Consider the following 115,343-nt stretch of genomic DNA (forward strand, 5'->3'; position numbering starts at 1 on the left):
TGACACCCGTATTCGTTTATACCAATTATCCTTCCGCCGAATTGTTTATCAACGGAAAGAGCCAAGGGAAACGTACGAAAGATCTAAGCATCGGTATCGATAGTAGTTATACCGAAGCGGCTCAAAAGAGTTTCGAGCGCCAGAAACGATATCGTTTGATGTGGATGGATACCAAATACGAGCCGGGAACTTTGAAAGTGGTCGCTTATGATAAGGAGGGTAACGCTGTGGCCGAGGAGGAGGTTCATACCGCAGGGAAGCCGCATCATATTGAGTTATCCGCCGATCGTAACCAATTGACGGCTGACGGAAAAGACCTTTCTTTCATCAATGTTAGAGTCGTAGACAAGAACGGTAACCTTTGTCCGGATGATACCCGCCAGATCCAGTTTAAGGTACGTGGTGCCGGAGCCTACCGTGCGGCGGCAAATGGAAATAGCGCCAGTCTGGAACTCTTCCATCTTCCGGAAATGAAACTGTTTAGCGGGCAACTTACCGCTATCGTGCGGACGGCCGAGGAACCGGGGACGATCTATTTCGAGGCTTCCGCACCGGGAGTAAAAGGGGCGACCTTGGAATTGATCAGTAAATAAGCTTGATTATCATATAACGCAAACCGCGCGATTCAAGTCCGGAGACGGCTGTGAATCGTGCGGCTTTTTTATACGATATTCCCGAATACATCAAAGGTAATCGTCTTGTCCTGCCCGTTATGTGAAACCTTGAATAGGTAGAAGGTGCCATTGGCATTCAATAACGTATATATGGACTGTACCTTGTCGCTAGCGTAAGCGGAGGATTCGAATCCTTGCATCACGATCTGCGGAACCTCTTGCTCGGACATGGCCCATGTGGTACTTTGCCACCTGTAATCCTTATTCAATTGCGCCACTTTATAAATCTGGTTATCGATCATATCCAGCTCGTAACCTAGGCTGTTCTGTTGGATATCCAGCAACTCGGCGTTGGCGAAAGTGATCTCCATCAGGTTGCTGACCTCTTTCGGGATAACGATCGGTGCGTCATTATTGATCTCATCGTCCACGGCTTTGATCAGGTTTCCATACTGTGAATAATACAGGTCTACTTCGCTATTGGACTGCTCCGCCTCGATCTTGTAAACGATTCCCATATTTAGGCGATTGATGGCGTACGTGTCATCCACGGTCCAATTTGAGTAAAAGCCTTGTTTGAAGGCGGTGGATACCGCTGCCGGTAATTGGGCGAAAGAGATGTCTATCTTCTCCATCATCCATATGCCTTGATCCGTGAACCAAGCTGTTGTCTCGGAGCCGCCGTTGTTGAAATCTATCACATAATAGTTACCTTCGATCTCAAAAACAGGGTTTTTGGCATCGGGATATTTCTCTTGGAAAGCGTTCTCTACCGGTGGAAGAGGGATAATGCCTTGATGATCATCATCATTTTTGCTACAGCCAGAGAAAAAGAGAGTCAGACCGGCTATACAGGTGAATAGAATTAGTCTTGTGTTCATACATTTTGCGTTTATAAGTTTTGGGCATAGAACAACAGGTCTATCGGAAAAGTTTTGAGCGAAATCGATTTAAGTATATTGAATCAAGAACAAGGATCTTGTTTCGACGAGATCCTTGTTCTTGTATAATTGCTACGGATTTACGTTCAAATAATAGGTTGCTGTGCCTATTAAAGAACTTCCATTATACATTGCGCAGGTGATGCGAAGATATCCACCGTAATGTTGGGAGTTTAGATAGACACTAACATCTAATCGATTACCGGAAGGATAAGTGTACCATCTATCGCATTCTCCATAGAATTCAGCGTTCCAGCTATACGAGGTCGGAGTTCCTGTCTTTGTGTAAGCATATAAAGTCGTCGTGGCATTACCCCCTGGCGCATTGATAGAGGAACTGCCGCTACTATAATCCTCTTGACTCTTCCCTATATAAACAGTCGGCATATCATTTTTTTTCATATATTTTAAGCTTGATGCATCAAAGGGACATGAGCTTTGGGATGCCTCATAAGAGCGTATTCCCCCCATTTGGAGATGAATATATTGGGCGTAGATGTCGTTACGGCAGAGTGATTATCACTAAGATAGGATACTTTGGTTGCGGCACCTGTTGTTGATATATAACTACCATCTAACCAATATACGTTTGTGGGATTAATAGTCCATCCCATCCAAACTGCTGATCCGCCTTCAGTCATATACCAAGCATAGGCATGACAATTGTAAGTGGTTGTTGAACTACTTATTAGAGTTGCTTGTGAATAGGTTGTTGTACAATATTGGTCATGGCTCGCTTTTTGTGAGGCTGATAATTCCTCACTTCTGTAGTAAGTGTCATTAACGAGTGTCCCGTTAGGAGTGTAAACAGTAGCGGCTGCTCCTTGAGCTTTTGTCTCAACATTGAGATTCGGCTCCCAAATCATGTTTAAATTCTCCATAGTGATCCATTCATTGGGGAATTTTTCGATTCGTTCTCCGGAAAGCAAGAATAGTAATTGCCCGCAAGAAGCACAAGAATTCACCCCATCCAAAACGAGAATGTGTTCTTTTCCATCTCCTTGAATAGTAAAGACCCAAGGGTATGGATAGTCTGTTCCCTTGACATGGGAGTGAGCGACAGAATCTACTACATTCACCAACCATTTAGGATATGTTATCTTTCCGTCTTTAATGACAATTTCTGAACTGGATGTCAAGATTTCTTTATCACCTCCTTGCATATTATCCATTTCATTGTCACATGCGTTCAGCGTGAATGCCAGCATGATTATTAAATAGTATAATACTTTTTTCATGATCTCAATTTATTAAAGGTTACAATGTATTGTTTTAATAACTCTTCGATTACATTACTGCCCGTTAGCTTTTCATCGATGGTGAATTGTTTAAATTTGGGCGTAATGGTCTTGTTGTCTATCCGTTCTAGACTTCGACCTAGGAGATAGACTACGGTTTTTAGACCATATTGTCCATAAATATCCGGGTTGTTTTGTTTGTAAAGGAGTCTCTTTACGGCTTCGGAGGAGATCTCTTGCTGTAAAAGATTATTTGTATTAGATAATATCGTCTCATTAGACAGAAGAGCCTCGATTACCATTTGCCGACTAATTTCATTACCTATTTCTATGGAAGTCAACACTCCTGCTTTCAGTAATTCTTGTTTTTTCATCTTCTCAAATAGCAAAGAAGCATTGTCTTTCCTTTTGAATAACTCTTGTAACCCGTTAAAACGTGCGGAAACCTTGCTAATGCCTTCCTGTATTCCATTGTAAGCGAATATGTCGCCTAATAATGGGTAAGCAAGGCAAAGTTCTATAAGCTCTTCTGTTGATACCGTTTTTAATATCTCTGCCGGAATTTGGCAGGCTTTCAGCATATCCTCATGTGTGGATAATGCTTGCCAAGCCTCCGTTCCTGGTTTTATGGGGTAATCCCAACTTTTTATTGATTGTGCGTTCATATCTATCGATATAAACACGAGGAGGAAAATGCTCCAAACGAAAGTTACTGTTTTTTTCATCTCTCTTTAGAATTTAGGGTAAATAATATAAGATTGGTATTCCTTGATTATGGATTTTTCCAAAAATAGTCCTTTTTGTAAAGATAATCAAGTATTTATATGTTAATTATGATTGAATATCTGTAGATTCTCATTGCTGATGTCTTTGTTTTCGTACAAAAGCGGACACAGTGTTCGATATCGGACATCTCTTTTGTTTTATTTCTTCAATAAATCAATCACTTACGTTTTTGGCACGGGGTTTGCTCTTTGGAGGGTGGAAAATAAAAACAAACGAAATATGGACAGAGAGATATCAAAAGAGGTTCGGCAGAAGGAGCAGCGTAAACAGTTTATAAAGCTGGGGGCGGGGATCGGTATTGCCGTTGTCTTGATTGGCGGGGTGATCGGTTTTATGCAAACCAGCCTGCAACGGAAGGACTTGGTTTTTTCAACGGTAGATAAAGGAGTGATCGAGGTTTCCGTTAGCGCATCCGGCAAGGTGGTACCTGCTTTCGAGGAAATCATCAACTCACCGATCAACTCCCGTATCGTCGAGATTTATAAAAAGGGAGGCGATTCCGTGGATGTAGGTACTCCGATCTTGAAACTGGACTTGCTAAGCGCCGAGACGGATTATAAGAAACAATTGGACGAGGAGCAAATGAAACGCCTCCAATTGGATCAACTCCGTATCCAAAACCGCAATAAGCTTTCCGAGATGGAGATGCAATTGAAAGTCTCTCGCATGGAACTGAACCGAAAGGAAGTGGAGTTGCGCAACGAGCGTTATCTGGATAGCCTAGGCGCCGGAACGACCGATAAGGTCCGTCAAGTGGAACTGGACTATAACGTTAGCGTCTTGAAACTGAAAGAGGATGAGCAAAAATATGAGAACGAGAAATCCTTGACGGATGCCGATTATAAAGTGAAAGAACTCGACCTGAACATCTTCCGAAAGAGTCTAGCCGAGACGAAGCGTACCTTGGAAGACGCCCAGATACGCTCTCCCCGCAAGGCGATCCTGACCTACGTGAACAACGAGGTAGGTGCCCAAGTCTCTCAAGGCAGTCGTGTCGCTATCGTCTCCGACTTGTCCCATTTCAAGATAGAGGGGGAGATCGCCGATACCTATGGCGACCGGATCGCCGCCGGTAGCAAGGCCGTCGTAAAGATCGGCAACGATAAACTGGATGGGGTGGTTAGCGATGTTACCCCCTTATCGAAGAACGGCGTGATCTCCTTCACGGTACAGTTGGAGGAGGATAACCATCGCCGCTTGCGCTCCGGTTTGAAGACCGATGTATACGTGATGAATGCGATCAAGGACGATGTGCTGCGTATTTCCAACGCCTCGTTCTACGTCGGGAAAGGAGAGTATGAGTTGTTTGTTGTCAACGGAGACCAATTGATCAAGCGGAAGGTACAGCTGGGAGACAGCAACTTTGAGTATGTAGAAGTAGTAGGTGGCTTGGAACCGGGTGACGAGGTGGTCGTTTCCGATATGACAAGTTTCAAGGAAAAGAATAAACTGAAATTGAAATAACGATTCGAATTATGTATAAGCAGTACATCAAACAAGCGGTTCAAATGCTGCGTGAAAATACGCTCGTAAGCATAATCTCTATTTCGGGAACGGCCCTTGCGATCGCCATGGTGTTGGTGATGGTATTGGTGTTCCAGATTAAATCCACGGGATATGCCCCTGAGTCCAATCGGTCTAGGTTTATGTATGTCTGGGGTACGGAAGTCGGTTCGAAATCCCCCGGAGGATCGGATCGTAATCGTGGAGGCATGTCCAGCGAGGTCGTGAAGGAATGTTTCTATACCTTGCGGAAACCAGAGGCCGTATCCGGCTATTGTAGTGATAGCCATTCCTTGTCATTGCCCAATAGACGGCTCTTCAAGGAGTATGAGATTTGTTATACGGACGCGGGCCATTGGAAAATATTCGACCATCCTTTCGTGGAAGGAGACCCCTTTAGCGAGGCTGATTTTCAATCCGGTATACCGAAGATGGTGCTGTCGGAACAGGTGGCGACCGATTTGTTCGGAACAGGACAGGCCGTCGGGCGGCAGGTTGTGATGGATTTTATCTCTTTCACCGTCTGCGGGGTGGTGCGTGACGTACCTTCTTCATTGATGAGCTCCTACGCTCAGGTATGGATACCCTATAGCAGCAATGAGGCCCTGACCCGTGCAAATGGGGAGTATGGGGAGAATATGGCCGGTTATTTCAGCGTGGCCTTATTGGCTCGTTCCTCTTCCGACTTCGATGCCATACGCTCGGAGCTAGACCAGCAGGTACGTCGCTACAATGACAGCAAGACCGATTATAACGTAGGTTTCCCTTCCGGGCTACTTTCCCAGTTGGATACGGCCATGGGAAGCGGCGCTTTTCAAAAGGTGGACTGGCCTACTTTCTTGGCTGGATCGGGTGCTTTCCTATTCTTCTTGCTCTTGGTACCGGCGCTGAACTTAACGGGCGTGATCCAATCGTCCGTTCAGAAGCGGAAAGAAGAGATCGGTTTACGTAAGGCTTTCGGGGCTACGGGACAGAATCTTTTGATGCAGATCTTATCGGAGAACTTTGTGCTGACCTTGATCGGTGGCGTGATCGGTATCGGTCTCTCGATGGTGTTGCTGGTGGTAGGGAAGCCTTTCATGTTGAGCGAGAACGTGAGCCTTACGGCGCCTATGCTCGTTAAACCGGGCTTATTTATCTCCGCCCTTATCTTTACGTTCTTGCTGAATATATTAAGCGCCGGGATACCGGCATGGCGTACGACAAGGCAACCGATCGTAGAAGCGTTAAAGGGGAACGAGTGAATCCAATGAATGATGAACAATGAGTTGTCAATTGTCAACTATCAACTATCAAATTATGATTAAGCATATATTTAAAATAATATGGGCCCAGCGCAAGAGCAACGGCTGGATACTGGGCGAGTTGGTTATCGTGATGTGCGCCCTTTGGTTTATGATGGATAAGTTATGGGTGGATGTGCGCTGCTATAACGCCCCGATGGGATATGATATCTCGAATACGTGGCGTTTCAAGCTTTCCACGCTCTCGTCGAACGCCCCGGGTTATGTGCCCGACTCACTTTACGACTCGAACGCAACACAGGATTTGTTGAAGCTTATGGAACGTATCCGCCAAGAGCAGGAGGTCGAGGAGGTATGTGTTACGTATTGGTCCATGCCTTATTCAAACGGAAGTTCGTGGGGGACGCTTCTTCCCTTGGGCGCTGATACCTCGAAGGCGGTAGGACAGAACTACCACAAGCTGAAAGTATCCCCTTCTTATTTCGATGTATTCCGTATGAAGGATAAGGAGGGCCGTGCCATCACCCCGCTGGTGGAGAACGCTTACCGCCCGCTCGTCATAACGGCGGAGGCGGAGGATTTCTTCTTCGGGGGGCAGTCCGCCATAGGCCGGCAGATCTCGGAGAATGACGACCTTTCCGAGCCTTTCACGATCGCCGCTGTCCTTCCTACCTTCCGTAGCAATGACTTCGACCGCCCGGAGAACTGCGCTTTCACGATATTGAAAGGTGAGTCATTGCAGGAGTTCGTGAAGAATTTCGGCGTAAGGAGCGCTGAACTATCGGTACGTACGAAATGCCCGATGACCGAGGATGAGATGTACGCTTTCTTGGAGAAAACAGCGGATCGGATGACGGTAAATAACACCTTCGTCCACGGTGTCACCCTCCTTGCCGACCAGCGTGATGACCAACTCCGGTTTACCAAGAACGAGAACAGCAAGAAACTCTCCATGATGGCCTTCCTGCTCGTGAACGTATTCTTCGGTATCGTAGGCACGTTCTGGTTGCGTACCGAGCGGCGGCGTAGCGAGATCGGTCTCCGCATGGCGATCGGTTCCAGCCGGGGCAGGCTGGGCGAGTACATGTATCTGGAAGGTCTGGGCCTCTTGGCGATCACTGTGCCGATCCTACTGGTCTTCGTCTTCAATATGGCCTTTTTGGATAAGCTGGATTCCTACCGCGAGCCCCTCTCCATCCTCCGCTTTCTAGTAACCCTCAGCGTCTCCTACCTCCTGATGGCCGGCATGATCTGCATGGGAATCTGGTTCCCTGTCCGCAAGGCGGTAAAGATGGCTCCGGCGGAGGCGTTGCATTACGAATAAATTGTCTATCTTTGCGTCTGTCAATTCATTAATGAGAAAGGAGCAAGCGTATGACAGCTATAGAATTAAAAATGTCGTTACTGCAAGAGGTGATGTCCTTGGAGGATGAGAAGTTGATCAAGAAGGCCCTCAACAGCGTCCGCCGTATGAAGATGGCTGCTTTCGGTAAGGCCACCCCGGTAGAGAAGTCGGCAGACGATTACGTGGAGCCTACCAAGGAGGAGATCTTGGCGGGGCTAAGGAACGCCCTGCAAGACGTGAAGGATTTGCGTGAGGGCAAGGATGTGGGGCATAAGTTTAGAGACTTGAGTGAGTTGCTCAATGAGGTATAGGATAAAAACCCATCAAGACTTCGATAAAGAGTTCAAACGTCTCTGTAAGAAGTATAGCTCATTGAAGGCTGATTTATCGGCTTTGGGTAAGTCTTTGAGCGAGAACCCTGATCAAGGGACGAGCTTAGGCAAAGGCGTTCGCAAGGTACGCATGGCCATCGCCTCCAAAGGAAAAGGAAAGAGCCATGGGGCGAGAGTGATTACTTACACGGAGGCCATTGTCTGCGCAGATAATGAGGGTACGGTTATTCTCCTCACGATCTACGATAAGGCCGACCGTGACTCCATTTCGGCAGCCGAGATCGATGAACTGCTGAGATCTTTACGTTGGGAATTATAAAATCTGAAACTGTCCATAATCGCTGTCCGATAACGAATCAAGTGTTCGTTATCGGACAGCTTTTTTTACGGGGTGATGTTAGGAATCAAGTGGTTACGTTTTTGGCACGTTATTTGCCTCCGTAGGGGCACAAAGTCGGATGATAACAAACAATCGCTGTTTTAGTCGGGTAATAGATAATTTATAATACAAAAGTTTATGATAAAGCAATACATTAAACAAGCGTTGAGGATGATCGGGGAGAACAAGCTGTTGAGCGTGATCTCGATACTCGGTACCGCCTTGGCCATTTGCATGATCATGGTGATCGTCATCCTGTATGTCGTGAATACGGCGAGTTTCAAGCCGGAGGTAAACCGTGGCCGCACCTGCTACATAACGACCGTCATGAGCAATGGCAAGGATGATAACCGGCGCATCTCCTACTCGTCGTTGGGACTGCCCTTGGTGAAGGAATGCTGCTATCCGCTGAAAGGGGCGGAGGCCGTAACCGCCATCAACATGGATCGCTATAGGCCGTTGACCGCCTCGTCCATGGACGGGCTTAAGAATCGGACGAGTTACATCTCTTATACGGATACCGCCTTCTGGAAGATCTTCCAGTTCGATTTCCAGCAAGGAGGCCCCTTCAGCCCGGCGGCTTTCACGAGCGGTATCCGCGACGCCGTGATCAGCGAGAGCGTGGCCTTGGCCCTTTTCGGCACGGACCAAGTCGTGGGGCGGGAGATGAAGCTCGATTTCATCGTCTACAATATCTGCGGGGTCGTGAAGGACGTATCCCGGTTCGCCTCGAAAGCGTGGGCGGAGGTCTGGATCCCTTACACGGTGCGGGACGACGGGGGATACCAAGAGGGCATCAACGGCTCGTATAGCTGTTGCGTCCTGCTGAGACCGGGCGTCACGAGAGAGGAGTTGAGGACCGAGGCGCTGCGGAAGGTCGAGGAGTTCAACGCCAAGACCCGGGATGTCAAGGCCGATATCCTTCACCAGCCCTCCACCCAGATCGAGGAATGGATCGGCGGCGGTAGCGAGTTCGGGGCGAACCTCTTCTACCTCTACGTTCGTTACGGTATCATCCTTTTCATCCTCCTGCTGGTTCCGGCCTTGAACCTATCGGGCATCACCCTGTCGAGGATGCGCCGCCGGATGGCCGAGCTTGGCGTACGCCGGGCTTTCGGGGCCACGCAAGGTACCATCCTCTGGCAAGTGCTGTCCGAGAACATGGTCTTGACCCTGCTCGGCGGACTGCTGGGATTGGCGATGTCGTACGGCGCCATGTTGTTGCTGAGGGACTGGTTGCTGGTCACCTCGCTGGGGAAGACGGGGCTTTCCACCGGGATGTTTAACGGGGCGGTCTTTATCGCCGCCTTCCTGTTCTGCCTCGTGCTGAACCTGTTTTCCGCCGGCCTCCCGGCTTGGCGAATGTCAAGATTGAATATTACGGACTCTATAAATGGTTGACGCTATGTATAAGATGATTCTAAAACAACTCTGGAACGAGCGCAAGGGGAACTTGTTTATCTGGTTGGAAATGCTCGTGGTCTCTATCTTCCTGTGGTACGCGGCGGACGCCTTGTTCGTGATGTACAGACTCTACTCGCAGCCCTTGGGCTTTAACATCGAGCATACGTATCATGTGAGTTTCGGCGTGATCCCGGAGGAAAGCCCCGATTATGACACGACCTCCGTGCATAGCGAGCGGGGAGGCGGGGATTACCTGACCTTGATGGACCGCATCCGCCGGAACCCCTCCGTGGAATCAATCTGTTTCACCACCGGCGTGCATTTTCATTACCGGGGATCGAATCAATACGCTACGTTCCGGAAGGACTCGTTGATCCGTAATGGCTTCGTGCGCTTCGTCTCGCCCACCTATTTCGAGGTGTTCGGCGTGAAGACGGCAGAAGGCGGTTCCCCCTCGGAGTTGGTGGATGCCCTGCGCGACAACCAAGTGGTGGTGACGGGCCGTGTAGCCGATGACTTCTTCGGTAACCCGGCGGCGGCCGTGCGCCAAGAGATCTATATCACCGACCAAGGCTCTCGTGATAGCGTGGCCTACCGTATCGGTGGTGTCTGCGAGAAACAACGTTACTGCGAGTTCACCGGTTATGATTACGCCTACTATAAGCTGGTGGACGAGAACAAGGTGGCCGAGGAGGGCGATTGGGTCGGAGAGGGCCTGAACACCTTCATCCGGGTGAAGCCCGGTGCGGACGGCGCCGCTTTCGCCACCAACTTCCGGAAGGAGATGGAGCAGCAATTGCGCGTGGGCAATATCTATCTGAAGGATGTTTTCCCGATGTCCCATTACCGGGACCAGTTCCTTGAGCGTTGGTTGGATCAAGTCCGCCTTTACGTGGCGGGCATCGCCTTCTTCCTGCTGAATGTCCTGCTCGGCGTGGTGGGAACCTTCTGGTATCGTACGCAACAAAGGAGCGCCGAGATCGGCCTCCGTATGGCGATGGGAGCCACCCGCAAGGGCATATTCTGGCAATTGGTGAAGGAGGGCTTGGCGCTACTCACCATCGCTTTCATCCCCTCTACCGTCATCTTCGCCAACCTGCTGCATATGGAGGTGACGCAAGGCTCGGAGATACCGCCCGACATGGCCTCACGCCTGTTGTTCGGCTTCGTCTTCTCGTATGCGGTGATGGCCGCGATGATTGTCGTGGGAATCAGTTTTCCGTCTTACCGGGCCATGCGGATGCATCCGGCGGACGCCTTGCGGCAGGAATGATCAGACACGGACATCTGTGTTCGGGAATGAACCGACTGTTCGATAATGGACAGTGCTTTTTCAGGAAGATGCCATGGAATCAATGAGATACGTTTCTGGCACGTAATTTGCTTTTAGGTGGCAAAGCCTAGCGATAGCAAGAGTTTAACAATAACAAGAGTCAAACAATAACAATTAAAATATTACAGTCATGATCAAACTAACGAATTTACAGAAGATTTACCGTACGAAAGAGATAGAGACAGTCGCGTTGGAAAACGTGAACCTAGAGGTGCAGCAAGGCGAGTTCCTCAGCATTATGGGGCCTTCCGGATGCGGGAAGTCCACCTTATTGAACATCATGGGCCTGCTGGACCTTCCTACCTCCGGCACGGTCGAGATCAACGGAGTAAACACGGTAGGCATGAGCGACAAGGAGTTGGCCGCTTTCCGTAACAAGCAGTTGGGTTTCGTCTTCCAGAGCTTCCACTTGATCAATTCCCTGAACGTGCTGGACAACGTGGAGCTGCCACTTCTCTACCGCAAGGTATCCTCCTCGGAGCGCCGCAAGCTGGCCGAGGCCGTGCTAGAGAAGGTCGGCCTGAGCCACCGTATGCGCCATTTTCCGACGCAGCTCTCCGGCGGTCAATGCCAGCGTGTGGCCATCGCCCGTGCGATCGTAGGTAACCCCGACATCATCCTCGCCGATGAGCCGACCGGTAACTTGGACTCCAAGATGGGTATCGAGGTCATGGACCTGCTCCACCAACTCAACAAGGAGGACGGCCGCACCATCGTAATGGTAACCCACAACGAGGCGCAAGCCAAGCAAACCAGCCGCACCGTGCGCTTCTTCGACGGAAGGCAGGTGCAGTAAGGGGCGGATCTAGGACACTACTGCTCGCATCACTCATGATAGCCATCATGTGTTACTCATGAAAGCTATCATGAATCGTTCATGAAAGTTATCATGTGTCGCTCATGAAAGCTGTCATGTGTGATACGAGCAGAGAAGGCTCGGGAGCTATCTCACTAGGAAGGTGAGTGTTCCATAGCGGGGTTGCTTGTATGGACGCGAGTTGGGTGTGTATTGCGTCACCACCTCCGCCACCCACTCGCCGTCGGTGAAAGCGAAGCCGGGCGTGAAGCAAAGTCGTTTGCCGGTATTGATAAGCACCTCGGAGGGCGGGTAGAAGTGTTCTTCCGAGCCGTCGGGGCGGTGCAGGTAGAGACCCACGCGGGGATCGTCACCCATCAGTTTCAGCCGGTCGCCATAGATGGAGATGAAGTGGTGCTCACCTGCCGGAAGCTGGTTGTAAGGCTCGTCGCTGTCGGGCGTGCGAGGCTGGATGCGGAGGCTGACGTAAGCGGGACGGGGCTGGGAGTTGTAGTCCAGTTGATAGGTCTCGTTCACGGCACGCAGGTTTGCCACCCGTTGTTTCAGCTCCGGCGAGGGGCGAAGACGGGGGGCGAGTGTATGGCGTTCGGGATCGAACTTCTCGTACAGGCTCTCGAAGGAGCCGTTGAGGGTGATCTCCGTCCGTCCGAAACCGAAATCAACGTTGAAGCCCTCCTCGATGGCGTCGTAGATCTCCCGCTTGAGGAGATTGAAGGTGGTGATGAGCGTCTCCTTGCGATACTCGCTCCGTTTGTCTACGACACGGGCGGCGATGTCATCGATGCTGAGCGTACGTTGCCATACGACGCTTCCCTTGTAGCTCGCGTTACCGGGCAGGTGGCTCTTGCTGACACGGAGGCTCAGCTTGCGAAACGGCTTGGGCAGCTCCGACTTCGGTAATTCTTTATCCATGATCTCGTGGTTTAATGAATGATTAAGTGGCAAAGATAAGAAAGATAACGTGAATCGAATGAGTATGTACAAGATCTACATAAAGCAAGCATGGGCCTTGATCCGGCAGGAGCGCTTCTTCAGCTCGGTCTACATCGTAGGCACGGGGCTGGCCATCTCTATGGTAATGGCGCTGGCGGTGGCCTACCATATACGTACGGCGAATATCGCCCCCGAGGTGCATCGGGACCGGATGTGCTACCTCTCGAACGTGACATACAAGTTGAATGGCACGAAGAGCAATTATAAGGCGGCTTGCGGCCCTCGCCTCGTCAAGGAGGTGATCGGTAATCTCCACGTCCCGGAGGACGTGGCGGTGACCACCAACTCCTTCATGATGCCTTTCTCTTATGGCGACGCTTTCATGCGACTGCCCGGTGGAGACGAGTCTCCCAAGGTGAGGTTGAAAGGCTGCGACGACGGCTTCTGGCGTGTCTACCGCTTCGATTTCGTGGAGGGGCGGCCCTTCACCGAGGCCGAGTTCCTCTCCGGCATGCCCCGTGCGGTGCTGTGCCGCTCGTTGGCCGGCCGGCTGTTTGGGCACGAGGCGGCGGCGGGGCAGACGATCTTACTGAACGACTTGGAGTATACCGTGAGCGGTGTTGTGGACGACGTCTCCGGCATAACCGCCGATGTCTACGCCGAGGCGTGGGTCACTTATTCCTCCCTCTCCGTCGCCATGGACCATGCCTTGGGCGAGCGTGACGGGGCCGTCGGCCTGCTGGAGGCAAATATCCTGCTTGCCGACGCGTCCGACCTGCCGGCTCTCTCGGAGGAACTGCGGCGGGAGGTGAGGCGCTATAATAGCGGGCTGTCCGAAGGGCAGGTGGTATGCGAGGAGCCCTTGAGCTATGCCGACAATCTCCTTTCCGGATTGTTCGGCCCCGAGACCTACATCGTGCTTGGGATGGCGCTCCTCCTTTTCTTGTTGGTACCGGCGCTGAACCTTTCCGGGATGAACGCATCGAGAATACAAGAGCGTGTCGGCGAGCTGGGTATCCGCAAGGCGTTCGGGGCGACGAAGGCTACGCTGATGGGGCAGGTCTTCGTGGAGAATATGGTGCTGATGCTGCCCGGGGGCGTGGCGGGGCTGCTCTTCTCCTACGTGCTGGTGTTCATCTTCCGTAACGCCCTCCTCGTGCCTGGGTTCAATCTTCTGGGGACGAGCGGGGATGTCTTCCTCTCGCCGGGGATGCTGCTCAATATGTCGGTCTTCGCGTACGCCTTCGGGGTTTGCGTCGCATTGAACCTGCTTTCCTCGATGCTGCCCGCTTGGAGGATCGTGAGGGGGAATATAACGGATGCGTTGAATGGATAAATAGGAGATACGGTTATGATAATACATATATTGAAACTGATAAGGTCCCGCATGGGGGGCAGCGGATGGATACTGGCCGAGTTGCTGGTGGTGTTCGTGGTGATCTGGTTCATGACCAGCTACTTCTTGATGATGGGTAAGTCGTGGTATGAGCCGGTGGGCTACGACCTCGAGGGCGTCTACCATGCGGTATTGGCCGTCCGTCCCTCCAACAGTCCCTCGTTCGTTACCTACGAGGAGGGCGGCGATGAGGCTGCGCGCGACGTGGAGCGTATCGTGGAACGCCTCCGGGGGCATGCCGACGTGGAGGCCGTGGCGCTCTCCGTCTCTTCCTTGCCCTATACCCTTTCTTGGTCGGGAAGCCGGGTGACGAGGGATTCCGTCAGCGTAAGCGTACGGCTGATGACCGTCTCGCCGGACTACTTCCGTGTGTTTGGCATCCGTCCCGCCTCGGGCGAAAGCCCGGAGAGGCTGGGCGAGGCTCTGTCCGGGACAAGGGAAGGCAGGGATCGGGTGATATCGGCGGAGTTGGCGAGGCGGCTATATGGCACGACCGACGCTATCGGGGCCGATATCTACCTGCATGGTGATACCCTTCCCGGACACGTGGTGGCGGTGACAGGGCCGGTCCGCAATGACGAGTTCGACCGCCGGAAGCAATGTATCCTCTTCTCCTTGCTCGACCTGCGGGAGCTTAACGATCTTACACAGATGCAGATAACCTTCCGCCTTCGCCCTTCCGTGGCTACGGCCGGTTACGCCGATCGGTTCCTGAAAGCGATGAAGCGTCAATTGATGGTGGGTAACTTCTGGGTGTCGGAGGTGCGAGCCTACCCCGACGTGCGATCCTCTTATCTGGAGAACTCGATCGAGAGTAACGCCCAGCGGATCGTCTCCGCTCTGGGCCTGTTCCTGCTCACGAACGTGTTCCTCGCGGTGATCGGCACGTTCTGGTTTCACGTGAGCCGCCGCCGTGCGGAGCTGGGCTTGCGTATGGCGATGGGTTCCACGCGTGCCTCCATCTTGGGCTTGGTGATGGGGGAGGGCTTGATGTTGCTGACGATCGCCACCGTCCCGGCCCTGTTGATTTGCGTGAATCTGGCCTGGATTGACTTGATGCCGCCCGGCTTGGTAGAATCCAAAGTAGGCTGCTTCCTGATCAACTCCCTGCTGACTTGGCTGATCTTGGCGCTCATCATCAGCCTTGCCACTTGGTATCCGGCCCGCAAAGCCTCCAGCTTGGAACCCGCCGATGCCCTGCGCTATGACGGATAACAGATAACACCCGGTTGTAGAGACGGGGCGTGCCCCGTCTCTCACCGACTGATAGAATATTTAAATGGAATGAATATGTATAAGATCTACTTAAAACAAGCATGGGCCCTGATCCGGCAAGAACGGCTGTTCAGCTCGGTCTATATCGTGGGGACGGGATTGGCGATCTCGCTGGTGATGGTGCTGTCCATCGTGTTTTACGTGAAAATGGCCTCTATTTATCCGGAGATGGACCGGGACCGGTTGCTGACCGTGAAGAGCGCTGCGCTGAAGAATGAGAAAGGGGGCACGAGCAGTGGCCCGGTATCGCCCCGCTTCGTGGAAGAGTGCCTTGCGGGGGTGCCCGGCTTGGAGGCGTTGGCGCTATGTTGCGATGACGCCGCCTCCGCTTTCGTGCAGCCGGTGGGCAGTCCCGTGCAGATACCGGTCATGAAGATGGGGGTAAACGATGGGTTCTGGAAAGTATTCTCCTTCCGTTTCCTGGAGGGCAAGCCTTTCACCGAGGCCGATTTCCGGTCGGGGATGCCCGTGGCGGTAATCGCCCGCTCACTGGCCAAGAGGCTTTATGGAGAAGGTAGTGCCGTGGGGCAGACCTTGAGCCTCGACTTTACCTCATTTCGTGTGGTGGGCGTGGTGGATGACGTATCTTACCTGATGGATCGGGTTTTCTCGCAGGTCTGGTACCCATATACCCAAGTGCCCGACTTCGAGGAGCGGGTCCGATACTCGGAGGCGCGTATGCCCGGGCTAGGCCCCTTGAAGGTCTATATGCTCGTGAAGGACAAGGCCGATATCGGCAAGGTGCGGGAGGCGGTGGCGGATAACGTGCGTCGCTTCAACCAATCGTTGAACGTGGATGGCAAACGTGAGTTCTCCCTTCTTGGGCAGCCGGATCGCCATTGGGAGAGTATCTTCCGGTATTGGTCGAACGTGGAGCCGGATATCGTGGGAGACTTGAGCCGTTATGGGGTGATTTTCCTGCTCCTGCTGCTCGTCCCCGCCGTCAGCCTCTCGGGCATGGCCGATTCCCGTATGGAGCGGCGTCTGGGCGAGCTGGGCGTGCGGCGTGCTTTCGGGGCTCCCAAGGGGGCGTTGATCGGGCAGGTCTTGATGGAGAACTTCCTGTATACGCTGCTGGGCGGCTTGGTGGGACTCCTGTTCTCCTTCCTGTTGGTGACGTTCGCCAGTTCGTGGGTCTTCAAGATCGGCAACGGCTTCTCGGATGCCGCCCCGGATGGTGTGGACGTATCGCTCTCCATGGGGATGCTGTTCAACCCGTGGGTCTTCTTGATCGCCTTGTGCGTATGTTTCCTGTTAAACCTGATGTCGGCGTTGTGGCCCGCTTGGCGTGCGTCAAGGCGACCTATCGTTGATTCGTTGAACGCTTAAATGGAGGGAAGAAAGATATGTGGAAAATAACTTGGATACAATTGATGAACCGCTGGCGTAGCAACGTGTGGGTGTGTGTGGAGTTGCTGCTCGCCTTTTGCCTAGCGTGGTACATGGTGGATTACTTCTTCGTGGAGATCTATAACCGTAGCCTCCCCTCCGGACGTGGCTACGCGAATGTCTGGCAGGTAGAAATGGGCCTCTTGCCGGAAACCTCCCCCGACTATCGAGCCGCCGAGAGCGACTCGATCGCCATGCTGGGAAATTATGAGCGGATAAAAGACCGCTTGCGTGATTATCCGGGAGTGCAGGCGATGGGCGCGGCCTCGGGCTGTTACTCCACGCCTTATACGGGCTGTTATTACGGTATCGGTTTGGCGAACGCGGCCGATACGAGTAAGCGGGAAGCGGTCATGAGGTATGAGATAGATCCTACCACGGATTTCCTGTCGGTCTTCAACCATTCGTACGCCAAAGACGGCCGTCCGGTATCTACTTCCGATTTTGATTGGGGAGACCCCCGCGCTATAGTAACCACCCGGATGGTGGAGCGAAAGGTATTTGGAGAGGCATCCGCCGTTGGGCGTGAGGTGAAAGACTCTTTCGACGAGGAGGGCCCGACTTATATCGTAAAGGGCGTATTAGAGGATATCAAGCGTTTTGACAATAGCCTACCCCAAGGTGCCGCCTTCTTGGCGATCCGTCCCTCGGCGGAGGAGATCCCCGAGATGAATTATTTCATACGGATCGATCCTGCCGTGGCAGGCCCTCGTTTCGCCGATACGTTCCGGGAGAAGATGAGCCGTGAGCTTCGGGTGGGGAACTTCTACCTGAAACGCCTGACCTCCTATGAACGGATCAAGGCCGATACCGATTATTCCTTTGGCGTTACCTACGATTACCGGGTCCGTATGGCGTTGATGGCCTTCTTGGGCTTGAATATCCTGCTTTGCGTGATGGGTACGTTCTGGTACCGGGTGCGGATGCGCCGGGGAGAGATCGGGTTGCGCATGGCGATCGGTTCGCCCCGTGAAGAGATACGTAGCCAGATGGCTCGTGAGGGCATATGCCTGTTACTCATGGCGACCCCGCTCGCCTTGTTGATAGAGGCTCAATTCGTGATGGTCGGCTTCTTGGACATCCCCAAAGGGACCTTGCCGGAGCTTTACTGGCCGGCGATCCTGCCGCTCCGTTTCTTGCTGGTGAATATCCTGACATGGATACTGCTGGCTATAGTCATCCTGCTCGCCGTCTGGCTTCCCGCCAGCAAGGCCGCCGAGATGGAGCCGGCCGAGGCGCTGCGGTATGACGGATAACAGATAATGCCCCGTCTCCCACCGACTGAATCGTATAATTAAATCAAATGAATATGTACAAGATCTATCTAAAACAAGCCTGGGCCTTATTGAAAGAGAACAAGCTCCTTTCCGGAGTCTCTATCTTCGGTACGGCCTTGGCGATTTGCATGATCATGGTGATCGTGATCGTATGGCAGATGCGTACCGCCAATTACTCACCGGAAGACTATCGGGACCGGATGATGTACGTCAGTGATACCCGTGCCTCCTACAAAGAGAACGAATCTTATAACGACTGCTACCTTCTTGCTTCCCGGGTGGTGAAAGATTGTTTCTATCCCTTGCGCTCTGCCGAGAAGGTGGGCATGGCCTATCATGGCGTGCAACGCTTGGCGGCAGTGGCGGATCATACGGTGGAGTTCAAGTGCGACGTGACTTTTACGGACGCGGCGTTCTGGAATATCTTCAACTTTCGCTTCCTCTCCGGTAAGCCTTATGGCGAGGAAGAAGTGCAAAGTGGCATCATGGATGCTGTGGTAAGCGAGTCCGTGGCACGTCGGCTCTATGGCACGACCGAGGTCGTAGGCCGTACCGTCGAGATCAGCTACGTGCCCTATACCATCCGTGCCGTCGTGCGGGATGTCTCCCTGCTGGCCGAGTCTGCCTATGGCGATGTCTGGTTGCCTTATACCACCGACAATTCCCTGTATGATAATGGTTCCGACCGTCTCGTCGGGGGCTTCCGTTGTTATATCCTCGCAAGTTCGTCCGCCGACTTTGATGCGATCCACTCCGAGGCCGAGGCGAATATCGCTCGCCTTAACGAATCACAAAGCACGCACCTACTGAAAATTGGAGGAGGACCTGATACCCATTTGGGCGATTTGGCTCGCGAGGACGCTTTCTCTGAGCCGAATGTACGGGAACTGGTCATGAAATATGTTATCATCGTTCTTGTCCTTTTGCTGATCCCTGCCATCAACATGAGCGGTATCACGCAAAGCCGGATGCGTAAACGTATGGCGGAGATCGGGGTGAGGAAGGCGTTCGGGGCGACACGCTCGGAATTACTGACGCAGGTACTCTACGAGAATCTGTTGCAGACCTTGCTGGGAGGTGTGTTAGGTCTGTTTTTCTCATACGCCTCCGTACTGCTCTTGTCCGATTGGTTGCTGGATACGGGCACGGCATCGATGGGTATCGGTCGCACCTTCGTCAATGCGGAGATGATGTTCAATCCATTGATCTTCCTTTATGCGTTCCTTGCTTGTCTTGCGTTGAACCTGCTGAGCGCCGGCATCCCGGCTTGGCGAGCCTCACGGATGCGTATCATCTCGGCTCTCAACGAGAATGTTCATTAATCTCCCGCGTTGGATGATAGCTATACTAAAATAATAGAAAGATATGATACGACATTTATTACAATTGATCTGGAACCAGCGCAAGCAAAACGCTTGGTTGTGGGCTGAGTTATTGCTGGTCTCGGTCTTCCTTTGGTTCCTTGTGGACTACCTGTATGTGATGGGGCGCACGTATACGGCTCCTCTGGGCTTCGATATTCGGCATACGTACAGCATCGTGATCAGCAGCCTCTCGGAAAGAAGCCCGGATTATATCCCGAAGGAGAAGCGGGAGCGGCCGGATGGTGTTCATCTGCTGACGGCGTTGGATCGCATCCGCACCTATCCCGGCGTGGAATCGGCCTGCCTTACGGATGGGGGGATGCCTTATTATATGGGAAGCCGTAACCTCGTTTGGCGGATTGATACGTTGCAGGTGCCCTGCCGCTATGCTTTCGTCACCCCGGAGTTCTTCGACGTGTTCCGTATCTATGATAAGGACGGCAAGACGGCTTCCTTGAAACGGGCCATCGAGGATAACAACTCCATCGTAATCTCCGCCGACGTGGAGACGATGAATCCCGGCCTTTCCCTACTCGGGCAAAAGGCGTACCGGGGGAATGTGACCGACGAGATCGAGGAGACGATCCGTGGTATCAGCGTCCCCATCCGCCGTCATGAGTACACCAAGGCGGAACCCAACGTCTATAGGGCCCTGCGGCTAAGCCGGATGGAGGAAGGATACTATGAGGGGATGATAGATGCCGTGCGACTCTGCGTACGTGTCCGTCCGGATGTCGATAATGCTGATTTCCCCACCCGCTTCCGCAAGGATATGGCCGAACAGCTTCGGCTAGGCAACCTCTATCTGCTAGACGTACAGCCCTTGTCATATATTCGCGACGGTTATATCCGTTCGATCGGCGTAGAGAACGAGGTGAAAACCCGTGTGGCGGTAGCCTGCTTCCTATTGGCGAATATATTCCTCGGCATCATCGGTACCTTCTGGTTCCGTACGGAATATCGCAAAGGCGAGATGGGGCTTAGGATGGCCTTAGGCTCTACCCGCCGTCAGTTGAACTCGATCATGGTGGGAGAGGGTGTCTTGCTGCTGGTCTTGGCGTTCATCCCGTCCTTAGTCATCAGCTTCAACATCGCCCATATGGATTTGATAGATACCTATCAGCTTCCGTTCACGTGGCTGCGCTTCGCGATTTGCGGAGGGATTACGTTTGTCTTGATCGTCCTCATGATCATCTGTGGCGTATGGTATCCTGCCCGCTCGACAGCCCGCTTGGAGCCGGCGGAGGCGTTGCATTATGAATAAGAGTTAACTTACATATTTCACACATACACACAATTGAAAGCCCGGTCTTGTAGTGATACACGGCCGGGTTGCTTATTTCCTATAAAATTGTTTTCTGCTAAAAGGTCATGGAGGCATAGATCCCATAATGCCCGTCTCCCGCTACCGGGCTGATAGACAGGTTATGTTTCTTCGCGAACGGACGGGTAAAGATATAGGCGCTACCGGCGCCGATAACGGCTCCCGCCGCCACGTCCCACCAATCATGCTTCTTCCCATAGACCCGGCTCCAACCCACGTAGGTAGATACCGCATAAGCCGGAATACCCCATTTCCATCCATAACGTCTTTGGATAAAAGCGGCTCCCGCAAAGGATACGGAGGTATGCATGGATGGGAATGAATGATTATCGCTGAAGTCGGGCCGCTCTTTCTTCACTAGGTATTTCAGCGCATAGGTTACGCCCAATGTCGTAACCCCGGTGAATACGCCTTGTTTCAGCCCTTGCCAATCTTGGGTTGCCAATACGGTCGCTAGACTCGCCACCGGAGTGATAAACACCAATACGTCTCCCGAGGTCCGTACGGCTTTCCGGCTACCGGTCACCTTCAATTCTTGTCCGTTAACGGACAGGCATAGCATGAGCATTGTAATTGCGAAAAGGATATGTCTCATAGATTTAAAATATAGTTGCTATTTTAGGTATAAAAATGACGAACCCGACGATTGCTGCCGCTATCGCCATCAATAATACAGCTCCCGCCGCCAAGTCTTTCGTTCGCTTGATAGCCTCATTATACTCAGGGGAGACCAAATCTGCTAGGGCCTCGATGGATGAATTGACCGCCTCGGCAGCTAATACCGCTCCGATCACGATCGTTACTGCGATCCATTCCATGCGGGAAAGTCCAAATACCATTCCGGCGATAAGTACGCAAACTGCCGCGAAACAATGGATCCAAGCGTTATGCTCCTTCGTGATCAATAGCTTGATTCCGTTGAAAGCGAATTTAAAGCTTCTGGCTCTCTTTCGAAATGTGAAACCGTCATTCTTCATTTTTATAGCATCTCTTATTGAGGAGGGCAAATATAGGTATTTTTTGCCTTTATCGCATATCCTGACGAACAAACAGGATATTCACCTTTCATATTCCGCAATTCGTCAAGATTACTTGTTGGTTTTTATCTGGAACGATAACTTCGTTGATTAAAAAAGTACCTGTGATATGAGCATAGATCAAAGTAAAAGAATAAATTTATGGCTTGAAATCAGATATGAAGATAAAATATAACTTTCTAAGTCCGTTGCTAATGGCGATATTGACGATCTGTTGCCTGTGGATTGTTACGGATGTCGCTTATGGTGTCCGCATGTGGGAACTGGGAGTGGACGCGTGGATCGGGCGTATCAAGGCCCTTGCTATTATATTGATCGGCGTTAGCTTATCTTATTTGTTTTTTAATTACTTGGCTAATACTTTTTTAGATAGGAATAAAGAGCGGAGGTCCCGCCCGGTATTCCGGGAATATCTATGGGTGGTCTTGTTTAATTTAGTCGTGCTCAATATCGGCTTATATATCGTGATCTATTCTATAAATGGAACGACCTATCGGTGGGGAGAGGCGTTAATGATCAATGCGGTAGCTGTGCCGATCTTTCTCCTATACTATTTCTTGATCCGTAATAATATATTAGCCAAACGCTATTCGGAGAAAATCGTTCAATTGGAGAAACTGAGAGTAGATCAGCTGGAAACGCAATTGAAGCTGCTGAAGATGCAATACCATCCCCATTTCCTGTTTAATGCCTTGAATACGATCTATTTCTTGATCGATGAGGAAAATGAGGAAGCGATTGAGGCTGTAGAGTTACTTTCGGACTTACTCCGTTATCAATTATATGATATAAATACGAAAGTGACGATCGAAGAGGAGATTGATTATTTGCGAACATATATTCAATTCCAGCGACTTCGTATGACGAAACGCTTACAGTTCGAGGAGTCCTTTGACCCGGAATTGACCGGACAAAAAATACATCCGTTGCTTTTCCAGCCATTATTGGAGAATGCGTTTAAATATATAGGCGGAGCGTATCGGATACAAGTATCTATGCGGAAAGAGGGGGCAAAGGTCTGTTTGGGGGTAAGCAATACTTTCAATCCGGATTTCTTGGAACAAAGAAAGGGGAAAGGCATTGGGATCGACAATCTGAGAAAACGGTTGGAACTATTGTACCCGGATAAACATGAGTTACGTATAAAAAAAGACAATACCCGTTTTAGGGTTGAGTTATGTATTGATTTATCAGAATAATATGGAAATAAAGTGTATCATAACGGATGATGAGCCAATCGCCAGAAAAGGACTTCGGCGACACATCGGTAAAATTGATTTTCTGACCATCGTCGGAGAATGTGAGGACGCTATACAACTCAATAATATGCTGAATTCGGTTCAGGCGGATTTGCTTTTTCTGGATATAGAGATGCCGGATATGTCCGGACTGGACTTCTTGGAGAGTGCTCAGAACGCTCCTAAGGTAATTATCACCTCGGCATACGAGCGGTATGCGTTGAGAGGATATGAGTTTGACGTGGTGGACTATTTATTGAAACCAATCTCTTTTTCCCGTTTCCTGAAATCGGTCAATAAAGCACATGCGTTGATGGAATCTACATCGAAAAGCGAGGAGCCCGCTTATATCTTCGTCAAGACGGAGAAGCAACTTAAAAGGCTTTATTTAAAGGAGATTCAATTTATAGAGGGCATGGAGAACTATATTGTTATCCATACCCTCACTTCCAAAGAGATCGTTCATCTCCGGTTGAAGAGTATACAGGAAACGCTGCCGGCACAAATTTTTATGCAAGTGCACCGCTCTTTCATCGTAAATCTTTCTTATGTACAAGCGATAGAAGGAAATCTATTAATCATTGGGGAGCATAAAATCCCGGTGTCGCGTCCTTTACGGGAAGAGGTATATAAATCGATCGTCAATAATCAACTCATTCAAAGATAAGTATCCAAAAACGAACACACTGTTCATTATCGAACACTTTAAATATTCCTATTTATCGGATTATCAATAGTATATGTTTTTGGCATGCCTTTTGCCTTAGGCAGGGTAAAAAAACTTATACTAAGATGAGAAGGATCTATATAGCGATGTGTTGTCTGTGGGCGGGGATTTCGGGAGTATGTGCCCAAGACAATACGAATAAAGTTCGAATAACCCTGCGGCAAGCGATCCAGATCGCACAGCTTCAATCCGTAGACGCTGCCGTGGCGCTCAATGAGTTGCGAACGGCCTATTGGGAATTCCGTACGCATCGGGCGGATCAGTTGCCGGAAGTGATATTTACGGGGACTCTGCCTTCATATAGCAAGCAATACTCGAAGTACCAGCAATCGGATGGTTCTTATACCTATGTGCAAAACAATGCCTTAGGCTTAAATGGAGAGATCTCTATCGCCCAGAACATAGCCTTGACCGGAGGTAAGATCGCCTTGAATACCTCCTTGGATTTTACCCGTCAGCTAGGTAGTGGCGCTTACAACGAGTTTATGAGCGTACCTGTTAGTTTGACATTGACGCAACCGATCTTCGGCGTGAATGACCAAAAATGGAAACGTCGTATCGAGCCTGTTCGTTACCAAGAGGCTAAGGCCGCTTATATGGAGAACGTGGAGAATGTAACGATCGCTACCATCACGAATTACTTCAACTTACTGTTGGCGGAAGATAATCTGGATATCTGTAATCAGAACTTGCTGAACGCCAATAAACTCTATGACATAGCGGTAGCGAAGCGTAAGATCGGGCATATCTCGGAGAGCGAGTTGATGCGTTTGAAACAGTCGGCCTTGCAAGCGAAAGGTAAGCTAACCGAGGCCCAATCCAATTATAACGCGATGATGTTCAAGCTCCGTTCCTTTTTAGGGATGAGCGAGCAAGACGTGATCGAGCCTGTTCTTCCCGAGGCGATAGAAGGGGTCCGTATGGATTATCAGGCGGTATTGGAGAAGGCTCAAGAAAATAACTCATTCTCAAAGAATATCATGCGCCGCCAGTTGGAAGCGGATTATGATGTGGCGACCGCCAAGGGAAACCGTCGAAGTATTAACCTGTTTGCCTCCGTGGGTTATACCGGTAAGGATATGTCCATGCGAGGAGCTTACAACCCGTTGAAAGATAACCAGATCGTAGAGGTCGGGCTTTCGATTCCTATCTTGGACTGGGGAAAACGGAAGGGAAAGGTAAAAGTAGCCGAATCGAATCGGGATGTCGTACTTTCCAAGATCCGTCAGGAGCAAATGGATTTTAATCAAGATATCTTCCTCTTGGTGGAGAATTTCAATAATCAAGCCGCTCAATTGGAGATAGCCGCCGAGGTGGACACGTTGGCGGAAAAGCGCTACAAGACCTCGATCGAGACTTTCATGATCGGAAAGATCGATATCCTAGACTTGAATGACGCCCAGAGTTCGAAGGATGACGCGAAGCAAAAGCATATCCAAGAACTGTATTATTACTGGCGTTATTTTTATAACATCCGTAGTATAACATTGTATGATTTCTTGAATAATCGTACATTAGATGCCGATTTCGAGGAAATCGTGAAACGATAAATTGATTATATGATACTGATAATAGATGATGATGCGGCTGTTCGTTCCTCGCTTACATTCCTGCTAAAACGTGCGGGTTTCCGGCCGGAGGCGGTTCCGGGGCCGAAGGAGGCCTTGGAGGTGGTCCGTGCCACGGCGCCGGAGCTGATCTTGATGGATATGAACTTCACGTTGACTACCACGGGCGAGGAGGGGATTCAATTATTGAGACAGGTGAAGATCTTTCGTCCCGATGTACCCGTGATCTTGATGACCGCTTGGGGATCGATCTCTTTGGCCGTGCAGGGAATGCAAGCCGGAGCCTTCGATTTTATCACGAAGCCTTGGAATAACTTGGTATTATTAAAATCGATCCGGACCGCCTTGGAACTGAGCGAGCAGAAGAAGGAGGCAAACGCTCCCTTGAACCGTTCGGATGCCGATCATAAATTTCATTTTGATAAGATCGTGGGGCAAAGTGCCGCTTTGATGGATGTCTTGGGGACGGTCTCGCGTATCGCTCCGACAAACGCCTCTGTCTTGATTACCGGCGAGAGCGGTACGGGTAAAGAGCTGATAGCGGAAGCGATCCATGCGAATAGCCCCCGGTCGAAAGAGGCTTTCGTAAAGGTAAACTTAGGCGGACTTTCCCAAAGTCTTTTTGAGAGCGAGATGTTCGGACATAAGAAGGGGGCTTTTACGGATGCGTACATGGATCGGGTAGGGCGTTTCGAGATGGCGAACAAAGGCACGATCTTCTTGGATGAGATCGGCGATTTGGAACTGTCTTGCCAAGTAAAGCTGCTTCGGGTATTGCAAGACCAGACCTTTGAGGTCTTGGGGGATAGCCGCCCCCGGAAGGTGGATATACGGGTCGTAAGCGCTACAAACCGGGATTTACGATCGATGGTGGCGGACCGTACGTTCCGCGAGGATCTTTTTTACCGGATCAATTTGATCACGGTGCATTTACCCGCCTTACGTGAGCGAAGGGAGGATATCCCATTGCTGGCCCGGTATTTCGCGGATAAGCAATCGGAGATCAATGGGCTACCGAGGGTGGAGTTCTCATCGGATGCCCAGACCTATTTAAGCCGTCTCCCTTTTCCCGGTAATATCCGTGAGTTGAAGAACTTGGTGGAGCGGACGATCCTTGTGTCGGGTAAGACGCTTTTGGATACCGCTGATTTCGAGGTTCATTGCATGAATACATCCGGTGCTAAATCGACGATTCCGCCTTCTTTGGAGGGCTTGACCTTGGATGAGTTGGAGAAGCAAACCATCTTACGCTCCTTGGAAGCGCATGGAGGTAATTTATCGCATGTCGCTACGGCGTTGGGAATCAGTCGTGCCGCCTTGTACCGGAGATTAGAGAAATACGGAATCCCGATCGATAAATAAGAAGAGGCAAGGATGAGGCTGAAAGGACTATTCTGGATATTGACGACGCTGCTGTTGACTATATTGGCGGTGGTGACTTATTATGTCTTTTATACGTCTTCTATCCGGATGTTTTTCGCGGTAGAAGCCTTGGTCTTGCTTACGATCATCTATTTATTTGTCTTTTATCGCCGTATCATAAAGCCCTTGCATATCATCGGTAACGGTATGGAGCTGTTGAAAGAGCAAGACTTTAGTTCCCGCTTGGGAAAGGTCGGGCAAACGGAGGCGGACCGGGTGGTCGATGTGTTTAATAAGATGATGGAGCAGTTGAAGAATGAGCGTTTGCACCTCCGGGAGCAAAACCATTTCTTGGACTTGCTGGTCAACGCCTCTCCGATGGGAGTGATCATCTTGAACTTGGATGAGGAGATTCTATCCATGAACCCGGCCGCATGTAAATTGTTTGGCGCGCAAAGCTCGGAGGATATGGTGGGAAAACGTTTTCTTCAACTAGATTCTCCCTTGGCGGAAGAATTGGTACGGGTTCCGATGTATCAAGCGCAAACCGTCCGGTTGAACGACGCTAATATTTATAAATGTACGCATTCCTCATTTGTGGATCGAGGTTTTCACCACCCGTTTTATTTGATAGAGACGTTGACCCAAGAGGTGTTCAAGGCCGAGAAGAAAGCGTATGAGAAAGTGATACGTATGATCTCTCATGAGGTGAATAATACGACCGCGGGTATCACCTCTACCTTGGATACGTTGGAGTCTACTTTCAGCGGGATGGAAGATATGGAGGATGTCTGCGAGGTTTTGCGGGTCTCCATAGAACGCTGCTATAGCATGAGCCATTTCATCACCAATTTCGCCGATGTGGTGCGTATACCCGAACCCCAAAGTCGTCCGCAAGAATTGAACCAAGTGGTGTCCGCTTGTAAACGCTTTATGGAGACAGTTTGCCAGAACCGGAATATCGAGATTGTTATGGATCTGAGCGAGGAATCTCCAGTCGTGAATTTGGATAATTCATTATTCGAGCAAGTCTTGGTCAATATTATCAAGAATGCCGCCGAATCCATCGACCGGGACGGAAAGATCTATATCCGGACGACAGTGCGTCCTACCTGCTTGGAGATAGCCGATACGGGCAAGGGCATCGACAAGGAAACGGAAACGAAACTGTTCAGCCCGTTCTTCTCTACGAAACCGAACGGACAAGGTATCGGCTTGATCTTTATCCGTGAGGTGCTGTTAAAACATGATTGCCGATTCTCTCTCCGCTCTTACGCGGATGGATTGACAAGGTTTAAGATTTGGTTTAGTTGAAATAATCCCTTTATGGTTTGAGGTTTTTCCCTTGTAGGCTAAGGCTGTATTCTTACAGGTGTTAGCCTTTTTGTCTGCTTGTATTCATCATGCAACAGCCGTTGCATGATCATCTACCAACTGTTGCACGATCTTCTACCAGTCGTTGCATGATCGTCCAACAGTTGATAGATGATGGATGTCTCTTGAGGAAAAGTCTAAAGATAGGGATGGAAAGGGCTAAAGGATATGGAGGTTTTGGGCAAGCTGTACTGGATTTTATACTATCTTTGGGCCGTATAAATGCAATAGAAATCTAATCTTGAATATCATGAAGAAAGTAGTATCTGTATTATTTATCCTTGCGATTATCGTATTTTCTGTATTAATGGTAAGCTATTCGAGTGATCAAAAGCCGGAGAAAGTTCTTCGCCATGTTGTTATGTTCGGTTTTAAGCCGGATGTGTCCGAGGCGCAGGTGAAAGAGGTTGAGGATGCCTTTTGTAAGTTGCCTTCTCAAATCGACTTGATCAAAGGATATGAGTGGGGAACGGATTGTAGTCCGGAGGGATTGCAACAGGGCTTGACTCATTGCTTTTTCTTGACTTTTCATTCGGATGCGGATCGGGACGCCTATTTGGTACATCCGGCGCATAAAGCATTTGGCAAGGTGTTAGGAGGGAAGGCATCGGCGGTTACGGTGTTGGATTATTGGACGAAATAAAAAGAATGGGCGGGATGAATCGATGAGTCACCCCGCCCGTTTTTATATTCCTTAGTTACTTTATATTATAACCATTGATTCATGAACTGATCCATCTCTTCCGCATGGGCTTCCAGGCTTTGAAGTAGCTTGAATTGGGCTTTCGTACGGATTAAGTTATGTTTCGGGCTATGGATCTTGTAATAGGTATCGCCGTTGATATAATCGGTTAAGAAACGAACGGTCTGCATATAAGTCAATAAGCGTCCACCGTAAGGTAGCAATTTGATCTCGGTAGGAGTTAAGAACGCCTTGGCCTTTTCCATGTATCCACGGGTATAGGCTTTGAATATCTCCATATTAACGTTTACGTTATCCAGATTCTCATCGTCCTCGGCACCCGTATTGGCTCCGGTACGGATAAAGTCGCCGATATCGGAAAGGACGAAACCCGGCATCACGGTGTCCAAGTCGATCACGCAAAGCACCTTGTCGCTATCAGCGTCAAACATCATATTGTTAACTTTTGTATCGCAATGGTTCGTGCGTTTCTTCAATTGGCCCTCACGGTACAGGCGTTCTTGAATGCACATCGCTTCGGCACGTTTCTCGATCTCCTCTACCAAATCTTTCACTTCTTCCAACCGGCCTGCCGGATTAGCGGCTACAGCCTCATGGAATTGTCGCAAGCGGAACTCCATATTATGGAAATCCGGGATGGTCTCGCCCAGCGTACCCTCGGGTATATCGGACAACATGGTCTGGAAATCACCGAACGCTTTGCCAGCCTCATAAGAAAGCTCAGGAGTTACTTCCTCATAGCTTTTGCTGCGAGGGATGAATAGGCATACCCGCCAATAACTATCTCCATCGAAATAATATTTTTTCCCGTCTTTAGTCGGCAAGAAGGTTAATACCTTACGGTCGATATCCGTTTCACCTTTTTCCTCCAGCTTTTTGCGGATATGAGTGGTAACCACATGGATGTTATTTTGCAGCATATCCACATTGGTGAAGATTAAATGGTTGATACGCTGTAGCACGTATTTGATCTCCCCTTTCTCGTTGGTCACTTTCAATGTATCATTAATGTGTCCGTTTCCGAATGGTTCAGCGGAAACTACTTTCTCGTCCAACTGGAACTGATCCAAGATGTTTAGTAATTGTTCTTTCGTTTTTGCCATGATATTTCATTATGTTAACTCCGGCAAAGATACAAAAAAAGGCCACGATACAAATCGTGACCTTTTTTTATTTCTTAAAGAAAGAAATCTTATTTCTTGTTACGGTTACCATAACGGCTCATGAACTTATCAACACGTCCGGCTGTATCGACCAACTTAGACTTACCAGTGTAGAACGGGTGAGAAGTGTTAGAGATCTCGACCTTTACCAACGGATAAGTTACGCCGTCGATCTCGATCGTCTCTTTAGCGTTAATAGTAGAACGAGTGATGAATACATCATCGTTTGACATGTCCTTAAATACTACAGGACGATAATTTTCAGGATGAATACCTTTTTTCATTGCTTTATTATCTATTTTAATTTATACTCTGTATATATTTGGTAACCGGTATTTTGGCTTGCAAAGGTAAGGGTTTGCCACAAACAAACAAAGAAAATCGTATTATTTTTTTCAAGGGCGTTGATTTTGTGTTATTTTATATGCTTTGAAGCATCATTTGTCGTGAATCTTGATTATCTTTGTGCAAGTTTTTAATCATTAACGTAATAACATAATAACAACTATGGTAAATTACAAAGATTTGGGCTTGGTGAACACAAAAGAAATGTTCGCTAAGGCTATCAAGGGCGGATATGCTATCCCTGCTTTCAACTTCAATAACATGGAACAGATGCAGGCTATCATCAAGGCTGCTGTAGAGACAAAATCTCCGGTTATTTTGCAAGTTTCAAAGGGCGCTCGCCAGTACGCAAACGCTACTTTGCTTCGTTACATGGCACAGGGTGCTGTTGAATATGCTAAGGAATTAGGTTGCCCGAATCCTCAGATCGTTCTTCACTTAGACCATGGTGATACGTTTGAGACTTGCAAGAGCTGTATCGACTCTGGCTTCTCATCTGTAATGATCGACGGTTCTCACCTTCCTTATGAAGAGAACATCGCTTTGACTAAGAAAGTTGTTGAGTACGCTCATCAATTCGATGTAACTGTAGAAGGCGAGCTTGGTGTATTGGCAGGTGTTGAGGATGAGGTTTCTTCAGACCACCACACTTATACCAATCCTGAGGAAGTTATCGACTTCGCTACTCGTACGGGCTGCGATTCTTTGGCTATCTCAATCGGTACTTCTCACGGTGCTTATAAGTTCACTCCGGAGCAATGTACGATCGACCCTGTTACAGGTAAGATGGTTCCTCCTCCATTGGCATTCGACGTTTTGGACGCTGTTATGGAGAAACTTCCGGGATTCCCTATCGTTCTTCACGGTTCTTCTTCTGTTCCTCAGGAAGAGGTTGAGACTATCAACAAATTCGGTGGCGCTTTGAAGGCTGCTATCGGTATTCCTGAAGAGTGGTTGCGTAAGGCTGCTAAATCTTCTGTATGTAAGATCAATATCGACTCAGACTCTCGTTTGGCGATGACTGCCGCTATCCGCAAGACTTTCGCTGAGAAACCGGCTGAATTCGATCCTCGTAAATATCTGGGCCCGGCTCGTGATAACATGGAGAAACTTTACAAACACAAGATCATCAACGTTCTTGGTTCTAACGACAAGTTATAATCGGAAGTTTCTTGATATAAATAAAGAAAGCCATCTCGGTATCGGGATGGCTTTTCTTTTGGTCTGTAGTTTAGTCTTTTAATACCTTACGAAGCGCTTCCAACATCGGATCTACGGTAAGATCGTTGCCGGTAGCTTGCTTGATCCACACATTCGGGGTGAGGCGGCCTTGCTTGAATATCCGGCTAACCTCATTCGCAAAATCCTTGCCATTGAGGTAGTTCTCTAGCTGGAACTCGATAATCTGTCCGAAAGCGTAGGCGGAAAGGTAGAGCGGATAACCGATCATATGGGAGTAAATCGCTAGAACGGTCTCGTCTTTTACACCGAATACTGGAGCGTAATACTTATTCCAGATTTCCTTGGAAAGACGGATCACGGCCTCCTGCAATTCCCCGGCGGTAGCGTTAGGATGTGCGTACATCCATTTCCATACGGAGATATCCAGCATGGAAACACCGCAAATCTCATACATGCTCCATATCTTATCCAAGATATCCATCTTTTCTTTTTCCGGATTCTCGTCTTTTATGCCCAGTAACTCAAGGTCTCTTTTCTGGAAGACAAAGGCCAGCGCTTCGGTGAAAGCCGTATTGGGAACTCCGTTGAGCATATAATAATCGACATCATATAATGAGATCGTTTGCTCTACGTTATGTCCGAACTCGTGGATGGCGATATTATATCCTTTGTAATCCATCCCTTGTGAAGGGATACGGGTACGTAAACGGGAACGCTGGCCTTTCATGGAGGCTCCCCACGCATGACCGGAACCACGGGCGGGATCGACTGCGATCTTATCCGCTAGATATTGGGCACGATCGGGGCTGAATCCTAGTTTCTGTAATATTTCCGGTAGCTTCTTTTCCATCGTTACCGCATCGGGATACAGGGTACGGGTTTGCTCGTTTAGCTTGTTCTCGTCCAGATTGCTACGGGCCTTGAAGCCATCGTACCATATATCGTAGGCTTCCAGTTTGCGTCCGAGGCGTTTGGAGATGATTTTCCCCACTTCCTTTAGTTCGGGGGCGGAAAGGAATTGATCGAACAGGGCTTCTACATCGTTGACATCTATTTCCATATCTTCCGTGAACTTACGGTCTATATAGGTGTTTCCCGTATATTTGTCTATACGCTGCATGGCGTTGAAGTTATTCAACATTTTCTGATAGCGGGCCGGGCTTTCAGGGGTACCTTCTAGTTCATTTCCTGCTTGAGATAACGTATTGGCGTACGGGTTCCATTCGTAACGATCCGAGTTGATCACCTCTTTCGGGATTTCTTGCGAGATGATTCGCTTCATGATCTCATATACCATCCGTTGTTTTTCCAATCCCTCTTTTCCTTTGTTATAATTGGCCTTGATCTCGTCGCGAAGGTTCCAATGGCAAAGTAAGCGCATGTCGGAGGGGAAAATGGTTTTTCCTTTAGGAGTTAGTAAATGCCCCATATAGATATTATAATCCGCTATGTAAATATCCGCGTCACTTTCCGTATCTGCGGCGGCTTGCTTTACTTCCGCCGGTATCCGTTCCGTAAACATATCGCCTAGCCGGGCGTAGGCCCATGCTTTACGGTCATTCCCTAACGCCTCTTTCTCCTTGAGAGTAAGTTGGGGAAAGTTGAGGGCGATGATGAAGCCGATCTTGTTGGCGTATAGATCGTCCATTAGGTGGGAACTGGGGCTGTAGGATCCGAATTTCTCATCGATGGCGTGTAGAGGTCCGGTATCTAGGTTCAAATTTCGTTGCAGACAGAGTACCATCTCGTTGAAATTGCCATTGATACCTTCAATATACTCGCTGATCTTGAGGAAAACTTGGTCTTTTTCGGCGGGATCGGATAGATAATTCTCCCGGCAGAAGGTTTGAAACGCTTGCTCATCCCCATCGGAGGTTTGCCAGAGGCGGGCTACTTGCTCGACACCCTTTGTGATTCCTGCTTGATTCTTAGCGTCCTTGGCTATTAGCTCGTCAATCGTAGCTTTTACGATAGAAGGCTGGATGCTGGCTTGCCCTTGCATAAAGCTAAAGGCGCAGGCCAGTAACATACAAATACGTACGACTTGCTTTCTCATGGTATGTTTGTATAAAGTTATTTAAAACAAATGTATGAATAATATTCGTATCTTTGGCCGATTTTTCTAATTGAGTAAAAAACAAAGAGATGAAAAAGTTACTATGTATGTGGATGGTCGTATGCGGCCTTTTGTTGATTCCCGGAAACATGAAGGGACAGTCCTTGAAAGATATCTTAAATTCATCTGCCGTAAAGAACGCCGTGACTTCTGTCACCGGAGGGAAAGCCGTGACTTTCGAGAATTTACAGGGAACTTGGATGTATGTGAACCCTGCCCTGCAACTGGAAGGTGATAATGCCTTGAAGAATGTAGCGGGAAGCTTGGCTGCTACCGAGGCAGAGAAGAAAATGAAGGAATATTGCGCGAAAGTAGGTATCGTGGAAGGTGTATTTAATTATGTCTTTAATTCGGATAGTACGTTTACGAGTGCGTTGAAAAGGGGAAGCCTGAAAGGTACTTACTCGGTGAGTCCGGAAGATAAAACGGTGACGTTACGGTATACGGTGGGTAATAAGAAGCTGACCGTTTCTACGCTTACCGCCCATGTCGTCCTTTCTGGTAATGAGTTGACATTGCTTTTTAACGCGGATAAATTACTGAAGTTCTTGAGCACGGTTTCTTCTATATCCAGCAATACGACCTTGAAAGCTATCAATAAGTTGGCAAGTGAATATGATGGCATGATGCTGGGTTTCGATTTGAAGAAATAATGTAATATGATACGATTTATACCGAGGCGTTATTGGGCAGTAATAGCGGTTGCGTTGGCATTGACCATGTCCGTGTTGGACGGCACGATTGTCAACGTGGCGCTTCCTACCTTGTCCCGTGAATTCGGGACATCCCCTTCCTCCACGATCTGGATTGTCAACGCTTATCAGCTAACGATTACGATGTCTCTTTTATCGTTCTCCGCTTTGGGAGATATTTATGGATATAAGCGGATTTTCTTGATCGGGACGACAATATTCTGCTCAACGTCATTATTTTGTGCCTTATCCTCGTCTTTCGCCATGTTGACGGTCGCGAGAATATTGCAAGGGATCGGAGCCTCGGCTATCATGAGCGTGACGACCGCTTTACTTCGTATTATTTATCCTCCACAATATATAGGGCGGGGAATGAGTATCAATGCCATGGTCGTGGCGGTATCGATTGCTGCCGGGCCGTCGTTGGCGGGCGCTATCTTATCAGTCGCTTCTTGGAATTGGTTGTTCGCTATCAACGTACCTTTAGGGATTTGCGCGATTATAACGGGTTATTTTCTTTTGCCTCAAAATCCTTGCAAGGATGGGCCGAAACGAAAGTTTGATAAGATCGGTGGAATCTCGAATGCCCTGACTTTCGGATTGCTGATTTATTCGTTGGAAGGCATCGCCCATCATGAGAACTGGAGAATGATCGCTTTACAGGTTCTTCTTCTATTGGTGATCGGAACATTTTTTATCCGCAGGCAACTACGGCAGGAGGTTCCGATATTGCCATTGGACTTGATGCGGATTCCGATATTCGCCTTGTCCGTATTATCCTCGATCACTTCATTTACGGCACAGTTGTTGGCGATGGTATCATTACCCTTTTATTTGCAAAATGTGGCCGGAAGAAATGAGGTGGAGACGGGGCTGCTGTTGACTCCTTGGCCGGTAGCGACGATCTTGACCGCTCCGGTAGCCGGGAGGCTGATCGAGAAATATCATCCCGGATTGTTAGGCGGTATCGGAATGGTGGTGTATGCGACCGGACTTCTTCTATTGGCTTTATTGCCGGGGCAACCCACCAATATGGATATCGCTTGGCGATTGATGCTTTGCGGTATGGGTTTCGGCCTGTTCCAGACCCCGAATAATAGCACGATGATATCGGCCGCCCCTCGTTCCCGGAGTGGCGGGGCGAACGGTATGCAAGGTACGGCACGACTGTTGGGGCAAACGCTGGGGACGACATTTGTCGCTTTGATCTTTAGTGTTACCTCTGCCACCGATAGTATGCCGGTTTGTATGTATGTAGCGATCGGTTTCGCTTTAGTCGCCGCTATCGTGAGTTGTCTCCGTATCTCACAGCCCGTTCCCATGCGTGGAAGGTGAGTAGGAAGATACGATTTCTAATAGGGTCTCACCGTAGTTCTCTATGATCTTTTTGCCGATTCCGGGTATCTTCAACAGTTCTTTCGAGTTCGTGGGCAAAGTGTTGCAAACGCCAATTAAGGCTTTCTGTTGCAAGATCGTGTAAGGAGGCAACTCCTTTTCTACGGCAAGCTCGTATCTCCATTGTTTCAAACGGGCATATAGCTCAGGATGTAAGACATCCGTGGAGACGGGGATCTTTTCCGCTTCCGTCGATTTCCGCGTCGATTTCTGCTTGCTGGCAACAGCCGACTCCTCAATGTTCGCTTTAGCCTTGGCGGATAGATAGTCGATGAGACGAAAACCATCTTGGCAGGCTTTTAATGTAGCGACCTTGATCGTAAGCTCATCGCTGAAAGCTTTTAATGCGGATGTAAATGCCTTACGGGCCTCTTTATTGTCGATCTCTACATCGGAAGCCTCTATCAAAGGGAGGCAATAGGTCTCGATCTTTTCCAGAAAGTAAGCGCAACCTTTTCGGATGCGGTCTTGTATATGCTCGTCCGTATCATAGAGATTCGTGCTGGAGATCATACGGGTGAGTTGCTGGCAGAAACGTTCGCCTACTTCTACTATATCCGAACGGAAATAATCCCGTACCCGGGGATATTGGTTGCTTAATTCCGGGTATAGTTTTTGCAGATGGGTGTATGCCGCGTAAGATGTATATTGCAACTTTTGTTGTACGGGATTGAAGTCGAATAGCTCGGTTGCCAATCTCAAATAATACTGTTGTTGGGCTTGACGCAGTTGGTCTTCACACGGTTGACGCTCCGAGAGGGAAGAGGTATAACTTAATATCTTCTCATCGCTAATCATGGCGTTTCGAGTGATCGGGCTACTTAATACCATTCCTTCCAATGTCTTGCAACGGCTCAAGGCAACGTAGACTTGTCCGTGTGAGAAGGCGGCGGATGCGTCGATGATGGCATGCTCGAAAGTCAAGCCTTGGCTTTTATGGATCGTGATCGCCCAAGCGGTTTTCAGTGGGTATTGGCTGAAAGAGCCGGCGATTGTCTCCGTGATATCCTTCGTGTTCTCGTCGATCGTATATTTCACGTTTGTCCATGTCTCCCGGTCTACGGTGATATCGTTTCCTAATTCGTCGGATACGATAATCTTGCTCGGGCTGATGAAGACAATTCGGCCGATCTTTCCGTTATAATATCGCCTTTCGCCGGAAGAGTCGTTTTTTACGAACATGACTTGAGCGTCTTGCTTTAGCTCCAATACCTCGTCGGTCGGGTAGGAGTAAGCTGGAAAGTCATCCTTGATCTCCGCCTTGTACGTATAAGCCGGGCCGGGTAATTCTTGCAACTTCCGGTTATTGATTTGCTGGGCTTGATAATTATGGGTTGTCAGCGTGATATAACCTGCTTTGTCATTTGGTTTAAAATTGGGGATATAACGTTGGTTTAAGGTGTGTAGTGTATTCTCGTCGAAGCGGTTTTCCCGGATATTGTTCAATAAGCGTACGAACGTATCGTCCGCTTGGCGATATACTTGAGTTAATTCGATGCAAAGATAATCACTTTCGGAAAGAGCCTTACTGTCAAAAAAGAAGGGAGAGGCGTAATGTTCTCTCAACAAATTCCATTCGTCCTCCTTCGCTACGGGGGCTAATTGTTGTAAATCTCCGATCAATAATAATTGAACGCCCCCAAAGGGTTTATTCCTATCCCGATAACGACGTAGCATATCACTGATAGCATCCAGCAAATCGGCACGTACCATACTGACCTCATCAATCACGAGCAGGTCCATACTACGGATGATATTGATCTTATCCCGGCTGAATTTATGAGAATAGGATTTATTTTGCCCGGAGGCCATTTCGCTACCCGGTATATACGGTCCGAAAGGTAGCTGAAAGAAGGAGTGAATGGTTACCCCTCCCGCATTAATCGCCGCCACTCCGGTAGGTGCTACCACAATCATCCGTTTTGGGGAAGTCTCTTTAAGTTTTTTCAAGAATGTGGTCTTTCCTGTTCCCGCTTTTCCGGTAAGGAAGATGTTGGTTCCGGTATTTTCCAGATAGTTGAAGGCAAGGTCCAATTGTAAATTCGTTTGCATCATATTTAAGCTGTTTAGGTGAATTCACAAATGTACGTATAATCTTTCAAACGTCCTTCTCAAATGGAAAATAAACGGAGTAACTGCGCTAAAATCTACATCCCTTTTTCCTTTTTAGGAAGAGATTGATATACGATATCGTAGGATTGTTTTATAAGCTCTTTGATCTTGTTGTCGGGTACATCTTGATTAAAATAGACACTAATCCAGTATTTTTTATTCATATGCCAACCGGGTGTTATGCCAGAGTATCGAGCTTGCAACTCTCCCGATTCATTCGGGTCACATTTGATACAGCAAAAATCAAATACTTCGATATTTACGAAGCAGAACCATTTACTTCCTACATAAAAGCAAAGAACGTCCCGACTGTATTTATCAGGAACATTCGTGAAAGGCATTTTTTCATAAACACCATTCAACGAAAGGCAATATTCCCTAAACTCTTCAATATTCATAACATTCGTATGTATGATAGATTATAGCGATATCCTATAGACTAAGAAACTCAATGGTTGGACGGAGACTTCAGTAGCGGGAGCCTCTAGTTCCACCGCTGATTCAATGGGTATGACTGTTTCCGGTTTACCCAATGTGTTCTTCGCTTCTAAGTCTGAGGCATGTAAGACCATCAACTTTCCTTTATGCTTGCCGGATGAGATTCCGTTTAGGTTTAATTGGATCTTTTTGCTCTGGATGCCGGTATTGACGATTTTGATGATGAGCTCGTTTGTGCCTTTGTCGAGGGCGGCTGTGGCGAATAGCTCGCTTTGCCCGGTAACGGCTTCTTTGTTCATCGTCAGGGGCAATACGTTTGTTCCGGCATTGTGCCCGTATAATTGTTGTACATAGTAGTTAGGAGTTTTCACGATGTTTAGGTTGTTGAACCAGATTAAGTCCGGACGCCATTGCCACGCATCGACATGTGCGAATAAAGGGGCGTATGTACATAATTCCACCACGTCGGCATTCCGTTCAAGACCGGTCATAAACGCAGCCTCGCATAATGCGGTCAGGAAGCTATTCTCCCGGTTAGTCGGGTGGCAAGCATATTCACCGGCGAACACTTTGGGGCCTTGCCGATCATACGAATCATATCGTTTGGCACTATTTAGGAACCATTCCGGTGAGCGATAGAAATGTTCATCCACCAGATCTACTTTTAAGCGTTTCATCTCCGGCCATAGATATTCGAAATCTTTTCCTTCCGAATCAGGACCGGAACTGCCGATGATTTTGATCTCCGGATATTTGGCTCGGATGGCTTTCACGAATGGTTCGAGGCGTTCGGGATATAATGGTCCCCATTGCTCGTTGCCGATAGCGATAAATTTCAGATTAAAAGAAGCCGGATGCCCCATATCCGCACGCACTTTGCCCCATTGGGAGGTAATCGGGCCATTGGCGAATTCGATTAAGTCCAAGGCATCGTCTATATAAGGTTGTAATTTATCTACCGGCACATGCTGGTCCATACCCTCATTCTCAAACTGGCATGACAGCCCGCAATTCAATACAGGCAGGGGCTCGGCTCCGATATCTTCGCTTAATTGGAAATACTCAAAGAATCCCAAACCGTAAGATTGATAATAATCCGGGAATTTCTTGTGAGGAAATGTATAATTCCATCGGCTGATATTGATAGGCCGGTTCTCTACGGGGCCTACCGTATTTTTCCATTGGTAGCGTGTGGCGATGGTTGTACCCTCAACGATACATCCACCCGGGAAACGAAAGATTCCCGGCTTTAGATCTTTCAACGCTTGTGCCAGATCGCGGCGTAGGCCGTTCGTGCGATTGTTGAATGTTTTTTCCGGGAAAAGGGAGATATGTTCCATATCCAAAGTACCTGCCGTTTCCATCGTGATGCGTAGGCGTGATTTAGCCTCGGTAGCTTTGGGAGACAAGATAACGGAATATTTCTTCCAGTCTTTTCCTTTTATCTCTAGGTGTTGTGTCTCATAAATATCGTTATCCCTGTTTACTAATTCAATACGTAGTTTGATCGGGTTATTGGTCTCGGTACGGGCATATAAGGAAAAGTCGTAATTTTCGTCAGCCTTTATACCGATACCTTTGAAGCCTTCGTTCTCCAGACCGGTTCCGGTGATTTGCCCGGTATAAGTCAGGTGTGCGTAATGGGGGTTTTTGTTGAAACAGGGATTCTTCTCAGCTATACTTACATCGCCGAAAGGCTCCCAACCTCCCCATGGATTCTCAAACTCGAAGGAGCGGTTCTTGATTAGCTCCGCATACAATCCTCCATCTGCCCCGAAATTGATATCCTCGAAGAAGATTCCATACATGGTTGACTGGATAGGCGAGCCTACTTTCTGTATATCGATGTCAAACTCATGGACAGGAACGATGTCTTGTGCGGTCATGCAGTTTACACCTACACTTAAGAGGAATAAAGCCGCGGTTTTTTTCATGTTCTTTCTTCTCATATTCTATGTTTTTCAATAAATAAAGATTTAGACAATCAAATTCGCTATCATCTGTATAAACAAGATCAGGAATACCATCGCTATCGGATAAACCGTCGCATAAGCCACGCTTGGGGCTGGGCTGTCTGTCATAGAATCTGCGGCGGCAAGTCCCGGGGTACTGGTCATACCACCGGCGATTGTTCCGACTAAATCGAGAATGTTGATCTTAAAGAAATAATATCCAGCTAATACGGCTATAATCATAGGGATCATTGTTATAGCGATACCGACTCCGAATAAAGTTAAACCGCTTGATTGGAAAGTGGAAACCAGATTTACACCGGCGGATGTCCCGACCTCGGAGAGGAATAGCAATAATCCCAATTGGCGAAGCAGGTTATTAGCGGAACCGGACATTGACCAGATGATCGGACCTGTTTTTCCGATGGCGCTTAATACCAAGGCAACCATAAGGATACCGCCGGTTAGTCCCGGAGAGAATGAGAAGGAATCCGAGAAGGATATATTTAATTTTCCAAACAATACGCCTAATACGATACCCATAGCGATCGGGAAAAAGTCTGTATCCGAAAGACGTTTCTCATCATTGCCAATGAATTGGGCGAGTTCATTTACGCTTTCTTTCTCGCCGGCGACCATCAACTTATCTCCAAACTTCAACACCAAATTAGGTTCCGGGGAAAGGTCGATTCCGCTTCGACGTACACGGGTTACCGTACAACCGAAAGTTCCTTGTAAATTTAAATGGCCTAGCGATTTATTGATAATGCTCTTATTGGTCAGTAACAGGGATTGCAAGGTCTGTCCGCCACTTAACGGCAGATCTCCCTCGATACGTTCTCCCAACAATAATGTCAGTTGCTCCAAGGCTTTGTCGTTACCTACGGCCTTCAGTAAATCTCCCTCGTTAAGCGTGGTATGGGGAGTTGGCATAGATATGACATTGTCGTGTTTTATACGGGAGACTACCGCTCCGGTCATGGCCCGTACCTGCAATTGTGCCAAACTCTTTCCGCAGATGTTTTTATTCGTGACTTTAAATGCGGCGGTATGTAATGTAGGATATTGGCTTTTCCGTTGGGCTTCCAGCGCTTTAGCCTCGGCTATCAAATCCTTGCGAAGCATTTTGGGCAATAGTTTCACGAAAAGGATCACGCCGATTACGCCGAACGGATAAGCGATGCCATAGGCGATGGATGCTGCGGATGATTGCGTGGAGTCGATCGCTACCGCCAAACCGGGCGTACTCGTCAATGCCCCGGCGATCAGACCGACGATACTCGGGGTATCGATATCCAAGATATACTTGAATAAGATTCCTGTCAAGCATGCCGAACCGACAATTAATAACGTCAGGATAATGAGTGTCTTGCCTTTGGAACGGAAGGAGTCGAAAAATCCGGGGCCCGCTTGGATACCAATGGTAAAGATGAATAACACCAACCCCATATTCCCTAATTCCTTGGGTATGATAACCCCAAAATGACCGAATAACAGGGCGATGAAAATAACTGCCGATACATCTAGCGAAAGACCTTTGATCTGTATCCGGCCTAGCATGAATCCAAGCGCTATGATCAGAAACAGGGCAAAATAAGAAGACTGAAGTAATGTTTCAAACATGTCAGATAGTTTTGAAGTGAAGCTGTTAAAGATGCAAAATTAAACTTTTTAGCCCATTCGGGCAACGGCTTGGCAGGATTTCTGTACCTTTGTGCCATATTTTAGAAAAGAGAAAGTAAAGAGCATAAGCGTGAGACGATATTTTATATATCTGGGATATAACGGAAAGAATTTTCGGGGCTGGCAGATCCAGCCGAATGGTATGACGGTGCAGCAATCTATAGAGGAGGCCTTGGCCATCTTGATGCGTACGCCCGTGCCTATTGTGGGGGCCGGCCGTACCGATGCCGGCGTACATGCCCACTTGATGATCGCACATTTTGATTGGGAGGAACCGATCGGGGATTTGGTATTCCTCGCGGAAAAATTGAATAGGCTCCTGCCCAAAGATATCGCCGTTTATAAGATCGTGCCGGTCGTACCGGAGGCGCATGCCCGCTTCGACGCTACCTCGCGAACCTATAAATATTATGTTACGACAAAGAAAGACCCGTTTAATCACGAGCTGGTTTATAAGCTTCCCGGTCGTTTGGATTTCGAGGCGATGAACGAGGCGTGTAAGGTCTTATTCGATTATATCGATTTTACGAGTTTCAGTAAGTTGCATACGGATGTAAAGACGAATAATTGCCATATCCAACATGCGGGTTGGACGCAAGAAGGGGATATTTGGGTGTTTACGATCCGTGCAGACCGTTTCCTTCGTAATATGGTGCGTGCGATCGTTGGTACTTTATTGGAAGTCGGAAGAGGACGTTTAACGATAGACGGCTTCCGAAACGTGATTGAGGCAAAGGATCGTTGCAAGGCCGGAACCTCCGTGCCGGGACACGCCCTGTTCTTGGTAGACGTCACGTACCCGGAAGAACTCTTTCCAGTGGAGGATTAAACCATGTGGTTAGCTCTAGCCTTCCTCTCCGCCTTCTTGTTAGGTTGTTACGAGGTCAATAAGAAAATGTCGTTAAATGGGAATGCCGTTATTCCCGTTTTATTCTTCAATACGCTCATAAGCAGTTTGATTTTCGTCCCGTTCATCTTGCTCTCTTTTTATACGGATTGCTTGGACGGGACGATGGTGTATGTACCCCGTGCCTCTTTGGAGGACCATCTGAAGGTATTGATAAAGGCGGTGATCGTCTTATCCTCTTGGATATCGGGGTATTTTGCCTTGAAACATTTGCCGCTGACGATAACCGGGCCGATCAAGGCCAGCCAGCCCGTGCTTACATTACTGGGTGCGATGCTTCTGTTCGGGGAACGGCTGAATCTATTTCAATGGGTCGGAGTCTTGCTTTCTATCGCTTCCTTTTATCTCCTTTCCTCATCGGGGAAGAAAGAGGGGATTCATTTTGCCCATAATAAATGGATCTTCTTCACGGTCCTGTCTATCTTGACCGGAGCGATGAGCGGATTGTATGATAAGCATTTGATGCGTAGTATGGATGTAATGACGGTACAAGTCTGGTTTAATGTCTATCAATGTGTTATCATGTCATTTATCCTGTTGTTTCTATGGTATCCGAACCGGAAAAAGAGCACGCCTTTCCAATGGCGATGGAATATCATCTTTATCTCCGTATTCTTATGCGTGGCGGATTGGGTGTACTTTTATGCCTTGACATTCCCGGATTCTATGATCTCGATCGTATCGATGGTACGTCGGAGTAACGTATTGGTGACATTCTTGGCGGGAGCCATCTTCTTCCATGAAAAAAACTTAAAGAACAAGGCGATCGACTTATTCCTTGTGTTGTTAGGAATGATATTCCTATATTTGGGGACAAAATAGAAAATTAGATAATGAGACGAGTTATAGTTACGTTGTTGATCTGTGTCTTTGCGTTGGGAATGAACGCACAAGATATGACAAGTGTGTTCACGGCAATGCCAGACCAATACATTCCTCAATTGGAGCACGCTTGGCGAAAGGATTTGGTGGATCTTTATACTTCAGGAAAAGAATCCCGGCTGAAAAATACGATGAATGGCTTTTCTACCTTGCAAAAGCTAACGAACGATTACCTTTTGCTACAGACTACGGAGCGTAGCACGGTAGAGATGAAATTACTTCCCTTGGTAAACAATACCTACGTGGTTTGTATGATCTCTACGGTAAACGGCCCGGTTCCGGATAGCCGTATCGAGTTTTTCACGACCAATTGGGAGCCTTTGGCAACATCCGATTTATTCACGCAGCCAACTTCCGATTGGTATATCAAGCAGGGAATAGATAAGAAAGACGAAGCCTATCAAGAGGCCGCCTCACATTTGGATATGGATTTAATTCAATATCGATTGAGTCCGGATGATCAGACTTTGACTGCCATTTATACGACTCCTCAATATCTGAGCCAAGAGGCTCGTGAGAAAATAGAGCCGTATCTCATTGAACCGAAAGTCTATACGTGGCAGAAATATCATTTTCAGTAATTCTTTCCTTATCCATCCACTCCGATATAGTTCAAGAGGTTTTTTTGCGGTACTACTGCACGGCGGTTGCGGCAATACTGCACGTGGGTTGCAGTAGTACTGCGATAAAGAGTCTTTTTTTAATGGGTAGGAGAGACTAAGATCCCTTCTTCATTAAAAAGAATTGTTATATCTCGGTCTCCTTGCTCCAGCTCGAACTCATAAGAGAGTCCTTCCGCTTTTTGAATGACATGGATATCATCGATTTGATAAGAGGCATATGCGGAGGCCTTGAATGCGGTCATCACGATATCGGGTACTTGGGAAGAGCGTATTTCCCACTCCGTATATAACCATTTGTTCTGGGTATCCAGCCAAACTTCCTTATGGATATTCTCATGAAGGATATCCACCTCGGTACCTTTTGTCTCCGTATCTATCTCAAGGATTGTCGCTCCCGGATACATCTCTGAAATGAGTTCCTTAATAGCGCTGGGGGTAACAGAGGGACGATGCTCGTTGTCGCCGTTACCATCGGTTACTTCCTTGATGAGAATACCACCTTCCGTATAATGTAGGTCTGCATCTTGCTCGCCATTTTCAACGTCGAGAACGTAAATGGTACCAGCGTCCGGACGTTCTAGCATATCTACATCGTCTATCTTCCATTTAGCGTATAGGCTTGCCTCGAAACTGTTTTTTACGGTTTGGGGCAAAGCGTTGTAAGGAAGATCGGTCTCTGTCAGCATCCAGTTGCCTTGCGGATCAAACCACGCTTCAGCCTCATATGAACCGGTGTAAAATTCTGCTTTGACATAGCCTGCCTCGTTCTCCCAACTGACACGTTGCGCATCCGGATATTTTGTGTCAAAGGCTTTTGTTACAATACTCTCAGGTGTGAATTTGTCATCATCGTCATCACATGACATGAATACGAATGAGCTGCAAACCAAAGTTGCCATTATGAATGCTTTTGTTTTCATACGATTGATTTTAATTAAAAATATATTAATACTTATCTTAGAGTGTCTATTAGTCATCGATATCAATCAAGTTCCCTTTTAAGTCGAATGTCATCTCAAGACCGTTATCTAGCTTTATCTCATAATCCCGTATCTCTTTTTCTATTTTAACAACCTTATTCGATGAATAGTTTTTCTTGATAAGGTCTTGTATTACCTCCGGAATGATCGCTGGCGGGATAGGGAGCCCATGCCGTTTAATCTCTTTCCATTCTCCTTTATGGTTAAACTCAACATTGGTCCCGTCCGTGAGGATCACGTCGTAACTGCTAATCCGGATCAGATTTTTCTCTATTTGGATATGCGATACTGGGATGTCTTTAAAATGATCCGATATGAATTGGCGGCTGGAAACCGGCAATATGTTGGTGTCACTCGTGATCTTATCGTTGCCGGCACAAGCCATGACAGATAATAATGATAAGACTATCAGTAAATAATTGATCCTTTTCATATGCCTTGTTTTTTATTATACCGCAAAGAAAAGGATGCATTTTGGAAAAAATTGGGAATTTCGGCCGTTAATAGAATAATAATGTGAATGTATGCATGCCATTTGCGTATTGGTAATCTATCCGGATCGAATATAGATCGACTATTGATTTGACAATGGCCAACCCAAGGCCCGTCGATTCTTGTTGTTTGCTTTGGCTGGCAAAACGGGCAAATAATAATTCCTTATCAAGGGTTTTGTCGATTCCCGTATTTGCGATTGTAAGCATACGACGAGAGATCGTGATTCCTATATCCCCTTTCTCGTAATTATGGACATAGGCGTTTTTAATGAGATTGGTGATTAACGTAGTGGCCAGCGATTCATTCATGGTGCATACCAAACTCTCTTTTTCTGAAACTCGTAAGTGGAGAGCTTTTCTTTCGTATATGTCATTAATTCCTTCTAATATCTTATGGATAAGATGATTTAGGCAAATATCCCGGGTCTCGGGGAATTGTTTGTTATCTATCCGAGAAAGTAATAGGAGGGATTTATTCAACCGGATGATGCCGTTCAACGCTTGATGCAAGCCAGCGATCTCTTTCAGTTGATCTTCTGTGCAATCTGGATGTTCGCTTAATAATTCTAATTTGTTCATGCATACGGCCAATGGAGTTTGTAACTCGTGGGCGGCATTCTCTACGAAATGTCTTTGTTTGTTGTATAGCTTGTCGCTCTGGTTGACGCTTTCTTGAACGGTCTCGTTTAATATCTTAAATTCCTCGATGGGTGTAGGGTTGTTTAATGGAGGATTATATTTGCCTACTTGAAAACTTTTCAGCCAGCTTAATAGCTTATATAAAGGCTTAAAGCTTCTTTTGAATCCTCGATGGATCACGAATAAGATGCAACTTATCAATGCGATATATAAGACGGCCATGCTCCAGATAATCGTCTCGATCATATCTTCTTGTTCTAAGGTGGATAACTCCAGCGTCAGTTCGTAGAATTTACGATCTTTTGTCATGAAATAAGTGCGTAAGGCACGAACCGGTTCGTATTCTTGCTCTATCTCTATGTATACCGTAGTATCGTAGAACTCGTCCTTATCTAGTTTCGCTTCGCTTTCCGGAACCTCACGAATGTAGTACCGGGTCATGATATCCACATGATCTTTCAGCAATGTGCTGTCCGCTAAGGCGGAGCGGATGATAATCTCTTTGTAGTTCTCAAGGCTGTCATTTGTCTCGTCTTCTACCTCATGTAGAATCATAAGGCAGAAAACACATCCCCAAGCGGCGAAAATGACCAATATGGGGACAAATAAATTGCGGAGGGTGTAATGGATTAGCTTCATATTTATTCCTCGTCGGTCATTTTGTAACCGAAGCCATAGACCGCCTTTATTTCGGGGATGGCTCCGGCGGCTTTTAATTTCTTTCGCAAGTTTTTTACTTGGCTATAGATGAAGTCGAAATTATCGGCTTGGTCTATATAATCTCCCCAGACGGACTCGGCTAAAGTAGCTTTGCTGATCAAACGGTTGGGGTTGGATATGAAATAGTAGAGCAGATCGAACTCCTTACGGTTCAATACGATCTCTTTCCCGTTTATATAGACGGAATGTTTATCGGGATATATCGTTAGGTTCGCTAAAGACAGTTGCAATTCCCCATCTTGTTGCTTGCGGCGGATAACGCTCTTGATGCGGGCGTTCAATTCCGCCAGATGGAAAGGCTTGGTCAGATAATCATCGGCCCCAAGATCTAATCCTGTAACTTTATCCTCGATAGAGTCTTTTGCGGAGATAATGATGATACTGTCTTTCTTGCGTAAGGCCCTTAATTCCTTCAAAAGGGTAAGGCCGCTACCTCCCGGAAGCATGATGTCCAATACGATACAATCGTAATCATAATCATTTATTTTAAGAGAAGCTTCCCGGAAAGAGGAAGCGCTCTCTACCACATATCGTTCTTTTTCAAGAGAACGAACGATAACTTCTCTCAGTGCGTTTTCATCTTCGACTACCAGAATTTTCATAGGCTAGCTTGTTAATCACACAAAGCTACTGAAATATTCTGATAAAAATCTGGAATAAGAAAAGATTCAGTATCGTTCTACTTCAATAATTGGGCCTCTGAGTTAAACGTGAGACGAACCTCATTGTTCTCATGCTCTAGTTTGAATACGTAAAATGTTCCCGAAGGCTTGTCTATTTGTGTCACCTCATCTATCTTATATTCATGATAAGCCGAATTTGTTAGGTTATCCATGATGTCTACGGGAACATCTTCGGCATGGATATCGAATTTCGTACTTAGCCACTCGTTATTTTTGCCGAGCAGAACCTCTTTCTTAACGCCTTTATCCTTGATGTCGACTTCTACACCTGCGGCATCTTTATCGTAATCGGTAATGGTCGCCCCCGGATATTTTATCTGGATCACCTTTTGAATCGCTTGAGAGACCGATTTGTCATCGAAACCTTGTTTCTTTTGTTGGCAACCTACGGTGAGGAATAAGCAGCAGCTCATGAATAAAATGGCTGTAAATGATACTTTTAGTTTCATAACGTTTAAGTTTTCTATTACAAACAAACGGGTGACAGGCAAAGTTTTTTCCAAATAAGTTAATTTTCCATGATATGTTTTTCTTCCTTTGTCGTCTTGATTATAGAAATGGAACTTGAGACGTTTAAAATAACCGTACTACCTCTCCGGCAGAAGATGTTGAATTTCTCCCGGAGACTGGTTGAGGACGCAGCCGATGCTGAGGATGTGGTGCAAGAGGCATTCATAAAGCTTTGGTATATCCGGGAAAAACTGGATGCCTACCATAGCGTGGAGGCGCTGGCTATGCAGGTTACGAAAAATCTCTCATTGGATAAGATAAAGTTGCGAAAGCCGCAGGGATCGGAGTTGGAGAGCGTTACATTGATATCGGAAGCGGTAAGCCCGGACGAACAACTGGAGCAAAAGGATGCCGCCGAGTGCATACGGCGCTTGATCGCCCAGTTGCCCACTTTGCAGCAAACCATTATCCGGATGAAGGATATAGAAGGCTATGAGTTAGCCGAGATCGCGGAGATCACGGCTACACCGGTCGAGAATGTCCGGGTGAATCTCTCAAGGGCTCGGAAAAAGATACGGGAACAGTTTTTACAATTAAATAAACAAGAGAAATGGACATAGACGAGTTATTAAACCGATATTTTGAAGGAGAAACCTCTTCGGAAGAAGAGCGGGAACTTCGAGCCTTCTTTACTTCCGGGAATGTTCCGGACAGGTTGGCGGTCTATACGCCTATGTTTACCTATTTGGAGGAAGAGAGTCGGAAGGAACGACAGCCAGATGAGGCATTGATTCCGATTGATGAGGATATCCTTTTTATGCTGGATGCGGAAAAGGTGGAGGAAAAGAAGACATTTACTTTACGATCCGTGTTGTATTTGGTATCCGGTATCGCCGCCAGTTTCTTGCTGCTTTTGGGGCTTAACCATCTGTTGAATCCGGTAGATTCTTGCTTCTGCTCGGATAATTATGTCGTTATAAACGGTCGTTGTTATACGGATATTCATAAAGTTCGCTCCATGGCGCTGGAAGCTTTGCAGGAGGTGGCCACTCCTACGGACGAGTACTTCCCGGAAGTGGATCTTGATGAGGCCGATCGTGTGATTATAGATAACCAATTGGACGAGCTTCGTTCTTTATTTGATGATAATGAATAAAAATACTGTAAATATGAGACGGTTCAAATACATGTTATGGTTGCTGGTGGCGGTATTTTGCTTAATGCCTTGTGGTGTCTCGGCTGCCGAGACACAGAAAGATTTGAAGATTCAGGAAGTCTTTCAACGATATGGCAAAAAACGTAATGTCACGATGGTGGAGTTGTCTAACGAGATGTTGGAAACGTATGGCATGACTCGTTATAAGAGTATTACGATCAAAGATGATCCGGAAGCCCTGCGGTTTACCCGCCAATGTCTGGAAGCGGACCAGAAAGGGGCCCGGAAGATCAAAGAGGTGACGGACGATGGAGGGGTAGTCTCCGCTTATTACCAGTTGAAGGGCGTAGAAGCAGATATCAACCGTTTTGTCCTTTTTAAGGTCAGCAAGAAAGGGGTAATAACCTTGGTGTACATTGAGGGAGATTTGGATAGTGATGATTTAATCACGCTATTATTTACGAAGAAAGATTTATAAACAAACAAAACAGATAGGAAGATGAAAAGAATACTTTTAGTCTTAATGGCTTGCTTCCCGGTAATCGGGTTGATGGCCGCTGAGGTTGAGCCTTTGGCTGGGGATACGATTATCACCCTTGAGAGAAAACGTATCGAGGTGAAAGATAATGGCGATCGCATGAAAGTCAGGGTGTATGAGGTAGACGAGGATGGTGATTCCGTGGACGACGAGTTGATCTTCGAAGGGCATTACCGGGACGGACAAAGCTATGAACGCCGTAAACACGTGAAGTCTATCAATATCCCTGTGCCTACTTGGGATAAAGACTTCAATCCGCATTGGGCCGGTTTTGGAATGGGCTTCGCGAACTTCGCGGATGGGAGTTTACATGTAAATGATGTAGACGGAGTCTCCCTTCGTAGTGGAAACTCATTGGAATATAATTTGAATGTATTGGAAAAAGCGTTCCCGTTCTCTCGGTATCGTTGGGCGGTGGTGATCGGTGCCGGTATGCGTTGGAGCCGTTACCGGATAGATACGAATGAGTATTTCAAGGAGATAGACGGTGTTACGGCTTTACGTCCGGCTCCTGAGAGTGTTACGTTGAAAGCGAGTAAGCTGAATATCACGAGTCTGACCATTCCGTTGTTATTGGAATGGCAACCTAAAAAGCGTTCGAGTGAATTCTTCTTGTCTGCGGGTGTAGTCGGTGTGATCAAGACTTGTTCTTCCTCGAAGATCGTATATAATGACGCTTCCGGTAAGAAGCATAAGGAGAAAATGGATTCCGGTATGAATATCCGTCCGGTAACTATGGATTTCTTATTTCAAGCCGGTTGGGATTGGATCGGTCTTTACGCTAAGTACTCACCGATCGACCTCTTTGAAAATGGGAAAGGTCCGAAGGTGCATCCGGTTTCTATCGGCTTGCAGTTGCATTTGTAGGTCGTTGAGGTTTTGCGAGATAAAGAACGTACGATATGCCGGATCTTGTTAGCAAGGTTCGGCATTTATCTTGAAAGAACTTATTTTATACTTTTTTGATGGTGATCGGGAAGTATTGCAAACTTATCCGGCGATATGGCCATTTCTTAATCGTGGAAATAAGATGAACTTTGCAATATAAATAGAAGACAAAGTAATAATAATAAAAAGGAGGTTCAAGATGGGTTTTATTAAGGTAGGTGTCGTATTGTTCGCAAGTCTTTTGGTAGGAATGGCGAACGCTAGTAATGGAAATAAGAATAATAACAATAAAACAGAAAATAAAATGACAGTAACAGAATTAACACAAGAAGATTTCGTAAAGAAAGTGTATGACTTTGAGACAAACCCGAACGCTTGGAAGTTCGAGGGTGATAAACCTGCGGTTATCGATTTCTATGCCACTTGGTGTGGCCCTTGTAAGATGATGTCTCCTATCTTGGATGAGATTAGCAAAGAGTACGAGGGTAAAATCAACGTATATAAGGTGAATGTCGATAAAGAGGCGGATTTAGCGAGTGTTTTCGGTATCCGTAGTATTCCTTCTTTATTGTTTGTACCGATGAAGAAAGAACCGAGTATGGTTCAAGGGGCTATGCCGAAGAATGAGTTGAAGAAATTGGTAGATGATATTTTATTAGAGTCGAAATAACTCGTATAGTGTGTTTTGGGGATTAGTGACGCGGAAGTTTGCTGGGAATAAAGTGAACTTTCGCTTTTTGTTTATATAATATTGTTATCTTTATCCGTCTTAAAATCCGGAAGAAATCTATGGAATATATTTTTAATACTCGCTTAAGAGGTAATATAGCGTTGACCGATTCGTATCACACGAACCTTGCTTTGCAGAAAGATAATACGCTTTACAAGTTTATTTGGGTACAAAGCGGTTCGTTGCGACTGGAGATCGATCACGTACCGACTACCTTAGTGAAAGGTGAGATTATTCCCTTGACTCCTTTGCACCATATCGAGTTCAAGGCGATCAATGGCGAGTACTTGACCCTTCTGTTTAACAGTAACTTCTATTGTATTTTCGGACATGACAATGAGGTGTCGTGTAATGGTTTTCTTTTTAACGGGACTTCCAATGTGATGCAATTGAAATTGAGCGAATCCCAAGTTGCCTCTTTGCGCGATATCACCGACAGCCTAACGAGTGAGTACGCCATAAAGGATAATTTGCAAGAGGAGATGCTGCGTATCTTACTGAAACGTTTCATTATTTTGTGCACCCGGATCGCACGTGAGAAGTTTTCGGTAAGCCCGGAACGGGAAAAGGCGTTCGATATGGTTCGCCAGTTCTATGTATTGGTAGATAACCATTTTAAAGAAAAGAAGATGGTCCAAGATTATGCGAATATGCTGCATCGCTCCCCAAAAACCTTATCCAATCTTTTTACGACTTGCGGATTACCTTCCCCGTTGCGGATCATTCATGAACGAATTGAGGCTGAGGCCAAACGATTGCTATTATATAGCCAGAAGAGTGCGAAGGAAATCACGGAGATCTTGGGCTTCGAGGATCAAGCCACATTCAGCCGTTTTTTCAAGAAAATGACGGGAGAAAGCGTCTCTGAGTACCGGAAAAGAGAGAAACAGGAATAATTGCTAACTCATCCGGTAAAATCGCCATTTACGGGATAGGTGTTTCTACCGATCTTTGCGGTATAAGTTCAATACTATAAAACAAATAATAAGATGAAAAAGTTGAATGACCTGTTTTACTCGTTTTTGCAAGTGGCGGCCTCTACTCAGAAGCTAGGTATTAATTTGATCCGTATATCGATCTTGATCATATTTGTGTGGATCGGCGGTTTGAAGTTCTGGAATTATGAAGCGGAAGGCATCGTTCCGTTTGTGGCGAACAGCCCTTTCATGAGTTTCTTCTATACAAAAAGCGCTCCCGAATATAAGACGTATAAATTAAAAGAGGGTGAGTTCGATCAAGCGAAGCATGAGTGGCATCAAGAGAATAACACGTATGGCTTCTCTCGTGGCTTGGGAATCTTGATCATGGCGATCGGTATCTTAACTTTCCTCGGCATTTTCTCGCCGAAGATCGGTTTGGTAGGAGCGGGGTTGGCTATAATCATGACGTTCGGGACGTTGTCCTTCTTGGTCACGACTCCGGAGGTCTGGGTACCTAATCTCGGCAGCGGGGAATTTGGTTTCCCGTTATTATCGGGGGCTGGGCGATTGGTGATAAAAGATACGGCGATACTGGCCGGTGCGATCGTGGTGCTGTCGGATTCGGCGCAACGGATCTTGAAAAAGAAATAAGCGAAACAAGAAAAAGGGGAATGGTTTTAATGCCATTCCCCTTTTTCTTGTTGGTTACCGTTTATTCTGTACGATATTCGGGTTTGCGTCGATCTCGCTTTGCGGAATCGGGAGTGCTACCCGGGGATCGGAAGCGTTGATCACCTGTGCGTCGGTAGGTAATTGCGGCAAATGCCAACCGCCCTTGCGGATTACCGGAATATTGTTACGCATGTAATCAAAGAACGCATGTCCTTCGCCAACCAATTCTTTGCGGCGTTCTTTAAGGATTCTCTCTAGGGAAAGCTCGGAGTCGCTAACGGATTTATTGGGGTTGGCTCGGCTTACGATTTGATTCAGGTAGCCTAACGCCTCGCTACGTTTTCCTAGCTTGAAAGCCGCCTCGGCCGCATTTAAGTATATCTCGGACAGACGGATGATGCATAGGTCATTGTCTTGCGGATTGCCGGTCAATACATCTCCTGTTTTTCCGGGATACTTCGTCAGATATTTAGGATGTCCGGTCGAACCGGTTGGAAGGATATCCTCGTCCGGTTTTTGAGGTAAGCGGCATAAGGCATGGCGAACATCATCCGGGTCTTCACCCAGTAAATCCAAGAAATCTTTCGTCAAGACCAAATTGTTCCAATCTTTCACGTTATCGGCATATACCATGGGAGCGCCTTCTCCGCCACTACCGCCGGAAGGCTCGGTAAGCGTAAAGTAGAACTCGAACAGGGATTCGGAATTGAAGTCTTTTCCCCATACGGAGGTATACTCATCGTGCGTGAACAAGGTATAAAGACCTCCGTTATTGATTACTTCTTGAGCGTATTTAAGGGCGTTCTCGTTATCGTTCATATATAAATAGATACGAGATAGAAGTGCTTTCACGCTCCATACATTTTGGTGACCGTCGAATTTGGTTGTAACAAGGTTGGGTAAGGCTTCGGTCAGGTCTTTGATCACTTGGTTGTAGCATTCGGCTACCGTGTTGCGAGACGGTTGGTGAGTCGGCAACTCCGTCTTGATCTCGATGGGAACACCCAAGGACGCCCCATTGTCCAGTGTATAAGGCATGCCAAAGAGGCGGGTTAAATCGAATAAGGCCAAGCCACGCATAGCCAACGCCTCTGCTTTTATACGGGCGATTTCTTGCGTGTCGGAGGTTTGGACGCTACCGTTGTCTATTTTCTCGATTAAGCTGTTCGCTTGATGAATCACGATATAGGGTTGGTTCCATACTCTCGTGATATTAAAAGCGTCGTCGGCGGCTACGTTGAACAGATAGTACGGAGAGACACGTCTGCCGGGACCTTTGTCAATACGAGCTTGTACGTCTTCGCCACGGCAGTCGGCATAATAGAGGTAGTTGTCTCCATAATAACTATGCTCGGATGCTATGCGATAGATTCCATTTAATGCGGTTTTAGCGTCTTCCAGTGACTGAATAGCGTTATCGCTGGTCACGGAAGTGGAGGGATCCAGATCCAGCCAATCTCCGGAGCAAGCCGTGAATAAGAAAGGAAGAGCGCTTACGATATATTTAATTGACCATTTCATTGTATTTCTTTTTTATCGAATGAATTGTTGTGTTTAGAAATTAACTTCCACGCCGAAACTAAAGGTGCGCATGGGCGGTGTCTCACAGAATACCTCGCCGGATACGGGCACTTCCGGATCATATTGCTTCCATTTCGCCCAAGTCAGCAAGTTGCTGCCGGAGAAATAGACACGGACTTTATCCAGCAAGACTTTATCGGTCCAGTTATGAGGCAGGGTAAACCCGAACGTCAGGTTCTTTAACCGCAAGTGATCCGTACTATGTACGAAGCGAGAGGAACCACCGCTCACTTTGTCGGAGCGTCCCAATACGAAACGGGGAATGTCGGTGATATCACCGGGCTTTTGCCAACGGTCTAACTCATAGATGGGCAGGTTGCGGTTTCCTTCGCTGGCTCCATCTGTCTCGATATACGTACCGGTCTTGTCGAAAGAATAGCCGCCCAATGAATAAGAGAGCGTAAAGGCCAAGTCGAACCATTTATAAGAAAGGATATTGGTAAGGCCGCCGGATATCTTCGGATCTACTTGTTTATAAGGAACCGCTTGAGCCTCATTGACATCTTGGGTCAAGGTGCGGTCTAGATTGCCGTTCTCGTCTTCCGTATTTTTATAATACAGCGCATTTCCGCTCGAGGGATCTACCCCGGCGAATTCCTTTACATAGAATGTATTGAATGGCAATCCTATTTTCCGGATAAACCAACTACTTTCCACCACTTGATCGAGATTACCATCAAGGGCCACGATCTTATTCTTGTTATGTGTCAAGTTCAATACCGTAGTCCAATTAAAATCTGCGTTTGAGATATTCAAGGAACGAACCTCCAGCTCGACACCTTTATTGTTTAACTGCCCCAGATTACCCAGATAGTTCAGGAATCCGGTCGTGGCGCTGATCGGACGGTTGTAAAGCAAATCCTTGGTGTCACGATTGTAATACTCGAGCGTTACGAAGATGCGATCGATAAACGCGAGGTCTAGTCCGAGGTTCATATTATAGTTCTTCTCCCATTTTAGATTGGGATTAGCTTGTGTGCTTTCATACGAACCGGGGTTATCCATATAGTTCTTTCCGTAACTATATAAACCCATATAACCGTAATAAGATCCCGGCTGATTACCGTTCACGCCATAAGAGGCACGGATCTTGACATCGCTCAACACTGGCTTTACGGCTTTCATGAAATCCTCGGCTCCCAGATGCCACATGCCTGAGACCGACCAGAAATTACCCCAGCGATGCTCCGGCGCCAATCGGGAACTACCATCCCGACGGAAACTTCCGGCGATATAATACCGGTTGTCGTAATCGTAATTCAAGCGGGTTAGATAAGAAAGCAACCGATAATCCTGTGTAGAGGATACGAAACTGTTTATAACGGCGGCATTGTCCGGCTCAAATAATTGGTCGGACGGCATCTTGCTTTTCTCACCGGCGGCTTTATCCGTCTGGAAACTTTCCGCCTCATAAGCGGCTAGTACATCCAGATGATGTTTGTTGGCGAATGTCCTCACGTAGTTCAACGAGGTAGAAGAGATCAATTTCCCGTATTCGATAAAACCTTTGGACGATTGGGCATCGCTACCGCTCTTGGGACCCGCCCCGCTTAATGCGTTGAAATAGCGGGCATCCTTTTGGATGCTATAATCATAGCTGAGTACTTCCTTTAATTTAAGTCCTTTGATAATCTCTACCGCACCGTGCGCCGTACCGAAGATACGGGTCATACGAACCCGGTTATAGTCGGTACGCATATCCCGCAAAGGATTTACGTTCGTCCCGGGATAGGTATTGGCGTAGGAACCATCCTCGTTAAATACCGGGTAGGAGGGAGGAGTGGCTACCGCCATGCAATAGAAAGGATTGATACTGGATGTACGTTCCTCGTTCATCTCTTGATTCACTTGCGAGAACATGAGGTTCGCTCCGGCCTCGCCTCGTTTGCCGATCTTTTGTTGCACGTTAAAGCGTCCGGAGTACCGTTCCATCGATGAGTTCTCCACCAGACCCTCTTGTTTTTGATAACCCAAGGAGCTGTAGACCGTCGTGTTCTCGGAGCCACCGGAAACGGAAGCCTCATAATTTTGATGTACGGCCTGTCTCATCAACACGTCTTTCCAATCGGTATAGCCTAAAGCGGGAACAGAGGTGTATGCCCCGATATTGGCGTTGGCGTACTCTTCCGGAGTCTGGGTGAAAGATGCGGGATCTTTGGCGATCTGGTCTTGCGCGTAATTAACCAAGCCTTCATAAAGTAGTTCCCGGCGTTGCTCTCCGTTGAGGGTCGGGCGGAAGTCTACCGCCGCGTCCGAGAATCCTGCGCTAGCGTTCAACGTGACCCGGGTACGTCCTTTCGATCCTTGTTTGGTCGTGATCAAGATAACACCGTTGGCCGCACGGGAACCGTAAAGGGAGGCGGCGGCGGCATCCTTGATAACCGTGATATTCTCGATATCGGAGGGATTGATCGTACTCATGATGTTGGTCTTGGCATTGTTCATGTAGGAGGCCTCCGATCCGCTTCCGGTACTTAGGTTTCCCGAGGTGACGGGAACTCCGTCTATCACAAACAAAGGTTCGTTCGATGCGTTGAACGAGCCCATACCACGGATACGGATGGATGCGTTCGCTCCCGGTTGCCCGGAGCTTCCCGTGATATTGACACCGGAGGTCATGCCTTGTAGTTTTTGTTCTATGGAAACCACCGGCATCTCTTTCAGTAGGTCAGCCCGTAAAGTGTTGGCGGAACCGGTAAAGGAAGAACGTGAGAAGTTACCGTAACCGGTTACCACGACCTCATCGAGGTTCATCGCCTCCGGTTGTAAAGCCACGTTTAAGATACCGCTTTTCGGGATAGATACTTGGGTCTGCTTCATGCCGATGTAATCGACAATAATGAATTTGGCGTCAGGATCAACTTCCAGCGTGAAATGCCCGTCAAGATCGGTCTCCGCTCCCGACAGGCTCCCTTTTACGATAACGGTCGCTCCTATCAGAGGCTCCTTGTCCTCTTGGGAAATCACCGTTCCTTCGATCTGTCTTTTTTGCGCATACGCTACCCCGGGCAATAGAAGTAGACATAGGAATAGTATGCCCCATGTTTTTACATTTCTCATCTCTTTTTGTTTAAAACGTCTTATTAATACCTATACTAACTAAAGGATTATCTGAAAAAGGCGTGCCAGATGTGATAAATCCTGTAGATTTCTTTATAATTGTTTTCTTATGAGATTATTACGAAAAGCTTTGAATACGGGTGTGGAGGTGGCATTGTGTAATATTTCCTCATTTGATGTGCAATTTTTCTACACTACTTGTTATCTTTGTGAAAGATGATTTAATAGGATTCGTTTATGGACACAAGAAAGATTGAGGATGTTCCTTTCGAGGAAGTACATGAGATACAAAGATATGGGACTTATTTCTCGGAGAAGAGTTTCTGGAAGAAGATAGAGCGGGTAGCGAAGAAAGTGGGGGCTACGGTATTGCGTCCTGTCTTCACGCTGTATTATATGTTGCAGGATGAAAAGGTACCTCTTCAACATAAGGCTTATATAATCGGGGCTTTAGGATACTTTATATTGCCTTTCGACTTGATCCCGGAGAGCGTGCTCCCCATTATCGGCTTCACGGACGATGTGGCGGTGATGACTTTCGTATTGAAAATGGTGAAGGATAGCATTACACCGGAGATCCGGAGAAAAGCGGATCAGAAAATACTGGATCTGTTTCCTGATCCGGCTTGATAGGGCGTTATAGCAACGGGCGAATATCGGGAAGCTCCTCGCTTCCCTTTTTCATTTCCGGAAGGAGGATTAAGGGGATCTCCGGGAATTTGGCCTTTAGATACTCCAAGGTATTCGCCTCGATCAGCGGGTCGATGCTTGGATATTGGTTATAGACGATGGCTTTTACCTCGATACCGTATCGCTCGCAGGCGTACAGGCTGAGCAAAGTATGATTGATACTTCCCAGCTTGCCGGACGTGACTAGTATCAGGGGATACGCCTGTTCCTTCACATAATCGATCGTAAGGGATTCCATGTCGTTCGGAACCATCAGTCCTCCGGCTCCTTCCAGTAATACATACTCGTAGGTCTCTCGCAATCGCCGGGTGGCTTGGGTGATCGTTTCTAAATCGATACGTCTTCCATCTTTCGCCGCCGCCATATGAGGAGAGCAGGGATAGGTGAAGATATAAGGACAAGTCAGTCCTTGCGTATCCTCGTCGGTAAAGGGGAGCCCTTGGATTTGGCGGTGTGCCTCGATATCCTCCGATACGTGCTCGCATCCGGTCTGTATCATCTTTTGGGTGATCACTTTCTTTCCGGCTTTCGCCAATGCCTTGGCGATCATTCCGGTGGCTACGGTCTTTCCGACGTTCGTGTCTATGCCGGAGATAAATAATACATTTTCTTTCGTTTGATGGTTCATTGTTCTGTTGTTTAAATAGTTGCTTGATTAATCTTTTGTCTCTATGGATATTACTCCTTGTCTCTAAGAGATTTATTCCTATTCTTCTGCGCTATTGATCTTTTCACCTTTGTGAAAAGAACGTATCACCTTTGTGAAAAGATCGTTTCACCCTTGTGATACGATTATATCATATAGGTGAAAGGATCAATACCTCGGAAGAGGCGATCTACCTCACCTTTATCTTTTGACCACTAAGATATAGAGTGGACGGTAAGTTAATGTGACCCCACCATCCGCCGAGGGGAATCTCTCTTGATAATCCCGGCAGAAACGTTCCTGTTTTCCCCGTGTCCAGACGCAAGAGGCGTTGGCCGTGACACCCGTGTACTTTAGATGTCTTAGCACCTCCAGCGGGTGCCGGAAGGTCAGGGCGATATTTCCTTCCTCTTCATGGACGATCCGGAAGTAGGTGGATAACCACTCCCTTAATTGTCCGGCGGTAGGATAGGTGAGCCCTTCTCCGGTCAGTTCCTTGATCTCGTGAAGGTTGTCTGGCGTGAAGGTGTTGAAAGCCAGCATGCCTCCGGGCGATAGGGTGGACGATAGCTTATGGAGGAAACGTGGAAGGTCTTTCATCCATTGCAGGGCGGAGGCCGAGGCAATCAAGTCGAACGTGCCGGGAAAAGCCAGTCGCTCGGCATCACCGGCCAAGAATAGAGGAGTGGCGGAAGGAAACAACTCCTCGATGGCGCTTTGCCAAGTCTCGCAAAGATCGTTGAGTACCCATTCCTCGATTTGGCATTCTTGTTTTAATAAACGGGTGAATCCGCCGCTTCCGCAACCGATTTCCAGCACCCTGCGGAAATGAGAGGAGGTGTATGCGGTCAATAGCTGTACCAGATGGGCGCATATCCGTTTCTGGGCATCCGCGTGATCGTCGTATGTATTCACCGCTTGGCTGAAACGCCGGCGGATCCGTTCTTGTTCGATTACTTCCATAATTCGTTCCATGATTGATAGTGGTAAAAAGGAAGATGAGGCGCCTTGATCTCTTGGATGGGGCAACGGCCTTGCCAGTAGTTCCGGAGGTTGGTTGCCGGGAATATCTTATCTTCGGTGGATAGGATGGCTTGATCCCAGAAGGTGGATATCCGTGGATCGGCTGATTCGAGCTTTTCCGGGAGGATCTGATTATATAGAGATTCCAGTTCCTCCTTGATTTCCTCCAGCGGACGTGGTGAGAGTTCCGAATAGCGATTGAATGTCTCCTTGTCTCCGCACATCCTGCGGTTAAAGCGACGCATGCCTTCCTCGCTGATATGATGGAGGGTTCCCTCGAAGATCGCGGTCGGGATGCCTAGCGTATCGTGCATGGGAAAAGGGGTACCGTTCAGGGCGGTCGCCGTGGTAAAGGATCGGTGGCCTGCCCAGAGTCGGGTGGCTACCCATACGCCTAGAGACCAAGCGACCAGATGTACCTCTTTATAGGGGGCGAATGTCTCTTCGAATGCGAGCGTCCTGTAATCGTAGGCAATCCATAGGTCTGTCTGCTCCGGTACTTCCAGATGGCGGAAAAGCTCCGGCGAGGTGGACCAGCCGGCGAGACAGAGGATCAGACTAGGGGATAGCTTATTTATTATCTTATCTATATACATACTATCAATTCAATTTATATACATACTATCTATCCAGTTATCTATCCGGGGGTGTAGAGACGGGGCATGTCCCGGTGGGAGACAAGGCACGCCCCGTCTCTACAATCAGTTGATGAATATTTTTTATTGTGAGGTTTGCCGTAAGGGAGAAGCGGATACGGGAGGTACCTTTGGGCACTGTCGGCGGGCGAACGGGGAGGCAGTAGAAGCCTTTTCGTTGTAGCTCTTCCGCTTTCCGTACGCAATCCTCGCTCTCTCCCACAATGAAAGGGATGATGTGGCTTTGGCTGATCTCGCCTCCTTTGCCCGTTAAAGCCTCCGCCAGCAATCGGCTATATGCTAGAAGATTCTCCCGTTCCTTCGTGAACGAGGGGAGTTGCTCCCAGATGAAGGAAGTCCATGCGATTTGGAACGGTGGCAGGGCCGTACTGAATATGAGCGGTCGCATCGTATTGACCAGATATTCCCGTATCGTACGGGAACAAACCAAATAGGCCCCCATAGACGCTAACGCCTTGCCGAAAGTACCGACCAATAGATCGATCTCTTGGATACAACTTTGTTCCTCGGCGATACCTAGCCCCGTCTTTCCACGGGCTCCGATGGCATGAGCCTCGTCTACGTACAATAGGATATTGGGATATTGCCTTTTGATAGCTATCAGGCGGTTTAAATCCGCTACATCCCCGTCCATGCTGAAAATGCTTTCGGTCAAGATGATGATCGTCTCGTATTGACAGGCGTTCTTTTGTACGAGGCGTTCCAGTTGGTCATAGTCGTTGTGGCGGTAACGGAGGAATGGGGAGCCACTCAACAAGATGCCATCGATGATGCTGGCGTGCACCAGCTTGTCGGCGAGTAATAAGGTCTGTTTATCGGTTAAGGCCGGGAGGATTCCGGTGTTGGCATGATAGCCGCTATTGAAGATCAATGCGGCTTCCCGGTCGAAGGAGCGGGCGATCTGTTTCTCCAGTTTCGTATATACGGAGAAATTACCCGTCAGCAAGCGGGATGATGATGAGGAGTAGGGATAGAAGCGGTCTTGTGTGGATGCTTGAAACTCCTCTTGTAAATCCTGCCGGCTGGCTAATCCAAGATAATCGTTGGAAGAGAGATTCAGCATACGCTTTCCCTCTTTTAATATCCATATTCCTTGATGCTCGACTTCCGGTAGGTGCCTAAGATTCCCGGAGGCTCGTAAAGCCGTAAGTTGCTCGTTATATGATTTCATATATCTATATATTACTCGGTTGTAGATATGTTAATTATGCGTTAATACTCTCAATAATCCGGAGGTTAGTCTGGATAGTTCATTCATGGAGATAATGAAAGGAGGCATGAGGTAAACCAGCCGTCCGAACGGACGTACCCATATCCCTTCCTCTACGAATTGGCGTTGTAATACCGCCATATCCACCGGATGCTTCATCTCGATAACCCCGATCGCTCCCAATACCCGTACCTCAGCGACTTCAGGCAGCTTGGCGGCTGGCGCTAACTCCGCCCGCAATTGCTCCTCTATAAGCTTCACTTTCTCCTGCCAGTGACTGGCGATCAATAAAGAGATCGAGGCCGAAGCGATAGCGCATGCCAAGGGATTTCCCATAAACGTAGGCCCATGCATAAAGCATCCCGCCTCGCCGGAACAGATCGTGTCGGCTATCGGCTTCGTCGTGATCGTGGCGGAAAGCGTAAGATAACCTCCCGTCAATGCCTTTCCGATACACATGATATCGGGTTCGACTCCCGCATGTTCCCATGCGAACAACTTTCCGGTACGTCCGAAGCCTGTCGCTATCTCGTCGAATATCAATAAGACGTTATACCGCTCGCAAAGTTCCCGGGCACGAACGAGGAAAGTGGGGGAGTAGAAATACATACCTCCTGCCCCCTGTACGACCGGTTCCAAGATCAAGGCGGCGATCTCGTCGGCATGCCGCTCTAGTAAATCCCGCAAGGGAGCCATGGCCTCCTCTCTCCATTCCTCGCCGAATCGGACCGAAGGTTGAGGTATGAAGTATTGGATGGGTAGGCTTCCGGAGAAGATCCCATGCATACCCGTCACCGGATCGCATACCGACATGGCGTGCCAAGTATCCCCGTGATAACCGCTACGGATCGTGGCGAAGGTATGTTTTCCCGGTATGCCTTTGGACTGCCAGTATTGGATCGCCATCTTTAAGGCTACCTCCACGGCTACCGAGCCGCTATCCGCTAGGAATATCTTTTCTAGGGAAGGGGGCAATAGCGGTAATAATTTAGCGGCCAACTCGACAGCCGGCTCGTGCGTGAATCCCCCGAACATGATATGACTCATCTTATCCAATTGGGCTTTAGCCGCCGCGTTAAGTACCGGATGGTTGTATCCGTGGACTGCCGCCCACCAAGAAGACATTCCGTCTATTAGCTCCCTGCCGTCCGCAAGGGTTATCGTTACGCCCTCCGCTTTGGATACCGGATAGACGGGAAGTGGATCGATGGTCGAGGTGTAGGGATGCCATAGATGATCCCGGTCGTATTGTAAAAGTTCGGTTGTTGTCATTTTTCCCAATCGGTGTTTTCGGTGAGTGAATAGCCTTCGGAGGTAAATAAGACTTTGTCTTCCTCTACCTTGCTTCCGATAGTCGTTAATAAGTCTCCGATGATTGCGGAGTTAATCCCTATATATAGGGATTTCCGTTGCGTGGCCTCGCTTAATTGTGCCCGTCCGCCGGAGAAACGGAGAAATGCGTTCGGATTGATCAAGCGGAAAAGGGCGATCGTTGTTAGCCATTCCTCTTCTTCTAGGATATGTGTATTCTCCATAGGAGTTCCCGGTATCGGCTGTAATAAATTGAGAGGGATGGATAAGACACCTTCTTTCTGTAAGAAACAAGCCATCTCGATTCGTTCCTCCATCGTCTCGCCCATGCCGATAATACCACCGCAGCATATACGGAAACCGATTTCCCGGGCGGTATGGATGGTTTCCATCTTCTGCTCGATCGTATGCGTGGAACAGAGTTGACGGAAATAGGAGGGGGCGGTCTCTATATTGCAGTGATAGTTCTCCACTCCGCTATCGTAAAGCGATTGGAGTTGGGAGCGGGTTAGCAATCCCATGGAGGCACAGCATTTAATATCGCTTTGCTGCTTGATTTGCCGGATCGTATCGGTGATCTGTTCCAATTCTTTATCCGATACTCGCTTACCGCTAGTCACCAAGGCAAAACGCCGGATGCCCTGTTTCCGGTTATATACCGCATGATAGACACATTCCTTGGCCGGAAGCAAAGGATATAAGTTTACGAGGGTCTTGTAATGTCCCGACTGTGCGCACCATTTACAATCCTCGCTGCAATTACCGCTTTTGGCGTTGATGATGGAACAAGTGTCGAACTTATTCCCCATAAAATGGCGGGTGATTTGGTGGGCGGCCTCGTAAAGTGCCTCTTTGTCCGGGTGATTCGCCAAGCTTAAAGCCTGTTCCTCAGTAATCTTCCTACCCTCTAGGATGTACTGCTTTGCTTCTTCTATTGTCATTTTCTCTCATTTAATAATTCTACGTATATATACCCAGTTGTAGAGACGGGGCACGCCCCGTCTCTACAACCAGATGGAAATAAGAAAGGCGGGAAGTATTCTTTCGGATACTTCCCGCCTTTACTATATTATATAATGTATAGTGAGCTACACGATGAGCCGGATGAGCGATCTCATTTGATACCAATACCGGGAGTAATGCCGTAAACAGTCCATGCGATACCGCGAGGCTCCGTTTGTTCTCCTCGGTATTCTCCCTCTCCTCGTCATCCTCTTCGGAAAATCCGTCCGTGAACGTACCGATACCGGTATGTAAAGACTGGTTCTTTTTCTCGAAGCGATCGGCTACGGAAAAGGATAATTGTCCGATCGTAACAGCTCTCTGTACACTGATGAAAGCCGCATACGCCTTCCGGCTCCATCTTCTGAAACGGAGTGCCTGCGAACGATATGTATACGACTTCCTCATCCTCTAATTTTCAATTGTCAAGCCACTTTATCCAGTTTCTTCATGATAGAGAACATGAACAACGCAGACAGTAAACAAAGAACGATCAACACGCTCCATACCATCCATAACTGCATGCCTCCCCACAAATAACCGATGATAGCGACCAGATAGTTACCGATAGCCGTAGCCACGAACCACCCACCCATCATCATACCTTTGTATTTAGGAGGAGCCACTTTGGATACGAAAGAGATACCCATCGGAGAAAGCAATAATTCGGCGAAGGTCAATACCAGATAAGTCGATATCAACCAGTTCGGAGAAACCAATACCTGCAATTTGCTATCCGCCGCTAAAGCGTCCGGTGTAGGCAAGCCCATAGAACCGATCGCCAAGATCAAGAAACCGCAAGCGGCGATCATCATACCCAATCCGATCTTACGAGGAGCGGACGGCTCTTTCTTCTTATTAGCCAGATAACCAAAGATCGCCAACGATACCGGAGTCAATACAACCACGAAGAACGGGTTAAATTGCTGGAAGGTCTGCGGAAGGATCGTTACGGTTTCCGGCATAGCCATATATTTGATACCTAGAGCGGCTAATGCGGCCACGGTCACGATGCCGGCGATCGTTTTGCCTTTGCTCGTTGTGGATTGTGCGATAGCGAATCCTCCATACACGGCGATAACCAATAATGTTAAGTTAATCACATCAAAGCCGATACGATCCAGTCCGGTCACTTGGTTGGCCGTATAGTCGCGAGCAAAGAACGTCATTGTCAGACCATTTTGATGGAAAGCCATCCAGAAGAACAATACCACGGCGAATACCAGCAGCAAGGCGGTGATACGTTGTTTCGTCTCGGCAGGTGACAATTCCTCTTGCGGAGCGTGGGAAGCCTTTGCTTGTTTGGTATTGACATCCGCATGCTTAAAGGTAGAGCGGAATCCCATATAGATAGCCATCGATATGATCAATGAGATACAAGCCACACCGAATCCATAGTTGTATGCCTCAGACAACTTCTCGATATACGTGGAACAGAACGTAGCCATATCGCCGGTGAAACCTTGTGCGCTTTGCAGAGCGGCGAGTGCCTCTTTGTTCTCTGCGGAGATGGTTCCGTTTAAGAATTGGTGAGCGAGTGCCGGAATTTGTGACTCGTAGAAAAGGTTATACTTACCCAACATCCAGTCTGTCATTTTAGTGGCAGCCGTAGGTGCGTACATGGCACCGATATTGATCGCCATATAAAACAAACTAAAGGCTTGGTCACGTTTACTTCTATATTCCGGGGCATCATAAAGATTACCTACCATCACTTGTAAGTTACCTTTAAATAATCCGGTACCGCAAGCGATTAGCGCTAGCGAGCCGAACATCATGATTTTTCCCGAGGCGGCATCTGTTGGGATGGCTAATAAAAGATAACCGACAAACATGATGATGATACCCGAGGTAACCATCTTTCCATAACCGAACTTATCGGCCATCATACCGCCAATCAATGGCATAAAATACACGAACGCTAAGAAGCTAGCGAAAATCGTTGATGTCTCAGCGGCCGTATAGCCGAATTTCGCTTGCAAGAATAATGTGAAAATCGCAAGCATCGTGTAATAACCGAAGCGTTCGCCCGTGTTCGCGAGTGCTAGGGCATAGAGACCTTTAGGTTGTCCTTGTAACATGTGTTTTAGATAATATTAGTTTATACTTATTGAATAATTTGCTTTATGGCGCCGGTTTCCGGATAGAAAAGAACTTTGACGGGGGCTTTCTTATCCTCAAACATAACAGGGGCTAATCCTTCCCGTGTTCCGAATTGAGTGATTTGGGCCTCTCCTTTGTAGAGCGTTTTTTTGTTCATTAGTATTTCTATGCTGGCTTTTCCCGGAACATTGTAGACGATTCCTTTCAATGATTTGTCTTTCTTCTCGGCTTCCTTGGCATCAAGGATCGGAGCTCTTTCTGTCGCTTTCAAGTTCATATAGACAGGGGTACCGCCCAAATCGTCAGCGTCTACGATACCTAGCTGCTTGGAGAAACGGAACAATACTTCTTTATCTAGGTTGTCGTGGGGGATGATACTTACCTCATAATGCTCGGTTTCTTTGGTCAAGATTCCGGTGAATAGGTTTGTTAATGCTTTTTCTTGCTCCTCCAATTGCTGGATCACCAGTTTCATGGCTTCACCATCGGGGGGTAAATTATCCGCCTCGCCGGTCAAGATGTTCAAACGGCTTTCCCGGATACGGTAAATTTGTTTAGCGGCCACCTCCGCTTGTTTGGCGGTGGAGCCTGCCATTAGTAATTCCTCTGAGAAAACGGAAGCGTCTGTCACTTTTTGTTGGGAGCCTTTATTTTTCTTTGCGGCATCTAGCTCGGATTCAACTGGTGTATATTCTGCGTTTATCGAGCATAATAATCCATCTTCGGTAAGATAAGCGTAAGGGGCGACCGTACCTTGTTTGAATTCTACGATATAGGTATTATCCGCATCGGGTAATCCCCGGTTGATCAGACTGATTTTTCCGAGATCGAAATAAACCTTGTCTTCCGTGACCGCATCCTTTACGCCTAGATACTTCTCTGCATATTGATAGTAAGGCCCGGCTTTGCAAGTTACTTTCGTCACTTCGGCGTCTACGACTAGCGAGGTCTTGGGCAACGAGTAGGTGATTCCGAAATTATTGGCTTTTACGGCGTTCTTTTTTACCACCTTGGTTTGTGCCATAAGCGGCATCCCGAGGAGTAAACTAGCTATAATGATTATATTCTTCATATCCCAGTTTATTTTAATTCTGTATATTATTGCGCAAAACTAGGAAATATTTTGCTTAAAACCAATTGGAAGTATTCTTATTGCATGAAAATCCCGGACAACATTAAGAATTTCTAGATTCGCATTGTTCGGGATTCTGAGGATGTCCGGGGGAGAAAGCTTAAAATAGCACGTCTATATAGATCGGCAGGTGATCGGACGACTGGATATCGATCACTTGGTCGTTGATAATCCTAAATTCATGCCTTAGGTCGCCGAAGATATAATCTAAACGCAAACGGGGATGATCCGAGGGGTAGGTCTCTAACGTAGGGTCGGATAAGAGCCTCCACGTTTGTTTCATCGCCTTGAATTCTTTAGAGTCTGGCTCCATGTTGAAGTCTCCGGTGATCAGGATTGGTTTGTTTTCTCTTTTCATCGTCTCATTGATGAGTCGTATAGAGGCCAGGCGAGAGTCTGGGTCGAGCGAGAAATGTGTGTTACACAAGGTATAGTTCGGATATTCGAGACAAAGGAAGGTACGTGGCTCTTCCTTTCCCGGCAGAGGTATGTATTGGTAGCTGCGAGGTTTTTTGCGGGAGAGTGCGGCGATTCCGTATAATCCCTTAGAACGTTCTGTGGCAGGTGCGAAGATTGGATACATGCCGGTCAACCGTGCCAATTCTGCATATTGGTTGATCCATCCAGAGCGTTCGCATACACTGTCCACCTCTTGTAGCCCGACATAGTCCGGCTGGATCTTGTTGATCACTTCAGCGATTCGCTTCAAATTGGTCTGTTGGTCCATACCGATCCCGATGCGGATGTTGTAGCTCATGATTCTTAACGATTGTCGTGTCTTGCATAGGCCACTTCCCAAATTTAGGAGGGCGATGGTTAGGAGAAATAAGATTCGTTTCATGGATTTCTAAGGTATTTCGTGAATAGAAACCCCCGCAGACAACAAGAAGGACTATCTGCGGGGGCTACAGTAATAAAAATTGAAGATTAATAATTATCGTTCTGTGTTAATGCGCCTCCTACATAGTCGATCTCGCTTTGTGGAATCGGGTAGGGGTATGTCTTATCGGTGACGAGTGTCCCGGCACCGGAATACTTGCCCTCATCAGTCTTGCCGAATTTCTGCATTGTAGATACGAAGGTGCCCCAGCGAATTAAGTCGTAGAAGCGTAATCCCTCGCCTGCAAGTTCGATACGGCGTTCGTGGCGAACGGCGGCACGCAGATCATCGGAAGCTTTCACTTTATACTTAGCGTTGAAAGTATCCTCGGTCACTCGATCGCTCTCCTTGAGGTTGAACTTACGGTATTTAGCGTAGCTATCTGTCAAAGAGGTTGTCACGAAGGCACGATAACGTACTTGGTTGATCAGGTCGGCCGCTAGTTGTTTGTCGCCATCCGTCTCGATCAGGCATTCAGCGTACATCAGCAATACATCGGCATAGCGGATGTGATAGTGGGTCCAATCCGTGTTCAATAAATCGTTTAGTGGCCGTCTGGAGAAGTCTGGATACTGCTTACGGCTGTGTTGCTGTGGGAAATTGTCGTAGCCGGAATAGTCGTGTACCTCTTCGGAACCATCGTTCTTGACGAATATATCGCCGGATGACAATACCGTGTGTACCAAGCGTGGATCGCCTACCTCATATTCGTCTACCAAATCCTTCGTCGGACACTCGCCGCCCCATCCGCCGGCAATACCGCGACCGACATTCATTTGTGGACAAACGCTACCGCTAGTGTAGCTAGGAATGTAAGAGCGCAGGGTGATGAAGACGGACTCTTTTGACATATAGCCCTCTGTGGCGTTATTGAATAGCTTCTCGTAGTCATCTACTAATTCATAGCTTCCGGATTCGACAACTGCCTTCAGGTCTTTCAGAGCCTCTCCGTAGTTGCCGTAGAACATCAATACCCTAGCACGGAAAGCCATGGCGGCCTCTTTGGTGATTCGCCCAATCTCGCTGGTCGGAAGGCTTTTTGCATTAGGTAGATTAGGTTCGGCGATTGCGGTGTTCAGGTCTTTCAGGATAAAGTTCATGACCTCCTCTTTGCTGGATTTCGTGATCGTACTTTTGTCGACGACTTCCATGGGCTTGTCAATTAGTGGAATATTCTGGAAGATTGTAGCTAGGTCGTAGTAATAGAACGCACGCATGAATTGAGCCTCTGCGATCCATCGCTGTTTGGTTTCTGTGCTGACCAAGCCTCCGGCATCATCGATCAATTCTGATTCAGGTGTGATTAGCGACAGGAATACGTTGCAGGCTGAGATCGCTGTTTGGTAGCGATGAGTCCAAAGGTCGGACAAGACTTGATTAGTCGCCATTGGTGTTCCGCGGGCGATTTCCGTGATACGAACGCGGTCTCCTGCATCAGAGCCGCCTTTGGAGCAGTCGTCGCTCAATTGATCTCCCAAGACAAATTTCATGTCCTGATAGTTCCAGCTATCTTGTAAGGGCTGATAGCAATTGACCAAAAGTTTGTAGCCGGCATCCTTGGTACTCAGATAAGTTACCTCATCCAATGTTCCCAATGGCGGGCGGTCTAGAAAGTCGCTGTTACAGCTTGTCGTAAGGGCACCGACGCATGCGATCGATACAAGTAATTTCCCTATGTTAACTATAGATTTCATAATAATTCATTTTAAGATTATAATTTCAAACTAAGACCGAACATGAATGTACGCGGTTGCGGATAGAATCCCATATCACAGCCTTTGTAAAGAGGCGAGTTATTGATCTCTCCGATCTCAGGATCTAGTCCGGAATAACCGGTGATCGTGAATAAGTTCTGTGCGGCAACAAAGAAACGAAGGTTGTTGATCGTGATCTTCTTAGTCCATTCGGACGGAAGCGTATAACCGATTGTCAGGTTCTTCAAGCGAACATAAGAACCATTTTCCACATACCAATCGGACATCTCCAAGTTCATGCGGCTATCCGCATCGATTGCGAAGTTCTCGTTTGTACTACCCGGTCCGTTCCAGTAGGTTGTTAATATATCCTTCGGAGCATTGTACCAACCGGTACCTGAATAGATGTCATATTTCAATATGTTTAAGATGTCATTGCCGACTGATCCTTGGAAGAAGGCGGAGATGTCGAATCCTTTCCATTCTGCGCCTAAGGTCAAACCAAAGGTGAAGTCTGGATGAGGATTTCCTGTCATCGTGCGGTCTTCGTCGTCTAGTTTACCATCTTTGTTCAAATCTTGGAACTTTAAGTCGCCCGGCTTTGCGTTTGGCATTACCATTTGACCGTTGTTCTTGTAGTTGTCGATCTCTTCTTGGGTCTGGAAGACACCATCGGTTTTATATCCGTAGAAATAACCGATCGGTTGTCCTGGCTCTGTCATCGTATAGGAGAAGTATCCTAGATGGATGCCTTTACCCGGAATATTCGCTCCACTACCTAGGCTTTTTACCTTATTTTTATAGGTGGATACGTTTCCGTTGATATGATATTGGAAGTCGTTCCCGATCTTACCGTCGTATCCGAGCGTTACTTCAAAACCTTTATTGCTTACGCTACCGGCATTCATCCACGGCGTGTTGGGGAATCCTAGTGAACTGGGCACGGGTACTTGCACCAACATATCACTTGTCTGACGGTCAAAGTAGTCGAAGGTTGCTCTCAAGGAACCTTGGAAAAAGGCCAAATCCAATCCGAAGTCCAGTTGGCGAGTAGTCTCCCATTTCAGATCCGGATTACCCACCTGCGTACGTCCGGCATACAAGTTCGTCTGATACGGATTACCGAAGAGGTAGTAGCTACCATTTCCGAACGTATTCATATAGGCTCCGGAGGAGATAGTCTGGTTCCCGATCTCACCCCAAGCTGCTCTTAACTTACCTTGTGACAGCCACTCAAGGTTCTTCATGAAGCTCTCTTCCGAGAAATTCCAACCGGCGGATACGGAGGGGAAGTAACCCCAGCGATTACCATCTGCAAATTTAGAGGATCCATCCCAACGGATATTGGCTGTGATCATATAACGGTTGTCAAAGGAATAAAATACACGACCGAAATAAGAATTCAGCGTACTCGTGGCGTAGTAGCCTGATGCGGCGGGATTCATGGTACCGGCGTTGATGATCTGCTGGTTCGGGTTGTTGTTGACCTGTCCTTCTTTATAGGCGTAGATCTCCTCGTAGCGCTCTTTCTCTGCGGAGGTACCGACCATGGCTGTTACCGCATGTTTGTCGAATTTTTGATTGTAAGTTAGGTAATTGTCGAATACCCAGTAATCTTTATTCGCTACGCTCCGACTGGCGCCCGCATAAGTGGAGTACTCATCTCCATCCAGATAGTAAGAAGGACGGAAAGAGTCGCTTTGGTTACGGACTAAGTCAAGAGCGATACTGGATTTGAAGGTCAAGAAGGGTAACAACTTGACTTCGCCGGAGATATTACTTTTCGTGGCGATCCCGTGCCATTGATTTAATGCGGAGCGGTCTACCTGTCCAACCGTGTTCGGTTTGTTTGAGTAAATTACGCCTGTATAGCGAGACCAAGGATTGGTCGGCTCATAACCACCCATAATCCGGTTTTGCAAGAAATCTGGGATATCCACTAGGTTGTCGCGATATACCGGAGTGATTGGGTCTGCCGCAAGGGTACTGAACACGGTTGCTGTGTAAGAGTTATTCTCATCTAGGTTGCGCCTGGATTCGTACGTGACGTTCACATTTGCGGAGAGGTTCAACCACTTGGTTACCTCAGAGTCTACGTTCAACCGACCGGAGAGGCGTTCATAGTCGGAACCTTTCAAGATTCCTTGTTGATCCATATAGCCGAAGCTAGCACGGTATCTGAGTTTCTTCATACCTCCGGAGAAAGCTAGGTTGTAATTCTGACTGATAGCTTCCTTGGGTTTACGGGTGCTCTCTTTCCACCAATCCGTACCGGATCGTCCTCCGTTTTTCCCTAGGAAAGTAAGGATCTGCTCTCGCTTCTCTGATGTGGCGAAATCATCGATCAAGGCTTTCCCGGATGCGGCGTAAGCCCGGTTCTTATATTCCATGAAACCTTCGGCGTCTAGCATGTCATACGTTTTCACTACATCTTGGAAACCAATGTTCATATCAAACTCGATGTTGCTTCGGTAACTCTCGCCGGAAGCTCCTCGCTTTGTGGATACTAGGATCACACCGTTGGCAGCACGGGCACCATAGATCGCTTGTGCGGAAGCGTCTTTCAATACCTCTATGCTCTCGATATCACGGGCATTTAACCAACCGATATCACCTTGAGGTAGACCATCTACTACATACAACGGATCATTATTATTGATAGTACCGACACCACGGATACGGACATTACCGAGTGAACCTGGGCTACCGGAACTAGATGTTATGGTTACACCGGCTGCTTTTCCTTGCAAGGCGTCGGCGGCGCTGCGAAGCGGTAGGTTCGAGATCTCGTCTCCTTTTACTTGAGAAACAGCTCCGGTTAAATCTCTTTTCTTGAAGGAACCGTAACCAACAACTACTACCTCATCCAACTTTTGAGTGTCTTCCGCTAAAGTGACGTTGAGGTTGCTTTTATTGCCTACGTTGATACTTTGTTGGAGATAGCCGATGTACGAGAATTCAACGGTAGCATTGGAGGGAACATTCTCTAGAATGTAGTTTCCGTCCATATCGGTCATAGATCCGATTGTAGTACCTTTCACTACAACGTTTACTCCGATCAGAGGCTCCCCATCTTGTCCTACTACTTGTCCGGTTAGCCGTTTGCGATTTTGGTTGGTGGATGGCAACTCCGTATCTTTCATGGTCTTGTTGGTAAGTACTACGTGATTCTTGACGATCTTATACGTAATATCCGTACCTCTAAAGACATTGTTTAATACTTGTTCTATGGATTCTTCATGGATATTGACATCAACCCGTTTATTCAAATTGATTTGATTGTCATTATAAAAGAATTTATATTCACTTTGGTCTTCAATCGCCTTAAAAACTTCAGTGATAGTTCCTTTTGTGATATTTAAGGATATAATTTGTGCTGATGCCGCTACTGTGTACGGCTGGAAAAAGGTTAAGCACAAACCTAAAAATAATGATTTTTTCAGGGTTCTGTAATTAGTTCTACCGGAACCATTGACATTCCCCGATATGAAATATCAGAGATGGATAAACAAGAGGCTGTGGAAGATAATGATCCTTATTCGATACTTAGTATTTTTGAAATAGAACGAATCACGGAAAATACGATAGAGGAATTACCAGATCAATGTAAATCCATTTTTAAATTGAGTCGTATAAATGGACTCAAGAACCAAGAGATCGCAGATAAATTGGATATCTCCGTCCGTACAGTGGAAACACAGATATATAGAGCCCTTAAGATTTTGAAAAGTAGATTGAAAGATTATCTGGTTTCTTGAAAAAATATAATACAAAAATCTATCAATCTTGTAAGTAGCACATCGTTTTGAAGTGTCATACATATAGAATCGAGAAAAAACAATGAAAGAATATATAAAAAATATAATTGCGGAAAGTCTCAAAGACGAAGTAGATGTTGATAGGGAGTGGGAGCGTTTGTTTTCATCCATAGAGAAAAAAACTATTTCCAAAATGAAAACAAGAAGGCTATTCCTTCAATACATGAAATATGCCGCTGCCGTGGTTTTGGGCATAGGTGTTTCACTATCAACGTTGTATCTTACGAATCAAGAGAACTTATCGACAGTTGGAAATTATAAATTAGTAACGAGCAAAGGAGAGAAGAGCTATTTGCAATTACCGGATGGTACGAGGGTTTGGCTTAACTCTTGTACAACTCTAGAATATGCGGAGAACTACGGCCATTCCAATCGTAGCATTTATTTGGATGGAGAAGCTTATTTTGAAGTCGCAAAGAATAAAGACTTACCATTTGTTGTAAAGGCAAACGGTATTGATGTGAAAGCGATTGGTACGGCCTTTAATGTTTCCGCTTATATGGAAGACTCGCAACTAACCACAACCTTGTTCAATGGCAAGGTCGCCGTACAACCTACGTTGACTAAACAAGAGGTCTTACTTGAGCCTAACCAAGTGGCGGTTTATGATAAAAGTAGAAATAAGATAGAAGTAGTACCTTACGATAAGAAACTATTCGCTCAATGGAGAGGAGGTTTCTTGTCTTTTAAAATGATGTATCTGCAAGATATAACAAAGTTGTTGGAAAGGAACTATAACGTTGTATTTCGTTATGAAAATCAAGGGATAAAAAAATTAAGGTTTAGCGGTAGTTTCCGTAACAACGAAGATTTATCGGAGATTCTCAATGTGATAAAGACGAATACGGGTATTCGCTATCAAATACTGAAAGATACTATAGTAATCAAATAATAAATCATTGAATTATTAATCTTAAAAACAGTCTTGCTTATGAGAAATGGATGATTTTTAGTGTAATACGGATAAAAAACGTAACATTGTTAGATCTTATTATTAATCTTAAATTTATTAATTATGGCTAATCAGATAGGGAGTTCCGGTAGAACGAAGGTAATTGAGGCATTCGTTCTGTATAGCCCTGTATAAATAAGCGTTTAAAGACGTGTGAATATCGATGTTCTCACGCTTTTCCCAAAAGCGGAGGAAGACGTTTTGTAAGATGTCTTTTGCGTCTTCCGGGGCGGGGATAAATTTTCGGCAATGTATATAAAGTTGGAGATAAACAGACTTGAACAGGGTATTAAAGGCGGCTATATCTCCTTGTTTGATCAATTCGATTATTTTGTTGTCAGATGCCATTTTATTCCCGTGTATTATTAGAAAGGTGGAGCGTATAGGCTAGGAGAACGTCCCTTGGGCCTATACGCTTACTACCTGTCAATTAATGCTAATCCCTATTATAAGATTTCGTTTGCGGTTTTATTGAAGTATTGGATACATTCTTTAATGTCCGGTACAGAGTTTTCCCAGTTGTATTCATACTCGATAGAGAATACTCCCTTGAAATTCTGGGATTTGAGTTCTTTCAACATTCCCTTTACATCTAGGATGCCTGTGCCCCAGATCACGTCGTGCTGCTCATTCTCTCCTGCTTTTTTCGGGGCGATATCCTTGAAATGCAAAGAGATGATTCGACCTTTGAGTTGCTTTAAGCAATCAATCTGGTTTAGCCCCTCCCGACGCCAATGCCCCACATCGGAACAAGAACCAAGCGATTGACTGCGTCCGGAGATGGCTTTCAACAGGTTCTCAGGTTTCCAGTAGTCGGAAGGCTGCGGGTGATTATGGACGGAGATCTTAATGTTGTATTGCTTGGACAATTTTTCTACCAAGTCCCAGTCACTTAAAGCCGGTTCGCAAGTAATGAACTCTAGGTCCATCGCTTTCGCGAATTTGAACATCTTTTCCCAATCGGACGACTTTTCGGCTACATACACCCCGGTTCCTACGATCTTGATACCTTTGGATGCCGCAAGCTCCTTGATCTCTTTCTGGGTCTGCGCATCAAGGTTGAAATCGAATACTTTATCTCCCCATTTACCACCGAGCTTATGGCCGGGATAAATCTCGATGTATTTCAATCCCAGTTCTTGTGTCTTATCGAGAGCTTCCGTCAAAGGGAACAGGTGGAAACTATAGGATTGCATCCCTAGACGCCATCCGTTCTTCTCGGCCTTCGTTTGCGCTTCGCTTGGAATAGCCAATAGGCAGCAAACGATCGCTATCATTATTTTATAGATATGTCTTATCATATTTGGCTGTTATTAAAAGGTTTATCTTGGCATATCCGGCAAAGAGAAACCGTTGTTATACGTATGCTTGATCCATTCGTTGGCCATTTCCGCAGCGTTAAACTCGGCGAAGCGACGGTCGAAACGCGGATCTCCGTCAATTACCTTGAAATCATCCACCGTGACGATCTTGATCTTATCGTTCGGGGAGATGTTCGTAAACCGCATGTTCTCTCCATCCCATTGCAACTCACGATGCAAACCTTGCAGTCCGGAGAGGCGAACGGCCAAGACTCCCATCACGACCATCTCGTTGAACGGACCGGAGAACTGGAAGTTGGATGAGGCTTCCGTACGATTTTCCGGGGATTCCTTGCAAGCCCGGATCCAGTCTTGCTCATGGGCATTGGTGGACCATATGTCTCCATTGCCACCTTTCACTCTCGGGATCGTCGGTTTGGGCTGGTTGAAATGTTCCATGTCGGAAACCGGTAATAAGGTCGGGTTCATTCCATAACAGCCTGTCATGATCTTTCCTTTCGTTCCGATGAAGATGATACCGCCGTTCTCGTCGCCCATCATCTGCCCGTCTTTCAATTCTTCCGGACGGGGAGGCATCAGACCACCATCGTACCAATAGACTTTCACTTCCGGCATCTTGACATTTCCTTTGGGTGGACGTGCGGGGAATGTATAGGTTACGATCTGTGCGTGAGGAGGGGAGTACAGGTTACTCAAAGTAGAGCTGCCGATTACGCTGGTCGGATATTTTAAGTCGAGTGCCCAATACAACGGGTCCATGATATGGCAAGCCATATCGCCCAAGGCCCCGGTTCCGAAGTCCCACCATCCACGCCAGTTCCAAGGGGTATAGACCGGATTATAAGGCCGCTTTTGAGCCGGGCCGATCCATAAATCCCAATCCAGTGTCTTCGGGCACTTCGGGGTATCGTTCGGCTTCATCAAGCCTTGGGGCCAGATGGGGCGGTCTGTCCAACAATGTACCTCATATACATCGCCGATTACGCCAGACTGTATCCACTCCGCGATCTGCCGGCACCAGTCGAATGAGTTACCTTGGTTACCCATTTGGGTGGCTACCTTATATTTCTTCGCCAGTTTGGTAAGCAAACGCGATTCGTAAACGGAGTGGGTAAGCGGTTTTTGCGTATAGCAATGCTTGCCTAGCGTGATTGCGTGGGCGGTCACGCCGGCATGTGTATGGTCTGGGGTGGCTACCATAATCGCATCGATTGATTTACCCATCTCATCGAACATGACACGCCAGTCTTTAAAGCGTTTAGCCTTCGGATAGTCCTTGAAGGTCTTGTCCGCGTAGTGCCAATCTACATCGCATAAAGCTACGATATTCTCCGTGTTCATGTTGGCGAGGTTACGACGTCCCATACCGCCGACACCGATACCCGCGATATTCAGTTTGTCACTAGGAGCTGTATAGCCAAAGGATTTACCGAGTACAGAACCCGGAACGATCGTTAGTCCGGCTGCCGCTACGGCTCCGGTCTTGAGGAAACTTCTTCTCGAAATGTTTTTCATAACTATTAAATTTTAAGAAAACGATATTCTATAATGTTTGTAAATGAAGGTTGCGCCAAAGAACCTTGATGCCGCCACCATCATGTATTTGCAAAGCGATACGCCCTTGACCGGCTCCGATCTTTTCATCCCGGATGTTTACCATCTCCTCTCCGTTGAGCCAAGTCTGTACATTATCTCCTTGTACCCGGATACGCATCGTGTTCCACTCTCCTTGTTTTAGGATGTTCTCCTTCTCGTCCGGGATCTGTATCAACCATCCTCGTCCGTAGGATTCGTAGATACCGCCCGTGTCAAAGCCTTTGGGGGCGACTTCCACTTGCCAGCCGTTTACCTTTACATCTTTTTCTTCTACAAAGGAACGAATAAATACGCCAGAATTACCATCCGCTTCCTGTTTAAATTCCACGGTAAGGTCAAAATCGTCGTAATATTCCCGGGTGGCTAGATAGCCGTATTGTTTATCCGGGCCACTTTCGCATACTAATAAACCATCTTTTACATACCATAATTCTGTGCCGTATTTATCCCAGTTTGTAATGTCCTCGCCGTTGAATAAACGAGCCTCTCGTGTCTTGCGGGGAAGTTCCTTGATCTTGATATTACGGAACCATGCGGGATAACCGTGGTCTTGCAAACAAATCAAGCCTTTATGCGCTAATCCGTATTCAGGAGCGTTCGCCCATTTACCGCTGTTCTTACGGGAGAACCAATCATCAGACCATGCATCGAACTCTACGGTTTTGTGCCCGTTCATAAAGTAGGTGACATGTCCGTTGTCAAAAATAATCTTAGAGTTGTTCCATTCGCCGGCCGGATGTACTTTTATCGTGTTGAAGTCCGGTAAATACATCGCGTAATCCACTCCGCAACGTTGCCAATCTTCCAATGGCTCCGCGAAATTGATATCATCAATCAATTGATACTCGGGACCGGTAACGTAGGGAACCGGGAATTGAGGACGTTCTACCACATGATATAATAAACCGCTATTTCCTCCTTTCGAGATTTTCCAGTCCCACGAAAGCTCAAAATTCTCATAAGCCTTGTCGGTGACGATGTATCCGCTGGCATCGCTACCTTGCCCGTCCGCTTGGATGGTTCCGTTTACAACTTCCCAAGGTCCGGTCAAGGCGGTTCCGTTATAATCCCGCCAGCCATCCAAGGTTTCCCCATCGAATAGAAGTTCCCAGCCTTCCGCTTTCTCTTGTTCGGTCAATGTGTTATGCTTCGTGTTATCACAGGAGATTAAACCGAAAGCGGCTACCATTGCGAACGATACGATTGTTATTTTCATGTACGTATAGCTTTATTGTTAATACAAATTTGTCGGTGTTTTATATATGAGACAACTCTGGGGCAAGGGATACGTAAGCTCTTTTCCCTTTTTTATTTATTTTAACGGAAGTGTATGGCAATCGGTCATTTATTAGTCGGCAAACGCAGTAGTACTGACTTTGCCAAGTAATATATACAAACATCGCCAACGCAGTATATCTGATTTGGATACACTAAATACATTATATGATGTAGCCAAATGTTGCTGTAATAGTTATGGTATCAACGACTGAAGCTTTTCTTTACAGAAAATACTACAATAAGCCAGTAATCGAATACTTTATTTAAAGTGTTGATAATCAGCATTGTGAAAATATCATGATGTTTATGCTGAAACACGTACGTGTTTTCGAAAAAAGTCGTACATGTTTAAAAAAATTCATGTACGTGTTTTTCTATAAAATGATAGGGATACAATTATACATGTTTAAAAGTTACAATAACTCTACTTTACAGAGCTTTGTCATAAAAGATATCGCCGACATTTATCGAGTGAGTAAGAAAAGGTTGAAATGTGATAGCAAAAGGCGTTGGGGTACCATGAAAATTTACTACCACCATTCTATATGTACACTGTAAGTCCGTATAATATATGGAATAGCGGTAGTAATTGTAACAAACGAGAGTAAAAACGCCCGTTGTTTTTGCTGGATTTATTTGATTTGCTTAAACGCTTTTCCGAGCATATCCGTGATGTCGCTGGCGATCATGCTCTCTTCCGAGCGGAAAGCGGCGGCGAGATCACCGGCTGTACCGTGCAAGAATACTCCGACTACAGCGGCAGTTTCCGGAGAATAGTCTTGCGCCAATAAGCTGAGGATGATGCCCGTCAGCACGTCTCCGCTACCGGCGGTTGCCATGCCCGGATTTCCGCAACTATTGAAATAAATGTTTCCTGCCGGAGAACAAATAGCGGTATAAGCACCTTTCAATACGATACAAATCTTATGTTCGGCGGCGAAAGATTGCGCTTTCATCAAACGGTCGTATGAGTTCGTGCTTTCACCCGCTATCCGATCGAACTCCTTCGGATGGGGAGTGAGGATGCTCCGTGGCGGGATCTTATTGAATAAGTCCTTGTTGGATGCCATTATATTAATAGCGTCCGCATCGATAACGACTGGTTTTGTGCTGGATTGCAGGATACGTTCGATCGCTGCTGCGGATTCTAAATGCTGTCCGAGTCCCGGTCCCATACCGACAGCGGAGTAACTACCTATCTCGGGAACCGTAGAGAAATAATCAGGATTTGCGTCTAGACTTAACATCGCTTCCGGGAAAGCGGTCTGGAAGATTGATTCGCCTCGGGTCGGGATATGCACGGTCAATAGTCCGGCTCCACTCCGTAAGCATGCCTTCGCGGATAATAGGGCGGCTCCCATTTTTCCTTTACTTCCGGCGATCAATAAAGCATGTCCGAACGTTCCCTTATGGGCGAAACGTTTGCGAGACTTTAACGAATAGGATATATCTTCTTCCGTAACCAATGAGTAAGGGGAAGCCGTCTCATAAATTGCGTCCGGATGGATTCCGATATCCAGTATTTTCCACTCGCCTACGTATTGTTCATTCTCCGGAAAAAGAAACGCCAGTTTCGGGAAGCCGAATGTCAAGGTTAAGCTGGCCTTGATGATCGCCTCCGAGTCATTCTTACGATTATCTTCCCCGAATAAGCCGGAAGGAATATCGATCGCTACGACTTCCGCCTCGGATTGGTTGATATAATTGACCATAGCGGCGAAACCTCCGGTGAGAGGACGGTTTAATCCCGAACCGAACAAGCCATCGATCACCACGTCTCGGTCGGTTAGCGTCGGCGGCTCAAAGTCACGGACCACTTCCGTAAATTCGATTCGTTCCATGTCGAGCAGACGCTGCTTGTTTTGCTCACACTCTACGGACAGATGCTCTGTCGGGTTGAATAAATACGTCTCTACCCGGTATGATTCCTCGTTCAAAAGGCGGGCGATGGCCAAAGCGTCGGCTCCGTTATTGCCTTGACCGGCGAAAATCACGATGCGGACCTGCTTGGAGTAGCGCCGGCAAAACTCATGGACGAACGTCGTAGCGGCACGCTCCACTAAGTCGATCGAACTAATTGGCTCGTGTTGAATCGTATATTGGTCGAGCTCCTTTACCTTGTCTGTAGCGAATATCTTAATCATAATTCTAGATGTCTGGGGTTTTATTCTGCTTACAAATGTATAACAAACTTTGGTATGTTGCTACACTTTTTTGTGCATCGCCGAAAAAGTTGTACATTTGTCCCCTCGAAAACCGAAAGATTTATGGACAGAATTCGTCTAAAAGACAAAGAATTTGAACTGTTTATTCCGGAGTCGGATATTCAGGCGGCTATCGCTAAAATGGCCGTTCAGATTAAAGCGGATGTGGAAGGGAAAAATCCTCTATTCGTGGGTGTGCTAAACGGGGCTTTTATGTTTGTCGCCGAGCTGATGCGTGAGCTGGATGTTCCGTATGAGCTGACATTCGCTCGTTATTCCTCGTATCAAGGAACTTCCAGTACGGGCATATTGAATGAGATCATGCCGGTGCAGGCTGATATTCGCGGACGTATGGTGATCTTATTGGAGGATATTATCGATACGGGCTTTACGATGAGCTACGTGATGGAGAAGCTTCGGAGCGAGGGTGCCGCCGATGTAAGATTGGCAACGATGCTTTTCAAGCCGGAATCCTTGAAATGCGAGTTGACTCCGGATTATGTAGGCTTACAGATACCCGCTGATTTTATCGTGGGACATGGTTTGGATTATGATGAGTTGGGCCGCTCATATAAGGATATCTACAAGGTTGTGGAATAAAATAGTATACATTATATATAATAAAGGAACAATAGTATGTTGAACGTGGTTATTTTTGGTGCTCCCGGTTCAGGTAAGGGAACACAAAGTGAGTTGATTATTAAAGAATACGGTTTGGATCATATCTCTACTGGCGATGTATTGCGTGGCGAGATGAAGGCTGAGACAGAACTGGGCAAGATCGCTAAGGATTATATCGAGAAGGGACAATTGGTTCCGGACGAGTTGATCGTTGATATGTTGGCGAATGTATTGGATAGCAAGAAGCCGGCTAAGGGCGTAATCTTCGATGGTTTCCCTCGTACGATCCCTCAAGCGAAAGCCTTGAAGAAGATGTTGAACGAGCGTGGAACAGACGTTTCCGTTATGTTGAACCTTCAAGTAGAGGAAGAGGAGTTGATCAAGCGTTTATTGGAGCGCGGTAAAGTATCCGGACGTTCTGACGATAACTTGGAGACGATCAAATCCAGACTGGATGTTTACCATACTCAAACAGCTCCTTTGGCAGACTACTATGTAGGTGAAGGCAAGCACGTAGCCATCAAAGGGATGGGAACAATCGAGGAAATCTTCGGTCGTATCAAAGAGGCGGTTAATAACGTAAAATAATTGAAATAAACCAATATGGCTGAATCGAACTTTGTAGATTATGTCAAGATCTATTGCCGCTCAGGAAAGGGTGGAAGAGGGTCTTCTCACTTCCGTCGTGAGAAATACATTCCGAAAGGAGGTCCCGACGGGGGCGATGGAGGGAGAGGAGGTCATGTGTATCTCCGTGGTAACCGGAATTACTGGACGCTCCTTCACTTGAAATATGAGCGTCATATCATGGCCACCAATGGTGAGAGTGGTAGCGCGAAGCGTAGCTCGGGTAAAGACGGGGAGGATCGAGTAATCGAGGTTCCTTGCGGTACGGTTGTTTACGATGCTGAGACCGGAGAGTTTATTTGCGACGTTACGGAAGACGGTCAGCAAGTGATGTTGCTGAAAGGCGGTCGTGGCGGTCTGGGGAATTTTAACTTCAAGACGGCTACCAATCAAGCGCCCCGTTATTCGCAACCGGGTGAGCCGGCATTGGAACGTACGGTGATTCTTCAGTTGAAATTGCTGGCCGATGTCGGTTTGGTAGGCTTCCCGAATGCGGGTAAATCTACCTTGCTTTCTGTCGTATCCGCCGCTAAACCGAAGATCGCTAATTATCCTTTTACTACGTTGGAGCCTAATTTAGGCATCGTGAGTTATCGCGATAACCGTTCGTTCGTAATGGCCGATATACCGGGTATTATCGAAGGAGCAAGCGAGGGAAAAGGTTTGGGACTTCGTTTCTTACGTCATATCGAACGTAATTCATTGTTATTGTTCATGGTTCCCGCTGAGGCAGACGATATCAAGAAAGAATACGAGATATTGCATAATGAGTTAGTGAAGTATAATCCGGAATTGCTGGATAAACGCCGTGTACTGGCGATCACCAAGAGCGATATGCTGGATGAGGAATTGATCGAGGCTTTGTCGCAAGACTTGCCGGAGGGAATTCCGTATGTCTTTATATCTTCTATCACGGGACTGGGTATTGTCGAGTTGAAAGACCTTTTATGGAAAGAGCTGAATAAGGAGAATTTCCATGAGGCAGAGCGAATTGTCCATAAGAATATAGATGTAAGCACGTTGGAATTTGAGGACGACGACGAATACATCTTCCCCGTGGACGAGGACGAGGATGACCCGGATGAGGAATACGAGGAATACTGGGACGATGATGAAGATGAAGATACAAGAAAATAAGCAAATAGAGGTGTCGCGGTTCTCCGGGTTAAGCGGATACCGCGACATTTCTCATTTTACGACAACACGTCATGGCGGCGTGAGTACGGGAACGTACGCTTCGATGAATCCGGGCGTTTATACCGAGGATGATCCGGGCTTCATCCGGAAGAACTTGGAACTTCTTTCGAATGCGGTCGGGATTTCCCTAGAGAATATGGTTATACCTCATCAGACCCATGAGGATCGAGTATTGGCGATCGACGCGTCTTTCCTTTCGCTGAATGATAAAGAGCGAAAGCTACGTTTGGAAGGCGTGGACGCTTTGGTGACGAATGTTCCGGATGTATGTGTAGCCGTATCTACGGCGGATTGTGTCCCTGTCTTGTTATATGCGCCGGATCGTAAAGTGGTAGCTGCCGTCCATGCGGGTTGGCGGGGTACGGTTTTACACATAGCTCGTAAGGCGGCAAGCTTGATGATCGAGGCATACGATTGCGATCCTACTCAATTGGTTGCCGGAATAGGTCCCTCTATCAGTCAAGCGGCATTTGAGGTGGGAGAGGAAGTCGTAAAAGCTTTTCAAATGGAGGGCTTCCCAATGGAGCGGATTCTTCGACGTAATGCGGAGACTCAAAAAGCGCATATCGATCTATGGGAAACCAACCGTTTACAATTGTTAGAGGCAGGATTGCTCTCCGGGCATATAGAGATCGCTGGCATCTGTACTTATATTCGGTATGAGGATTATTTCTCCGCTCGTCGCCTCGGTGTCAAAAGCGGCCGGATCCTTACCGGGATATGTTTGAAAAAATCTTAGTTATATTGGCTCAAACTTATAATAGACATGATTTCAATCACTCTTTCATCTGAGATATCGGAGGCTTGCCCCGATCTTCACGTGTTGGCTATCGCCTGCCAAGTAAAGAACACGGAGCCCGATGAACGACTTTGGGAAGAAATAACCCGTGTTGAGGAGGACATCCGTTCTACCTGTAAGATAGAGGATATTAATAAGTGGACTCCTATTTTCGCTACCCGTCAGGCTTATAAACGTCTGGGGAAAGACCCGAACCGGTATCGCCCTTCCGCCGAGGCGTTAAGACGACGGATACTTCGCGGGCTTCCTTTATATAAGATAGATACCTTGGTGGATATCGTCAATCTGGTTTCTATCCGTAGCGGTTATTCTATCGGAGGATTTGACGCAGATAAGATTGTAGGCGGATTGGAACTAGGTGTCGGAAAAGAGGGGGAAATTTATCACGGTATCGGACGTGGTGAATTGAATATCGCCGGTCTTCCAGTCTACAGGGATGGAGTAGCGGGTGTCGGAACGCCTACCAGCGATGAGGAACGTACCAAGATTGAAATGTCGACCACTTCATTGTTAATGATTCTGAATGGTTATTCCGGTAAGGAGGGCTTATTGGAAGCGGGTGGTTACTCGGTTGACTTATTAAAAAGATATGTCTCAGCGGTAAACGTGGAAGCGGAACTGATATGCCGAGAAAACAGAGGAAAAATAACGTTATAACCGTGTTAATATTGTTTACAAAGCGAAAAATGTCCATCTTTTATGCTAAAAAACATCTATAATCTTTTGTTTTAATCATTTAATCTATAAATTTGTCCCCAGTAATCAAATGTTATCATAAAATGATTGAATTAATTGGTACAAACGCCGGCCTTGTATGGAACGTTTTAAATGAAGGCGGTAAAATGAGTTTTAAGGCAGTGAAGAAAGCCACGAAGATTAAAGCGGAAAAAGATATGTACGCCGCTTTTGGTTGGTTGGCGAAAGAAGGTAAATTAGCTTTCGAGGAGATTGAAGGTGAAATGTATGTTTCTTTAGTGTAAACAAGAGGAACGTTTACAAGAATTAGGGAGGGCTGTTCGATTTTTTTGGACGGCCTTTTTATTTGTCCATACGTTTTCTGTCAAAATAATTAAGTCTACAGTTGGTTAATTCAATTCAAAAACTTACTTTTGTGTAGAATTTGGTGTGAAATGACCGAAGATCATAAGAGATTGTTAGCTGTATTTGAGGTTAGAGTTCGTGATTTGATGGCGTTATGCGATCAGCAGAAACGTAGAATTGACGAACTTACAGCTGCTTTGAGCCTTAAAGACGAGGAGTTGCGGCAGGCGAAGGATATGATTGAAGGATTGAATGCCAAATGTGATAACATGCTGACGGCGCGAATTGTTTCCACGAACGAGGAAGAGATGAAGAACGCCCGGATGCGGTTATCAAAATTAGTGCGGGAAGTAGACAAGTGCATCGCACTTTTAAATGAATAGAAGCGATGGACGAAGAATTTCTTATAAATATAGTGATAGCCGGAAAGAAATATCCGCTTACGATCAAACGTCATGAGGAAGAGTTGGCACGTGCCGCCGCTGATCAAATCAACAGCAAGATTCTTCAATACAGGCAGCATTTCGCGGTCGAGGTGGATACGAAAGATTTGTTAGCCATGGTGGCTTTTCAACTCTCGATGCATAATCTGGAGTTGGAAAAACGGAATGATACAAATCCTTTTACGGATAAGATACAGGAGCTTACAACCGAGTTGGAAGGATATCTGAAGAAATAACATACATATTGTAAGAAGAGAGTTTCCGCACTGCTTTGCACGGTGAGACCGTGTGATGGTAGTGCTTTTTTTGTATATAAATAAATGAATCTTAAATTATTAGTTAAATGGTTGGAATGTATATAATCATACCGATAGTAACCTTCATCATTGGTGGGTTGCTTGCGTGGCTGGGCATGCGTTTCCTTCTGAAGTCGAAGTACGACTCCGTGCTTCAAGAGGCGGAGAAGGAGGCCGAGGTGATAAAGAAGAACAAGATGCTGGAAGTAAAGGAGAAGTTTCTTCATTTGAAAGCGGACTTGGAAAAACAGGTATCACAGCGTAACGCTAAGATCCAGTCTGTCGAGACTAAATTGAAACAAAGAGAACTGACGATGAATCAACGTCAGGAAGAGTTACAGCGTAGGAATAACGAGGTAGAGGCTGTAAAGGAGAATTTATCTTCTCAGTTGGAGTTGGTGGAGAAGAAGAAGCAAGATTTGGATAAACTTCATCAGAAGGCAGTGGAGCATTTGGAGGCTATCTCCGGGTTGTCCGCCGAGGAAGCCAAAGAGCGTTTGATCGAGTCCTTAAAGGATGAGGCAAAGACGCAAGCCGCTTCTTACATCAACGAGATCGTCGAGGAGGCGAAGATGACCGCTAATAAGGAGGCGAAGAAGATCGTGATCCAGTCTATCCAACGGGTAGCGACGGAGACGGCTATCGAGAACTCTATTACCGTGTTCCATATTGAATCGGACGAGATCAAAGGCCGTATCATCGGTCGTGAGGGACGTAATATCCGTGCTTTGGAGGCCGCTACCGGTATTGAGATCGTGGTGGATGATACGCCTGAGGCTATCGTTCTTTCTGGATTCGACCCGGTTCGTCGTGAGATCGCTCGTTTGGCTTTGCATCAATTGGTGCAGGACGGACGTATCCATCCGGCTCGTATCGAGGAGGTGGTAACGAAGGTGAAGAAGCAAGTGGAAGACGAGGTCGTAGAGACTGGTAAGCGTACCGTGATCGATTTGGGTGTGCACGGTTTGCATCCGGAATTGATCCGTATGATCGGTAAGATGAAGTATCGTTCTTCTTATGGACAAAACTTGTTGCAACATGCTCGTGAGACGGCCAACCTTTGTGCCGTGATGGCTTCCGAGTTGGGCTTGAACCCGAAGAAAGCGAAACGTGCCGGATTGTTACATGATATTGGTAAAGTGCCCGATGATGAGCCGGAATTGCCGCACGCTATCTTGGGTATGAAGCTTTGCGAGAAATATAAGGAGAAACCGGATATTTGCAACGCCGTAGGCGCTCACCACGATGAGGTGGAGATGCAGACGCTGTTGGCTCCGATCGTACAGGTTTGCGACGCTATTTCAGGTGCTCGTCCGGGAGCACGTCGTGAGATCGTAGAGGCTTATATCAAGCGTTTGAATGATTTGGAACAATTGGCTTTATCGTATCCGGGTGTCGTCAAGACTTACGCTATCCAAGCGGGTAGAGAGTTGCGCGTCATCGTTGGCGCTGATAAGATTGACGATAAGGACACCGAGAACTTGTCCGCTGAGATCGCTAAGAAGATTCAGGATGAGATGACTTATCCGGGACAGGTTAAGATCACGGTGATCCGTGAGACTCGTGCGGTAAGCTACGCTAAGTAAGAATATTATTAATATAAATAAAAAAGGCCGGCTTGTGTAAGTCGGCCTTTTTTATATCTGTCGTTATCGATTTCCCAGATCGTCGTATAAAGTTTGTAATAGGACTTTTCCTTTCTCCAAGCGGGTCTCGTTTCCGCTTTCAGGTTCTTCTACTAAAATCTTGTTCCCTTCATTGTCGTATACGGAAACACCGGATTCGTCTATAAAGCCAAATCCATTATTGAATGTATAAAAGGCGTAATGCGGGACGCAAGGATTCAATATATCTTTGCTGAATGAGAACTCATCTGTGGGGAGACCCATCTGATTTAATAAGGTGGCTGCCAAATCGGTCTGGTTTGCGTACGTATCGATCACTTTAGGTTCAGCGATCGCTCCACCTAGCCATAGCATAGGTATGTGGAAACGCAAAGGTCCGTACTCCTGCATGTTTTCAGGGTAACGGTATCCGTGGTCGGAGACAAAGATGACTACCGTATTTTTCCATGCCGGCAGTTCCTTGAACGTATCAATGAAATTGCCGATACAGCTGTCCGTAAATGCGACGGAGTTTAGATAGGGATGCTCCAAATGGTGAAACGGGACCTCGAAAGGCTCATGGCTACTTAATGTTAGGAATGTACTTAACCAAGGTTTGCCGTCGACTGGTCTTTGCTTGATATCCTCGTAAAGATGCGAGAACGTGATATCGTCGTTTGCTCCCCATTTACTCAGACGGCTACTCAAGGGAAAATCACGGTCTGCCGTTATCTTGCTGTAGCCGGAACTATAGAAATAACTTTGCATATTCGTGAAATTGATATCACCTCCATAGAGCATATCTGCCGTATATCCTTCTTTGTTAAGACTCTTTGCGATAGATGGAAGGGTCTGGCTTTTCACCGGATACTTCATGATGGAGGTGGTGGGTTGGGCTAAATAGCCGTTCAATACGGAGACTAAGCCTCGATCGGTACGGAACGAGTTGGCATATAGGTTCGTGAATAATACACCCTCTTTGCTCAGCCGATTCAAGTTCGGCGTAATTCCCGGCTCACCGCCAACAGCCTCGATAGCATTTGCCGTGAAACTCTCCATGATGATAATGAGAATATTGGGACGAGTCGTTGTCAATAGCTTGACAGGCTCTGTAGGTATGGAATCTCCCGGGCATAAGGAGTCTTGGGCTTGAATGAGCGTATCGAATAAGGCTTTCCGCTTTTCCTCCGGGTAGAAATCGAATTGCGAGGCAAAATCCTGTTGCTTACTCAATGAGGCTATCAGACTGAAACACGGGTTGATCGCCGAATGATTCAAGAACTGGTTCTGGCTGAAATAAACCATGCCGACATTTGCCGTAGACGTAGTTACGCCTCCCCGGATTGGAATAAACAATATTCCCCCTGCTAAGAGGATGGCGAAAGTACTTCCCAATTGTTCCAATCCCGTAGGTGGAAAGCTAGGCTTTACTGGCGCGAACCGGAGGATGAAGGTGAACCAAGCATAGATACCTAGCGCATATGCCACGAATACCAATAATTGGATAAAGAACATTCCCAACGGAACACTCGCCATCGCATCGGCGGGCGATTGGAGGTAGAAGAATAAAGTAGCGTCCAACCTGAATCCCCAAAAGCTGTATAAAGCCACATCTACGGAGAAGATTGCCGATACCAGAATTCCCATGATCAAGAAGTACCCTTTCAATACCTTCTTCAACCAAGCGTCCGGAAGCCAAACTGATACTAGAGTCAATAGGAGAGGGATGGCGGTAAGGTATCCCGCTATCGTGCAATCCAGCTTCAGCCCATGAAGCATAACCTGTAGGAAGTCCGTGAAGGTACAAGTCTCGGACAACGCATGCTGATAAAACATAAATACCGGTTTTTGAATAACAAAAACCGGTAGCCATGCGATAAAAACGATTAGTATGAATAATAATCTTTTTTTCATTTCGAATATAACTTTTCCCGTAACTCCGCGATAGCCGGATCTGTGATGTAATCATCGTAATCCATCATCTTATCGATGATACCGTTAGGAGTCAGCTCGATGATACGGTTCGATACAGTCTGTATGAACTCGTGGTCATGACTGGAGAACAGGATATTTCCCTTGAATGTCTTCAACGTATTATTGAAGGCTTGGATGGATTCCAAGTCCAAGTGGTTGGTCGGAGTATCCAAGATCAAGCAGTTGGCGTCGGTGAGCATCATACGTGAGATCATACAACGCATCTTCTCACCTCCGGAAAGTACGCTTACCTTTTTCATAAGCTCCTCGCCCGAGAACAACATACGTCCGAGGAAGCCTTTCAAGAATACCTCGTTAGTATCCGGCGAGAACTGGCATAACCAATCGAGCAGGTTGATATCTGTATTGAAATATTTGGAGTTATCGAGAGGAAGATAAGAGGTCGTGATCGTCTGTCCCCACTGATACGTACCGGCATCCGCTTTCTCCTCACCGTTGATGATCTGGAACAAGGCGGTCATGGCACGAGGGTCGTGACTGATAAATACGATCTTGTCATCCTTCTCCACGAAGAAGTTCAAGTCCTTGAACAATACCTGTCCGTCGAAACTCTTCGACAATCCTTTCACTTCAAGGATCTGGTTGCCCGGTTCGCGGTTAGGCGTGAACAAGATTCCCGGATAGCGGCGTGAGGACGGTTTGATCTCCTCGATATTCAGCTTCTCCAACATCTTCTTGCGACTGGTGGTCTGCTTGGACTTCGCTACGTTGGCGCTGAAACGGCGGATAAATTCTTCCAACTCTTTCTTCTTTTCCTCGGCTTTCTTATTCTGGTTCTGCTGTTGACGAAGCGCTAACTGGCTAGACTCGTACCAGAAGCTATAGTTTCCGGCGAATAATTGTAATTTACCGAAGTCGATATCCACGGTATGCGTACAAACGGAGTCGAGGAAGTGACGGTCGTGGCTAACAACCAATACGGTATGCTCGAAATTAGAGAGATAATTCTCCAACCAAGAAACCGTCTCAAGGTCCAAGTCGTTCGTCGGCTCATCCAATAATAGGTTATCGGGCTGTCCGAACAAGGCACGGGCCAATAAGACACGTACTTTCTGCTTACCGCTCAAGTCCTTCATATACATATAATGCAAATCCTCCTTGATGCCTAGTCCGCTCAATAGGTTGGCGGCGTCGCTCTCCGCGTTCCAGCCTTCCATCTCGGCGAATTTCTCTTCCAGTTCCGATACGCGGATACCGTCGGCGTCGCTGAAATCAGGTTTCTCGTAAAGGGCGTTTTTCTCGCTCATCACCTCCCATAAGGTCGTATGTCCCATCAATACGGTATCCATAACCGTATATTCATCGAATGCGAAGTGATCTTGGCTCAATACGGAAAGGCGTTCGCCCGGTCCTAGGTTAACGCTACCTCTGGTAGGGTCTAATTGCTTGCTGATTACACGGAGAAACGTAGATTTTCCGGCCCCGTTAGCACCGATAATACCGTAGCAATTGCCCGGTGTAAACTTCATGTTCACATCCTGAAAAAGGATGCGTTTTCCAAACTGTACGTCCAGATTGTTAACTGTTATCATATTTCGTATACCTATTAAATTGCGATTGAGGATGCAAAGGTACGAAAAATATTGTTTATCTTATCATTGGATGTCATACATCCCGCTCGTTCTCTCCCTTTTTTAGGCTAATTATCTTTTGGGCGTTGAGCGGTGAGATAACGCTTTTCCCGGTTTTGGCTTCCAGCTCTAATCGGGCGTTACGAGCCACCTCGCCTCCTTGTTGGGCGACATTTATGTGCTCGCTAAAGGTGTCTGGTTCCGATGCTTCTGATATTTCCTTGGTAGATAACTGGCCAGCATGTTTAATACAAGCTCTTTGTTTGTCATATTATCTCGAAGATTCTCTTTTCTTAATCCTTTGAATCGTTTATATTCCTTGGAGGTCATGTCGGACCATGACTTATAGATTATGTCGGTTAATGTAGCGAAATGGAGGCCTTCTTCCAGTCCTCTCTTCTTCCATTCGTCTGTTAGATCTTTCCGTATCTCGATGGATTTCAATCGTTGGTTGATCCAATTATCCGAATAGCCCAATCGTTTATAATCGGCCATGGCTTGCTCGATAGACAATTCCGGGTCTTGCATTTGATCCAAACGTTCCTTCGCTACTTGGGCGATCCATAACTTAAAAGGTTCTGCTTTTGGAGATGGTACTGATTGGATAAGGCGGAAGAGTTGCTCGGTATTGGCTACGTCGGTTAAATATTTCTTGCCATCAGCGGCCTGCATTTTCAGTTGACTACAATTTGTAGTCAACTCGCTACCTTCTTTTTTCAATCTGTTTTTTAATACACTCCAGTATTTTCGAGGGTTGGGGCTATCTGTTAAAATAGATATAACATCAACGATCGAGAAATACCATTCCTCTTGTTCGTCATCCCATATGGCGCGAACTTTTCTTTCTTCGAATAAGCGGATAGATTCTTTTTGTGTCATTTGTAGTTGCTTTGAGTAGTTATAGACAAAGGTAAATGAGAATTTAGTATATCCATAGTTTAATAGTTTGATTAAAAGTTTATTTATCGCAAAGTAAGTATATTAATCTCATTTAAGCAAACGATACGCGGTTTAAATGAGAAGGTACGAAAAATATTGCTTATCTTTGCATTATACATTAATATCCAATTGTGTAATGAATAAACAATCTGTCATATCTCTTCTTCGGAAAGCAAAGCAGCCTTTGTCGCAGAGTTGCGGTGTAAAGCAGTTGGGGCTTTTTGGCTCTACTGTTCGTGAGAGCAATACGGAAAGTAGTGATGTGGATATATTGATCGACTTTGAGGATGATAAAGAGACTTATTCCAATTTCCTTTTGGCTTGTGAGATATTAGAGAAGCTTTTTGACAGATTGAAAGTGGATATAGTCACGCTTAAAGGGTTAAGCCCTTTTATTGGCCAGCAGATATTAAAGGAGGTAGAGTATGTGTAAGACCCCTATCGCTTATTTGCTGCATAGTAGGGCTTTATGCGATTTTGGCTGTGTGCGACCTCTGTTTTATGGGAGAACCATGGTGCCGATACCTGCATAACGTGGGGATTATCGTGGGGTGCGTGTGCTTTATCAGCCTCACGGCGACCTGTTTGGAGCGAGGGCTTTGTCGGGTAAGCGGTTTTCTGGCGGGGAGCAGCTTCTTTGTTTATGCTTATCATGGGATGCCGTTGGCGTTGGCTATCAAGGTGGTGGTTCGGTATCTCCCTCCGGGGTCTGAGTTAGAGGTGATAGGCTTGTATTTGGGATCTGCCTGTGTGGTGATAGGGATCGGACTCGCTTTGTATGGCGGGATGAGGCGGTGTGTCCCTTCCTTTTTATTGCTGATTACTGGTGGACGATAGTTCTCATCACTAAAATGGCTTGTCTGCGTAATTCGCTTATTCGTGGCTTTTTGCTTGGGATGGGCGCTTTTCGCTGACAAGCCATTCCTTTGAATAGACTGAAATAGCGGGAATAGAGGGGAGAAAAGAGAGGATTTGGTTGTCTTTTCATGCTGCGGATAGGCATTGTAAGGTTGTTACGATCCAGTTGTAGGGTGTTTACGGCGGCGTTGTTAGTTGCTTTCGACTACGAATGCTATTGTTTTCGAGTGAAAAGTCTATTGTTTTCGAATAAGAAGTCTATTGTTTGTATGTTTGAGGGTGATAAGAGACGGGAATCCTCGCTAGAATAAAAGCTCCAAAAACGATATATCCTTGGAAGATAACTAATTGCGGATTTTTATTCTCAAATATGGAAACCGACTGTACTCTGGGGCGAAATATTCGATTCTCTGGAGCTTTAGAATACAAAATGTCAGAATGTCAAATTGGGCAATCTTCTATTATTAACAAAGGAAATCTCATTATCTTAGGGCAATGTCATATGTTGTAGAGACGGGGCGTGCCCCGTCTCCCGTATCATGTGCGATGGATTCATGTTTCTTTGGCTATGGATGAAATTTGGTATGGTTGCCTTGTTTTTATCTGAATAATAAGGCTGGATTGGAAATAAATATCTACTTTTGTGCTCTAAAACATTAAAGTAAACGAAAATAGAAAGATGGCTGCAACGAAACGAATGAAACGTGCCTTGGTCTCTGTGTTTCACAAAGACGGGCTGGACGAAATCCTAAAGAAATTGCATAGCGAGGGTGTGAGCTTTGTATCAACAGGTGGTACTCAATCATTTATCGAGTCATTGGGTTTGCCTTGTGATGCGGTAGAGGACTTGACTTCTTATCCGTCTATTTTGGGCGGTCGTGTGAAGACGCTTCATCCGAAGGTGTTCGGTGGTATCTTGGCTCGCCGCGAGAACGAGAATGACCAGAAACAATTAGCCGAATATGAGATCCCGGAGATCGACTTGGTTATCGTTGACCTATATCCTTTCGAGGAGACTGTCGCTTCCGGCGCTGAGGAACAAGCGATTATTGAGAAAATAGATATAGGCGGTATCTCTTTGATACGTGCCGCCGCGAAGAACTTCAAGGATGTGGTAATCGTAGCTTCCAAGGCTCAATACCAGCCGTTGATGGATCTTTTGAACGAGAAGGGCGCTGAGACAAGCATCGAGGATCGTAGATGGTTCGCCAAAGAGGCGTTCGCCGTTTCCTCGGGTTACGACTCCGCTATCTTCAATTATTTTGATGGCCGCGAAGGTTCCCATTTCCGTGCAACGGTAGATAGTCCGATGCATTTGCGTTATGGCGAGAATCCTCATCAAGCCGCTAAGTTCTATGGTAAGTTTAACGATATGTTCGATCAAATCCATGGAAAAGAGATTTCTTACAACAACTTATTGGATATCGACGCTGCCGTGAACTTGATCGATGAGTTCGACGAGCTGACGTTCGCTATCTTAAAACATAATAACGCTTGCGGTATCGCTTCCCGCGGTAATGTGGTTGAGGCTTGGAAAGAGGCTTTGGCCGGTGACCCGGTTTCCGCTTTCGGTGGCATCTTGATCACGAATACTACGATTAACAAGGAAGTGGCCGAGGAAATCAACAAGATTTTCTTCGAGGTGATTATCGCTCCGGCTTACGACGCTGACGCGCTGGAGGTACTTCAACAGAAGAAGAACCGTATCATCTTGATCCGTAAGGATTGCAAGACTTGCCCGATGCAGTTCCGTTCTTTATTGAATGGTGTCTTGATGCAGGAGAAGGACTTGAGCATCCAAGGTAAGGCTGATTTGGAGCCTATGACGGATAAGCAGCCGACAGCCTCGGAGGTTGAGGACCTGTTGTTCGCCAACAAAATCGTGAAGAACAGCAAGTCCAACGCGATCACCTTGGTGAAGAACAAGCAGCTTTGCGCCAGCGGTATCGGGCAGACCTCTCGTGTGGACTCTTTGAGACAAGCCATAGAGAAGGCTAAATCATTCGGCTTCGACTTGAATGGCGCCGTGATGGCTTCCGACGCTTTCTTCCCGTTCCCCGATTGCGTTGAGATCGCAGACCAAGCAGGTATCACGGCCGTAATCCAGCCGGGAGGCTCTATCAATGATAAGTTGTCTGTCGAGTACTGTAACCAACATGGTTTGGCTATGGTGAAGACAGGTGTTCGTCATTTTAAACATTAATAATAAGACTAATGGGATTGTTTTCTTTCACACAAGAAGTTGCCATAGATTTGGGTACCGCTAATACCATTATCACGTGTAATGATAAGATGGTGGTAGACGAACCTTCGGTGATTGCTTTGGATGCTCGCTCGGACAAGGTGCTGGCTGTCGGTAAGGTGGCCCGTGAGATGTACGAGAAGACGCACCCGAATATTCGTACCGTACGACCGCTTCGTGAGGGAGTTATCGCGGATTTTTACGCTGCCGAGCAAATGATTCGCGGCTTTATCAAGATGGCGAGCGGAAGGAAGCGCTGGTTCGCTCCGTCCTTACGTATGGTGATCGGTATCCCTTCAGGTAGTACGGAGGTAGAGATACGTGCCGTGCGAGACTCTGCCGAGCATGCCGGTGGACGTGATGTGTACATGGTTTTTGAGCCGATGGCTGCCGCTATCGGTGTCGGTATAGATGTCTTGGCCCCCGAGGGTAATATGATCGTGGATATAGGCGGTGGTACTACCGAGATCGCTGTCATCTCCTTAGGTGGTATCGTGTCGAATAAATCAATCCGTATGGCGGGTGACGATTTAACGGCTGATATCGTGGAGTATATGCGTCGCCAACACAACGTGAAGGTGAGTGAGCGTATGGCCGAGCGTATCAAGATCAACGTGGGTTCCGCGCTTACGGTATTGGAAGACGCTCCGGAGGATTACGTGGTTCACGGCCCGAATCAGATGACTGCCTTACCGATGGAGGTACCCGTCTCTTATCAGGAGATTGCCCACTGTTTGGATAAGTCTATCTCGAAGATAGAGGCGGCTATCTTGAGTGCCTTGGAGCAAACCCCTCCCGAGTTATATGCCGATATCGTGAAAAACGGTATCTATTTGGCTGGCGGTGGCGCTATGCTTCGCGGTTTGGATAAGCGCTTGCGGGATAAGATGAATATCCAGTTCCATATCGCCGAGGATCCGTTGCATGCCGTGGCGAAAGGTACGGGAGTCGCTTTGAAGAATATTGAGAAGTTTAATTTCTTAATCCGATAAGAGTAAATAATTGAGAATTGAGAATTGAAAGTTGAAAATTAGCAAGCCGATAGGTCTGGTTCTTTTCAATTTTCAATTCTCAACTTTCAGTTTTCAATTCCTATGCGTAAGTTACTAGAATTCCTGATCGGGAAGAGGCATTGGTTTTTGTTCATTCTGCTTGAGGCTGTTTCGTTGATGTTGGTCTATCGTAATAACGCGTACCAACGGAATATTATATTCAGCTCAGCGAATGTCGTGACAGGATATATCGCCTCGATATCCGGATCTGTCACTTCTTATTTGAATCTTCGGGATATCAATAAGGAGTTATTGGAGCGTAACGGACAGTTGGAATTGCAAATGCTGGATCTGCAAGATCAGTTAGATGCGCTGATTGCGGATACGGTTAGTTTTAAGGGATTTGCGCCGGATTCGACGGAGCAATTTCCTTATTCGTTTGTCGTGGCGGATGTAGTGAACAACAGTGTCACGCATTTGTCTAATTATATTACCGTGGATAAAGGGAAGCTGGACGGGATCATGCCCGATATGGGAGTTGTCTCGGAACGAGGTGTGGTGGGTATCGTATCGACGGTTTCCGATCATTTCTCCGTGATCATTCCGTTGCTGAATCCTAAGTTCCGGTTGAGTTGTAAGGTATTAGGTAGTAGTTATTTCGGGTCATTAAGCTGGAATGGACGCAATACGCTGTACGCCAACCTCGATGAGTTGCCGCGCCATGTGGAGTTCCAGAAAGGCGATACGATCGTGACGAGCGGTTACTCAGCCGTATTCCCCTCGGGTATTATCGTAGGTACGGTCGCTGATTTCGAGAAACAACACGATGATAATTTCTATTCATTACAGGTAGAGTTGGCTACGGATTTCCAAGCGTTGAACAACGTGCGTATTATCAAGAATTTCCGTCAGACGGAGCAAATTGGTGTAGAACAAGAGGCGAAAAGAAATGATTAATAATTTACTGCGTGGTTTCATATATTTCGTGGTGTTTGTGTTGATTCAGGTCTTGATCTTGAACAACATTCATTTCTTGCGGATCGCTACCCCGTTTCTGTATCTCTATTTCATTATTAAGATGCCGGTCGGTAGCTCACGGACGCAAGTCGTTTTCTTCTCTTTCATAGCCGGGGTGGTTATCGATACATTCAGCAACACACCGGGTATGCATGCGGCCGCCTGTACATTGGCGGGATTTTGCAGGGAGCCGTTAATCCGTGTATTCATGGGGAAAGATTTGCCGGAAGGTATTTACCCGTCTTATAAGACCTTTGGTTTCGGAGGCTTTTTCCGATATGTGTTATCGTTTGTGTTGATACAACATACGACTCTTTTCGCGATTGAGTCGTTGACTTTATTTGACCCGTTGTTTCTGGTTGTCCGTATCCTCTCGAGCGTGGTGATGACAACCTTATTGATTTGTACGGTAGAAGCATTCAATATAGAGTCTCAGAAAAGTGGAGAATAATACCAAGTATGAGTTTGAGAACAGGCGCTATGTCTTAGGTGGGGCGGTGATCCTGTTGGTTATCATCTTTATTATCCGTTTGTTCATCCTTCAGGTGGTCGACAACGATTATAAAGCTTGGGCGGATAGTAACGCTTTCTTGAAAAAGACCTTATATCCTTCCCGAGGCATGATGTACGACCGTAATGGTAAATTATTGGTCTATAACCAGCCCGCTTACGACGTGATGCTTATCATGCGTGAGATACAGCCTTTCGATACCCTCGATTTCTGCGATGTGCTGGGCATCACGAAAGAGCAATTCCTCAAACGTATAGCGGATATTAAGAACCGGCGGTTAAATCCCGGTTATTCTTCCTATGTCCCTCAAGTATTTATGAACCAGCTTTCCGCGCAGGAATATGGCGTGTTGCAGGAGAAGTTATACAAATTTCCCGGCTTCTATATACAGAATCGCACGATCCGCCAATACGAGTATCCCAATGCCGCTCTTGTGCTGGGAAATATCGGCGAGGTAAACCGGAAAGATATAGAGAGTGACTCTTATTATACACAAGGCGATTACTCCGGCAGGACCGGGATCGAACAATCGTACGAGGAATATTTGCGGGGCGTGAAGGGTGTCGAGATCCTGTTGCGTGACGCTCACGGACGTATCAAGGGGCGATACGAGGAAGGCCTGCACGATATCCAGCCGGAATCCGGCAAAAACTTGAAATTATCCTTGGATATGGACTTGCAGGCTTATGGGGAGAAGTTAATGCAGAATAAATTAGGGGGTATCGTGATGATAGAGCCGGAGACAGGGGAGGTGCTTTGTATGGTTTCCGCCCCTACGTATGATCCGAGTATCTTGATCGGGCGCCAGCGGGGAAAGAACTACGTGGCTTTGCAGAAGGACCCGTTGAAACCTCTGTTCAACCGTCCGCTCATGGCGCAATATCCTCCCGGATCTACTTTTAAACCGACCCAAGGTTTGATCTTCTTGCAAGAAGGTGTGATTACCCCGGAAACTCAATATACCTGTGCGCATGGATACACCTTCCGGGGTGGTAAGCCGGCTTGCCACGGGCATCCGTCTCCTCTGAATCTGGTCGGGGCGTTGGCGACCTCTTGTAACTCTTTTTTCCCTTGGGGACTGCATGATATGATCGACAGCCGGAAGCGATATCCCTCGGTACAGGAGGCTTTTGAGGTTTGGAAGAATCACATGGTCTCAATGGGATATGGCTATAAGTTGGGAATTGATCTTCCGGGAGAGAAGCGAGGGTTCATTCCGAATAGTAAGTTCTACGATAAGGTGTACCGGGGACGTTGGAATTCCAGTACGGTTATCTCGATCGCTATCGGTCAGGGTGAGATATTGGCTACGCCTTTGCAAATCTGTAATTTGGCGGCTACTGTCGCTAATCGGGGATATTATATTACTCCGCATGTCGTAAAAGAGATTCAAGACACTCCGCTGGATACATTATATAGTAAGAGGCATTATACATCGGTGGATACGCATTATTATAGTTATATTGCCGAGGGTATGCGAGGGGCTGTTACGGGAACCGCTTATGGTGGAACCTGTCGTGGGGCGGCTTTACCGGATATCGAGGTTTGTGGAAAGACGGGAACGTCGGAGAATCCGCATGGTAAGGACCATTCTATTTTTATGGGATTCGCTCCTTATCAAAAGCCGAAGGTCGCCATTGCCGTGTTTGTGGAAAACGCCGGATTCGGTGCTACCTATGCGGTGCCTATCGGTAAATTGATGTTGGAGAAATATTTGAAAGGAGAAATATCCGAGGCTAACAAGGCGACGGAGGAATATATTATGAATGCCGTAATACTACCGAACAATGCGCTATAGGAAAACGGAAATATGGAAGTCGGTAGACTGGATTACCATTTTGTTGTATTTGATTATGGTAATCGCCGGTTGGTTTAGTATTTGTGGGGCGAGCTACGAGTTTGATAACGTTGGCTTGTTCGACCCGTCGGGCCGTCCGGGGATGCAGATGATTTGGATCGGTACCTCACTCGCCCTTATTTTCGTCATATTGATGCTGGAAAGTGACTTCTTCGATATATTCGCCTATCTGATCTATGCGTGCGTGATCGTATTGTTGATCGCCACTATATTTTTAGCACCTAATATCAAGGGATCGCATTCTTGGCTCGTATTGGGACCTATCCGTTTGCAACCAGCGGAGTTGGCTAAGTTCGCTACCGCTTTGGCCGTGGCGAAGTTTATGAATGGCTATGGCTTTAAGCTAACGACGGTCAAGAATTTCTCAATCACTTTGTTCTTGATCTTCTTGCCGATGGTTTGTATTCTTTTACAGAAAGAGACGGGGTCGGCATTGGTTTACTTGGCATTCTTCCTGATGTTATACCGGGAAGGAATGACTGGATATATTTTGTTGATAGGAGTTTGTGCGGTCGTCTTTTTCGTTACGGGAATGAAATATTCAGAGGTGATGGTGGGTATTACCCCATTGGGTGAATTAATCGTCTCTTGCCTTGTCTTATTAATAACCATGGGATTAGTTGGGAGTGTCCGTAAGGATTATATAAGCGTTAAGATCATGCTTGGGGGAATTGCTTCGACATTCTTGATCGGGTATGTCGTTTCTTTGTTTGTCCCGGTAAACTTCGCTTGGATATCGATAGGCTTGGTAGGAGCCGCGTCAATCTATTTATTCTATTTATCCATTCGAAACTGGGTATGGCATTATGCGTTAATCGCTCTGTTCGCTTTAGGTTCTATCTGTTTCCTATTTTCTGTGGATTATGTGTTTAATGACATATTGGAACCTCACCAACAAATTCGTATTAAAGTCTCTTTAGGCTTGGAGGATGATCCAAGCGGGGCGGGGTATAATGTGAATCAGTCCAAGATCGCTATCGGTTCCGGAGGATTATCCGGAAAAGGATTCTTGAATGGGACGCAGACCAAATTGAAGTATGTGCCGGAACAGGATACGGATTTTATCTTTTGTACGGTAGGCGAGGAGCAAGGCTTTTTGGGAGCCTCTGCCGTATTGATCGTATTCGGACTTTTTATTCTTCGTCTGATTGTATTGGCGGAGCGGCAAGATAATGCTTTCGGGCGAGTCTATGGCTATAGCGTAGCCTCCATATTCTTTTTCCATCTGGCGATTAATGTCGGCATGGTGACGGGATTGACTCCGGTTATCGGCATTCCCTTGCCTTTCTTTAGCTATGGAGGTTCCTCGCTTTGGGGATTTACGATCTTATTGTTTATTTTTCTTCGTTTGGACGCTTCTCGGAAGGAGCGTTAGTGGAAGAAGGTAAGACCCGTAAGCCGATTTCCTGAATGCCCGGAAGTTGGTCGTTACGCATCCCCTGCCGGAAGCTAAAGGTATATTGCCCTTTAACGGGGAAATAGTAAGCAGACCGTATCGGGAAACTGGATTGAAACAGGGAGATCCCGTCCCCATACCATTTCCCAAACTCATCAGCTAACATACATTCGATCGTATCCCTTTTTAAAGGACCTATCGGAAGTTCCTCGCTGCAAAATACCCATAGGTTCTGATATGGATACATATTATTGTTCCGTACTTCCAAGGTTAGGTCGTACGGAATCGATATATCCTTAATCAAGAAAGTGAAATAGTACTCCTTATCCTTCTCCCACGAGGTGTTTTGGATAGCTTGATACTGATCGTATACAGCTTCATTCTCGCAAGAGAAGCATAAGAAGCATGTTACACAGGCGGCAATGAACTTTTTAAGCCTCAGGCTTTGTCTCTGGCCTATTCTCCGTTTTATCAGGTCTGGCCTGTTTGATCGGTTGCTGAGGTTTGTCATTATTCGCAGGCTTGTCATTGTTGGATTGCTTATCGTTATTAGCTCTCGGCCTTTGTTTCGGGCGATTGTTTCGGTTGCTCTCCCTGTTATTATCACGGTTGTTCTCCCGATTCTCCCGACTGTTTTCCCGGCTATTATCTTTGTTATTCTCCCGGTTATTCTCTCTGTCCCGGTTATTCTCACGATTGCTATTCCTATTATTTCCTCCGTTGCGGCGATTATTGCCACCGGCTCCGTTTCCTCCGTTGTTCTTATTCTCAGAAACAGGTGCGTCGGTGTTGGTAACTGCCGTCGCGGTGGTGTTAGCTCCGTTCCCGTTTCCATTGTTCTCGCCATTATTCTTGTTGGCAGGACGTTTTTTCTTTTTCTTTTTAACAGAGTCGAAACGTGTGACGCTTTCTTGCCCAAGAATATCTTGAGCGTCTCGTTTCGGTGGTTGTGGCTTCGTATCCGCCTCTAGAGATATCGGCTTCATGCCTTTCTTATTCATGTTAATGACATCGAAAGCACGGCTTGCCGGAATCGTGATAAGATTAGCCGCAAATGATTTATCCGTAGAATAGGTAATTTCCCGTTTGAAAATATCCGTCTTGAAATGATAGTAATTATTATCTTTGGTCTCCAAGACAATCTCCCGGGAAGGAAGGCGTTTCTGGGCTTCCACATATGTATCTACCTCATAATTGATACAACATTTCAATTTAGCGCATTGTCCGGCCAATTTCTGGGGATTCATGGAAATATCTTGATAACGGGCAGCTCCGGTAGCGACCGATACAAAACTTGTCATCCAACTGGAACAGCAAAGTTCTCTACCGCAAGGGCCGATACCACCGATACGTCCGGCTTCTTGACGAGCACCGATCTGCTTCATCTCGATACGAACACGAAAAGCCTCCGCTAGCACTTTAATTAGTTGACGGAAATCTACACGTTCATCCGCTATATAATAAAAGATCGCCTTATTACCGTCACCTTGATACTCTACATCACCGATTTTCATATTCAATCCTAAATCGGCAGCGATTTGCCGCGAGCGAATCATAGTGGCATGTTCCTTTGCTTTCGCTTCCTCATATTTCTCGATATCGGTCGGTTTTGCCTTTCGGTAAATCCGTTTTGGCTCAGCTTCCGTGCGCACGTTGTTCTTCTTCATTTGCAGCAGAACCAATTTTCCCGTTAAAGAAACCGTACCGATATCATGACCGGGACTTGCCTCTACGGCTACTATATCACCTTTTTCCAAAGGTATTTTAGCACTATTCAAGTAATACCCTTTGCGGGTATTTTTAAATTGAACCTCTACGAAGTCAGTCGAGCCTTCCGCGTCGGGTACATCGCACAACCAATCATAGGTATTCAGTTTATTGTTTTGCCTTTTGCTGCAACCTTTGCAGCCCATATGGCTACTTCCTTTATCTAATATGAAATCCATTTATTTTTAATTTGTAAGAGGGCCATCGACATAACCACCCAATTTATCTAAATATGCAAAAATAGTGATTTATTCCCATTCAAAATCATAGTTATGATTTTTTCAGTTATAAAAAAAGACCCGAAGATAGGTGTTATACCTAACCTTCGGGCCTTTTCTTATATATTTACACGATTAGTCTACCAACCCATGGCTCTTGAATACCTTGTGGATTGTTTCCAAAGCGTAATCTAGTTGCTCTTTCGTGTGGGTAGCCATAAGGGAGAAGCGGATCAGTGTATCCTCGGAAGCAACTGCGGGAGCTACTACCGGGTTTACGAAGATTCCGGCCTCAAATAATTCTTTTACGATAAGGAATGTCAAGTCGTTGTCACGGATAAACAACGGGATGATCGGGGTAGAAGTATGTCCGATCTCACAACCCATGTTACGGAAACCATCCAATGCGTAATGAGTCAAATCCCATAAATGTTGGATACGTTCCGGTTCGCTTAACATAATATCTAATGCCGCGTTCGCTGCGGCAGTAGCGGCAGGCGTATTGCTTGCGCTAAAGATATAGGAACGGGAGTGGTGACGTAAGTAATTGATAACCGGTTCGTCTGATGCGATAAAACCACCGATAGAAGCGAAAGACTTACTGAAAGTTCCCATGATCAAATCAACATCGTTCGTAACGCCGAAGTGATTACAAGTACCGCGGCCATGATCACCGAATACACCGATACCATGAGCCTCGTCAACCATTACACTTGCGTTATATTTCTTTGCGAGAGCTACGATTTCCGGTAATTTAGCGACATCACCTTCCATGCTGAAGACACCGTCGATAACGATAAGTTTCACCTTGTCTGGCTCGCATTTCTGGAGTTGTTTCTCCAAGGAGTCCATATCGTTATGCTTGAATTTCAATTTCGTGGAGAAAGAAAGACGATGTCCTTCGATAATGGATGCATGATCCAACTCATCCCAAAGGATATAGTCCTCACGTCCGGTGATACAGGATACAACACCTAGATTAACTTGGAAACCTGTAGAGTATACGATGGCGTCTTCTTTACCAACAAATTCTGCTAAACGTTTTTCCAACTGGAGGTGTAAGTCCAACGTTCCGTTTAAGAAACGTGAGCCGGCACAACCTGTACCATACTTTTTAATGGCCTCGATCGCTGCTTCTTTTACTTTAGGATGATTGGTTAATCCTAAGTACGCATTAGAACCAAACATCAAGACTTTCTTCCCGCTGATTAGAACTTCCGTGTCCTGATCGCTCTGGATTTCCCTGAAGTAAGGATAGATTCCCATTGCCATGGCTCTTTGAGGAGCGTCGTACTTTGCTAGTTTCTCTTGTAAAAGTTTCATATTATTATAAAAGAGAATGATTTATCTCGCTATTTATTTATTCTAATAAAGAACACAGGTTCGCCGCATACATAATCCCATGTTTCGGCAAATCCAGCCGCAAAAATAGTAAAAAAATAACTTATAGTAGTCGAAATGCTTTAAAAGTTTTATAAAAGCATTATTTTTGTCCTCTCAAATAAAAAAGAAGAAGTGAGGATGAGCGAACGGGATATAAAAGTACAAGCTATCATAAACCCTATATCAGGTGTAGGGTCGAAGCGCAAGATACCTAAGATGATCGAAGGGATCTGCTCGAAAAAGAACTGTTCGTTAAACATTTCTTTTACAGAGTATGCAGGCCATGCCAGCGAGTTGACTCGGCAAGCCATAGAGGAGGGAGCTGAATATATTTTGGCGGTAGGCGGTGACGGGACGGTGAATGAGATAGCGAGAGCTATGATCCATTCGAATGCGATCTTAGGTATCATCCCGAAAGGTTCGGGCAATGGCTTAGCTAGAGAATTGCACATACCGATGGACGTGAAAAGAGCTATCGATCTGATCGCGAAAGGGCATGTTACGACGATAGATTGCTGCCGGGCGAACGGACAGGTCTTTTTCTGTACCTGTGGAGTCGGTTTTGATGCCGCCGTCAGCCAGAAATTCGCGAATGAGAAACGGCGCGGCTCTCTTACTTATATAAAGAATACGATAGAGGAGTATCTGAGCTATAAGCCTGAGCCTTATGAATTGGTGGTGGATAATCAGACGATCAAGGAGAAGGCGTTTCTAGTCGCTTGCGCGAATGCTTCGCAATATGGTAATAACGCGTTTATCGCTCCGCACGCGAATATACAGGACGGACGGATGGACGTTACGATCTTATCCCCTTTTATGCCATTGGATATCGCTCCTTTGGCCATTCAATTGTTTACCAAACAGATTGATCGGAATAGTAAGATTAAGACGATGAAAGCCCAGCAAGTCACGATTATTCGCCAACATCCGGGCGTGATGCACTTGGATGGAGAACCGATCATGGCAGATCGCCGTATCGATATTACGGTGGAACCAAAAGCCTTACATGTGCTGACTCCGGAGGTTGTGTCTTTCACCAAGGAGGTACATAATTTATTTGACGAGGTAACTCGCTTCTTCGATAAAAAGCTTCCTTACATTTTCAAGTAAAAGTCTTTAGCTATAGCGGTGAATTCTTCGCTATATCGATGCCGCTCGATTTCTAGAGTCAGATGAGACGACTTGGGCTTTGCTACCGGCGTCGCTGAGAGTTCTATTAATAAACGCTTAGGAGGGGCGTCCGGTATGGGGGAAACGTGGGCTTCTCTCGATGGAGACAAAGACTCTTCTCGAGCGATGTCTATTAAAGACTCCCGTTGCTCGAAGGGAAGCACCAAGGCGATATTTCCTTCGGGTGCCAACAGTTTGCGGCTATCACGCAATAAATCCGGGAGTGATAGAGTATCCGTATGCCGGGCTAGATTACGTTTAGTATCCGGGCATTTCAATGAATCAATAAAATAGGGTGGGTTGGATACGATCAAGTCATATTTGATATTCTCATCCGGCATATATTCGGAGAGCGAGGTTTGATAGACTTGTATCCGGTTGGCGAAAGGCGATTTCGCGATGTTTTCCTGAGCTTGTAAACATGCGTCTGAATCTATATCGATAGCGTCTAAAATCGCGGTGCTACGCTGCGCCAGCATGAGGGCGATCAATCCCGTTCCGGTTCCCACATCCAAAATCCTCTGACATCTCTCTGTGCTAGCCCATGCCCCAAGCAAAACGCCATCCGTTCCGACTTTCATGGCACATTTATCGTGCCATACCGTAAATTTCTTGAATTGAAAATAAGGATTTGCCATATCTCTATCGATTGTATGCCGCGAAATTAGTAAGAATTGAATGAAAAGCTGTAACTTTGGCACGTTTATTGTATTAACATATACAATGATGAATGTATATATGAAAGAAAAGACGAGAGTATTTTGCCAGAATTCGTTTGATGACTTGGATGACAATATTGGTATCGTAATGCCAATTCTTACAGAATGCGATGTAGATGAGGATTTCACAGAAGGAATAGAGAAAGTTGGAGACACTATACCCATTCTTCCGTTAAGGAATATGGTACTCTTTCCGGGTGTTGCCTTGCCGGTGATTATCGGGCGTCCTAAATCGATGCGCCTGATTAAAGAGGCTGTACATAAAAAGAGTTTGATCGGAGTTGTTTGCCAGAAAGAGATGGGTACGGAAGATCCTATCTTAGAGGATTTATATACAACCGGGGTAATCGCTGACATCGTTCGTGTCTTAGAGATGCCGGACGGTAGTACTACTGTTATTCTTCAAGGTAAGAAACGCTTTGAATTGAATGAGTTGACCGAGACAGATCCGTATCTTTCCGGTAAGATCACCGTGTTGGAGGACACGAAGCCGGACAAGACAGACCGCGAGTTCGAGGCTTTGATCTCAACGATCAAGGATTTGACCATCAAGATGCTTGGGGCCGTGGCTGAACCTCCCCGGGATTTGATCTTCTCGATCAAGAATAATAAGAATGTCTTGTATGTGGTCAATTTCTCTTGTAGCAATATACCGAGTGGATCGGCCGAGAAACAGCAATTGTTATTGATCGGGGACTTAAAAGAGCGTGCGTATCGGTTACTTTTTATCTTGAACCGCGAGTATCAGCTGGTGGAGTTGAAAGCTTCCATCCAGATGAAGACACATGAGGATATCAATCAACAACAAAAAGAATATTTCCTTCAACAGCAAATCAAGACGATTCAAGAGGAATTGGGCGGGAATATCAATGAGTTGGAGATAAAAGAATTACGGGAGAAAGCCAGTCGTAAGAAATGGCCTGCCGAGGTAGCGCAGGTCTTTGAGAAGGAATTGCGAAAATTGGAACGATTGCATCCGCAATCTCCGGATTATTCCGTACAGACGCAATATGTCCAGAATATCGTTAACTTGCCGTGGAACGAGTATAGTAAGGACAATTTCAACTTATCTCATGCCCAGAAGGTCTTAGATCGTGATCATTATGGTTTGGAGAAGGTGAAAGAGCGTATTATCGAGCATCTGGCGGTATTGAAGCTGAAAGGGGATATGAAATCTCCGATTATCTGTTTGTACGGTCCTCCGGGAGTCGGCAAGACTTCATTGGGGCGTTCCATCGCAGAGGCTTTGCGCCGCAAATATGTACGTGTTTCTTTAGGTGGATTGCACGATGAGGCCGAGATCCGCGGACATCGTCGTACCTATATCGGCGCTATGTGCGGACGTATCATCCAGAATATACAGAAGGCGGGAACATCGAACCCTGTCTTTATCTTAGATGAGATCGATAAGATCACGAATGATTTCAAGGGGGATCCGGCATCCGCTTTATTGGAGGTCTTGGACCCGGAGCAGAATAATGCGTTTCACGATAATTATCTGGATATCGATTACGATTTAAGCAAGGTGATGTTTATCGCTACCGCTAATAATTTGAATACGATTTCCCAGCCATTGCTGGATCGTATGGAACTGATCGAGGTGAGCGGTTATATCATGGAGGAGAAGGTAGAGATCGCAGCGAAGCATCTCGTGCCTAAGCAGATGGATGTACACGGCTTGAAGAAAGGTTCCGTGAAATTCCCCAAGAAAACCTTACAAGTGATCGTTGAAGCCTATACACGCGAGAGCGGTGTCCGGGAATTGGATAAGAAAATCGCCAAAATCATGCGTAAGCTAGCCCGTAAGGTCGCTAGCGACGAGCCTATCCCGACGAGCATTAAGCCGGAGGATTTGTATGAATATCTAGGGGCGGTCGAATATTCCCGCGATAAATATCAAGGGAATGACTATGCCGGCGTGGTTACGGGATTAGCTTGGACGGCTGTTGGTGGTGAGATTCTTTTCGTGGAGTCGAGCTTAAGTAAAGGTAAGGGATCAAAGCTTACTTTGACCGGGAATCTGGGGGATGTGATGAAAGAGTCTGCCATGTTGGCACTTGAGTATATCCATGCGCATGCGGCTCAGTTTAATATCAACGAGGAGTTGTTCGAGAACTGGAATGTGCATGTCCACGTACCGGAGGGGGCGATCCCGAAAGACGGACCGAGTGCCGGAATAACGATGGTGACTTCTCTTGTCTCCGCCTTTACTCAGCGTAAGGTGAAAAAGAACTTGGCTATGACAGGCGAGATCACGTTGCGTGGCAAAGTGCTTCCCGTGGGAGGTATCAAAGAGAAGATCTTGGCGGCTAAACGTGCCGGGATTAAGGAATTGATTCTTTGCAAGGAGAATGAGAAGGATATCAATGAGATCAAACCGGAGTATTTGAAAGGCTTGGTGTTCCATTATGTGAGTGATATTCAACAGGTGGTGGATCTTGCGTTGCTGAGAGAAAAGGTGGATAATCCCTTGTTCTGATAACGACTTTTTAGGCATATATAGGTGTGGGCTTATACGTATATACGTGTAGGCCCATATTAGTATTGGCGTAAGCCTATACGTATATACGTGTGGGCCTACGCCGATATAGGTGTTTTTAAGGGAAGCGTATACTTTTATTTAGAGCATTTCTGTAAGAATTCCAAACTGTTGCGTATCTCTTGGATATCGGATTTGAAATCATCGTACTCAATGGAGATAAGCCCGTTGAAATGCTGACGCTTCAGCTCGTTGACGAACGCTTTTACGGGTAAGATCCCGGTTCCCCATGTGGCGTCTTCCATCTTGTCGGTGAGGTCTTTCAAATGCGCCACCTTGATGCGTCCGGATAACTTCTGGAGATTCTTGAGCGGATCTTCACCCACCCGTTTCCAATGGCCGATATCGGCGCATACTCCCATCAAGGGAGAACGGCCTTTCAGCGCTTTCTCTACCACCTCGGCACTTGCGTAAATGCATGGACTCGGATGGTTATGGATCGCTACCTCCATATCGTACTTCTTGGCGAGGGATTCGATGTAGTCCAACTGGTTTAACTCCGGTTCGACAGTCACGATATGTGCGCCTATTTTATGAGCGAATGCGAAGAACTTATCCCATTCCTCGTTAGTCCCATAAGAGGCTACACCAAAGGCGATCGGCTTGATTCCCCTTTTCTTGAACTCATGGCGTAATAAAGCGCAGTCATCATCGCTCAAGTCGTAATTTAAATACGTCTCTTTTGGGAACGGAGCGCCCAATTCTTGGAAAAAGAAAGCCTCCGCATACCCCATGCCCAGTTGTTGGGTCTTATCCAAGGTCTCCATCAACGTAAGATTGTGGAAAGTCCAAGTCTGTATACCCACTTTCCAGTCCGCTTTTTGCGCCGCCAGCTGTACGGCCTGCCCAAGGAGCATGACCGTACATAGTGCTAATATAATATATCGTTTCATACTTATACCGGCATTTCCGGAAGGCTCCAGCCTTCACGATAGGTATGTCTGATATATTCGTTGGCAGCCTCTAGCGCATTGAACTCCGCGTATTTCGTATCGAAATAGGGGTGACCGTCTATCACCTTGAAATCATCGCTGGTTACGATCTTCAATACGTCGGAAGAGGATATGTTGGTGAAACGCATGTTTTGGGCGTCCCACATCAATTTCTTGTTCAAGCCTTGCAGACGGATCGCCAATACGCCTAATAACACCATCTCGTTGAATGGTCCGGAATAAGCGAAGTTGGAAGTTCCTTCCACACGGTTCTCAGGAGATTCTTTACAAGCACGGATCCAGTCTTGCTCATGGAAACCGTCGAAGTATCCGGTAGCGTTCGGGATACGGCGCAAATAAGGGGTTACTTGAGGTACACGGCCGGATAATAACCGGGAGTTGAAACCTCCGCAATCGCAGATCAACGTGTCTTTAGTACCTACGAAGATACATCCACCCAAACCGTCACGCATCATATCTACGCCATCCGGTAATAAGTCCGGACGCTGAGGAAGCATACCGCCATCGTACCAATATACTTTCACCTCCGGTAAGGCTACCTTTGGAAGATTATCACGAGCCGGGAAGCGGAATTCTACCACCTCCGATTGAGGAGCGGATTCCGTATTGATCTGGGTAGAACGGCCTTGTACGCGATCCGGATAACCTAACTTCAAGGATTGGTAAACCGGATCGAGCACGTGGCAAGCCATATCTCCGAAAGCTCCGGTTCCGAAATCCCACCATCCACGCCAGTTCCAAGGGGTATAGATCTCATGGAACGGACGCATGGCGGCCGGGCCGATAAATAAGTCCCAATTCATCGTCTTCGGACAACGTTGTTTTTCGGTTGGGCGCTGTAATCCTTGCGGCCAGATCGGACGGTTGGTCCATGCGTGTACTTCTTTTACTTCACCGATCTCTCCGTTCCAGATCCATTCGCATAATTGACGTACACCATCGCCGGAGTTCCCTTGGTTACCCATCTGGGTCGCTACCTTATATTTAGCGGCGAGTTTTGTCAATAAACGGCTCTCGTAAACGGAGTGGGTAAGCGGCTTTTGGCAATATACGTGCTTCCCCATTGTCAAGGCGGTGGCTGCGATCGTGGCATGAGTATGGTCCGGAGTAGCTACCATGACACCGTCGATCTGGTCACCCAACTCATCGAACATCTTCCGCCAGTCCCAATAACGTTTAGCGTCCGGGAATTCCTCGAAGCAGTTCTTCGCATATTTCCAGTCGATATCGCAAAGCCCGATGATGTTCTCGGTTTTCATGCCGACCAAGTTTGGGTGGCCTTTACCACCGATACCGATACCGACAATATTCATTGTATCACTTGGTGCCTTATGGCCTAATCCAGCGATCGTTTTAGAGGGGACGATTGTTAGACCAGCTGCCGCTACGGCTGCTTTTTTCAGAAAATCTCTTCTTGATTCCATGTTGTATAATTTGTTTTTTAGTAGTTACTGTTAGAAATTGAAACAGGAGGTTACCATTCTATGATCCGAAGGGTAAGGGGAGACTACCACGTCCGAGGTGGCCTCGCTTTCGCCTGTGATAAATGAGTCTGTTACCTTACATCCGGAATATAGTACGAAATCCAGACGGTCTAGTATTTCTTGTTCGCTAGGAACGGGAGTCCATGTATAGCCGGGTGTGGAGACCTCGTCCGGATGGATTGTCCGGTAGGAGTCGTTCATCCCGATCTCAGAGAAAGCCTTGGTTGCCGGCCACTCCACCTTGATCTTGTGGATACCGGCATCGGCGGCCCGTTGTGTCCAGTCCAAGAAAGAAGGCTCGTTAAAATCTCCTGTTAAAAAGACAGGATAACCTTCTTTCATGACTTGCTGTATATCCTTTTGATAACGAGTTACTTCTTCACGCCGGGCCTCGTTGGCGAACCGGACAGCTTCTTCCTCGGTATCGATAAACGGATAATCGCCATAAGGAATCCCATTCAATTGATAAGGTTGATACGGAATATAATATAGATGGCAATTAAACATCCAGCAGAATTTGTCTTTGCCTACTTGTATCTTCACCCCGTAGCGGGAAGCCGTACTGTCGACGACCGGATAACGAGATAAGATATAATGTCCCTCCCCTTGGTTGAAAAGGTGGAAACCTAGGGATTCCGCGATTTCCGGTACATGATCGTGCTTGATGCCGTCTTCTTCATAGATATGCCCTTCTTGGATTCCTACGATATCCGTCTGGCTAGCCTCGATCACTTTCGCTGTCTGGCTAGGGGGAAGCTTTCCCCCTAGGGTATTCAACCAAATATTGAAACTGCTGACTTTTACCGTTGCCGGCTTGTCGCTACATGCGCTCAATGCACAACAAAGTATGGCTACGCAGCATAAAATTTCACTTATCTTCCTCATGTTTCTCTGGTATTTACAGGAACAAATATATTAAATGTCCCGTTCTTTTCACTACTAAGACTTCTTAATTTATTTTACCATCGGCCAAGGAAACTTCGATACAAGCTGGATGCGTTGACCTGTAGCTTGTGATTTTCGGGCGGCCTCGATAATCTCTAATACGTGTAACGCATGCTCGACATTTATACGTGGTTCCGTGTTTAATGCCATGTGTTTGCTGATATCGGAAGCTCCTTCTTGCCAAACATAGCCATTGGTGTCCGGAACGAAACGTTGGGGTACCGGATGATCCATCGTCGATAAGTCCACCCCGTTTGGTGCCCAGTCGTAACCTACCATATGCATATTGCCGTGTGAACCGTATAAGGAGATCGTCGCTTTCTCCTGTCCTTTACCTAAATGTCCGTATGGATCGAAATAATTGAAACCACACTCGATATGAGAAAGGACTCCCTTTTCGTGTTCCATGATAATCATGGCATTATCTTCTTCTCGAACTTTGATTTTGCCCTTATCGTCTACGGTTCTCTCCGGGGTTACGATTGTAGTCATGGCAACAACGGATTTAGCCGGTCCCAATAATCCGGTTAGGGTAGCGATGTTATAGACTCCTAAGTCGGGCATACTGCCACCTAGCGGTTCGTAGAAGAAAGCGGACCAAGAAGGACCTTCATGCCCGTAATGTCCGTGCGCACATGCCAGATTACCTAGGGTTCCTTTATTGATTTGTTCGGCCATAAAGGCAAATTGAGGACTGTTTACAACGGCAGGCGCACCCCAGATACGAAGTCCCTTGCTCGTAGCGAGATCGTATAATTCTTTGCCTTCCTTATAGGAATTCGCCAAAGGTTTCTCGCTCCAGACATTTCTTCCCGCCATCAAAGCCTTACGGTTCAACTCTCCGTGAACCTGCATATCGGTCAATGTAAGCATCAAGTCGAACTTGGAACCGCTAAGCATATCATCGATATGCTTGTACCATTTAGGTATATTATATTGCTTGGCCGCCTTTTGAGCACGATCCGGTTTGATATCGCAACAAGCCACGATTTCTACATACGGGCATTTCGATATATGGGGAAAATATTGGGTAGATACACTTCCGCAACCGATAACGGCTACTTTCACCTTTTTACCTTCCGATTCGAATTTCTCCGCATAGGCGGAAAGAGGGGATAGTAGTGACGCTAGACTTGCTGCGGCAGATACTTTAAAGAATTCTTTTCTATTCATGGCATTGATTTCTTAATACAATTAGTCTAAATCCTTAATCTTCACATTCTTGAAATATACTTTACTTCCATGGTCCTGAAAACAAAGTTTACCGGTGGTAGAGATACCGTAATCGGGGAAAGCTTCCCATTTACCGCTATAACGACGCATCTTCCAATCTTCGGACCCTTCTTGAAAAGAGAAAAGTTTTTCTCCGTTCAGCCAGTGCTCAACATATCCATCCTTGTAAAGTACCATAGAGGAGTTCCATTCTCCCGGAGGGTTCACCTGTTTGGTTTCCGGTACATACATAGCGTAGTTGCAACCCGTTTTCTGCCAGTCTTCCAATCCCTCTTTTCCGGTCTCGCTGACCCAAGGATAGTTATCGTCATCGATCAACTGGTATTCCGGGCCGGTTTCAAAAGGAGCTTTGTACTTAGGCCCTTCTTGTACGTGATATAAGAATCCTGAGTTTCCTTGCGCCCCGATTTTCCAATCCCATTTGATCTGGAAGTTATGGTAATTCTTAACGGTAACGATATCGGTACTTACCTTGATCGTGGTATCCGCTATCACGTCACCACCGTTTCCGTAGCCGACGATCACCCCGTCTTCTACCTGCCATCCCTTGACATCACCCCCGTTGAACATTTTCCAACCGGTAAAATCCTTGCCATTGAATAACAAGGTGTAGCCTTCCGCTTTTTCCTCCTCAGTCAATACATTATCTTTTACTTCTGTGGATGAGGAACGACTTCCACATGCAACCATACACATCCCGTAAATGGTTACTAGAAAAATAGATACGATCTTTTTCATATATTAGAATATTTAGTTTAATTATCTCCTTATGATAACGCCATTTGATATGGTTTATTTGTTCATTGGCAAAAATACTGCACATAAAGGATTTGGATAATAGAGTATCTAGCTAAAAAAAATGGATTATCTTTGCGTTATTCAGTAACCATCTAAAAGTTCTGGTTTATGGCGAAAATAAAGCATGGTTTTTCCGGTCAGCGATTGATTGTCTATCCTTTCTACGTTATAGAACAAGCGTTGAACAACCCGTTAGTCGCGGACTTGGTCGTACACTCTATGGGGTATTTTCCGAAGGCGGAAAGCCATTATATTGATCGTGCGTCCGGTTGTGGAGAGTACCTTTTAATTTATTGCACCAAAGGAGAGGGTTGGTACGTGTTGGATGGAAAACGATATGTCGTACCCGAGAATCATTTTTTCATCCTCCCGGCAGAGAAGCCCCATCAATATGGTTCGAGCGAGCATGATCCTTGGTATATTTATTGGGCACATTTTAAAGGGAAAAAGGCGAAGTATATCAGTGATCAACTGCAAGGGGTGATCCCGATCGACATGGATGATAATTCCCGTATCGGCGATCGTATCGCCTTCTTCGATGAACTATTGAACGTGTTGGAGAGCGGGACGGATGAGGCTACGGTTAATTATGTCAATTTAAGTTTCAATCATTTGATCGCCTCTTTCCTCTATGTGAAGACGTATAGGGAGGCTAAATTCTCCAAAAGCAAGGCGGAGAATACGTTCTTTATTAGTTTGGCGACCC

General features: G+C 46.8%; 106 protein-coding genes and 1 pseudogene (2 of these 107 running past the window's edge). 57 read left to right on the forward strand and 50 right to left on the reverse strand.

Annotated features, from left to right (window positions below):
• Positions 1 to 593, forward strand: the 3' end of a protein-coding gene (galB, locus tag CI959_RS12970) for a beta-galactosidase GalB (RefSeq protein WP_057317165.1). The gene continues 1,912 nt to the left of window position 1, outside the view; only the last 593 of its 2,505 coding nucleotides appear in the window; its start codon lies off the left edge, out of view; it ends in the stop codon at positions 591 to 593.
• A gap of 68 nt (positions 594 to 661) precedes the next feature.
• On the opposite strand, the gene CI959_RS12975 is transcribed toward galB, so the two are convergent.
• From CI959_RS12975 to CI959_RS12985, 4 genes are all read right to left on the reverse strand, one after another.
• Entirely contained in the window at positions 662 to 1,495 is an 834-nt protein-coding gene (locus CI959_RS12975) for a PepSY-like domain-containing protein (RefSeq protein ID WP_057317166.1), read from the reverse strand.
• 132 nt (positions 1,496 to 1,627) lie between these two features.
• On the reverse strand, positions 1,628 to 1,957 hold the full coding sequence (locus CI959_RS21850; protein WP_230327316.1) for a hypothetical protein: 330 nt from the start codon (positions 1,955 to 1,957) through the stop codon (positions 1,628 to 1,630).
• 5 nt (positions 1,958 to 1,962) lie between these two features.
• Positions 1,963 to 2,793 carry a hypothetical protein gene (locus tag CI959_RS12980; protein WP_011966646.1) on the reverse strand — a complete coding sequence of 277 codons (831 nt, stop codon included), beginning with the start codon at positions 2,791 to 2,793 and terminating at the stop codon, positions 1,963 to 1,965.
• Positions 2,790 to 3,518 carry a hypothetical protein gene (locus CI959_RS12985; protein ID WP_005854650.1) on the reverse strand — a complete coding sequence of 243 codons (729 nt, stop codon included), beginning with the start codon at positions 3,516 to 3,518 and terminating at the stop codon, positions 2,790 to 2,792. The genes CI959_RS12980 and CI959_RS12985 overlap by 4 nt, the downstream gene beginning before the upstream one ends.
• Before the next feature lie 280 nt (positions 3,519 to 3,798).
• Here CI959_RS12985 and CI959_RS12990 point away from each other — a divergent pair, with 280 nt between their 5' ends.
• From CI959_RS12990 to CI959_RS13025, 8 genes are all read left to right on the forward strand, one after another.
• Entirely contained in the window at positions 3,799 to 5,043 is a 1,245-nt protein-coding gene (locus CI959_RS12990; RefSeq protein WP_009275788.1) for an efflux RND transporter periplasmic adaptor subunit, read from the forward strand.
• Positions 5,044 to 5,054: 11 nt separating this feature from the next.
• Positions 5,055 to 6,326 (forward strand): ABC transporter permease, encoded by a 1,272-nt coding sequence (locus CI959_RS12995; RefSeq protein WP_057317167.1) that lies wholly within the window; start codon positions 5,055 to 5,057, stop codon positions 6,324 to 6,326.
• Between the two features lie 55 nt (positions 6,327 to 6,381).
• Positions 6,382 to 7,650, forward strand: a complete 1,269-nt coding sequence (locus tag CI959_RS13000; RefSeq protein WP_009275790.1) for an ABC transporter permease — start codon at positions 6,382 to 6,384, stop codon at positions 7,648 to 7,650.
• Positions 7,651 to 7,700: 50 nt separating this feature from the next.
• On the forward strand, positions 7,701 to 7,982 hold the full coding sequence (locus tag CI959_RS13005; protein WP_009275791.1) for a hypothetical protein: 282 nt from the start codon (positions 7,701 to 7,703) through the stop codon (positions 7,980 to 7,982).
• Positions 7,972 to 8,322: a hypothetical protein gene (locus CI959_RS13010; RefSeq protein WP_005854661.1), complete on the forward strand. Its 351-nt coding sequence runs from the start codon at positions 7,972 to 7,974 to the stop codon at positions 8,320 to 8,322. Before CI959_RS13005 ends, CI959_RS13010 begins: the two co-directional genes overlap by 11 nt.
• Before the next feature lie 198 nt (positions 8,323 to 8,520).
• Entirely contained in the window at positions 8,521 to 9,783 is a 1,263-nt protein-coding gene (locus CI959_RS13015) for an ABC transporter permease (protein ID WP_008780152.1), read from the forward strand.
• 4 nt (positions 9,784 to 9,787) lie between these two features.
• Positions 9,788 to 11,059, forward strand: coding sequence for an ABC transporter permease (locus CI959_RS13020; RefSeq protein ID WP_057317215.1), 1,272 nt, complete (start codon positions 9,788 to 9,790; stop codon positions 11,057 to 11,059).
• A gap of 190 nt (positions 11,060 to 11,249) precedes the next feature.
• Entirely contained in the window at positions 11,250 to 11,915 is a 666-nt protein-coding gene (locus CI959_RS13025; RefSeq protein WP_005854666.1) for an ABC transporter ATP-binding protein, read from the forward strand.
• 147 nt (positions 11,916 to 12,062) lie between these two features.
• Here CI959_RS13025 and CI959_RS13030 read toward each other — a convergent pair whose 3' ends face one another.
• Positions 12,063 to 12,848 carry a DNA-binding domain-containing protein gene (locus CI959_RS13030; RefSeq protein WP_057317168.1) on the reverse strand — a complete coding sequence of 262 codons (786 nt, stop codon included), beginning with the start codon at positions 12,846 to 12,848 and terminating at the stop codon, positions 12,063 to 12,065.
• A 64-nt stretch (positions 12,849 to 12,912) separates the two neighbouring features.
• Here CI959_RS13030 and CI959_RS13035 point away from each other — a divergent pair, with 64 nt between their 5' ends.
• From CI959_RS13035 to CI959_RS13060, 6 genes are all read left to right on the forward strand, one after another.
• Positions 12,913 to 14,205, forward strand: coding sequence for an ABC transporter permease (locus CI959_RS13035; RefSeq protein WP_057317169.1), 1,293 nt, complete (start codon positions 12,913 to 12,915; stop codon positions 14,203 to 14,205).
• Positions 14,206 to 14,220: 15 nt separating this feature from the next.
• Positions 14,221 to 15,480 (forward strand): ABC transporter permease, encoded by a 1,260-nt coding sequence (locus CI959_RS13040; protein WP_057317170.1) that lies wholly within the window; start codon positions 14,221 to 14,223, stop codon positions 15,478 to 15,480.
• Positions 15,481 to 15,549: 69 nt separating this feature from the next.
• Positions 15,550 to 16,869 (forward strand): ABC transporter permease, encoded by a 1,320-nt coding sequence (locus CI959_RS13045; RefSeq protein ID WP_009018184.1) that lies wholly within the window; start codon positions 15,550 to 15,552, stop codon positions 16,867 to 16,869.
• Between the two features lie 17 nt (positions 16,870 to 16,886).
• Entirely contained in the window at positions 16,887 to 18,185 is a 1,299-nt protein-coding gene (locus tag CI959_RS13050) for an ABC transporter permease (RefSeq protein ID WP_057317171.1), read from the forward strand.
• Between the two features lie 53 nt (positions 18,186 to 18,238).
• The gene (locus tag CI959_RS13055; RefSeq protein WP_057317172.1) at positions 18,239 to 19,528 is read left to right on the forward strand and encodes an ABC transporter permease; all 1,290 of its coding nucleotides are present in this window, start codon (positions 18,239 to 18,241) and stop codon (positions 19,526 to 19,528) included.
• A 43-nt stretch (positions 19,529 to 19,571) separates the two neighbouring features.
• On the forward strand, positions 19,572 to 20,834 hold the full coding sequence (locus CI959_RS13060; protein WP_057317173.1) for an ABC transporter permease: 1,263 nt from the start codon (positions 19,572 to 19,574) through the stop codon (positions 20,832 to 20,834).
• A 97-nt stretch (positions 20,835 to 20,931) separates the two neighbouring features.
• Here CI959_RS13060 and CI959_RS13065 read toward each other — a convergent pair whose 3' ends face one another.
• Positions 20,932 to 21,489, reverse strand: a complete 558-nt coding sequence (locus tag CI959_RS13065) for a phosphatase PAP2 family protein (protein WP_057317174.1) — start codon at positions 21,487 to 21,489, stop codon at positions 20,932 to 20,934.
• A 4-nt stretch (positions 21,490 to 21,493) separates the two neighbouring features.
• A complete protein-coding gene (locus tag CI959_RS13070; protein WP_005864789.1) occupies positions 21,494 to 21,871 on the reverse strand; it encodes a diacylglycerol kinase family protein in 378 nt (125 codons plus the stop codon).
• A gap of 218 nt (positions 21,872 to 22,089) precedes the next feature.
• Between CI959_RS13070 and CI959_RS13075 the strand changes: the two genes are divergently transcribed.
• The 6 genes from CI959_RS13075 to CI959_RS13100 all read left to right on the forward strand — a co-directional run bounded on the left by CI959_RS13075 (position 22,090) and on the right by CI959_RS13100 (position 28,843).
• Positions 22,090 to 23,130 carry a sensor histidine kinase gene (locus tag CI959_RS13075; RefSeq protein WP_008780162.1) on the forward strand — a complete coding sequence of 347 codons (1,041 nt, stop codon included), beginning with the start codon at positions 22,090 to 22,092 and terminating at the stop codon, positions 23,128 to 23,130.
• Position 23,131: 1 nt separating this feature from the next.
• Positions 23,132 to 23,836: a LytTR family DNA-binding domain-containing protein gene (locus tag CI959_RS13080; protein ID WP_008780163.1), complete on the forward strand. Its 705-nt coding sequence runs from the start codon at positions 23,132 to 23,134 to the stop codon at positions 23,834 to 23,836.
• 125 nt (positions 23,837 to 23,961) lie between these two features.
• The gene (locus CI959_RS13085) at positions 23,962 to 25,446 is read left to right on the forward strand and encodes a TolC family protein (RefSeq protein WP_005854697.1); all 1,485 of its coding nucleotides are present in this window, start codon (positions 23,962 to 23,964) and stop codon (positions 25,444 to 25,446) included.
• 9 nt (positions 25,447 to 25,455) lie between these two features.
• Complete coding sequence (locus tag CI959_RS13090) at positions 25,456 to 26,826, forward strand: sigma-54 dependent transcriptional regulator (RefSeq protein ID WP_005854699.1); 1,371 nt, start codon at positions 25,456 to 25,458, stop codon at positions 26,824 to 26,826.
• Positions 26,827 to 26,838: 12 nt separating this feature from the next.
• A complete protein-coding gene (locus tag CI959_RS13095) occupies positions 26,839 to 28,140 on the forward strand; it encodes a PAS domain-containing sensor histidine kinase (protein ID WP_005854701.1) in 1,302 nt (433 codons plus the stop codon).
• Between the two features lie 310 nt (positions 28,141 to 28,450).
• Positions 28,451 to 28,843, forward strand: coding sequence for a Dabb family protein (locus tag CI959_RS13100; protein ID WP_005854703.1), 393 nt, complete (start codon positions 28,451 to 28,453; stop codon positions 28,841 to 28,843).
• 65 nt (positions 28,844 to 28,908) lie between these two features.
• Here CI959_RS13100 and CI959_RS13105 read toward each other — a convergent pair whose 3' ends face one another.
• Both CI959_RS13105 and CI959_RS13110 read right to left on the reverse strand, forming a co-directional pair.
• Positions 28,909 to 30,006 (reverse strand): phosphotransferase enzyme family protein, encoded by a 1,098-nt coding sequence (locus tag CI959_RS13105; protein WP_005854705.1) that lies wholly within the window; start codon positions 30,004 to 30,006, stop codon positions 28,909 to 28,911.
• 89 nt (positions 30,007 to 30,095) lie between these two features.
• Positions 30,096 to 30,350 (reverse strand): type B 50S ribosomal protein L31, encoded by a 255-nt coding sequence (locus tag CI959_RS13110; RefSeq protein WP_005854707.1) that lies wholly within the window; start codon positions 30,348 to 30,350, stop codon positions 30,096 to 30,098.
• Between the two features lie 223 nt (positions 30,351 to 30,573).
• Here CI959_RS13110 and CI959_RS13115 point away from each other — a divergent pair, with 223 nt between their 5' ends.
• The gene (locus tag CI959_RS13115; RefSeq protein ID WP_005854709.1) at positions 30,574 to 31,572 is read left to right on the forward strand and encodes a class II fructose-bisphosphate aldolase; all 999 of its coding nucleotides are present in this window, start codon (positions 30,574 to 30,576) and stop codon (positions 31,570 to 31,572) included.
• A 70-nt stretch (positions 31,573 to 31,642) separates the two neighbouring features.
• Here the strand turns inward: CI959_RS13115 and CI959_RS13120 are convergent, their stop codons facing one another.
• Positions 31,643 to 33,649, reverse strand: a complete 2,007-nt coding sequence (locus CI959_RS13120) for a hypothetical protein (RefSeq protein ID WP_005854711.1) — start codon at positions 33,647 to 33,649, stop codon at positions 31,643 to 31,645.
• 89 nt (positions 33,650 to 33,738) lie between these two features.
• Here CI959_RS13120 and CI959_RS13125 point away from each other — a divergent pair, with 89 nt between their 5' ends.
• Together CI959_RS13125 and CI959_RS13130 are read left to right on the forward strand one after the other, a co-directional pair.
• Positions 33,739 to 34,362, forward strand: coding sequence for a DUF4923 family protein (locus CI959_RS13125; RefSeq protein WP_008780164.1), 624 nt, complete (start codon positions 33,739 to 33,741; stop codon positions 34,360 to 34,362).
• Between the two features lie 6 nt (positions 34,363 to 34,368).
• Entirely contained in the window at positions 34,369 to 35,736 is a 1,368-nt protein-coding gene (locus CI959_RS13130) for an MFS transporter (protein ID WP_008780165.1), read from the forward strand.
• Here the strand turns inward: CI959_RS13130 and CI959_RS13135 are convergent.
• From CI959_RS13135 to CI959_RS13150, 4 genes are all read right to left on the reverse strand, one after another.
• A complete protein-coding gene (locus CI959_RS13135) occupies positions 35,707 to 37,851 on the reverse strand; it encodes an HRDC domain-containing protein (protein ID WP_005854716.1) in 2,145 nt (714 codons plus the stop codon). The two genes, CI959_RS13130 and CI959_RS13135, sit on opposite strands and share 30 nt — an antisense overlap.
• A gap of 92 nt (positions 37,852 to 37,943) precedes the next feature.
• On the reverse strand, positions 37,944 to 38,306 hold the full coding sequence (locus CI959_RS13140; protein WP_005854719.1) for an MmcQ/YjbR family DNA-binding protein: 363 nt from the start codon (positions 38,304 to 38,306) through the stop codon (positions 37,944 to 37,946).
• A gap of 21 nt (positions 38,307 to 38,327) precedes the next feature.
• Positions 38,328 to 40,295, reverse strand: coding sequence for an alpha-L-arabinofuranosidase C-terminal domain-containing protein (locus CI959_RS13145; protein ID WP_005854721.1), 1,968 nt, complete (start codon positions 40,293 to 40,295; stop codon positions 38,328 to 38,330).
• Positions 40,296 to 40,322: 27 nt separating this feature from the next.
• Complete coding sequence (locus CI959_RS13150) at positions 40,323 to 41,921, reverse strand: aspartate:alanine exchanger family transporter (RefSeq protein ID WP_008780166.1); 1,599 nt, start codon at positions 41,919 to 41,921, stop codon at positions 40,323 to 40,325.
• 130 nt (positions 41,922 to 42,051) lie between these two features.
• Between CI959_RS13150 and truA the strand changes: the two genes are divergently transcribed.
• Genes truA through CI959_RS13165 form a run of 3 tightly spaced genes read left to right on the forward strand, consistent with a single transcriptional unit; the run spans position 42,052 to position 44,351 of the window.
• A complete protein-coding gene (gene truA, locus CI959_RS13155) occupies positions 42,052 to 42,810 on the forward strand; it encodes a tRNA pseudouridine(38-40) synthase TruA (RefSeq protein WP_009275803.1) in 759 nt (252 codons plus the stop codon).
• A gap of 3 nt (positions 42,811 to 42,813) precedes the next feature.
• Entirely contained in the window at positions 42,814 to 43,710 is an 897-nt protein-coding gene (locus CI959_RS13160) for a DMT family transporter (protein WP_005854727.1), read from the forward strand.
• 11 nt (positions 43,711 to 43,721) lie between these two features.
• The gene (locus tag CI959_RS13165) at positions 43,722 to 44,351 is read left to right on the forward strand and encodes a DUF3256 family protein (RefSeq protein WP_008780168.1); all 630 of its coding nucleotides are present in this window, start codon (positions 43,722 to 43,724) and stop codon (positions 44,349 to 44,351) included.
• Between the two features lie 119 nt (positions 44,352 to 44,470).
• Here CI959_RS13165 and CI959_RS13170 read toward each other — a convergent pair whose 3' ends face one another.
• The 5 genes from CI959_RS13170 to CI959_RS13190 all read right to left on the reverse strand — a co-directional run bounded on the left by CI959_RS13170 (position 44,471) and on the right by CI959_RS13190 (position 48,358).
• Entirely contained in the window at positions 44,471 to 45,313 is an 843-nt protein-coding gene (locus CI959_RS13170) for a PepSY-like domain-containing protein (RefSeq protein ID WP_008780169.1), read from the reverse strand.
• Positions 45,314 to 45,362: 49 nt separating this feature from the next.
• Complete coding sequence (locus tag CI959_RS13175) at positions 45,363 to 45,806, reverse strand: PepSY-like domain-containing protein (RefSeq protein ID WP_005854734.1); 444 nt, start codon at positions 45,804 to 45,806, stop codon at positions 45,363 to 45,365.
• Positions 45,807 to 45,873: 67 nt separating this feature from the next.
• Complete coding sequence (locus tag CI959_RS13180) at positions 45,874 to 47,145, reverse strand: HAMP domain-containing sensor histidine kinase (protein WP_008780170.1); 1,272 nt, start codon at positions 47,143 to 47,145, stop codon at positions 45,874 to 45,876.
• A gap of 2 nt (positions 47,146 to 47,147) precedes the next feature.
• On the reverse strand, positions 47,148 to 47,828 hold the full coding sequence (locus tag CI959_RS13185) for a response regulator transcription factor (protein ID WP_005854737.1): 681 nt from the start codon (positions 47,826 to 47,828) through the stop codon (positions 47,148 to 47,150).
• Positions 47,829 to 47,905: 77 nt separating this feature from the next.
• Positions 47,906 to 48,358: a PepSY-like domain-containing protein gene (locus CI959_RS13190; protein WP_005854740.1), complete on the reverse strand. Its 453-nt coding sequence runs from the start codon at positions 48,356 to 48,358 to the stop codon at positions 47,906 to 47,908.
• A 69-nt stretch (positions 48,359 to 48,427) separates the two neighbouring features.
• Between CI959_RS13190 and CI959_RS13195 the strand changes: the two genes are divergently transcribed.
• From CI959_RS13195 to CI959_RS13225, 7 genes are all read left to right on the forward strand, one after another.
• On the forward strand, positions 48,428 to 48,979 hold the full coding sequence (locus CI959_RS13195; protein WP_005854742.1) for an RNA polymerase sigma factor: 552 nt from the start codon (positions 48,428 to 48,430) through the stop codon (positions 48,977 to 48,979).
• Positions 48,970 to 49,515: a hypothetical protein gene (locus CI959_RS13200; protein ID WP_057317175.1), complete on the forward strand. Its 546-nt coding sequence runs from the start codon at positions 48,970 to 48,972 to the stop codon at positions 49,513 to 49,515. The genes CI959_RS13195 and CI959_RS13200 overlap by 10 nt, the downstream gene beginning before the upstream one ends.
• Before the next feature lie 13 nt (positions 49,516 to 49,528).
• Entirely contained in the window at positions 49,529 to 49,993 is a 465-nt protein-coding gene (locus CI959_RS13205; protein WP_005854747.1) for a hypothetical protein, read from the forward strand.
• A 21-nt stretch (positions 49,994 to 50,014) separates the two neighbouring features.
• A complete protein-coding gene (locus tag CI959_RS13210; protein ID WP_008780172.1) occupies positions 50,015 to 50,920 on the forward strand; it encodes an outer membrane beta-barrel protein in 906 nt (301 codons plus the stop codon).
• A gap of 220 nt (positions 50,921 to 51,140) precedes the next feature.
• The gene (trxA, locus tag CI959_RS13215) at positions 51,141 to 51,611 is read left to right on the forward strand and encodes a thioredoxin (RefSeq protein WP_008780173.1); all 471 of its coding nucleotides are present in this window, start codon (positions 51,141 to 51,143) and stop codon (positions 51,609 to 51,611) included.
• Positions 51,612 to 51,730: 119 nt separating this feature from the next.
• Positions 51,731 to 52,567, forward strand: a complete 837-nt coding sequence (locus CI959_RS13220) for a helix-turn-helix domain-containing protein (protein WP_008780174.1) — start codon at positions 51,731 to 51,733, stop codon at positions 52,565 to 52,567.
• Between the two features lie 93 nt (positions 52,568 to 52,660).
• Positions 52,661 to 53,242 (forward strand): DUF417 family protein, encoded by a 582-nt coding sequence (locus tag CI959_RS13225; protein WP_005854756.1) that lies wholly within the window; start codon positions 52,661 to 52,663, stop codon positions 53,240 to 53,242.
• A 54-nt stretch (positions 53,243 to 53,296) separates the two neighbouring features.
• Here CI959_RS13225 and CI959_RS13230 read toward each other — a convergent pair whose 3' ends face one another.
• Both CI959_RS13230 and CI959_RS13235 read right to left on the reverse strand, forming a co-directional pair.
• Positions 53,297 to 54,784 (reverse strand): RagB/SusD family nutrient uptake outer membrane protein, encoded by a 1,488-nt coding sequence (locus CI959_RS13230; RefSeq protein ID WP_008773401.1) that lies wholly within the window; start codon positions 54,782 to 54,784, stop codon positions 53,297 to 53,299.
• A 33-nt stretch (positions 54,785 to 54,817) separates the two neighbouring features.
• Entirely contained in the window at positions 54,818 to 57,904 is a 3,087-nt protein-coding gene (locus CI959_RS13235; RefSeq protein ID WP_057317176.1) for a TonB-dependent receptor, read from the reverse strand.
• Positions 57,905 to 58,141: 237 nt separating this feature from the next.
• Here CI959_RS13235 and CI959_RS13240 point away from each other — a divergent pair, with 237 nt between their 5' ends.
• Positions 58,142 to 58,534: a YkvA family protein gene (locus tag CI959_RS13240; protein WP_005854762.1), complete on the forward strand. Its 393-nt coding sequence runs from the start codon at positions 58,142 to 58,144 to the stop codon at positions 58,532 to 58,534.
• A 7-nt stretch (positions 58,535 to 58,541) separates the two neighbouring features.
• Here the strand turns inward: CI959_RS13240 and bioD are convergent, their stop codons facing one another.
• From bioD to CI959_RS13300, 12 genes are all read right to left on the reverse strand, one after another.
• Positions 58,542 to 59,222 (reverse strand): dethiobiotin synthase, encoded by a 681-nt coding sequence (bioD, locus tag CI959_RS13245; protein ID WP_005854764.1) that lies wholly within the window; start codon positions 59,220 to 59,222, stop codon positions 58,542 to 58,544.
• Positions 59,223 to 59,441: 219 nt separating this feature from the next.
• The gene (bioC, locus tag CI959_RS13250) at positions 59,442 to 60,203 is read right to left on the reverse strand and encodes a malonyl-ACP O-methyltransferase BioC (protein WP_005854766.1); all 762 of its coding nucleotides are present in this window, start codon (positions 60,201 to 60,203) and stop codon (positions 59,442 to 59,444) included.
• The gene (locus CI959_RS13255) at positions 60,194 to 60,859 is read right to left on the reverse strand and encodes a DUF452 family protein (RefSeq protein WP_005854768.1); all 666 of its coding nucleotides are present in this window, start codon (positions 60,857 to 60,859) and stop codon (positions 60,194 to 60,196) included. The genes bioC and CI959_RS13255 overlap by 10 nt, the downstream gene beginning before the upstream one ends.
• 37 nt (positions 60,860 to 60,896) lie before the next feature.
• On the reverse strand, positions 60,897 to 62,090 hold the full coding sequence (locus CI959_RS13260) for an 8-amino-7-oxononanoate synthase (RefSeq protein WP_005854770.1): 1,194 nt from the start codon (positions 62,088 to 62,090) through the stop codon (positions 60,897 to 60,899).
• 30 nt (positions 62,091 to 62,120) lie between these two features.
• Positions 62,121 to 63,401: an adenosylmethionine--8-amino-7-oxononanoate transaminase gene (bioA, locus tag CI959_RS13265; protein ID WP_005854772.1), complete on the reverse strand. Its 1,281-nt coding sequence runs from the start codon at positions 63,399 to 63,401 to the stop codon at positions 62,121 to 62,123.
• Entirely contained in the window at positions 63,398 to 64,381 is a 984-nt protein-coding gene (bioB, locus tag CI959_RS13270) for a biotin synthase BioB (protein WP_005854774.1), read from the reverse strand. The genes bioA and bioB overlap by 4 nt, the downstream gene beginning before the upstream one ends.
• 19 nt (positions 64,382 to 64,400) lie before the next feature.
• Positions 64,401 to 64,850: a hypothetical protein gene (locus CI959_RS13275; RefSeq protein WP_005854776.1), complete on the reverse strand. Its 450-nt coding sequence runs from the start codon at positions 64,848 to 64,850 to the stop codon at positions 64,401 to 64,403.
• A gap of 17 nt (positions 64,851 to 64,867) precedes the next feature.
• Positions 64,868 to 66,523, reverse strand: a complete 1,656-nt coding sequence (locus tag CI959_RS13280; RefSeq protein ID WP_005854778.1) for a peptide MFS transporter — start codon at positions 66,521 to 66,523, stop codon at positions 64,868 to 64,870.
• Between the two features lie 26 nt (positions 66,524 to 66,549).
• Complete coding sequence (locus CI959_RS13285; protein ID WP_005854780.1) at positions 66,550 to 67,617, reverse strand: DUF4831 family protein; 1,068 nt, start codon at positions 67,615 to 67,617, stop codon at positions 66,550 to 66,552.
• 160 nt (positions 67,618 to 67,777) lie between these two features.
• Positions 67,778 to 68,518 carry an endonuclease/exonuclease/phosphatase family protein gene (locus CI959_RS13290; RefSeq protein ID WP_005854781.1) on the reverse strand — a complete coding sequence of 247 codons (741 nt, stop codon included), beginning with the start codon at positions 68,516 to 68,518 and terminating at the stop codon, positions 67,778 to 67,780.
• Between the two features lie 86 nt (positions 68,519 to 68,604).
• Positions 68,605 to 70,251 (reverse strand): RagB/SusD family nutrient uptake outer membrane protein, encoded by a 1,647-nt coding sequence (locus CI959_RS13295; protein WP_022192032.1) that lies wholly within the window; start codon positions 70,249 to 70,251, stop codon positions 68,605 to 68,607.
• 17 nt (positions 70,252 to 70,268) lie between these two features.
• Positions 70,269 to 73,670: a TonB-dependent receptor gene (locus tag CI959_RS13300; RefSeq protein ID WP_005854785.1), complete on the reverse strand. Its 3,402-nt coding sequence runs from the start codon at positions 73,668 to 73,670 to the stop codon at positions 70,269 to 70,271.
• Between the two features lie 81 nt (positions 73,671 to 73,751).
• Here CI959_RS13300 and CI959_RS13305 point away from each other — a divergent pair, with 81 nt between their 5' ends.
• Positions 73,752 to 74,009 carry a sigma-70 family RNA polymerase sigma factor gene (locus tag CI959_RS13305; protein WP_005854787.1) on the forward strand — a complete coding sequence of 86 codons (258 nt, stop codon included), beginning with the start codon at positions 73,752 to 73,754 and terminating at the stop codon, positions 74,007 to 74,009.
• Positions 74,010 to 74,091: 82 nt separating this feature from the next.
• Positions 74,092 to 74,961 (forward strand): FecR family protein, encoded by an 870-nt coding sequence (locus tag CI959_RS13310; RefSeq protein WP_005854789.1) that lies wholly within the window; start codon positions 74,092 to 74,094, stop codon positions 74,959 to 74,961.
• Between the two features lie 117 nt (positions 74,962 to 75,078).
• Here CI959_RS13310 and CI959_RS13315 read toward each other — a convergent pair whose 3' ends face one another.
• The 5 genes from CI959_RS13315 to CI959_RS13340 form a co-directional block, all read right to left on the reverse strand.
• Positions 75,079 to 75,369 (reverse strand): RNA polymerase sigma factor, encoded by a 291-nt coding sequence (locus tag CI959_RS13315; protein ID WP_005854791.1) that lies wholly within the window; start codon positions 75,367 to 75,369, stop codon positions 75,079 to 75,081.
• Between the two features lie 98 nt (positions 75,370 to 75,467).
• Positions 75,468 to 76,322 carry a sugar phosphate isomerase/epimerase gene (locus CI959_RS13320; protein ID WP_005854793.1) on the reverse strand — a complete coding sequence of 285 codons (855 nt, stop codon included), beginning with the start codon at positions 76,320 to 76,322 and terminating at the stop codon, positions 75,468 to 75,470.
• Between the two features lie 21 nt (positions 76,323 to 76,343).
• The gene (locus CI959_RS13325; RefSeq protein ID WP_005854795.1) at positions 76,344 to 77,858 is read right to left on the reverse strand and encodes a Gfo/Idh/MocA family oxidoreductase; all 1,515 of its coding nucleotides are present in this window, start codon (positions 77,856 to 77,858) and stop codon (positions 76,344 to 76,346) included.
• Between the two features lie 28 nt (positions 77,859 to 77,886).
• Positions 77,887 to 79,155 carry a DUF1080 domain-containing protein gene (locus tag CI959_RS13330; RefSeq protein ID WP_005854797.1) on the reverse strand — a complete coding sequence of 423 codons (1,269 nt, stop codon included), beginning with the start codon at positions 79,153 to 79,155 and terminating at the stop codon, positions 77,887 to 77,889.
• A 694-nt stretch (positions 79,156 to 79,849) separates the two neighbouring features.
• Positions 79,850 to 81,361, reverse strand: a complete 1,512-nt coding sequence (locus CI959_RS13340) for a bifunctional ADP-dependent NAD(P)H-hydrate dehydratase/NAD(P)H-hydrate epimerase (RefSeq protein ID WP_005854801.1) — start codon at positions 81,359 to 81,361, stop codon at positions 79,850 to 79,852.
• A 123-nt stretch (positions 81,362 to 81,484) separates the two neighbouring features.
• Here CI959_RS13340 and hpt point away from each other — a divergent pair, with 123 nt between their 5' ends.
• The 9 genes from hpt to rny all read left to right on the forward strand — a co-directional run bounded on the left by hpt (position 81,485) and on the right by rny (position 88,031).
• On the forward strand, positions 81,485 to 82,021 hold the full coding sequence (gene hpt, locus CI959_RS13345; protein ID WP_010183721.1) for a hypoxanthine phosphoribosyltransferase: 537 nt from the start codon (positions 81,485 to 81,487) through the stop codon (positions 82,019 to 82,021).
• A gap of 36 nt (positions 82,022 to 82,057) precedes the next feature.
• Positions 82,058 to 82,630, forward strand: a complete 573-nt coding sequence (locus CI959_RS13350; protein WP_005854805.1) for an adenylate kinase — start codon at positions 82,058 to 82,060, stop codon at positions 82,628 to 82,630.
• Between the two features lie 15 nt (positions 82,631 to 82,645).
• Positions 82,646 to 83,806, forward strand: a complete 1,161-nt coding sequence (obgE, locus tag CI959_RS13355) for a GTPase ObgE (protein WP_005854807.1) — start codon at positions 82,646 to 82,648, stop codon at positions 83,804 to 83,806.
• Positions 83,778 to 84,605: a peptidoglycan editing factor PgeF gene (gene pgeF / locus CI959_RS13360; RefSeq protein ID WP_005854809.1), complete on the forward strand. Its 828-nt coding sequence runs from the start codon at positions 83,778 to 83,780 to the stop codon at positions 84,603 to 84,605. The genes obgE and pgeF overlap by 29 nt, the downstream gene beginning before the upstream one ends.
• A 27-nt stretch (positions 84,606 to 84,632) precedes the next feature.
• Positions 84,633 to 85,322: a B3/4 domain-containing protein gene (locus tag CI959_RS13365; RefSeq protein WP_005854811.1), complete on the forward strand. Its 690-nt coding sequence runs from the start codon at positions 84,633 to 84,635 to the stop codon at positions 85,320 to 85,322.
• A gap of 122 nt (positions 85,323 to 85,444) precedes the next feature.
• Positions 85,445 to 85,645, forward strand: coding sequence for a winged helix-turn-helix domain-containing protein (locus CI959_RS13370; RefSeq protein ID WP_005854813.1), 201 nt, complete (start codon positions 85,445 to 85,447; stop codon positions 85,643 to 85,645).
• A 150-nt stretch (positions 85,646 to 85,795) separates the two neighbouring features.
• The gene (locus CI959_RS13375) at positions 85,796 to 86,089 is read left to right on the forward strand and encodes a hypothetical protein (RefSeq protein ID WP_005864886.1); all 294 of its coding nucleotides are present in this window, start codon (positions 85,796 to 85,798) and stop codon (positions 86,087 to 86,089) included.
• A 5-nt stretch (positions 86,090 to 86,094) separates the two neighbouring features.
• Positions 86,095 to 86,385 (forward strand): cell division protein ZapA, encoded by a 291-nt coding sequence (locus tag CI959_RS13380; protein ID WP_005864888.1) that lies wholly within the window; start codon positions 86,095 to 86,097, stop codon positions 86,383 to 86,385.
• Between the two features lie 107 nt (positions 86,386 to 86,492).
• Positions 86,493 to 88,031 carry a ribonuclease Y gene (gene rny / locus CI959_RS13385; protein ID WP_057317177.1) on the forward strand — a complete coding sequence of 513 codons (1,539 nt, stop codon included), beginning with the start codon at positions 86,493 to 86,495 and terminating at the stop codon, positions 88,029 to 88,031.
• A gap of 63 nt (positions 88,032 to 88,094) precedes the next feature.
• Here rny and CI959_RS13390 read toward each other — a convergent pair whose 3' ends face one another.
• The 3 genes and pseudogenes from CI959_RS13390 to CI959_RS13400 form a co-directional block, all read right to left on the reverse strand.
• Positions 88,095 to 89,963: an LTA synthase family protein gene (locus tag CI959_RS13390; protein WP_095231463.1), complete on the reverse strand. Its 1,869-nt coding sequence runs from the start codon at positions 89,961 to 89,963 to the stop codon at positions 88,095 to 88,097.
• Positions 89,960 to 91,576: an ABC-F family ATP-binding cassette domain-containing protein gene (locus CI959_RS13395; RefSeq protein WP_095231464.1), complete on the reverse strand. Its 1,617-nt coding sequence runs from the start codon at positions 91,574 to 91,576 to the stop codon at positions 89,960 to 89,962. Before CI959_RS13395 ends, CI959_RS13390 begins: the two co-directional genes overlap by 4 nt.
• Positions 91,577 to 91,649: 73 nt before the next feature.
• Positions 91,650 to 92,494 (reverse strand): annotated as a pseudogene (locus CI959_RS13400) (Bro-N domain-containing protein).
• 196 nt (positions 92,495 to 92,690) lie between these two features.
• Here CI959_RS13400 and CI959_RS13405 point away from each other — a divergent pair.
• The 8 genes from CI959_RS13405 (at position 92,691) to rodA (ending at position 101,407) form a co-directional block, all read left to right on the forward strand.
• A complete protein-coding gene (locus CI959_RS13405) occupies positions 92,691 to 92,987 on the forward strand; it encodes a nucleotidyltransferase family protein (protein ID WP_005854828.1) in 297 nt (98 codons plus the stop codon).
• A gap of 68 nt (positions 92,988 to 93,055) precedes the next feature.
• Complete coding sequence (locus CI959_RS13410) at positions 93,056 to 93,391, forward strand: hypothetical protein (RefSeq protein ID WP_008780188.1); 336 nt, start codon at positions 93,056 to 93,058, stop codon at positions 93,389 to 93,391.
• A 700-nt stretch (positions 93,392 to 94,091) separates the two neighbouring features.
• Complete coding sequence (gene purH / locus CI959_RS13415) at positions 94,092 to 95,615, forward strand: bifunctional phosphoribosylaminoimidazolecarboxamide formyltransferase/IMP cyclohydrolase (protein ID WP_005854829.1); 1,524 nt, start codon at positions 94,092 to 94,094, stop codon at positions 95,613 to 95,615.
• Positions 95,616 to 95,626: 11 nt separating this feature from the next.
• Entirely contained in the window at positions 95,627 to 96,646 is a 1,020-nt protein-coding gene (locus CI959_RS13420; RefSeq protein ID WP_005854830.1) for a rod shape-determining protein, read from the forward strand.
• A 102-nt stretch (positions 96,647 to 96,748) separates the two neighbouring features.
• Positions 96,749 to 97,603: a rod shape-determining protein MreC gene (mreC, locus tag CI959_RS13425; RefSeq protein WP_005864901.1), complete on the forward strand. Its 855-nt coding sequence runs from the start codon at positions 96,749 to 96,751 to the stop codon at positions 97,601 to 97,603.
• On the forward strand, positions 97,596 to 98,114 hold the full coding sequence (mreD, locus tag CI959_RS13430; RefSeq protein ID WP_009275822.1) for a rod shape-determining protein MreD: 519 nt from the start codon (positions 97,596 to 97,598) through the stop codon (positions 98,112 to 98,114). The genes mreC and mreD overlap by 8 nt, the downstream gene beginning before the upstream one ends.
• Complete coding sequence (gene mrdA / locus CI959_RS13435; protein WP_011966623.1) at positions 98,104 to 99,972, forward strand: penicillin-binding protein 2; 1,869 nt, start codon at positions 98,104 to 98,106, stop codon at positions 99,970 to 99,972. Before mreD ends, mrdA begins: the two co-directional genes overlap by 11 nt.
• Positions 99,962 to 101,407, forward strand: coding sequence for a rod shape-determining protein RodA (gene rodA / locus CI959_RS13440; protein WP_005854836.1), 1,446 nt, complete (start codon positions 99,962 to 99,964; stop codon positions 101,405 to 101,407). The genes mrdA and rodA overlap by 11 nt, the downstream gene beginning before the upstream one ends.
• Here the strand turns inward: rodA and CI959_RS13445 are convergent.
• The 3 genes from CI959_RS13445 to CI959_RS13455 form a co-directional block, all read right to left on the reverse strand.
• Complete coding sequence (locus CI959_RS13445; protein ID WP_272059594.1) at positions 101,367 to 101,957, reverse strand: gliding motility lipoprotein GldH; 591 nt, start codon at positions 101,955 to 101,957, stop codon at positions 101,367 to 101,369. The genes rodA and CI959_RS13445 overlap by 41 nt on opposite strands.
• Complete coding sequence (locus CI959_RS13450) at positions 101,860 to 103,374, reverse strand: regulatory iron-sulfur-containing complex subunit RicT (protein WP_010183701.1); 1,515 nt, start codon at positions 103,372 to 103,374, stop codon at positions 101,860 to 101,862. The genes CI959_RS13445 and CI959_RS13450 overlap by 98 nt, the downstream gene beginning before the upstream one ends.
• Before the next feature lie 174 nt (positions 103,375 to 103,548).
• Positions 103,549 to 104,736: an aminotransferase class I/II-fold pyridoxal phosphate-dependent enzyme gene (locus CI959_RS13455; RefSeq protein ID WP_005854840.1), complete on the reverse strand. Its 1,188-nt coding sequence runs from the start codon at positions 104,734 to 104,736 to the stop codon at positions 103,549 to 103,551.
• A 198-nt stretch (positions 104,737 to 104,934) separates the two neighbouring features.
• Here CI959_RS13455 and CI959_RS13460 point away from each other — a divergent pair, with 198 nt between their 5' ends.
• Positions 104,935 to 105,906: a diacylglycerol kinase family protein gene (locus tag CI959_RS13460; protein ID WP_005854843.1), complete on the forward strand. Its 972-nt coding sequence runs from the start codon at positions 104,935 to 104,937 to the stop codon at positions 105,904 to 105,906.
• Here the strand turns inward: CI959_RS13460 and CI959_RS13465 are convergent.
• Positions 105,891 to 106,604 carry a tRNA1(Val) (adenine(37)-N6)-methyltransferase gene (locus CI959_RS13465; protein WP_036612898.1) on the reverse strand — a complete coding sequence of 238 codons (714 nt, stop codon included), beginning with the start codon at positions 106,602 to 106,604 and terminating at the stop codon, positions 105,891 to 105,893. The two genes, CI959_RS13460 and CI959_RS13465, sit on opposite strands and share 16 nt — an antisense overlap.
• 88 nt (positions 106,605 to 106,692) lie before the next feature.
• Here CI959_RS13465 and lon point away from each other — a divergent pair, with 88 nt between their 5' ends.
• On the forward strand, positions 106,693 to 109,164 hold the full coding sequence (lon, locus tag CI959_RS13470; RefSeq protein WP_005854849.1) for an endopeptidase La: 2,472 nt from the start codon (positions 106,693 to 106,695) through the stop codon (positions 109,162 to 109,164).
• 137 nt (positions 109,165 to 109,301) lie between these two features.
• Here the strand turns inward: lon and CI959_RS13475 are convergent, their stop codons facing one another.
• From CI959_RS13475 to CI959_RS13495, 5 genes are all read right to left on the reverse strand, one after another.
• On the reverse strand, positions 109,302 to 110,117 hold the full coding sequence (locus CI959_RS13475) for a sugar phosphate isomerase/epimerase (protein WP_034527255.1): 816 nt from the start codon (positions 110,115 to 110,117) through the stop codon (positions 109,302 to 109,304).
• A 2-nt stretch (positions 110,118 to 110,119) separates the two neighbouring features.
• Complete coding sequence (locus tag CI959_RS13480) at positions 110,120 to 111,601, reverse strand: Gfo/Idh/MocA family oxidoreductase (protein WP_005864916.1); 1,482 nt, start codon at positions 111,599 to 111,601, stop codon at positions 110,120 to 110,122.
• A 30-nt stretch (positions 111,602 to 111,631) separates the two neighbouring features.
• On the reverse strand, positions 111,632 to 112,546 hold the full coding sequence (locus CI959_RS13485; RefSeq protein WP_005854855.1) for an endonuclease/exonuclease/phosphatase family protein: 915 nt from the start codon (positions 112,544 to 112,546) through the stop codon (positions 111,632 to 111,634).
• 69 nt (positions 112,547 to 112,615) lie between these two features.
• On the reverse strand, positions 112,616 to 113,779 hold the full coding sequence (locus tag CI959_RS13490; RefSeq protein WP_005854857.1) for a Gfo/Idh/MocA family protein: 1,164 nt from the start codon (positions 113,777 to 113,779) through the stop codon (positions 112,616 to 112,618).
• 21 nt (positions 113,780 to 113,800) lie between these two features.
• Positions 113,801 to 114,577, reverse strand: coding sequence for a DUF1080 domain-containing protein (locus CI959_RS13495; protein WP_005854859.1), 777 nt, complete (start codon positions 114,575 to 114,577; stop codon positions 113,801 to 113,803).
• Positions 114,578 to 114,745: 168 nt separating this feature from the next.
• On the opposite strand from CI959_RS13495, the gene CI959_RS13500 reads away from it, so the two are divergent.
• Positions 114,746 to 115,343: the 5' portion of an AraC family transcriptional regulator gene (locus CI959_RS13500; protein ID WP_005854860.1), read on the forward strand. 296 nt of this gene lie beyond the right edge of the window; only the first 598 of its 894 coding nucleotides appear in the window; its start codon is at positions 114,746 to 114,748; its stop codon lies beyond the right edge, outside the window.

Origin of the sequence: Parabacteroides sp. AT13, from assembly GCF_002272965.1 — a bacterium.
Classification (GTDB): domain Bacteria; phylum Bacteroidota; class Bacteroidia; order Bacteroidales; family Tannerellaceae; genus Parabacteroides; species Parabacteroides distasonis.

What these genes read in the sequence shown, in the direction of transcription:
- CI959_RS13220 (WP_008780174.1), top strand. Translation starts at nt 51,731, where the DNA reads ATGGAATATATTTTTAATACTCGCTTAAGAGGTAATATAGCGTTGACC.
- CI959_RS13285 (WP_005854780.1), bottom strand. Translation starts at nt 67,617, where the DNA reads ATGAAGAATATAATCATTATAGCTAGTTTACTCCTCGGGATGCCGCTT.
- CI959_RS13380 (WP_005864888.1), top strand. Translation starts at nt 86,095, where the DNA reads ATGGACGAAGAATTTCTTATAAATATAGTGATAGCCGGAAAGAAATAT.
- CI959_RS13235 (WP_057317176.1), bottom strand. Translation starts at nt 57,904, where the DNA reads ATGAGAAATGTAAAAACATGGGGCATACTATTCCTATGTCTACTTCTA.
- CI959_RS13330 (WP_005854797.1), bottom strand. Translation starts at nt 79,155, where the DNA reads ATGAAAATAACAATCGTATCGTTCGCAATGGTAGCCGCTTTCGGTTTA.
- CI959_RS13185 (WP_005854737.1), bottom strand. Translation starts at nt 47,828, where the DNA reads ATGAAAATTCTGGTAGTCGAAGATGAAAACGCACTGAGAGAAGTTATC.
- CI959_RS13105 (WP_005854705.1), bottom strand. Translation starts at nt 30,006, where the DNA reads ATGGCAAAAACGAAAGAACAATTACTAAACATCTTGGATCAGTTCCAG.
- CI959_RS13085 (WP_005854697.1), top strand. Translation starts at nt 23,962, where the DNA reads ATGAGAAGGATCTATATAGCGATGTGTTGTCTGTGGGCGGGGATTTCG.
- bioC (WP_005854766.1), bottom strand. Translation starts at nt 60,203, where the DNA reads ATGGAAGTAATCGAACAAGAACGGATCCGCCGGCGTTTCAGCCAAGCG.
- CI959_RS13165 (WP_008780168.1), top strand. Translation starts at nt 43,722, where the DNA reads ATGAGACGAGTTATAGTTACGTTGTTGATCTGTGTCTTTGCGTTGGGA.
- CI959_RS13340 (WP_005854801.1), bottom strand. Translation starts at nt 81,361, where the DNA reads ATGATTAAGATATTCGCTACAGACAAGGTAAAGGAGCTCGACCAATAT.
- CI959_RS13030 (WP_057317168.1), bottom strand. Translation starts at nt 12,848, where the DNA reads ATGGATAAAGAATTACCGAAGTCGGAGCTGCCCAAGCCGTTTCGCAAG.
- CI959_RS13140 (WP_005854719.1), bottom strand. Translation starts at nt 38,306, where the DNA reads ATGAATATTGAAGAGTTTAGGGAATATTGCCTTTCGTTGAATGGTGTT.
- CI959_RS13130 (WP_008780165.1), top strand. Translation starts at nt 34,369, where the DNA reads ATGATACGATTTATACCGAGGCGTTATTGGGCAGTAATAGCGGTTGCG.
- CI959_RS13050 (WP_057317171.1), top strand. Translation starts at nt 16,887, where the DNA reads ATGTGGAAAATAACTTGGATACAATTGATGAACCGCTGGCGTAGCAAC.
- CI959_RS13260 (WP_005854770.1), bottom strand. Translation starts at nt 62,090, where the DNA reads ATGAAATCATATAACGAGCAACTTACGGCTTTACGAGCCTCCGGGAAT.
- CI959_RS13315 (WP_005854791.1), bottom strand. Translation starts at nt 75,369, where the DNA reads ATGGCATCTGACAACAAAATAATCGAATTGATCAAACAAGGAGATATA.
- CI959_RS13055 (WP_057317172.1), top strand. Translation starts at nt 18,239, where the DNA reads ATGTACAAGATCTATCTAAAACAAGCCTGGGCCTTATTGAAAGAGAAC.
- CI959_RS13135 (WP_005854716.1), bottom strand. Translation starts at nt 37,851, where the DNA reads ATGATGCAAACGAATTTACAATTGGACCTTGCCTTCAACTATCTGGAA.
- CI959_RS13040 (WP_057317170.1), top strand. Translation starts at nt 14,221, where the DNA reads ATGATAATACATATATTGAAACTGATAAGGTCCCGCATGGGGGGCAGC.
- mreC (WP_005864901.1), top strand. Translation starts at nt 96,749, where the DNA reads ATGCGTAAGTTACTAGAATTCCTGATCGGGAAGAGGCATTGGTTTTTG.
- CI959_RS13290 (WP_005854781.1), bottom strand. Translation starts at nt 68,518, where the DNA reads ATGAAACGAATCTTATTTCTCCTAACCATCGCCCTCCTAAATTTGGGA.
- CI959_RS13090 (WP_005854699.1), top strand. Translation starts at nt 25,456, where the DNA reads ATGATACTGATAATAGATGATGATGCGGCTGTTCGTTCCTCGCTTACA.
- purH (WP_005854829.1), top strand. Translation starts at nt 94,092, where the DNA reads ATGGCTGCAACGAAACGAATGAAACGTGCCTTGGTCTCTGTGTTTCAC.
- CI959_RS13445 (WP_272059594.1), bottom strand. Translation starts at nt 101,957, where the DNA reads ATGACAAGCCTGCGAATAATGACAAACCTCAGCAACCGATCAAACAGG.
- CI959_RS13365 (WP_005854811.1), top strand. Translation starts at nt 84,633, where the DNA reads ATGATTTCAATCACTCTTTCATCTGAGATATCGGAGGCTTGCCCCGAT.
- CI959_RS13495 (WP_005854859.1), bottom strand. Translation starts at nt 114,577, where the DNA reads ATGAAAAAGATCGTATCTATTTTTCTAGTAACCATTTACGGGATGTGT.
- CI959_RS13035 (WP_057317169.1), top strand. Translation starts at nt 12,913, where the DNA reads ATGTACAAGATCTACATAAAGCAAGCATGGGCCTTGATCCGGCAGGAG.
- CI959_RS13110 (WP_005854707.1), bottom strand. Translation starts at nt 30,350, where the DNA reads ATGAAAAAAGGTATTCATCCTGAAAATTATCGTCCTGTAGTATTTAAG.
- CI959_RS13490 (WP_005854857.1), bottom strand. Translation starts at nt 113,779, where the DNA reads ATGAATAGAAAAGAATTCTTTAAAGTATCTGCCGCAGCAAGTCTAGCG.
- CI959_RS13075 (WP_008780162.1), top strand. Translation starts at nt 22,090, where the DNA reads ATGAAGATAAAATATAACTTTCTAAGTCCGTTGCTAATGGCGATATTG.
- CI959_RS13225 (WP_005854756.1), top strand. Translation starts at nt 52,661, where the DNA reads ATGAAAAAGTTGAATGACCTGTTTTACTCGTTTTTGCAAGTGGCGGCC.
- trxA (WP_008780173.1), top strand. Translation starts at nt 51,141, where the DNA reads ATGGGTTTTATTAAGGTAGGTGTCGTATTGTTCGCAAGTCTTTTGGTA.
- CI959_RS13310 (WP_005854789.1), top strand. Translation starts at nt 74,092, where the DNA reads ATGAAAGAATATATAAAAAATATAATTGCGGAAAGTCTCAAAGACGAA.
- CI959_RS13405 (WP_005854828.1), top strand. Translation starts at nt 92,691, where the DNA reads ATGAATAAACAATCTGTCATATCTCTTCTTCGGAAAGCAAAGCAGCCT.
- hpt (WP_010183721.1), top strand. Translation starts at nt 81,485, where the DNA reads ATGGACAGAATTCGTCTAAAAGACAAAGAATTTGAACTGTTTATTCCG.
- CI959_RS13280 (WP_005854778.1), bottom strand. Translation starts at nt 66,523, where the DNA reads ATGTTACAAGGACAACCTAAAGGTCTCTATGCCCTAGCACTCGCGAAC.
- CI959_RS13370 (WP_005854813.1), top strand. Translation starts at nt 85,445, where the DNA reads ATGATTGAATTAATTGGTACAAACGCCGGCCTTGTATGGAACGTTTTA.
- CI959_RS13295 (WP_022192032.1), bottom strand. Translation starts at nt 70,251, where the DNA reads ATGAAATCTATAGTTAACATAGGGAAATTACTTGTATCGATCGCATGC.
- CI959_RS13390 (WP_095231463.1), bottom strand. Translation starts at nt 89,963, where the DNA reads ATGAAAAAAAGATTATTATTCATACTAATCGTTTTTATCGCATGGCTA.
- CI959_RS13000 (WP_009275790.1), top strand. Translation starts at nt 6,382, where the DNA reads ATGATTAAGCATATATTTAAAATAATATGGGCCCAGCGCAAGAGCAAC.
- CI959_RS13080 (WP_008780163.1), top strand. Translation starts at nt 23,132, where the DNA reads ATGGAAATAAAGTGTATCATAACGGATGATGAGCCAATCGCCAGAAAA.
- CI959_RS13060 (WP_057317173.1), top strand. Translation starts at nt 19,572, where the DNA reads ATGATACGACATTTATTACAATTGATCTGGAACCAGCGCAAGCAAAAC.
- CI959_RS13095 (WP_005854701.1), top strand. Translation starts at nt 26,839, where the DNA reads ATGAGGCTGAAAGGACTATTCTGGATATTGACGACGCTGCTGTTGACT.
- CI959_RS13145 (WP_005854721.1), bottom strand. Translation starts at nt 40,295, where the DNA reads ATGAGAAGAAAGAACATGAAAAAAACCGCGGCTTTATTCCTCTTAAGT.
- CI959_RS13160 (WP_005854727.1), top strand. Translation starts at nt 42,814, where the DNA reads ATGTGGTTAGCTCTAGCCTTCCTCTCCGCCTTCTTGTTAGGTTGTTAC.
- CI959_RS13175 (WP_005854734.1), bottom strand. Translation starts at nt 45,806, where the DNA reads ATGAAAAGGATCAATTATTTACTGATAGTCTTATCATTATTATCTGTC.
- bioB (WP_005854774.1), bottom strand. Translation starts at nt 64,381, where the DNA reads ATGACAATAGAAGAAGCAAAGCAGTACATCCTAGAGGGTAGGAAGATT.
- CI959_RS13210 (WP_008780172.1), top strand. Translation starts at nt 50,015, where the DNA reads ATGAAAAGAATACTTTTAGTCTTAATGGCTTGCTTCCCGGTAATCGGG.
- CI959_RS13325 (WP_005854795.1), bottom strand. Translation starts at nt 77,858, where the DNA reads ATGAAAAACATTTCGAGAAGAAGTTTCCTCAAGACCGGAGCCGTAGCG.
- CI959_RS13190 (WP_005854740.1), bottom strand. Translation starts at nt 48,358, where the DNA reads ATGAAACTAAAAGTATCATTTACAGCCATTTTATTCATGAGCTGCTGC.
- CI959_RS13275 (WP_005854776.1), bottom strand. Translation starts at nt 64,850, where the DNA reads ATGAGGAAGTCGTATACATATCGTTCGCAGGCACTCCGTTTCAGAAGA.
- rodA (WP_005854836.1), top strand. Translation starts at nt 99,962, where the DNA reads ATGCGCTATAGGAAAACGGAAATATGGAAGTCGGTAGACTGGATTACC.
- CI959_RS13100 (WP_005854703.1), top strand. Translation starts at nt 28,451, where the DNA reads ATGAAGAAAGTAGTATCTGTATTATTTATCCTTGCGATTATCGTATTT.
- CI959_RS13200 (WP_057317175.1), top strand. Translation starts at nt 48,970, where the DNA reads ATGGACATAGACGAGTTATTAAACCGATATTTTGAAGGAGAAACCTCT.
- CI959_RS13010 (WP_005854661.1), top strand. Translation starts at nt 7,972, where the DNA reads ATGAGGTATAGGATAAAAACCCATCAAGACTTCGATAAAGAGTTCAAA.
- CI959_RS12980 (WP_011966646.1), bottom strand. Translation starts at nt 2,793, where the DNA reads ATGAAAAAAGTATTATACTATTTAATAATCATGCTGGCATTCACGCTG.
- CI959_RS13180 (WP_008780170.1), bottom strand. Translation starts at nt 47,145, where the DNA reads ATGAAGCTAATCCATTACACCCTCCGCAATTTATTTGTCCCCATATTG.
- CI959_RS13350 (WP_005854805.1), top strand. Translation starts at nt 82,058, where the DNA reads ATGTTGAACGTGGTTATTTTTGGTGCTCCCGGTTCAGGTAAGGGAACA.
- CI959_RS13420 (WP_005854830.1), top strand. Translation starts at nt 95,627, where the DNA reads ATGGGATTGTTTTCTTTCACACAAGAAGTTGCCATAGATTTGGGTACC.
- CI959_RS13115 (WP_005854709.1), top strand. Translation starts at nt 30,574, where the DNA reads ATGGTAAATTACAAAGATTTGGGCTTGGTGAACACAAAAGAAATGTTC.
- CI959_RS21850 (WP_230327316.1), bottom strand. Translation starts at nt 1,957, where the DNA reads ATGAAAAAAAATGATATGCCGACTGTTTATATAGGGAAGAGTCAAGAG.
- CI959_RS13460 (WP_005854843.1), top strand. Translation starts at nt 104,935, where the DNA reads ATGAGCGAACGGGATATAAAAGTACAAGCTATCATAAACCCTATATCA.
- CI959_RS13070 (WP_005864789.1), bottom strand. Translation starts at nt 21,871, where the DNA reads ATGAAGAATGACGGTTTCACATTTCGAAAGAGAGCCAGAAGCTTTAAA.
- CI959_RS12990 (WP_009275788.1), top strand. Translation starts at nt 3,799, where the DNA reads ATGGACAGAGAGATATCAAAAGAGGTTCGGCAGAAGGAGCAGCGTAAA.
- CI959_RS13475 (WP_034527255.1), bottom strand. Translation starts at nt 110,117, where the DNA reads ATGAAACGATATATTATATTAGCACTATGTACGGTCATGCTCCTTGGG.
- CI959_RS13320 (WP_005854793.1), bottom strand. Translation starts at nt 76,322, where the DNA reads ATGATAAGACATATCTATAAAATAATGATAGCGATCGTTTGCTGCCTA.
- CI959_RS13395 (WP_095231464.1), bottom strand. Translation starts at nt 91,576, where the DNA reads ATGATAACAGTTAACAATCTGGACGTACAGTTTGGAAAACGCATCCTT.
- CI959_RS13015 (WP_008780152.1), top strand. Translation starts at nt 8,521, where the DNA reads ATGATAAAGCAATACATTAAACAAGCGTTGAGGATGATCGGGGAGAAC.
- CI959_RS13005 (WP_009275791.1), top strand. Translation starts at nt 7,701, where the DNA reads ATGACAGCTATAGAATTAAAAATGTCGTTACTGCAAGAGGTGATGTCC.
- CI959_RS13240 (WP_005854762.1), top strand. Translation starts at nt 58,142, where the DNA reads ATGGACACAAGAAAGATTGAGGATGTTCCTTTCGAGGAAGTACATGAG.
- obgE (WP_005854807.1), top strand. Translation starts at nt 82,646, where the DNA reads ATGGCTGAATCGAACTTTGTAGATTATGTCAAGATCTATTGCCGCTCA.
- CI959_RS13410 (WP_008780188.1), top strand. Translation starts at nt 93,056, where the DNA reads ATGGGAGAACCATGGTGCCGATACCTGCATAACGTGGGGATTATCGTG.
- CI959_RS13255 (WP_005854768.1), bottom strand. Translation starts at nt 60,859, where the DNA reads ATGTATATAGATAAGATAATAAATAAGCTATCCCCTAGTCTGATCCTC.
- lon (WP_005854849.1), top strand. Translation starts at nt 106,693, where the DNA reads ATGAATGTATATATGAAAGAAAAGACGAGAGTATTTTGCCAGAATTCG.
- CI959_RS13170 (WP_008780169.1), bottom strand. Translation starts at nt 45,313, where the DNA reads ATGAAAACAAAAGCATTCATAATGGCAACTTTGGTTTGCAGCTCATTC.
- CI959_RS13125 (WP_008780164.1), top strand. Translation starts at nt 33,739, where the DNA reads ATGAAAAAGTTACTATGTATGTGGATGGTCGTATGCGGCCTTTTGTTG.
- CI959_RS13195 (WP_005854742.1), top strand. Translation starts at nt 48,428, where the DNA reads ATGATATGTTTTTCTTCCTTTGTCGTCTTGATTATAGAAATGGAACTT.
- CI959_RS13485 (WP_005854855.1), bottom strand. Translation starts at nt 112,546, where the DNA reads ATGAGGAAGATAAGTGAAATTTTATGCTGCGTAGCCATACTTTGTTGT.
- CI959_RS12995 (WP_057317167.1), top strand. Translation starts at nt 5,055, where the DNA reads ATGTATAAGCAGTACATCAAACAAGCGGTTCAAATGCTGCGTGAAAAT.
- CI959_RS13150 (WP_008780166.1), bottom strand. Translation starts at nt 41,921, where the DNA reads ATGTTTGAAACATTACTTCAGTCTTCTTATTTTGCCCTGTTTCTGATC.
- CI959_RS12985 (WP_005854650.1), bottom strand. Translation starts at nt 3,518, where the DNA reads ATGAAAAAAACAGTAACTTTCGTTTGGAGCATTTTCCTCCTCGTGTTT.
- CI959_RS13065 (WP_057317174.1), bottom strand. Translation starts at nt 21,489, where the DNA reads ATGAGACATATCCTTTTCGCAATTACAATGCTCATGCTATGCCTGTCC.
- bioD (WP_005854764.1), bottom strand. Translation starts at nt 59,222, where the DNA reads ATGAACCATCAAACGAAAGAAAATGTATTATTTATCTCCGGCATAGAC.
- CI959_RS13305 (WP_005854787.1), top strand. Translation starts at nt 73,752, where the DNA reads ATGGATAAACAAGAGGCTGTGGAAGATAATGATCCTTATTCGATACTT.
- CI959_RS13205 (WP_005854747.1), top strand. Translation starts at nt 49,529, where the DNA reads ATGAGACGGTTCAAATACATGTTATGGTTGCTGGTGGCGGTATTTTGC.
- CI959_RS13480 (WP_005864916.1), bottom strand. Translation starts at nt 111,601, where the DNA reads ATGGAATCAAGAAGAGATTTTCTGAAAAAAGCAGCCGTAGCGGCAGCT.
- bioA (WP_005854772.1), bottom strand. Translation starts at nt 63,401, where the DNA reads ATGACAACAACCGAACTTTTACAATACGACCGGGATCATCTATGGCAT.
- CI959_RS13025 (WP_005854666.1), top strand. Translation starts at nt 11,250, where the DNA reads ATGATCAAACTAACGAATTTACAGAAGATTTACCGTACGAAAGAGATA.
- CI959_RS12975 (WP_057317166.1), bottom strand. Translation starts at nt 1,495, where the DNA reads ATGAACACAAGACTAATTCTATTCACCTGTATAGCCGGTCTGACTCTC.
- mreD (WP_009275822.1), top strand. Translation starts at nt 97,596, where the DNA reads ATGATTAATAATTTACTGCGTGGTTTCATATATTTCGTGGTGTTTGTG.
- CI959_RS13450 (WP_010183701.1), bottom strand. Translation starts at nt 103,374, where the DNA reads ATGGATTTCATATTAGATAAAGGAAGTAGCCATATGGGCTGCAAAGGT.
- CI959_RS13230 (WP_008773401.1), bottom strand. Translation starts at nt 54,784, where the DNA reads ATGAAATGGTCAATTAAATATATCGTAAGCGCTCTTCCTTTCTTATTC.
- CI959_RS13465 (WP_036612898.1), bottom strand. Translation starts at nt 106,604, where the DNA reads ATGGCAAATCCTTATTTTCAATTCAAGAAATTTACGGTATGGCACGAT.
- CI959_RS13045 (WP_009018184.1), top strand. Translation starts at nt 15,550, where the DNA reads ATGAATATGTATAAGATCTACTTAAAACAAGCATGGGCCCTGATCCGG.
- rny (WP_057317177.1), top strand. Translation starts at nt 86,493, where the DNA reads ATGGTTGGAATGTATATAATCATACCGATAGTAACCTTCATCATTGGT.
- CI959_RS13020 (WP_057317215.1), top strand. Translation starts at nt 9,788, where the DNA reads ATGTATAAGATGATTCTAAAACAACTCTGGAACGAGCGCAAGGGGAAC.
- CI959_RS13120 (WP_005854711.1), bottom strand. Translation starts at nt 33,649, where the DNA reads ATGAGAAAGCAAGTCGTACGTATTTGTATGTTACTGGCCTGCGCCTTT.
- pgeF (WP_005854809.1), top strand. Translation starts at nt 83,778, where the DNA reads ATGATGAAGATGAAGATACAAGAAAATAAGCAAATAGAGGTGTCGCGG.
- CI959_RS13455 (WP_005854840.1), bottom strand. Translation starts at nt 104,736, where the DNA reads ATGAAACTTTTACAAGAGAAACTAGCAAAGTACGACGCTCCTCAAAGA.
- CI959_RS13375 (WP_005864886.1), top strand. Translation starts at nt 85,796, where the DNA reads ATGACCGAAGATCATAAGAGATTGTTAGCTGTATTTGAGGTTAGAGTT.